The organism is Agromyces sp. NSFZ (assembly GCF_056156205.1).
Window position 1 is genome coordinate 1,234,745 of the sequence record NZ_CM149585.1, and the last position, 111,553, is coordinate 1,346,297.

The following is a 111,553-nucleotide window of genomic DNA, read 5'->3' on the forward strand; positions in this document are numbered from 1 at the left end:
CTTCGGCACGTGCGCGAGGCCGACCTGCTCGAGCGCCTCCTCGACGCGGGCGTGGCGCTCGGCCTTCGGCACACCGGCCGCCCTGAGCGGCAGCTCCACGTTCTCGGCGACGCGCATCCACGGGTACAGCGACCGGCCGTACTCCTGGAACACGAGGGCCATGCCGCGCGGCGGCCCGTCGATCGCCTTGCCGTCGAGCATCACCCGCCCGGATGTCGCCGGCATGAGGCCGGAGATCACCTTGAGGAGGGTCGTCTTGCCCGACCCCGACGGCCCCACGAGGCAGGCGAACTCGCCCTTGCCGAGGTCGAACGTGAGGTCGCGCACCGCCTCGACGGGGCCGGCCGACGTCGTGTAGGTCTTCTGCACGCCCTGCACCGAGAGCAGCACGTCGCCCTTCGGCGTCGCGCCCGTGACATCCGTGCTCACTGCTTCTCCATCTCTCGTTGACCGTAGTACCAGGCCAGCACCCGTCGTTCGACGAGCCGGAAGATCCCGGCCATGAGGATTCCGATGAGGCCGATGATGAGGATGCCCGCCCACATGGGCCCCATCTGGAAGGTCTGCTTGAACAGCATGATCCGGTAGCCGAGCCCGTCGAGCGCGGCGTACATCTCGGACACCACCATGAGGATGATCGAGATCGGCAGGGCCAGACGGATGCCGGTCATGATGCGCGGCAGCGCCGCCGGGAGGACGAAGAAGCGGAACCGCGCCCAGCCGTGCATGCCGTACGTCTTCGTCGTGTCGGCGAGCACCGAGTCGACCGAGCGCACCCCGTCGATCGTGTTCAGCAGGATGGGCCAGAGGCATCCGAGGAAGATGAGGAAGATCTTCGAGCGGTCGTCGATGCCCAGGATGAGCAGGAGGACGGGCAGCAGCACGGGCGGCGGCACGGCGCGGATGAACTCGAACGCCGGGCCGGTGAGGGCGCGCGCCAGGCGGCTCGCGCCGATGACGAGGCCGAGGACGACACCGACGAGGATCGCCGCGCCGAGGCCGACGGCGAGCCGGTAGAGCGAGGGGACCACCTGCTCGGCCATGAGCGGACCGACCCAGACCGTGACGAGGTCGGTCAGCATCTGGCCGGGCTTCGGCACGAATGGGTTGGTCTCGTCCAGCGTGGCCCACCACCAGACGAGCACGATGAGCAGCGGCAGCGCGAGCACCGCCGACGCGGCCTTCAGCGCCTTCACTTCTCGACCTCCGCCCGAACCGACGAGTGCCAGGCGAGCACCGAGTTCTCGAGGAGCCGCATGAGCAGGTTGATCGCGAGGCCGAGCACGCCGGTGAGCAGCGCCAGCGCGTAGACGACGGCGACGTTCGCAGCCGACTGGTACGTCGCGATCATGGCGCCGATGCCCGGCGCCTGCACGACGATCTCGATGGTGATCGCCACGACGAGCGCGATGGTGCCGCAGAGGCGGAGGCCGGTCATCAGGTAGGGCAGCACAGTGGGCCAGACGACGTGCGCGGCACGTCGGAAGGACCCCAGGCCGTAACTGCGTGCGGTGGCGTCGGCCACGGGGTCGACGTCGGCGACGCCGGCGATGACGTGGATGAGGATGACCCAGAAGCACGCCCAGACGACGACGGCGATGGTGGCGGCTGGTCGCACGCCGAAGACGACGATGGCGATCGGGATGAGTCCGACCGACGGGATCGGGCGCAGGAACTCGATCGTCGAATTGGTGTACTCGCGGACCCACCGGTTGGAGCCGATGAGCACGCCCAGCACGATGCCGAGCGCGAGCGAGATGATGAGCCCGACGCTCCAGCCGTACATCGTCATCCCGAGCGCGGTCCAGAACTCGGCGCTGCGCGCACCGAAGAGGAGGTCGACGACCTCGACGATCACGGTCGAGAACGGCGGGAGGTAACTGGCGTCGACGAGGCCGAGCCGGGACGACAGCTCCCAGACGGCGATGATCGCGAGCACGCCCACCGTGCCGAGCACGGGGTTCGACCATCGTCCGTGGACGAAGGCGGCTCGGCGTGAGCCGACGTGGCCGGTGGCGGCGAGTGCGGCCATGCGCGTCCTCCGCTTCGAGGGTGGTCGAGGGTCGGTCTCGGCCGTGTCGCCGCGGACCCCGGTGGCGGGGTCCGCGGCGGACCGGGTCAGCTGTTCGCTCACGGCTCCCAGATGAGGGTGTCGAAGTCGGCCTCGTTCTTGATGTAGCCGAGCTCGAGCGACCAATCGGCGATGGGCTCGACGTTCTCGACGCTGAGCTCGTACTTGCCGTACGTGCCGAGTCGGATGCGCTCGGCGAGGGCGGGGTCGATGCCCGTGAACTCCGCGATGTTCTCGCGCAGCTCCGCGTCGTTCTCGAGCGCGTACGTGTTCGCCGCGTTGATCGTCTCGACGAGCTGCGCGTACAGCTCGGGGTTCGCCTCGACCTCGGAGCGGAGGGCGTACCAGACGCCCGCCACGACGGGCTCGTCGGACAGGTACTCGAACGGGTTCGCGAGGGTGCGGAAGCCCTTCTCCTCGCGGCCGAGGGTGCCGAAGGGCTCGCCCGCGACGAACGAGTCGATCGCGCCGCTCTCGAGCGCCGCGGGCTGGTCGGGTACCGCCATCTGCACGTACTGGACCTTCTCGGGGTCGCCGCCGTCGGCCTTGATGGCGATGTCGGCGAGGAGCTGCGTGTAGCCGCCCGGCGCGTTCACGGCCACCTTCTTGCCCTCGAGATCCTTCGCCGACTTCAGCGGGCTGTCGGCCGTCACGAGCAGGTCGTTGATGCCGTTGTCGGGGTCCTCGGGCGTCGAGCTGGCCGCCGCGATGATGACGAGGTCGACACCGCCCTCGACGGCCTGGAAGACGCCAGTCGTGCCGCCGTAGCCGATCTGCACCTGACCCGACTGCATGGCCTGGATGATCTCGGTCGATGAGCCGGCCTTCTGCAGCGTGAGGTCGAAGCCGTTCTCCTCGAACAGTCCGTTCTGCTGCGCCATGAAGACGGGTCCGATGTCGGTGACGGGGATGACGCCGGCGACGACCGCCTGGGGCTCCGACGCGTCGGGTGCGCTGCCGGTCTCGGCGTCGGTGGTCGCGGACGGCTGGCCGCCGCAGGCGACGAGGCCGAGCGCGAGGACCGCTCCGATGGTGCCCAGGATCGGGCGGGTGAGGGGGATTGCCATGACTGCCTCCATTGCCAGTTGACACTGCCTGTGCGTTGGCGATGGTTCCACAACGGGCATCTGTTGTCTAGAGTGAAGTTGTCACAATGCGTTCAAGATGTACGCTGTGCGGTACGAGTTCGAAGGAGAATCCCAGTGCCAGTGAAGACCCGAGCGGCCATCGTGCGACAGCAGCCAGCGACCGGGTTCGAGGTCGTCGACCTCGAGCTCGACGACCCGCGTCAAGGGGAGATCCTGGTCAAGATGGTCGCCAGCGGGCTCTGCCACTCCGACTACCACCTGCTCACGGGCGACAGCGTTCCGCACCACCTCCCGATGGTCGGCGGCCACGAGGGCACCGGCATCGTCGAGGCCGTCGGCCCCAACACGCCCGGCTGGCGGGTGGGTGAGAAGATCGTGTTCTCGTTCATCTCCAGCTGCGGCAAGTGCCGCTGGTGCGCCGAGGGCATGCAGAACCTCTGCGACCTCGGCGCCTACCTGATGCGTGGCAGTCGCTTCGACGACCTCGACAGCTACCGGTTCGCCCTGCCCGACGGCACGCCCGTCGGCCAGATGTGCGGCCTCGGCACGTTCGCCGAGCGCACCGTGGTGTCGGTCGACTCCGCCGTGAAGCTCCCCGACGACGCCGACCTCGAGAAGACCTGGCTGCTCGGCTGCGGCGTGGGCACCGGCTGGGGCTCAGCCGTCTACCTCGCTGAGACGCAGCCGGGCGACGTGATCATCGTCATGGGCGTCGGCGGCGTCGGCATCCACGCGGTGCAGGGCGCGAAGCACGCCGGGGCGACCACGATCATCGCCGTGGACCCCGTGGAGCTCAAGCGAACGACGGCGCTCGAGGTGGGCGCGACGCACGCGTTCGGCGACATCGCCGAGGCCACCGAGTTCGCGAAGAGCATCACCAACGGCCAGGGGGCCGACAAGACGATCATCACGGTCGGCGTGGTCTCGGGCCAGGATGTCGCGGATGCCTTCCACTCGATCCGCAAGGCGGGCACCGTGGTGCTGACGGGCATCACGCCCGAGAGCGAGCGCAGCATCCCGATCCCGCCGCTCGACCTCACCCGCTACCAGAAGAAGATCATGGGCGGCATCTACGGCGGCAGCAACCCGCGCGCCGACATCCCGCGCCAGTACGCGATGTACCGGGCCGGGCAGCTCAAGCTCGACGAACTGATCTCGGCGACGTACGACCTGGACGACCTGAACCAGGGGTACACCGATCTGCTGGAGGGCCGCAACGTCCGCGGCGGCATCCTGCACCGCTGAACACGACTGAGGCGAATGAACACGACCGGGGCGAACAGGGAGAAGGCCGCCATGCTGCTCACCGACGAGGAGAAGCGGATGCGCGACGGCGCCGAGGGCGACGCGGTCGCGGCGGCGATGGACCTGCTGATCCGCTACGGCAACGCCCTCGGCGCGGAGCGGCTCGTCGAGACGCGCAACGTCGCGGGCACGATGACACAGCCGTCGCCCGCCAAGCAGCGCCTGTTCGAGGAGGGCGGCTGGGCGAAGGCCTATGCCGTCATCAACCTCGACTGCGACCGCGACATCGAGATCCCGCGCATGAAGGTGCCCACCTGCCAGCTGCAGCACGGATTCGCACCGGATGCCTCGGGGCTGACCAGGTACTCTCCCCAGTTCATCGAGCTGCAGGGCAGCGCCGAGTCCTACTACAGCGAGCGCGGCGTGAACATCCTCGCGACCTGCACGCCCTACCAGGTGGGCAACCTCCCGGTGCGCGGCGAGCACGTCGCGTGGATGGAGTCGTCGGCGGTCGTGTACGCGAACTCGGTGCTCGGCGCCCGGACGAACTGCGAGGGCGGGGCATCCACCGGCGCCGCGAGCCTCACGGGGCGGATCCCCTACTGGGGCAACCACCTGCCGGAGAACCGGTTCGCGACCCACCTCGTGCGGGCCGACGTGCCGATCGACACCTTCCAGGAGTGGGGGATGTTCGGCTACTTCGTGGGGGAGGAGGTGCAGGAGGCACGGCCGGCGGTGATCGGCGACCTGCGGCAACCCGACCTCGCCGACCTCAAGCACTTCGGCGCCGCCACGGCGACCTCGGGCGGCGTCGAGTTGTACCACATCCCCGGCATCACCCCCGAGGCGCCGAGCCTCGACGCGGCCTTCGACGGCCACGCCCCGCCCGAGCCCATCTCGTACGGCCGGCGCGAGCGCGATTGGGTCTACGAGACCCTCAACGCGCAGGGCACGAGCACCGACGTCGACTTCGTGCTGCTCGGCTGTCCGCATGCCTCCCTCGACCAGGTTGCGCGCATCGCCCACCTGCTCGAGGATCGCCGGCTCCATCCGGGCACCGAGTTGTGGGTCATGACGCCGCGGGCGCTGCGGACCATGGCCGATCGCAACGGCTACACGGGCATGATCGAGCGTGCGGGCGGACGGGTGCTCACCGACTCGTGCCCGGCGATGTCGAAGGCGGCGCCGCCCGGAACCCGCGTGTTCGCCACGGATTCGGCGAAGCAGGCGCATTACCTGCCGGCGATCCTCGGCATCGAGGCGTGGTTCGGCACGCTCGACGAGTGCGTCGACGCGGCCGTCACGGGCACGTGGCGCGGGGGGCTCCGATGAACGCGGGGCAGTCCGATCCGGTCGCGGTCGTCGAGCTCCGCGGGCGCGGCATCGTGCCGGGGGTCGTCGAGGCTGAGGCGCTCGTCACGCACGACCCCATCTCGGGCTTCGGCGGCATCGACGTGGCCACGGGCACGGTCATCGAGCCGCGGCACGAGCTGTTCGGCGTGTGCTTCACGGGCAAGGTCCTCGTGTTCCCGGGGGCGAAGGGGTCGTCGGGCTGGTCGGGGTACTTCCAGAGCACCCGGCTCATGGGCACGGGCCCGGCGGCCATGGTGTTCAACGTGCTCACCACGAAGGCGGTGCTCGGCGCGATCGTCACGCGCGTGCCGACGGTGGTCGAGGCGGCGCCCGACCCGCTGGAGACGATCCGCACGGGAGACCTCGTGCGCGTCGACGGCGACACGGGCGTCGTGACGGTCCTGCGTCGTGCCGTGTCGGATGCCGCCGCCACGACCCCCTAGGATGGTGACCGTCCTGAACGCAGAGCGTACAACAATGGGGGTGGCGGTGGCGGCGTCGGCGGAGCGGTCGCGCGATCGCATTCAGAGCATCGAGCGCGGAGTCGAGGTGCTGCGCGCCTTCGGCGAACGCGACGCGACGCTGAGCGTCGCGGACATCGCGGCCCGAGTCGAGCTGTCGCGGCCCGTGGTGCGCCGCATCCTGCTCACCTACGAGCACCTGGGCTACGCCGTCTCGCAGAGCGGGCAGTGGAGCCTCACGCCGCGCATCCTCGAACTCGGCGCCGGGTACTTCCAGCGCTCGTCGCTGCCCGAGGTGGCGTACCCGTACATGGCCGACGTCGTCGAGGCGACGGGCGAGACCTGCAGCGTCGGCGTGCTCGACGGCATCGAGGTCATCCACGTCGCGCGGGTCGAGGACCGCCGCCCGCTGCCCGACGCCATCCGCATCGGAACTCGCCTCCCCGCGCATGCCACCGCCATCGGCAAGGTGCTGCTCTCGCACCTGTCGGAACGCGAGCTCAAGCGGTACCTCGCGAAGGCCCGGCTCGAGGAGCACACGCCGCACACCATCACCGACCCCGCGCAGCTGCGTGAGCGCCTCGAGCTCGTGCGCGAGCGCGGCTACGACGTGTCCATCGAGGAGCTGCATCCCGGCCAGGTGGCGGTCGCCGTGCCCATCGTGGTCGACGACCGCGCGGTCGGCGGACTCACGGCCTCGTCGACGACGGTGCGCGAGACCGAGGCGTCGCTGCGCGACACGGTCATGCCCGTGCTGCAGCGGGCGGCGGCCGGCATCGCCGGCGCCTACCGCAACGCCAACCCGCAGATCTTCCGCTCGCGCTGACGGCGGCCAGGGCTCAGCAGCCGACGCACCGGCTCAGCGGCCGACGCACCGGCTCAGCGACCGACCGCGATCTCCATGCCCGTCGGCGCCGTCCTGCCGAGGTAGGCGCCGTCGGCCTCCAGCCGGCGCTGCAGCGTCGGCACGTCGACGTTCGCGGCGCGGCCGTCGCCCGAGAGCGCGAGGTCGGCCGCCGTGCCGGCCGCCTGCCCCATGGCGAAGCACGGCCCGGTCACCCGGCCCGACGACTGCCCGCCCTGCGTCATCGAGGCGCAGCGCCCCACGACGAAGAGGTTGTCGACGAGCTGCGGCAGGAGCATCCGGTAGGGCAGCTGGTTGAAGCCGCGCGAGTCCTCGGGCGCGAACCGGAACTCCACGTCGCCCACGACGTGGGCCTCGACGGGCCACCCGTTCACGCCGATGGTGTCGTCGAAGTCGGCGCACCCGAGCACGTCCTGTTCCGTGAGCTGGTACGGCCCGACGATGCGCCTCGTCTCGCGGATGCCGATCGACGGGGCGATGTCGACGATGTACGAGTCCTGGAAGCCCGGCGTGTGCTCCTTGATGAACGCGAACGCGTCCTTCACCTGTCGCCGGCCCTGGATCTCGCCGTGCGTCATCTGGAAGGCGTCGGTGCCGTCGACGGGCGATCCGTCGTCGTTCGAGAGCTGGGTGAGGTTCGAGCGCCACTCGAGCGGATTGCGCTGGGGACGCACGATCGGCTTCTTGCGGGGGAATCGATGGGTGCCGGCCGCCTCGGCCTCCTCCATGAGGCGGCGTACGGTCTTCCACGCCTCGCCGGCCTCGTCGGGGTGCACGCCGTTGATGCGGAACATGAGCGACGGGTACATGAGGCGCTCGGAGCGCTCGTACGGCGCGCCCGCCCATGCCGCGAGGTCGGCATCGCCGGTGCCGTCGATGAAGACCCGCCCGCGGATCGCGCCGCGACCGGACTTCGACTCCACGATGACGGCGTCGATCGTCGCGTCGTCGGCCTTCACGACGCCGACGACCGAGGTGTGGAACAGCAGCTCCGCACCTCCCGCGAGCACGAGCTCGTCGGCGGCGATCTTGAACGCCGAGATGTCGTACGACAGCGCTGCGATGCGGTCGTCGACCGAGAGGTGGGGCAGGTTCAGACCGTCCATGGCCGCCATGCGCTCGAGCAGCTCGTCGACGTAGCCGTGCACCGACTGGATGTCGGTGCCGTACGAGCGCGCGTGCACGCCGCAGAACGTGGCGAGCCCGCCCATGGTTCCTGCGCCGCCGAGGAAGCCGTACTTCTCGATGAGGAGGGTCGAGCGGCCGGCTCTCGAGGCGGCGGTGGCCGCGAGGAGGCCGGCCGGTCCGCCGCCGCAGACGACGACGTCGTACTCGCCGATGACCGGCAGGTCGCGTGCGGGCTCGTGGACGGTGGCGGTGCTCATCTGGTCCCTTCGGGAGCGGTCACGGGATGCCGCGGCGCGGCTGCCGCGGGCTCGGGTTCACGCCTCTCGGCCCGCTCGCACAGGCCCGCGCAGAGCACGGCGCCGCAGCTCAGCGGCTGCACCAGCCGCTCGTACTGGTCGAGGTAGCCGCCGCCGCTGTCGCGATCGGCCGGAGGCTCGTAGGGCGGTCGGCCCGCGAGTTCGTCGGCATCGACGAGCAGGTCGACCGTGCCGCGCTCGAGATCGATGTCGACGAGGTCGTCGTCGCGCACCAGGCCGAGCGGCGCGCCGGGTGCGGCGGCCTCGGGGGAGACCTCGCCCACGGTCATGCCCTGGTTCACGAGGCCGCTGAACTGCCCGTCGGTGACGAGCGCGACCTTCTGCGCGAGCCCTCTCGCGTGCAGGGCGAAGATGAATGCGCTCGTGAGGCCCATACCCGGTGCTCCGGACACGCCGATGCCGCGGATGACCGCCACGTCGCCCTCGCGCAGCCGCCCGCTCGAGATGCCGGCGATCGCCTCCTCGCGGTTCGCGAAGATCCGGGCGGGGCCCGTGAACCGGCGCGGTCCGGGGTCGGGCACCGGCCGCTTCGCGACGGCGCCGCCCGGCGCGAGCGATCCCTTGAGCACGCTGATCGCCGGATCGGTGCCGAACGGGTCGTCGAGGCCGCGGATGACGTCGCCGTCGGCGGCCGGCGCGAGCGCGGCGTTCCCGGCGACCGTCGTGCCGCTCACGGTGAGCTGGTCGCCGTCGAGGAGGGGCAGCAGCTCGCGGAGGATCGTGGCCCCGCCGCCGGCGTCCTCGAACTCCTCGGTGAGTCGCGGGCCGTTCGGCCGCACCGAGCACAGCAGCGGGGTCTCGCGGCCGAGCCGGCGGAAGGCCTCCCACACGTCGACGTCGAGGCCGGCCTCGACGGCGATCGCCTGCAGGTGCTTGATCGTGTTGATCGAGCCGCCGATGGCGAGCATCGCGCGGGCGGCGTTGCGCACGGAGCCTTCGGTGATGATGTCGCGGGGCCGGATGTCGCGCTCGATGAGCTCGGCGAGCGCGTGGGCCGAGCGGCGCACGTTGTCCCACATCCGTTCGCTGAGCGCCCGGACCGGCGCTGAGCCGGGCAGCGCCATGCCGATCGCCTCGGCGAGGATGTGCATCGAGTTCGCGGTGGCGAGGCCGGCGCACACCCCCGGGCCGAGGATCGCGTCCTCGGCGAGTTCCTCGAGGTCGTCGGTCGGTTCGCCCGTGACCGCGGCCTTGGACGCGAGCAGGAAGATCTCCTCGATGTCGGCCTCGCGGCCCTCCGCCAGGCCGCTGTGCTGGTAGCCGCACGGCACGATGACCGTGGGGATGTTCAGCCGACCGGCCGCCATGACGTGCGCAGGGGTCGTCTTGTCGCACGAGCTCAGGCAGATCATGGCGTCGAGCTTCGCGCCCTCGACGGCCGCCTCGATGTCATCGACGATGAGGTCGCGGCTCGGCAGGATGTAGCGCCCGGCACGCCCGGCGCTGGTGATGAAGTCGCTCGGGGCGGTGGTGCGGATCTCGAACGGCAGCAGGCCGGCGGCGCGCAGCTCGCCCTTCAGCGCCGCCGAGATCTCGTCGAGGTGCGTGTAGCAGGTCGCGAGCTCGGAGGAGGTGTTGACGATGGCGACCTTGGGCTTCGTCCAGTCCGCCTTGGGGATGCCCATGGCCGTGTAGTAGGCCCGGCGCGCGATCGCCAGGGCGGAGGTGGGGGGCAGGTTGCTGCGCAGCTCGGGCATCTCGTCCTCGTCTTCGTCGGCCGCGGGCGCTCACCGTCGTGCCTCGTCGCGACATCCACAATTGTACGCATTGCGGGCGATATGTCGCAATGCGTATTCTGGACAGCCTGCGGGAGCGGGGAGCGCCGGTCGCACCGAGGCGGACGGACGGTCACCGCAGCGAGGAGGTCTCAGGTGGTGGTCACGCGCCGCATCGCGGGTACGGGTGCTGCGCCCGAGCTGAACGGGCCACTCCTCGTGGTGCTCTGCGCCATCATGATCCTCAACCCCATCGTCGCCAACATGTACCTGCCGGCCCTCGGCATCATGGCGGAGGACCTCGGCACCTCCATCGCGGGGATCCAGGTCGCCCTCACGGCCTTCCTGACGGGAGTGGCGGTCGGTCAGCTGGCCGTCGGCGCCCTCTCCGATGCGCTGGGACGCCGCAGGATCATCATCATCGGCTTCGCCGTGCTCACGGCGGCCGGCGTGCTGGTCGCGGCGGCGCCGAACCTCGAGCTGCTGATCCTCGGCCGCGTGTTCCAGGGGCTCGGAGCGTCGGCGGGCGTCGTCGTGATCCGCGCCATCATCGCCGACGTCGGAGTCGGTCCGCAGATCGCCCGCGCCTACAGCCTGCTCACGGGCACGCTCGCCATCGGGCCGCTCGTCGCGTCGTTCCTCGGCACGGTGCTCCTCCAGGCCGGCGGCTGGCGGCTCATCCTCGTGGGGATCACGGTGATCTGCGCGCTCTTCCTGGTGCTCGCGGCGTGGCGGGTGCCCGAGACGCTCGTCCCCGAGCGGCGCGCGTCGCTCCGGCCCGAACGGATGGCCGCGACATACGGCCGCCTGCTGAAGGACCCGGCGTACGTCGGCAACGCCCTGACGATGGCGTTCGCCCTCGGCGGGATCATGGCGCACGTGAGCGCGTCCTCGTTCGTCGCGCAGGACGTGCTCGGTGTCGACGTGTGGGGCTTCTGGGGCATGTTCACGGTCTACGCCCTCTCGGTGCTCGTCGGCGGCATGGCCAACGCGCCGCTTTCGGCCAGGTTCGGCCCCTCGCGGATGCAGGCCGTCGAACTCGTCATCGCGATCGTGAGCTCGGCGGCGCTCACGGTGCTGACCGCGGCCGGATGGCTCTCGATCCCCGCGTACCTCGCGCTCATCGCGCTCGCCTGCGGCAGCGCGACGGGCGTCATGGCGAACGCGACCACCCTGACGTTGGTGCGCGCCGCCTTCGCCGCCGGTTCGGGCGCCGCCCTGATGGGCAGCATCCAGTTCGCGACGGGTGCGGTGGCCTCGCCGATCGGCGGTCTCTGGGGGCCGCACACCGCGGTGCCGATGGCGGCCACGATGCTGGCGTGCTTCGCCCTCAGCCTCGCGGCGCGCCTCGTCGCCCGGCACTGGGAGCGCCGCCTGTCGGCGGCTCCGCGCTAGGCCCGGGCCGGCGATTCCGCGCCCTCGCGGATGCTCGGATTCCGGAGCATCATCCACGACGGGTAGCGCACGATCTTCGCGTCGATGACGAGGGGTCGGTCGCGACCGCCGTCGAGCCACGCGGCGACCGGTTCGAGATCGTCGAGAGCCCGTACGGTGACGGCATCGCAGCCGTACCCACGGGCGATGGCGGCGACATCCGTCTCGGGGAAGCGCACCGTGTCGAGCCGGGCCGTGTCCCGCTGGAAGAGGTTCACCTCGGCGCCGTACGCCTCGTCGTTGAAGACGATCACGACGATGCCGAGGCCCAGCCGTACCGCCGTGTCGAGTTCCACGAGCGACATCATGAAGGCGCCGTCGCCCGTACCGACCACCGCGAGCCGATGCGGTTGCGCGACGCCGGCGCCGAGGCCCGCGGCGAGCCCCATGCCGATCGCCTGGAAGGAGAGCGGAATGCAGTACCCCTGCTCGTCGGGCACGCGCAGGTGCGCTCCCGCGTAGCAGTTCACGTTGCCGCCGTCGGGCACCACGACGCGTTCCATCGGAAGGAGGGCGTCGAGCGCGTTCACGAGCACCTGCGCGTCGATGCGACCCGGTTCCTCGTGCGGCTCGAACGGCTGGTCCACCCAGTACCGCACGGCTCCCACGCGTTCGCGGATGTCGGGCCGACGATAGCCCGTGCGCGTGCCGCGCGCCTCGAGCGCCTCGGCCACCGCCGCGGCCGTGAACGCCGCGTCCCCGAGTACCGCCAGGTCGACGGGCCGGTGCAGCCCGATGGCCTCCTCGCGGTCGTCGACCTGCGCGACCGTCGCCCGCTCGAGCAGGGCGCCGGAGCGGGTCGTCCAGCCGTTGAACGCGACGCCGAAGCCGACGATCACGTCGGCGTCGGCGATGAGCCGCGCCGCGCCCTCGGTCGAGAAGCCGCCCATGATGTCGAGCGCCCATTCGTCGCCGACGAACAGTCCGCGGGCCGCCGCCGAGGTCACGAGCAGCGCTCCGCTCGCCGCCCCGAGCCGCCGCAGCTCCGCCTTCGCGCCCCAGGCGCCGCGGCCACCGACGATCACCGGTCGCTCGGCGCCGGCGAGGAGCTCGACGAGCCGCGCGACCGCGCCGGCGTCGGCGGTGCGAGGCATCCGCTCTCCGATGGAGGGCATGGAGGCCTCATCCCACTCGATCGACTCGTCCTGGAGGTCCACGGGCATCGAGAGCACGACGGTGCGGCGCTCGTGCAGGGACACCCGGAACGCCTCGGCGGTGTCGGCGACCGCGGTGGCCGCCGAGCGGATGCGAGCGGGCGTCGCGCCGATCGCGAGCACGGCGGCATCCTGGTCGATGTGGAAGTTCGAGGTCGTATCGCCGGCGGCGGTGTCGCCCGTCAGCACGAGGATCGGCGTGTGGCACTTCGCGGCCTCGGTGATGCCGGTGAGGGCGTTCGTGAGCCCGCAGCCCTGGTGCACCGAGACGATCGAGACGCGGCCCGTCGCGCGGCTGTATGCGTCCGCCATGGTCGCGGCGCCCATCTCGTGCCGCGTGGCGGTGAACGGCACGCCGGCCGCGATCGCCGCGTTCGTGGCGTGGAAGTTGCCGCTGCCCACGACCCCGAAGACGTGTGCCGCGCCGAGCGCGGCGACCGTGCGCCCGATCGCGTCGGCGACCGTGATGCGTGACCCCATCCGTGCAGACCTCCTCGTCCGTCGCCGGCGGCCCGGTGGTGAGCTGCGTGGCGAGGCAGCAGGCTACCGGCGCGTGGCATCCGGCGGAACGACCTGTTCAGTCAGTGGAAGAAGGTCCCTCGTCAAGGGGGCGCGGCGGTCGGTCGCCCGGGCTACTCTTGGGCGCAATCCTCGGCGAAGATCCGGATGCCGGGGCACGACGTTCGGAGGCGTGGTGGGCAAACTGACCTACGATTCGACGTTGACCGTCGACTTCGACGACCGCATCCTCGCGCATCTGCAACTCGTGATCGGCGCCAAGCTCCGCCGTGGCGAGTCCTTCTACTTCAGCTGGCGCGACGACCCCGCGGTCGGGAACGGGCGATCGACGCTCTGGATCCACCCGACCATCCCGCTGTACTTCAAGTACGCGGGCGGGCGCCAGCCGTCGGTCAATCGCGCCTGGATCGACCTGTTGATGAGCTCGGCGAACTCGCCGAGCGGGCTGCATCTGATGCCCGAACCTGAAGACACCAGCACGGGCGGGGAGCGGGAGCCATGAAGCGCATCGCGATCATCTACGGGGGTCGGGAGTTCTCGATCGGCCAGCACGACTTCGACCGGATGAAGTCGGAGGTCGAGGCGGCGCACCGCGACGGTCGCTCGGTCTGGGTGCGCGTGAACTACGGCGAGGGGCGTCCGCAGCCGGCCGACCTGCTCGTCGGCCCGGGCATCCCGATCGCGCTGCTGCCCATTCCCGACGAGCCGCCGACATCCGAAGACCGAGCGGATGACGCCGTGGCACCCGGTCTCGAGGAGGAGCCCGGGTCGGAGATCCACTCCGCACTCGACCCCGACTACCCGTCGAGCTAGACCTCGTCGGTCCAGTCGTATCCCACGCCCGGGTCCGCGTCGGGCAGGCCGCGATTGGTCTGCGGATGCATGGGCGCGAGCTCCGCCGTGAGTCGGCGCAGGCGCTCCACGAGCTGCTCGTCGCGGATCTCGTGGTCGCCGGCCACGTCGACCCGCTCGGTCACGATCTGGCTCGCTGGACCGACGAGGAAGTTCACCACGCCGAGGCGCCCGTCTTCCGGATGCCGCACCGGGATCTCGATGGAGTCCGTGCTGCCCCGCCGGCCGAGGGCCGCGGCGTACGTCACGAGGGCATCGGCGATGTCCGTGCCCGTGAGGAAGTGGTCTCCGGCGTAGTAGATGCGGTCCATACTCCACGAGTAGCCGGTCGATCGGGCCGCAGGCAAACCCTTGACTCGGCCGCGAAGAGAAGTGCAGTGGTGGTGGGAAGCCCCCGTCGCGCGTCGGCATGCCGGCCGACGCTAGGCTTCCGGTCATGACGGATCGACTGCGCTGGGGCATCCTGGCCACTGGCGGCATCGCCCGCCTCTTCACGAACGACCTCAGGCTCAACGGCTTCACGGTGCAGGCGGTGGGCTCGCGGTCGCGCGAGGGCGCCGAGGCGTTCGCCGAGCAGTTCGGCATCCCGACGGCGCACGACAGCTACGAGGCGCTCGTGGCCGACCCCGAGGTCGACGTGATCTACGTCTCGACCCCCCACCCCATGCATGCGGCGAACGCCAGGCTCGCGCTCGAGGCAGGCAAGCACGTGCTGGTGGAGAAGCCGTTCACCGTCAACGCCCGCGAGGCGCAGGAACTCGCCGACCTCGCGGCGGAACGCGGCCTGCTCCTCCTCGAGGCCATGTGGACGAGGTACCTCCCGCACATGGTCCGGATCCGCGAGATCATCGCCGACGGCACCCTCGGCGAGCTGCGGTCCCTCATCGCCGACCACACGCAGCGGCTCCCCGACGACCCCGAGCACCGCATCAACGCGCTCGAGCTCGGCGGGGGAGCCCTGCTCGACCTCGGCATCTACCCGATCTCGTTCGCGTGGGACCTGTTCGGCGCGCCGCTCACGATCCAGACGACGGCGACGTTCAAGTCCACCGGTGCCGACGCGCAGATCGCCACGATCTTCGGGTACGACGGCGACCGCATCGCGACGACGCTCTCGGCGAGCCACACGCTCGGCCCGAACACGGCGTCGGTGCTCGGCACCGACGCGCGCATCGAGATCGACCGCGTCTGGTACACCCCGACGACGTTCCGGGTGGTCGCGCCCGACGGCTCCGTGCTCGAGGAGTTCAGCTCCGAGGTCGTCGGTCGCGGCATGCACTTCCAGGCCGAGGCGGTCGAGCGACTCGTCGCCGAGGGCAACCTCACGGGCGACGTGCTCCCGATCGACGAGACCGTCGCGATCATGCGCACGCTCGACGCGATCCGCGAGGAGATCGGGCTCCGCTACCCGGGGGAATGATTCAGTCGGCGGATGCCGCGGCCGCGCCGGTCGCCGGCCGGAACCGCAGCCACGTCCGCAGGAGTTCGACGAGCAGCCCCCGGTCGCCCGGTTCCAGCGCTTGCGCCCACTGCTGTTCCCGCGAGTTCGTCGCCGCGACGAGGTCGGCGACGAGGCGTTCGCCCCGATCGGTCAGCCCGACGATCTGGCGGCGACCGTCGTCGGGGTCGACGTCGCGCGTGATGAGTCCGGCTCGGTCGAGGGTGCTGAGCATGGACGCCATCGAGGCCGTCGACACGCTCGACAGCCGGGCGAGCTCGTTCGGCACGATCCGGCCGGCCGACCTGATCGCGAAGAGCACGCGGTAGGCGGCCAGACTCACGCCGGCCGGGCGGTGGACGGTGACCTCGAGGTCCTTCATGACGCGGTTCGCCACGCGGATGAGGTCGAAGACGACCGTCATGGCCTCGACGTCGAGGTCGGGGTACAACTCCGCGGCGGCCGAGGTGGCGAGCCGTTCGAACTCCTCGGGCCCGATGCGATCGGCGGGTCGCCGTTCGGTCATGCGTCGGCCGCGGCCCGTTCGGGCCTCAGGGCCACGCCGAACACGCGCACCTCGGCGAGGTGCCGGCCGTCCTGCGTGCGCACGCTCACGTCGACGATGTTGTTGCGACCGTAGGCGACGACCTCGCGACCGGTCGCGATGAGCCGGTCGTCGCGGCCGCCCGGGGCGATGAAGGTGATCTCCGCCTGGCGCGACACTGAGGGCTTCCCGAGCGACTCGCACACGAACGCGAAGCAGGTGTCGCCGAGGAGGAAGAGGTACCCGCCGTGCAGGATGCCGTGTCCGTTGAGCATCCAACCGCTGATCTCGAGGGCCATCGTGACGTTTCCCGGAACGGCATCGACGACGGTGATGCCGAGCGTCTTCGACGACTCGTCGTCGGCGAGCCGTGCGCGGATCCGATCCATCGCGTCGGCGGCGCCGATCTCGGCCTCGATCGCGTCCATGCCACGCCTCCATCGGGTTTCGACGACTGTTCCGCACAGTCTGACAGATTGCTAGAAGTCTAGCGAATCGGTGGCGATCATGCGGGATCCTCAGGAACCGCTCCGGCACGTCTCGTAGAATTCCCGGAATGACCGACCAGCCGGCGCTCCCTGAGCGCGCCGAAGGGGCCGCAGGCACGCCTCCGACGCCGAGCGACCCCGAGCGAGGTGCCGGCACACCGCCGAAGCGGGGGCTCGGAGCATCCGTCGCCGCTTTCGCACGCCGCCACCGACTCGCGGTCGCGGCCACCGGCGGCGCCCTCGCCGTCGCGTTGCTCGGCACCGGCGCGCTCGCCGCGGGCGCGGCCGTCAACGCTCCGCCCGACAGCCTCGCCGCACCGACTGCGACCCCCACTCCCACCGCCGAGCCCGGCAGGCCGGCGCCCGCCGCAGCAGTCGCACCGAGCCGCATCCGCACCTGCTCGGTCGCCGATCGCGCCGCCGACGCGCGGCTCGCGAACTTCCAGGCCCAGGTCATGAACGCCGCCACCGGCGAGGTGCTCTACGACCGCGGCGGCACCACGCCCTCGCGCACCGCGAGCGTCATGAAGGTGCTCACGTCGGCGGCCGCGCTGTCGGTGCTCGGACCCGAGTACCGAACGGCGACCACAGTGGTGAAGGGCGCGGAACCCGGCTCGGTCGTGCTCGTCGGCGGCGGCGACGTCACCCTGAGCCGCACGCCGCGCGGCACCGAGACGGTCTACCCCGGCGCCGCGCACCTCGACGAGCTCGCCGCGCAGGTGCGTGCGGCGTGGGCGGCCGACCCGACGAATCCGCCGCTCACGAAGCTCGTGCTCGACGCGAGCTTCTTCGCCGGCGACGAGTGGCAGCCGAGCTGGGATCTCGTCGAGCGCGAGTACGGCTACATGTCGAACATCACGGCGCTCCAGGTCGACGGCGACCGCGACGACCCCGGCGACGAGACGTCTCGGCGCAGCCCCGATCCGATCGGGCGCGCCGGCGACGCGTTCGCCGCGGAGCTCGGCGGCATCTCGGTCGTCGAGCGGGGCACCGCGCCCGCCGGGGCGCAGCAGCTCGGTCAGGTGTCCTCGCCGACCGTCGCGCAACTCGTCGACAAGGCGCTCGTCGTCTCCGACAACTCGGTCGCCGAGATGCTCGCACGGCTCGTCGCCATCAAGACCGGGGCCGGCAACACGTTCGGCGCGATCAACCAGGGCGTGCTGCAGGGCCTCGCGGCCTACGGCGTCGACACGGCGGGCATCAGCGTCGTCGACGGCTCGGGCCTGAGCGATGACAACGCCGTGCCGCCGTCGTACCTCACCCGCCTGTTCGTGAAGATCAACGCCCGCGAGGGTCACCTCGGCGTGATCATGGACGGCCTGCCCGTGTCGGGACAGCGCGGGTCGCTCTCGTACAGCGATCGCTTCGCCGGCGACAACGCCGTCGCCGACGGAGCGGTCTCGGCGAAGACCGGCTGGATCGAGACCGGCTACACGCTCTCGGGCGTCATCCGGTCCCAGGACGGCGCGACCCTCACGTTCGCGATCTACGCGCTCGGCGACGTCTCCGACGACACGAAGCAGGCCATCGACACCCTCACCACCGGGTTCTTCCTCTGCGGCGACAACCTCTCCAACCAGTGACCGGGTTCGCCCGGGCTGGAAGAATGGGAGCACGACGGCACGCGACCGCGTGACCGCTCGTGAACGACGAGCGAAGGAGCACCATGACCCGGGCGCTGTTCATCATCGACGTGCAGAACGACTTCACCGAGGGAGGCGCGCTCGGCGTCGAGGGGGGAGCGGCCGTGGCCGCCGGGGTGACCGAGTACCTGGGCCGCCATCGCGACGACTACAGCGTGGTCGTGGCATCCCGTGACTGGCACTCGAGCGAGAACGACAACGGCGGGCACTTCGCGGTCGGCGATGCGCAGCCCGACTTCGTGAACTCGTGGCCGCCACACTGCGTCGAGGGCACCGAGGGCGCGGAGTACCACCCCGCGCTCGACACGAGCCTCGTCGACGTGCACGTGCGCAAGGGGCAGGGCGTGCCCGCCTACTCGATCTTCGAGGGCACGGATGACGCGGGGGCCACGGTGAGCGAACTGCTCACCTCGCGCGGCATCACCGACGTCGACGTCGTCGGCATCGCCACCGACTACTGCGTGCGGGCCAGCGTGCTCGACGCGCTCGAGCACGGACAGCACGTGCGCGTGCTCACCGACCTCGTCGCCGGGGTCGCGCCCGAGTCGTCCGAGGCGGCGCTCGCCGAGGTCGGGCACGCCGGTGCGGTCATCACCGAGTCGGGCGCGCGCACGGAGCGCGACGCGTGATCCGCGCCGCGGCATCCTCGGCCCCCACGCTCCACGCGGAGTCGCCCGACGGCACGCTCATCGCCTACCGGGTCCATGACGAGGGCCACGCGGATGCCACGCTGCCGCCCGTGCTGCTCGTGCACGGGTTCGCCTCGAACGCGGCGGTCACCTGGGACGGCACCGGGTGGGTGCGAGCGCTGCTCGATGCCCATCGCACGGTCATCACGGTCGACCTCCGGGGCCACGGCGAGAGCGACAAGCCGACCGATGCCGACGCGTACACGCCCGAGCGCCAGGGTGCCGACCTGGTGGCGGTGCTCGACTCCGCCGGGGTGGCGCAGGCCGACGTGGTCGGCTACTCCATGGGCAACCGGGTCGTCTCGGGGCTGACGGAGCTCGCCCCCGAGCGCGCCCGTCGCGTCGTGATCGGCGGGGCCGGACCCCGCGAGTGGTTCGCGACCTGGGACCTCGACGAGGCCCGCGGGGTGCTCCTGCGCGACGAGCCCTCGAGCAGCCCGCACCTCGAGCAGGTGCTGCGGCCGGCGATCGCCGCCGGGGCCGACCGCGAGGCGATGATGGCCTGCGTCGAGGGCGTGCGCGGCGCACCGCTGGCCATTCCGGGCAGCATCCCGACGCTCTTCGTCGTGGGGGAGCAGGATCCCGTGCCGGTCGGCGTGCAGGAGCTCGCGCTCGAGTGGGACAGCGACCTCGTCACCATCCCCGGCCGCGACCACGTGTCGACGCTCACGTCGCGCGCGTTCAAGGACGCGGCGATCGCCTTCCTGTCCGCGCCGGCTGCCGCCCCCGACGAGGACTGACGGGGCCGGGCGGCGCAGCTGGGCTGGGCGTCAGGCCGCCAGCGCCCGGGCGCGCACCGCGGTGGGCGGCTCGCCGAACTCGGCACGGAATGCGCGGCTGAAGTGCGCGGCATCCGTGAACCCCCACCGTATGGCGACCTGGCTGACGGGTCGGTGCGCCGAGAGCGGGTCGCCGAGCTCGCGCCGGCAACGGTCGAGACGGCGGGAGCGGATCCAGCTCGAGACGGTGAGCCCGTCCTCGTGGAAGATCGCGTGCAGGTGGCGCGTCGAGATGAAGTGCGCGGCCGCGATGGTCGACGGGCTGAGCTCGGGCGACGAGAGGTGGTCGTCGATGTACGACTGCACGCGCCGGAGCATGGGACGGTGCGGCTTGTCGGCATCGCGGGTGACGTCGAGCTCCTGGGCGTACATGGTCGTCACGAGGTCGACGGCGTTGCGTGCGAGCCGGCCGCCGACGGGCCCCTCCAGCTGGTCGAGCTCCTCGGCGAGGTCGCCGAGGAAGCGCGCGACGACGCGTCCGAGGCCGTGCTGTCCGGGCACCGTCGTCGCGGTCATGCCGCACAGCGCATCGGTCGGCAGCTCGATGAGCCGGTGCGGCACCATGAGCACCACGGTGCTGAAGCGCTCCTCGAACACGAGCGAGTACGGCGAGTTCGTGTCGTAGATGGTGAGATCCCCGGGCCGCAGCACGGCCTCGCGGTTGCCCTGGATCAGCAGCCCGGTGCCCGAGAGCTGGAGCCCGAGCTTGAAGAACCGGCTCTCCTTGCGCGCCACCAGCTCGGGCGTGCGCTGGATCTCATGCGGGTCGGCCGTGACGACCGAGAGGTGGACCTCGTCGGTGCCCGACACGCGGATGTCGCCGCGGAACGGGTCGGTGCGGTCGGATTGCACGCGCAACGGCACGAACGACTGCGACACGAGCGTGCTGAACTGCGCGAAGTCGAGCGGAAGCGCGGACGTGTCGATCTCGGGGGCGGACCTTCGGAGGACCTGGGGCACGGGTCACCTCGTCTCTCACTGGGCGCGACGGCACCGTCGCCGTCGCACGTGACGGAAACTCTACGCTTGTTGCGGCAAGAATGACAGCGGAGTCCTGCAGTCGCGGTCAACTGACGTACGCTCTCGGACAACCCGCGAATCGGCCGTTCCACGAGCATGGGCCGAATCGGGCGATGCCACCGAGGCTCGCCCCCGTCGAGACAAAGGGAACCCCTGCCATGACCTCAGCGCCGACGACGTCGCCCGCAACCGGTGAGCTCAGTCACCGCCGATTGGGCGTGCCATCCGTCACCCTCATGATCATCGCGGCCTCCGCGCCCCTCACCGTCGTCGCCGGCGGCGTCACCACGACCTTCGCCGTGACCGGTGTCATCGGCGTGCCCGTCGGATTCATCGTGCTGGCCGCCGCGCTCGCCGTGTTCGCGGTGGGCTACGCCGCGATGAGCCGCTACGTCACCAACGCCGGCGCGTTCTACGCCTACATCGCGCAGGGCATCGGCCGGCCGTTCGGCGTCGGCGCCTCGCTCGTCGCCCTGGTCGCGTACAACGCCATGCAGGTCGGCATCTACGGGCTCTTCGGATTCCAGCTGTCGATGTTCCTCGAGGCGAAGTTCGGCCTCGTCACCCCGTGGTGGGTGTGGATCCTCGCCTGCATCGTGGTCGTCGGGATCCTCGGCGTGAACCGCGTCGACCTCTCGGCGAAGGTGCTCGGCACCCTCGTGGCCCTCGAGTTCCTCGCGGTCATCGTGTTCGACGTGGTCTCGTTCGTCGCGGCGCCCGAGGGCGTGAGCACGGCGGGCATCGATCCGGCGAACTTCTTCGTGCCGGGCATCGGTGCGGTGCTGTCCTTCGGGATCGCCGCGTTCATGGGCTTCGAGTCCGCCGCGATCTATGGCGAGGAGTCGAAGGACCCGAAGCGCACCGTCGCCCGCGCCACCTACGCGGCCGTCGCCATCATCGGCGTCTTCTACGCCTTCAGCGCGTGGGCGTTCACCGTCGGCGTCGGACCCTCGCAGATCGTCGAGGCGTCGCAGACGTACGGCCCCGACCTCATGTTCGTGTTCATGAACGAGCACGCGCCGGTCATCATCAGCGACCTCATGCAGGTGCTGTTCCTCACGAGCCTGTTCGCGGCCCTGCAGTCGTTCCACAACGCCGTGGCGCGGTACCTGTTCTCCCTCGGTCGCGAAGGCGTGCTGCACCGCGGGCTCGGATCGGTGCGCACCGTGTCGCGGGCACCGTGGGCCGGCTCGGTGACGCAGAGCGTCATCGCGGTCGTCGTGACCATCGGCTTCGTCATCGCGGGCGAGGGCATGGGCCTGAAGAACGACTTCGCCCCGGTCGAGTTCCTCTACCCGGTGCTCACGATGTTCACGTGGCTCACGAACACCGGTGCGATGGGGCTCGTGCTGCTCATGTGCATCATCGCGATCGCGGTGATCGGGTTCTTCCGCCGCGACCGCCGGGGCCTCAGCGCCTGGCCGACGCTCATCGCCCCCGCCATCTCGGCCGTGGTGCTGTTCGCCGTCTTCGTGCTCATCGTGCTGAACTTCAACGTGCTGCTCGGCCAGGCCGAGACGACCGCGGTGACGTTCGTGCTGCCGGCGCTGCTCATCGTGCCGGGCATCCTCGGCGTGGTCTGGGGCTTCGCGATCCGCAAGCGCGATCCCGAGCTGTACGAGCGCATCGGGCACGGCATCGAGGAGGCCGAGGCGGCCGCCGTCGAGGTCGAGCCGCAGCGCCGCGGCATCTGACCGCGGTCACGCCGTTCAGCCGAGCGCCGGCAGCAGTGCCGGCAACGCCATGGCGGCGAGCATGACGGTCGTGCTCGCCGCCTCGGCGGCGTGGAGCCGGTGACCGCGTCCTCGGCGGAAATGGCTCAGGGCGAGCCATCCGCCGAACAGGGTCATCGCGACGACCGCCGCGACGAACGTGACACCGCCTGCGGCGGAATGGTGGTGGCCGGATGCGCCCGCGCCCGCGCCCGCGGCTCCCGTGAACGCCCACGCGCCCACGATGAAGGCCAGGGCGCGGTGCAGTTCGCGCGAGAGCGACCCGTGTTCCTCGCGGACACCGTGGCCGGCGCCGGCGCCGGCGCGGAACCGGCGGAGCCGGGCGCCGAGGGCCAGGCCGGCCACGAGCAGGAGCACGGTCCAGACGAGGGCGGGGAGGAACCCGATGAACGCCATGTCGACCATGGCCACGAGCATGACGGCCGCGGCCGCGAGCTCGGTGGCGCGCCCGCCGCGCAGGCCGGCGGCGGCGCAGGCGGTTCCCGCGAGCGCGCCGACGAGCATCGTGCCGTGCGCGAGTTCGCCCATGTCCAGACTTCCGTGTCGTGAGATCACGGGTTATATTACTCAACACCTGTAGAGAAAAACGAGGAGTTCAGCATGACGACGTTGTCTGCCCAGGATGAGACGCACGCGCACGTCCCCGATGCCGCAGCCGGGGTATCCGCCTCACCCGCGGGCGCCGACCCGCTGCGCGGGCTCACGGCCGGCGAGATCGTCGCGGCCCGCGAGGTCCTCGCCGAGGCCGGGCACGTGACCGAGACCACCCGATTCGTCTACGTCGGCGTCGACGAGCCCGCGAAGGCCGACGTGCTCGCGGGCATCGAGCTGCCCCGCATCGTGCGCGCGATCCTGCTCGACCAGGGCAGCAGCACCTCGCACGACGTGCGCGTCTCGCTCACCACGCGCGAGGTCGTGCGCGCCGACGAGATCGACGGCTCCAACGGGCAGGCGCCCATCCTCGACCAGGAGTTCGAGGCGATCTACGACATGCTCGGCCGCGAGGAGTCGTGGCACGCGGCCCTCGCCGAGCGCGGCATCACCCACGAGCAGGTGGCGCTCGCACCCCTGTCGGCCGGCAACTACGGCTTCGACGACGAACGCGGCCGCCGCGTCATCCGGGTGCTCGCCTTCATGCAGCAGTTCGAGCAGGACCACTGCTGGGCGCACCCCGTCGACGGCCTGTGCGCGTACGTCGACATGATCGAGGGCCGCATGTTCAAGCTCGTCGATGAGCAGGTCTTCGACATCCCCGCCGAGGGCGGCAACTTCGACGACCCCGAGGTGCAGGGCGCCGCGCTCGACACCCTGAAGCCGATCACGATCACCCAGCCCGAGGGCCCGAGCTTCACCGTCGAGGGCGACGAGGTGTCGTGGGCGAACTGGCGTTTCGCGATCGCGTTCGACGCGCGCGAGGGACTCGTGCTGCGCCGCATCCGCTACGTCGACGCCGACCAGGGCGGCGACGAGCGCGACATCATCTACCGCGCCTCGATCGCCGAGATGGTCGTGCCCTACGGCGACCCGTCACCGGCGCGCTTCTGGCAGAACTACTTCGACACGGGGGAGTACGTCTACGGCCGCTACGCCAACTCCCTCGTGCTCGGCTGCGACTGCCTCGGCGAGATCCGCTACTTCGACGCGACTCTCGCTGACGAGCTCGGCAACCCGCGCGTCATCCCGAACGCGATCTGCATGCACGAGGAGGACTACGGCACCCTCTGGAAGCACACCGACATCTACACGGGTTCCAACGAGGTGCGACGTCAGCGCCGGCTCGTGATCAGCTTCTTCACGACCGTCGGCAACTACGACTACGGCTTCTACTGGTACCTCTACCTCGACGGCACCATCGAGTGCGAGGCGAAGCTCACGGGCGTGCTGTTCACGTCGGCCTACAACCCGTCGGCGGGGGACTATGCGAGCGAGGTCGCGCCGGGCCTCGGCGCGCCGTACCACCAGCACCTGTTCAGTGCCCGCCTCGACATGATGGTCGACGGCGTCGCCAACGCGGTCGACGAGGTCGACGCGGTGCGCCTGCCGATGGGCGAGGGCAACGAGTACGGCAACGCGTTCACGAAGCGGCGCACGCGCCTGCGCACGGAGTCGGAGGGCGCGCGCGACGCCGACCTGAACGTGGGCCGCGCCTGGCACATCGTGAACACCGAGAAGCAGAACCGGCTGGGCCAGCCCGTGGCCTACGAGCTCCTCGCGCAGGGCACGCCGACGCTCATGGCCGACCCCGAGTCGGTCATCGCCAAGCGTGCCGGCTTCACGCGCAAGCACCTGTGGGTCACCCGCTACGACCAGGCCGAACGGTACCCGGCCGGCGACCTCGTGAACCAGAACCCCGGCGGTGACGGGCTGCCGCGCTACACCGCGGCCGACCGCTCGATCGACGGCGAGGACATCGTGCTCTGGCACACCTTCGGCCCGACGCATTTCCCGCGCGTCGAGGACTGGCCCGTCATGCCCGTCGACTACGCGAAGTTCACGCTGAAGCCGTACGGCTTCTTCGGGCGCAACCCCACGCTCAACGTTCCGTCGTCGGAGTCGCTCGGCATGGCCTGCCACACGGATGCCTCGGGGCACGGCGGCGGCTGCACGTGCGCGCCGGGCGCCTGCCACTGCTCGGGGCACGGCCGCTGACCCCGGTGTTTCCGTTCCCGCGCGACGTTGCCCGCAGAAGGGGAACCTCGCGCGGGAACGGAAACATCACGCGTTCCTTGGGCCTCAGCGCAGCAGCGCGAAGTAGTCGTCGAGCATGGCCATCAGCCGCTCGGGCGACGCGCCCTCGGGCGAGAGCACCGCGACGACCTGCACGCCGTTCAGCATGGCCATGAGCTGGTCGGCGGCCCGTGCGACGTCGACGTCGGCGCGGATCTCGCCGAGCCGCTTCGCGTCGTCGAGGTGGGCCGTGAACTCCGTGTGCCAGCTCTGCATGGTTCGCTCGTGGAGGGCTCGAAGCTCGGGCTCGTTGGCCGCATATTCCCAGAACGGAATGACGATGCGCGCCTCGAGCACGCGCTCCTCGTCGAGCGGGAAGATCTGCAGCATGAGCTCGCGAAGCGCGGGCAGTCCCTCGAGGTCGGCCCGCACGGCCGCGAAGCGCTCGTTCGTCGCGGTGAAGACGTGCTCGAAGGTCGCCCCGATGAGCTCCTCCTTGTTGCGGAAGTACGGGAACAGGCCGCCGTTCGCCACGCCGGAGGCCTTGGCGATCTCGCGCATGGTGGTCGCGCGGAAGCCCTTCGCGGCGATGAGCCGCCAGGTCGCATGCACGATCGAGAGGCGACGCTCGTCATGGTCGACGATCTTCGGCATGGGCTCCTCGGCGGCAGGTGGTCGGATCGCCCTCAACGATACGCGGCGCCGCGGTCAGAGGCCGAGCCGACGGAAAGCGCGCTTCACGCCGCCGGGCAGTCGCCGTCCGTACACGCGTCGCCGGAGGTGACCGGTCAGGCGCGCTTTCGCGAGCGGCCCGAGGCTGCTCCGGCGGATCTCGGCGATGCCCGACTTCCGCAGCGCGAGCAGCTGCGTCTCGTCGTGCGGCCAGCGCTTCGAGAGGCTGCCCGTCGTGTAGTACTTCTCGCAGAGCAGCTCGGGCACGCGCACGAACTCGCCGATGAGCGAAAGCCCGAGGAGCCAGGTCCAGTCGGCCGAGTACTCGCCCTGCTCGTTCGGATGGATGCCCCCGACCTCCCGGTAGCCCGAGGCGCGGAAGAGGCCGCGGTTCGGCACCCACCAGTTGACGGGGCGTCGCACCATCACGCGGCCCCGCGCGACGGGCGACCGCAGCCCCTCGAGCTCGTCGAACACGTGCAGGCGACCGGGTCCGTCGACCTCGTGCACGTTCATGTCGCTGAACGCGAGCACGGCGCGCTCGTTCCCGAGCAGTGCCTGCGCGAGGCGCTCGACGTAGATGGGAGCGACGACATCGTCATGGAACGCGAAGAACATGAGCTCGCCGCGGGCGCGCGCCATCAGGTCGTTCGAGTTGCGCAGCCATCCGAGGTTCGCCTCGCGCTCGACGATGCGCACGTTCGGGTGGCGCTCCGCGAAGCGGCGCACGACCTCGAGGGTGTCGTCGGTCGAGCGGTCGTCGCCGATGAGGATCTCGAGGTTCGGCCAGGTCTGCGCCGCGAGGCTGTCGAGCGTGCGCCGGATGAATCGCGAGCCGTTGTACGTCGGCACGAGCGCCGTCACCAGTGGGGTCGCATCGTGGGGCTGCGGCGTCATCCTCGTCCCGTCGTCTTTGCTCATCCGGCGAGCTCGTCCGCGATCGTGCGGGCGAGCCACGGCGCCGTCGAGTACTTGCCGGTGTCGATGGAGAGGTACCCGCCCCGTCGCGCCACGCCGAAGCGATCGCGGCGGTGCAGACCCGAACCGGGGTCGTCGAGTGCCCCCGCACCACGCGCGAAGACGAATCCGCCGTGCACGATCGTGGACTCCGCGTCGTCGAACACCTGCGCGGTCCATGGCATGACGCGCTGCAGCGCCGCTCGCACGCGCTCGACGAAGGCGTCGGCGTCGGAGCCGCCGGGAAGCGGCGGCGCTTCGAGTTCGAGCGCGGCGCTCTCGGCGCGAAGCCCGACGGGATACCACGACAGGTAGAAGTCGCGGCCGTCGTAGTTCTTCACGTCGCCGAACGGCCCGGTCGCGACGATCGCGCTCGGCAGGTCGAGCTCCCGTCGGGTGCGCACGAACACGCAGAACCGGTAGCGATGGGTCCACGGCGGTTCCGGCGTGAGGCCGGCGGTGACGTCCACGGGGAGTCGCCCGCCCCACAGCGCGTTCAGCACGAGGTCGAACTCCTCCGCGTACCCGCCGGCGGTGCGCACGCGCCACCGTCCGTCGATCGCGTCCACGGGTTCGGCGGCGGTCACCCGCATGCCCATCCGGAGTTCGATGCCCGGCTCGGATGCCGCGGCCCCGGCCAGTCGGTCGGCGAACCACCGGGTATCGACCGATCGCTCCGGCACCCGGAAGCCGGCGACGATGTCGTGCCCGGCGAGGGCGCGCAGCTCCTCGGCCGTGAGCTCGATGGCGTGCGCGTCGGAGACATCCACGAGGTACCGGCGCGCGTCCGGATGCTCGCGGATCAGCGTGCTGATCGCCGCGAACCGTTCGCGCAGCGTGCCGGGCGCGGCCACCGAGTCGCGGTGGATCAGGTAGAGGTCGTCGGTCGTCGTCGTGTGCCCGTCGAGGCCGCCGCCGATCAGGTCCCGAGCCAGCTCGCCGAATCGCAGGCTGCCGGGGAGGATGTGCTGCGCCGTCGCGAGGGTCGGGTCGGCGCCGTAGAGGTAGCCGAGGTGGATCTTGCCCTCGTTCCAGCGACTCGTCGCCGCCATCGGCGCTGCCTCCTGGTCGATGAGGGTCACCTCGAACCCGCGGCGCGCGAGCTCGATCGCCAGGGCGCTGCCCATGATGCCCGCTCCGAGGACGGCGACGCGGCCCGCGCTCATGACGTGATCGCACCGAGTGGAACGAGCGAACCCCGCTCGCGGTCGAGGCCGTCGAGTCCGAGGACTCGCGCGCTTCCGTGGAGGAGCGGGGTTCGTTCGGTCGGCATGGCAGCACTGTAGTCTGCCGCCGGTGCCCGGGAGGCACGATGCGCGCCTCCCGAGCGGGGGTCAGAGCTGGTGGCCGAGCTTGTACTCGCCCTGCTTCCACTCGGGCATGGAGTCCTCGCCCTCGCCGGCGCGCGTGTACGAGAATCCGTCGGCACCGATGGTGACGGCCATCTCGCTGGCGTCGGTGCGGGCGACGACCTCCTTCGGGTTGCCGTCGAGGTCGAGCACGAGCGAGGCCTCGGTGTACCACGAGGGCACGACCGGGTTGCCCCACCAGTCGCGGCGCTGGTTGTCGTGCACGTCCCAGGTGACCACGGGGTTGTCGGGGTCGCCCGTGTAGTAGTCCTGCGTGTAGATCTCGACGCGGTGCCCGTCGGGGTCGCGCAGGTACAGGTAGAACGCGTTCGAGACGCCGTGGCGGCCGGGGCCGCGTTCGATGCGGTCGCTCTGGCGCAGCGCGCCGAGCTTGTCGCAGATGGCGAGGATGTTGTGCTTCTCGTGCGTCGAGAACGCGACGTGGTGCATGCGGGGTCCGTCGCCACCGGTCATCGCGGTGTCGTGCACGGTGGGCTTGCGGCGCATCCACGCGGCGTACACGGTGCCCTCGTCGTCCTGGATGTCCTCGGTGACGCGGAAGCCGAGGTCCTGCATGAACTTCGTCGCGCGGGGCACGTCGGGCGTGACCTGGTTGAAGTGGTCGAGCCGCACGAGCGCGCCCGGCGTGTAGAGGTCGTAGCGCCAGGCGAGGCGCTCGACGTGCTCGACGTCGTGGAAGAACTCGTAGGGGAAGCCCAGCGGGTCCTCGACGCGCACCGACTCGCCGATGCCCTTCGTGAAGCCCTCGGCGCGGCGCTCGACGCGGCATCCGAGCTCCTCGTAGAAGGCGACGGCCTTGTCGAGGTCTTCAGGCGTGCGCACGCGGTACGAGAACGCGGCGACCGCCGCGACCGGGCCCTTGCGCAGCACGAGGTTGTGGTGGATGAACTCCTCGAGCGAGCGGAGGTAGACGGTGTTCTCGTCCTCCTCGGTCACGGTGAGCCCGAGCACGTCGACGTAGAACGCGCGCGAGCGGGCGAGGTCGGTGACGACGAGCTCCATGTACGCACAGCGCAGGATGTCGGGCGCCGGCGCCGAGGGCGTCGGGATCGGGTTGTCGGTGTGGATGGGGGCCTCCTGCGAAACGTAGAAGCCCGAGGAGGTGAGGGTCTTGTCTTCCTTGGCGGTCATGTGAGCGTCCTTGCCTGGTGGTGGTGGTCGGTGAATCGGATGTCTCGGGCCGGTCCCTGAGCCTGTCGAAGGGCTCAGCGGGGGTCCGGGTCGTCGAGGTCGGTCTCGTCGTGGTGCTCCTGCTTGCCGAACGTCGGGTTGTGCACGGCACCGAGGGTGATGTGCACGGCCTGCTGGTCGGTGTAGAAGTCGATCGAGCGGTAGCCGCCCTCGTGGCCGAGGCCCGAGGCCTTGACGCCGCCGAAGGGCGTGCGCAGGTCGCGGACGTTGTTCGAGTTCAGCCACACCATGCCCGCCTCGACGGCCTGCGAGAAGTTGTGCGCGCGCTTGAGGTCGTTGGTCCAGATGTAGGCGGCGAGGCCGTACTTCACGCCGTTGGCGAGCTCGAGCGCCTCCTCGTCGGAGTCGAAGGGCGTGATCGCGACGACCGGGCCGAAGATCTCCTCCTGGAAGATGCGGGCGTCCTTCGGGACGTCCGCGAACACCGTCGGCGCCACGTAGTTGCCCGTGGGGAAGCCATCGGGGCGACCGCCGCCGGCGACGAGGCGGCCCTCGGTCTTGCCGATCTCGACGTAGCTCATGACCTTCTCGTAGTGCTCGGGGTGCACGAGCGCGCCGACCTCGGTCTCGGGGTCGTGCGGGTCGCCCACGATGACGCGCTTCGCCTGCGCGGCGTACTTCTCGACGAACTCGTCGTATATCGCACGCTCGACGAGGATGCGGCTGCCGGCCGTGCAGCGCTCGCCGTTCAGCGAGAACACGCCGAAGATGGTGGCATCCACGGCCGCGTCGAGGTCGGCGTCGGCGAAGACCACGGCGGGGCTCTTGCCGCCGAGCTCCATCGAGAGGCCCTTGAGGAACGGCGCGGCGTTGCCGAAGATGATCTGCCCGGTGCGGCTCTCGCCCGTGAACGAGATGAGCGGGACATCCGGATGCTTCACCAGCGCGTCGCCCGCCTCCTCGCCGAGGCCGTTGACGAGGTTGAAGACGCCCTTGGGCAGCCCGGCCTCCTCGAAGATCCCGGCCCACAGCGACGCCGAGAGCGGCGTGAACTCGGCCGGCTTCAGTACCACGGTGTTGCCGGTGGCGAGTGCGGGGCCGAGCTTCCACGACTCGAGCATGAACGGCGTGTTCCACGGCGTGATGAGGCCGGCGACGCCGATCGGCTTGCGGTTCACGTAGTTGATCTGGCGACCGGGCACCTTGTAGGTGTCGTCGGCCTGCGCGACGATCAGGTCGGCGAAGAACCGGAAGTTCTCCGCCGCGCGGCGCGCCTGGCCGAGCGCCTGGGTGATCGGCAGGCCCGAGTCGAACGACTCCAGCTCGGCGAGCTGCGCGTCGCGCGACTCGACGATGTCGGCGATGCGGTGCAGCACGCGCGAGCGCTCGCGCGGCAGCATCTTCGGCCACGGGCCCTCTCGGAACGCCCGCTTCGCGGCGGCGACCGCACGGTCGATGTCGGCCTTCTGGCCGGCCGCGGCCTGCACGTAGGTCTCGTTCGACACGGGGTCGAGCACGTCGAACGTCTCGCCGCCGATCGAGTCGACGAACTCGCCGTCGATGTAGTGGCGGATGCGGTCGGGGAGTCCTTCGGGGACGTGATGCGTCATGGTTTCCTCGTTCGGTGGGTCAGTCGGTGGTGGAGGCGAGCACCGGCTCGGCGGCCGGCGCGCCGGCCGGTGCCGGGGCGGGATGCTTGTGCTCGGCCGCGAAGGCCAGCACGGCGTCGAGGGTGGCGGTGCGGTGGGCACGCGCGGCGAGCTCGATCTCGAGCGGCTCGGCGCCCGACTCGATGAGCTCGACGATGCGCTCGTGCTCGGCGACCGACTCCGCGGCGCGTCCGGGCACGAAGCTGAACGACGTGTCGCGCAGGAGCTTCAGGCGGTTCCAGCCGCGGTGCACGAGGTCGAGGATGTGCGGGTTCGGGCACGCCTCGTAGAGCGCCGCGTGGAACTGGATGTTGAGCTCCGTGAAGCGGTGCGGATCGAAGTCGTCGAGGAGCCGGCGCATCCGCTCGTTGATCCGCCGCGCCTCCTGCAACTGCTCGGCGGTGAGGTACGGCGCCGACAGCGACGTCGCCGCGCCCTCGACGATCGAGAGCGTCTGCATGGTGTGCAGGTACTCGGTCTCCTTGATGAGCGCGACCTGCGCGCCCACGTTGCGCTCGAACGTGACGTACCCCTCGGCCTCGAGTCGGCGGATCGCCTCGCGCACGGGCACGACCGAGACGTCGAGCTCGCGTGCGATCTGGCCCAGCACGAGCCGGTACCCCGGCACGTAGCGGCCGTCGTCGATGCGGGCGCGCAGGTACTCGTAGGCCTGCTGCGACTTGCTCGTGGGCGTCATGAGGTGGCTCCCTGTGCCTTCGTCGGTCCCTGAGCCTGTCGAAGGGCCGCCTCGTAGCGGGCGCGCCACTCGGCGTTCATGGGGAACAGTCCGTCGACGGATGCCCCGGCGGCGACCTGCTCGGCCACCCACGCGTCCTCCCGGTCCTGCGTCTCGGCCTCGGCGAGCACCTCCTCGACGAGCGCGGGCGGGATCACGATCACGCCGTCGCCGTCGCCCACGATGACGTCGCCGGGCTGCACGGCGGCGCCGCCGCAGGCGATCGTCACGTCGGTCTCCCACGGCACGTGCCGGCGGCCCAGCACCGAGGGGTGCGCGCCCTGCGAGAAGACGGGGATCTCGAAGCCGCGCACGGCGTCGAAGTCGCGCACGCCGCCGTCGGTCACGATGCCCGCGGCGCCGCGCACCTGGGCACGCAGGGCGAGCACGTCGCCGACGGTGCCCGTGCCGCGCTCGCCACGAGCCTCGACCACGAGCACCTCGCCGGGCTCGACGGCGTCGAATGCGCGCTTCTGGGCGTTGAAGCCGCCGCCGTGCGAGGCGAAGAGGTCGGGCCGGAACGGGATGAAGCGGAGGGTCCTGGCGCGCCCGACGATGCGGTCGCCCTCGTGGTTCGCCGAGACCCCCTCGATGAAGATGTCGTGGTAGCCGCGCTTGCGGAGCGCGACCGAGAGCGTCGCGACGGCGACTCCCGCGAAGCGGGCGCGAAGCTCGTCGGTGAGCTCGAACACGTCGGTCCCTGAGCCGGTCGAAGGGGTCCCTGAGCCTGTCGAAGGGCTCGCTTCGACAGGCTCAGCGAGCGGAGCCAAGCCGGCCGCCTCCCGTGAGCCCCACGCCTCCTCGCGCTGCAGGTCGTCGACCGATGGCTTCGTGCCGAAGTCGCCGAACGGCGCGGTGCCCTCGGTGACGGTGGTGACGAGTCGGCCCGTCGACGGCGTGCCGGGGGCATCCGGGGCATCCACCTCGACCTCGACGACGTCGCCGGGCACGACGACCGACGATCCGGCGGGCGTGCCCGTGAGGATGACGTCGCCCGTCTCGAGGGTCATCAGCTGCGAGAGGTCCGCGATCAGCTGGCCGAAGGGGAAGAGCAGCGTGTCGCTCGTGTCGTCCTGCACGAGTGCGCCGTTCACCCAGGTGCGAACGCGGAGGCCGGCCGGGTCGACGGATGCCGCGGGGATCAGTGCGGGCCCGAGCGGGGTGAACCCGTCGCCGCCCTTCGAGCGCACGTTCGAGCCCTTGTCGGCGGCGCGCAGGTCGTAGAGTCCGAAGTCGTTCGCGGCGGTGACGGAGGCCACGTGCTTCCAGCCGTCGTCGGGGGAGACGCGGCGGGCCGGCTCGCCGATGACGAGCGCGATCTCGCCCTCGAAGGCGAGCAGTTCGGTGTCGGAGGGGCGTTCGAGCGTGCTGCCGGATGCCGCGACCGACGAGGCCGGCTTCAGGAAGTAGCTCGGCGCGGCGGGCGTACGGCCGCGCTGCTCGGCACGCGACCGGTAGTTGAGATGCACGGCGATGATCTTGCCGGGGGCGGCGATCTCGTCGGTGGTGGTCATGGACATCCTCGTCTCGTTGTATCTGAAATCATATACGATCCTGCCGCACGATGGAAGCCCGCGGTTCAGTAGCTGGCGCGCGGGGGCTGGAGGACCTCGTCCTGGCCGGTGCCGTCCCCGGCAGCCGACCCGATGAAGCGGTCGGCGAGCGCCTCCGAGGCGCGCGCGAGCATCGCGACATCCGCCCCGACGAGCACGAACGAGGCCCCGGCGGCGAAGTAGCGATCGGCCACCGCCGGGGCGAACGCGTTCACGCCCGCGGGCTTGCCGGCCGCGGCGGCCGCGCGGATGCAGTGCTCGGCCGCGGCGACCACATCGGGGTGCTCCTGTTGCCCGAGCAGCCCCATCGAGGCGGCGAGGTCGGACGGGCCGATGAAGATCGCGTCGACGCCGTCGACGGCCAGGATCTCCTCGACGTGCTCGACCGCGGCGACCGTCTCGATCTGCACCGTCAACGAGATCGTGCCCGCGGCATCCGCGAGGTAGTCGGGCACCCGGTTCCAGCGCGACGCGCGCGCCAGGGCACTGCCCACGCCGCGCACGCCGGCGGGCGGATACCGCACGGCGCGCACCATCTCGGCGGCGTGCTCGGCCGAGTCCACCATGGGCACGAGCAGGTTCTGCACGCCGAGGTCGAGGTACTGCTTGATCGTGACGACGTCGCCGTAGGGCGGCCGGACGAGCGGCGTCGCCGGGTACGCCGCGATGGCCTGCAGTTGGGCGAGGATCGACTCGAGCGAGTTGGGGGAATGCTCGCCGTCGATGAGCAGCCAGTCGAGGCCGCTGCCCGCCGCGATCTCGGCGATGAGCGGGCTCCCGGAGCACACCCACATGCCGGCCAGCGCGCGTTCGGAGGTCGCGAGCCGCTCGGCGAACGTCGGCGGAAGGGTCATTCGAACCGGCATGTGATGGCTCCCAGCTGTCCGTAGTCGGCGTGCACCGTGTCGCCGCGCTCCACCCACATCGGGCGGGTGAACGAGCCGGCGAGGATGATCTCTCCGGCGCCGAGCGACTGCCCGTGCTGCGAGAGCTTGTTCGCGAGCCAGGCGACCCCCATGGCCGGGTGGCCGAGGACGGCCGCGGCGACGCCCGACTCCTCGATCGTCTGGTTGCGGTAGAGCAGGGCGGAGATCCAGCGCAGGTCGACGGCGTCGCCCTTCACGGGGTTGCCGCCGACGACCATGGCGCCCATGGCCGCGTTGTCGGAGATGGTGTCCACGATCGTGCGACCGGCCATCTCGATGTGCGAGTTCAGGATCTCGAGGGCCGGCACGACGTAGGCCGTGGCATCCAGCACGTCGAAGATCGTCGTGTTCGGGCCCGTGAGCGGCTTCGCGAGCACGAACGCGAGTTCCACCTCGATGCGCACGTTCGAGAATCGGTCGAACTCGACGCTCGCACCGGACTCGAACACCATGTCGTCGAAGATCACGCCGTAGTCGGGCTCGGTGATGCCCGTGGCGACCTGCATGACCTTCGAGGTGAGGCCGATCTTGCGGCCGACGAGACGCGCGCCCTGCGCGGCGCGCCGGTCGGCCCAGAGCCGCTGCACGGCGTAGGCGTCCTCGACCGTCATGTCGGGGTTGCGCGCGGTGAGGAGGGGGACGGTGGATCGGTCGCGATCGGCGGCGACGAGTTCGTCGGCGATCTCCGCGATGCGTGCTGGATCGAGCAATCCGGGGCTCCACTTCGTTGTCGAGGAGGGACGTTCCTGATCGTATTCGATCCGGGTGTCAGACTTGGTATTTGAAATCATATATGATAGCTCGAAACCCCGCCCGGCTCCCGGACGGAACACCCACCCAGCGACACGACAGAGGAGTCGACGCGCCATGACGACGGCGTCCACCACCGCACCAACCAGCCAGGCCAGGCAACGCGAGCTCCGCCGCGTCGCCTTCGCCACCGTGATCGGCACCACCATCGAGTGGTACGACTTCTTCCTGTACGCGAGCGCCGCCGGCCTCGTCTTCGGGTCCCTGTTCTTCGCGCCCGCCGGCCCGCAGTTCGCCACGATCCTCTCGTTCGCCACGGTCGGGGTCAGCTTCCTGTTCCGCCCGCTCGGCGCGTTCCTCGCCGGTCACTTCGGCGACAAGATCGGCCGCAAGGCGATGCTCGTCGTCACGCTCATCCTCATGGGTGCCGCGACCACCCTCATCGGCGTCCTGCCGACCTACCAGCAGATCGGCGTCGCCGCGCCCGTGCTGCTCATCCTGCTCCGCATCCTGCAGGGTCTCTCGACCGGTGGCGAGTGGGGCGGCGCCGTGCTCATGGCCGTGGAGCACGCACCCGACGGCAAGCGCGGCCGCTACGGCGCGTTCCCCCAGATCGGCGTGCCGATCGGGCTCCTCCTCGCCTCGGGCGTCCTGGCGCTGATGACCGGCGTCATCTCACCCGGCGACGCGTTCCTCGAGTGGGGATGGCGCATTCCGTTCCTGCTGAGCTTCATCCTCATCATCGTGGGCATCATCGTGCGCCGCGCGGTCGACGAGAGCCCCGTCTTCCAGGAGATCGCCGCCAAGAAGGAGAAGGCGAAGACCCCGATCCTGACGCTGTTCCGCAAGCACTGGCTGCTCGTGCTGCTGGCCGCGCTCACCTTCGCGGGCAACAACGCCGCGGGCTACATGACCACGGGCGGCTACCTGCAGAACTACGCCACCATGCCCATCGCAGACGGCGGACACGTCGGCATGGAGCGCACGCCCGTGCTGCTCGCGGTGGCCGGCGCCTCGATCGTCTGGCTCATCGCGACCTTCGCCGCGGGCATCGTCTCCGACCGCATCGGACGCCGGAACACGTACATCATCGGCTGGATCGCGTTCCTCGCGACGGTGTTCCTGCTGTTCCCGCTCACCGACACGGGCAACCCGTGGCTGCTCTTCGCCGGCGTCTCGCTCTTCGCGATCGGCAACGGCTTCACCTACGGCCAGCAGGCGGCGTACTTCACGGAGCTGTTCCCCGCCTCCATCCGCTACTCGGGCGTGTCGATCACCTACGCGATCGGTGCGATCCTCGGCGGTGCCTTCGCGCCGACCATCGCCGCGTGGCTGGTGCAGTCGACCGGCACCGCGACCTCGGTGGCGTTCTACATCGCGGCCGTCATGGTGATCGCCTTCGCCGCGACCCTGATGCTCCGCGACCGCACGGGCATCCCGCTCGGTCCCGACGCCGAGGCCGAGCAGTCGCGACGCCACTTCGTCTGGGAGAAGTAGTCCGGTCCTGCCGAACCGAGTACGGGGGCGGATGTCGCGAGCACGCGGCATCCGCCCCCGTCGTCGTGCTCGGCCCGCATCGTGTTTCCGTTCCCGCACGGCGTGCCCGCCGGGGCGGCCGCGCGGCGCGGGAACGGAAACGTGCGACGCCGCGTCAGCGGCCGCGGTTGACCGCGATGACCTCGTGCTGGTACGGCGCGATCACGCGCCCCGAGATGCGGCAGTCGAGCAGCAGGAACCGCCGCTCGTCGACCGGCTCGGCCGACCAGGCGGCGAGCCGGTCGAGGTCGGCGAGCTCGCGCACCACGACCCCCTCGGCGCCGACGGCCGCCGCGAGGGCCGCGAAGTCGACCTCGGGAATGAGCATGGGCGCCTCGGCGTAGCCCTTCAGCCCGTAGAGGTTCACCTCCGCGCCGTAGGCGGCGTCGTTCCACACCACGGCGATGCCACGGCCGCCCGCGGTGCGCACGGCGCTCTCGAGGTCGGCGAGCGCCATCAGGCCGCCGCCGTCGCCCGTCGTCAGGACGATGGCCGCGTCGGGCTTCGCCATGGCCGCGCCCGGAACGCTCGGCAGCCCGAACCCGATCGACTGGAACGCGGTGCCGACCATGAGCATGCGGTCGGGCGACGCCACCGGCCAGTACATGTTCGCCCAGCCGATGAAGTGTCCGCCGTCGGAGACGACGACGCGGTCCTCGGGCAGCAGCTCGCCGAGGCGTGCCGCGACCCGGCGCGGGTCGAGCCGCCCGTCGGGGGCGACGTCGTCGCCGGGGTGGAGCTGCCGCAGCGGGCCGAAGTCGACGGACTCGCGCCATCCGCTCGGCGTCGTGCCCGAGCGCTCCAGGCGTTCCGCGATCCCGGATGCCGCGAGCCGCGCGTCGCCCGGCACGAAATCGGTGACGACCGGGTTCGTCGCCTCCGCCGCGAGGTCGACCTGCACGACCCGCGTGCCGGGCGCGAACAACTGCCCGAAGCGCATCGTGAATTGGTTGAGCCCTGCCCCGAAGACGACCGCGACGTCGGCCTCGTGCACGAGCGCCATCGCGTCCTCCTGGCCGAAGCCGCCGGTGACGCCGAGGTCGAACCGCGTGTCGGGGAAGATGCCGCGCGCGAGCGCGGTCGACGCGGTCACCGCGCCGGTCAGGTCGGCGAGCCGTCCGAGGGCTTCACCCGCCCCCGCGAGCCACGCACCGCGACCGGCGAGGAGGAACGGCCTGCGGGCGCCGCCGAGGAGGTCCGCCACCGCGTCCAGCCGTGCTGCGTCGGGCTCCAGCGGCGCCGGGAGTGCGGCGGCCGGAAGCTCGGCGGCGGGCGTGAGCTCCCCGGCGTCGGCCGTGGCGAGGTCGTACGGAATGGCGAGCACGACGGCGGTGCGATGCGCGAGTGCGTGCTCGATCGCCCGAATGGTCGTGGCTGCGGCATCCGCCCGGTCCACCGTGAACGTCGTGACACCCGCGGCGGCCGCCATCGCCGGCTGGTCGACGTCCCAGGCCCGAACACCCGTGGTCGGCGCGTCGCCGACGACGAGCACGACCGGGACCCTCGCCTGAGCCGACTCCGCGAGGGCGGTGAGCGCATTGGTGAAGCCGGCTCCGTACGTCGCCGTCGCCGCGGCGAGCCGGCCCGAGGCGCGGTGGTGCGCGTCGGCGGCCACGACCCCGCCCGCCTCGTGCCGCAGCGCGGTGTAGCGGGTCGAGGTGCGATCGAGGGCGTCGAGGAGGGCGGCGTTGCCGTTGCCCATGACGCCGAAGACGTGATCGATGCGGGTGGAGAGGGCGTGCGCGACGTGCGCGGAGACCGAGGCCATGCGAAGTCCTTCGAGACGGTGACGGAGTGGGAGTCCGTATGTGTCTCGCACGAGCCCGCTCGTGGCGGCTCGGCTTCGTGCCCATTTTTCGAGCACCGGCGCTCGCAGGCGCCTGGACGTCACGAGTCTACCGGCTCCGCAGGTATGCGAACGGCGGTCGGGCCGGGGCCTCCACCCCGTCCCGGCCGCCGTTCATGCACACTCGCTCAGCCGTTGACGACCTGCGGCACGCCGAGCGCCTTCAGCCCCTCGACGCCGAACTCCAAGCCGTAGCCCGACTGCTTCGCGCCGCCGAACGGCACCATCGGGTGCACCCCGCCGTGCGAGTTGATCCACACCGTGCCCGCCTCGATGCGCGCGGCGATCTCGCGCGCACGTTCGCGATCGCCCGACCACACCGAGGCGCCGAGGCCCACTTCGAGGCCGTTGGCCATCTCGATGGCCTCCTCGATGTCGCGGTAGCGGATGATCGGCAGCGCCGGGCCGAACTGCTCCTCGGCGACGAGCGGGTTGTCGTTCTCGATGTCGGCGACGAGCGTCGTCGGGTAGAAGTAGCCCGGCTGGTCGCGGTCGGGCTCGCCGCCGAGCAGCACGCGCGCCCCCGACGCCTTCGCCGACTCCACGAGGCGGTCGACGATGTCGAACTGCTGCCTGTTCTGCAGCGGTCCGAGCACGTTCTGCTCCTCGATGCCGACACCCATCGGCACGTTGCTCGCGACCTCGACGAGCGCCTCGCAGACCGCGTCGTAGACGTCGTCGTGCACGTAGAGGCGCTTGAGGGCGGCGCACGTCTGCCCCGTGTTGATGAACGCGCCCCAGAAGACGCCCTCGGCGATCGCCTTCGCGTCGACGTCGGGCAGCACGATGCCGGCGTCGTTGCCGCCGAGCTCGAGGGTGAGTCGCTTCACGGTGTCGGCGGAGCTGCGGATGATCGCCTTGCCCGTCGCCGTCGAACCGGTGAACATGACCTTGCCGACGTGGGGGTGGCTCGACAACGCGGCGCCGACCTCCCGGCCGCCCGAGACGAGGTTCACGACGCCCTCGGGAAGCACCTCGTTGATCACGGCGACGAGCGCGATCACGCTCAGGGGCGTGTACTCCGAGGGCTTGATCACCACGGTGTTGCCCATGCGGAGTGCGGGCGCGATCTGCCAGACGGTGATCATCTGCGGCCAGTTCCAAGGTCCGATCGCGCCCACCACGCCGATCGGGCGGTAGTGCAGCTCGGCGCGCGTCTGCCCGTCGTCGAAGACCACTTCGGAGTCCAGGGGCGTCGCCGCGGCGGCCCGCATCCAGCCCGACGCGCCGCCCACCTCGAAGCGCGCATTGAGGCCGTTGAGCGGCTTGCCCTGCTCGCGGGAGAGGATGCGCGCCAGGCTCTCGGCGTTGGCGTCGATGGCGTCCGCAGCCTGCATCATGAGCTCGCTGCGCCCCGCATGGCCCAGCGCGGCCCATGCGGGCTGCGCGGCCTTGGCCGCGGCGACCGCGTGCTCGAGGTCGTCCAAGGTGTGCACGGGCGCGTGCCCGACGACCTCGCCGGTCGCGGGGTCGAGGATCTCGCGGCGCTCGCCGCCGTCAGGCGTGATCTCGGCGAGGAGGCCGGCGTAGGCCTCCTCGAGGACTGGGGTTGGGCTGTCCATAGCTCCTCCACGTTGAGTCTGGGACTCCAACGCTAGGCAGCCGTGAGACAGCGGCCTTGCCCGTCGGCGCGGTGGGCTTGACCCACCGCGCACGAAGCGGCGCCCGTCGGGTCAGACTCGACGGCTTCCCGACATCATCCGGACCAGCCACACGATGACCGCGATGACGAGCAGGATGATGCCGACCCACAGCAGGAACTGGAGCGACTCGACGAACCCGCCCGTGAAGAGCAGGATGACGGCGATGATGGCGACGATGATCAGGAGGATGTTCACGGATCTTCCCTTCGACGGTTGATCCTTCGTTCCTGCGGGTTCGCAGGAGTGGATCATGTGGCCACTCGACCACGGAACCCCCCGGCTGTCCACCGCTTGCGTGGCGTGTCGATTCTCCGCTATGGCGCCGTGACCCGCGTCAGCTCAGCTCGGCGCGCACGGCGCGGGCGGCGCGATCGAGTCGCGCGCCGATCGCGTCGAGCTCGGCCGGCATGCCGATGTACACCACGGCCACGGCCGCGAGCGGCTGGCCGGGCACCGCGAGCGGCACCGCGACGGAGGCCATGCCGGGAATGACCTCGTCGCGACTCACGGCGTAGCCGCGCTCATGCGCTTCGGTGACGCGCTCGTCGGCGAGTTCGAGCTCGAACCCCGGGGGAAGCGCGCGACGGCGCTGGTCGCGGGTGAGGAGCGTCTGGATCGCGACGCCGGGTGCGCCGACGGCGAGCGAGTGGCGCGTCCCCGGCCGCTGTGCGACCGTCGCATGCGCGTGCCTGGGCTCGACGCTCACGAGCGTCACCACCTCGCCGTGGTCGAGGATGCCGACGAACGCCGTCATGCCCAGCTCGTTCGCGGCGGCCGTGAGCTCGGGGAGCGCGGCCGACTGGAGGTCGCGCGAGACGCTCCGAGCGAGCGCCGCGAGCCGTGCGCCGAGCTCGATGCTGCCCGCTGCGGTCCGCCCCACGAGCCCGTGGTCTTCGAGGGTGCGCAGCAGCCGGTAGACGATCGAACGGTGCACGCCCATGGCGGCGGCGAGTTCGGCGATGGTGAGCGGACCGTCGGCCTCGGCGAGCACCTCGAGGATCCGGATGCCCCGGGAGAGGGTCTGCGAGTACGGTCCCTTCTCCGCCGGCGTGGTCACCGCCACGGCTCGCTCCTCATCGACGGTCATGGGGTCCTTCCGGCGGACTGCAGAAGCAGGATCAATAATGGAACTGGATGTTCGATAATAGAATGACCGCTGGTCGCCTGCAACCGTGCATGGCCGGCGCGGCATCCGCCGTTCCGTACAATCGAAGCATCCCCCACAACCAGACGAGGCCGATGTCGCCAGGCGCGCTCGGTCGAGGAGGAACCACGTGACCCACGAGTTCGACGCCCGACGCGAGGAATGGATCGCCCGAGAGGAGCTGGCCGAGCGGATGATCCCGCTGATCGGCGGCCTCTACCGAGAGCACGGGGTGGTGACCTCGATCCACGGTCGGCGACTGATCAACCGTTCGGCGATCGAACTGCTGAAGGCGCATCGATTCGCGCGTCAGGCGGGCGACGAGGAGCTCCCCCTCGCCGATACGATGCGCGTGCTCGAGGCGCTGCGCGAACTCGCGCCGGGTCCGGCGTCGGTCGACGTGGCGCGCCTCGTCTCCCGGTACCGGGCGACGGGCGAGCAGGTGCCGCTCGTCGACTTCCTGCGCAGCGAGCTCGCGCCGGTGCTCGTCGACCCCGACGCGGAGCCCGGGAAGGGCACCGACGTCGTGCTCTACGGCTTCGGACGCATCGGGCGGCTCCTCGCCCGCATCCTCATCGCGCACGCCGGACACGGCGAGGGCCTGCGACTGCGCGCGATCGTAGTGCGCAAGGGCGCCGAGAACGACCTCGTGAAGCGGGCCAGCCTGCTGCGCCGCGACTCGGTGCACGGCCCGTTCCAGGGCACCATCGAGGTCGACGAGGAGGCGAACACCATCCTCGCCAACGGCACGCTCATCCAGGTCATCTACTCGAACGACCCGGCCACCGTCGACTACACGCAGTACGGCATCGAGGACGCGATCGTCGTCGACAACACCGGCCGCTGGCGCGACGAGGAGGGCCTCGGCCAGCACCTGCAGGCCAAGGGCGTGTCCCGCGTGCTGCTCACCGCACCCGGCAAGGGCGCGCTGAAGAACATCGTGCACGGCATCAACCACGGCGACATCACCGACGCCGACCCCATCCTCTCTGCGGCGTCCTGCACGACGAACGCGATCACCCCGGTGCTGAAGGCCGTCAACGACGCCTACGGCGTCGTGCGCGGCCACGTCGAGACCGTGCACTCGTACACCAACGACCAGAACCTGATCGACAACTTCCACAAGGGCGACCGCCGCGGCCGCTCCGCCGCGCTGAACATGGTCATCACCGAGACCGGCGCCGCGAAGGCCGTCGCCAAGGCGCTTCCCGAGCTCGCCGGCAGGCTCACCGGCTCGGCGATCCGGGTGCCCACCCCCGACGTGTCGCTCGCGATCCTGAACCTGCAGCTCGAGCGGCCCACCACGAAGACCGAGCTCAACCGGTACCTCCGCCAGGTCTCGCTCACGTCGCCGCTGCGCCAGCAGGTCGACTACATCGAGTCGCCCGAGGTGGTCTCCACCGACTTCGTCGGCTCCAACCGAGCCGGCATCGTCGACGGCCTCGCCACCATCGCCGACGGCACCGACGCCGTGCTCTACGTCTGGTACGACAACGAGTACGGCTACAGCTGCCAGGTCGTGCGCGTCATCGAGGCGATGGCCGGCACGCACCCGCTCGTGCTCCCCGAACGCGCGCCCGTGGTGCTGGAGCGCGAGGTGGAGCCCGTCTCCTCGCTGGTGGAGTAGCGGCGAAGACGGGTCTCGGTCGGCCGTAGGCTGGAACCCATGAGCACCGAAGCCGTCATCGTCGACGTCATCCGCACGCCCGTCGGGCGCGGCAAGCCCGGTGGGCTGCTGTCGGGCGTCCATCCGGTCGACCTCCTCGCGGGCGTCCTCGACGCCCTCGTCACGCGCAACGACCTGGATCCCGCGCTCGTCGACGACGTGATCGGCGGATGCGTCAGCCAGATCGGCGAGCAGAGCTACAACATCACCCGCAACGCGGTGCTGGCGGCGGGCTTCCCCGAGTCGGTGCCGGGCACGACGATCGACCGGCAGTGCGGATCGAGCCAGCAGGCGGCGACGTTCGCGGCCCAGGCGGTGCTCGCCGGGCACGCCGACATCGTGGTCGCGTGCGGGGTCGAGTCGATGAGCCGGGTGCCGCTCGGCTCGAGCGCGGCAGGCGCCGACCCGTACGGCTCGCGGCTGCGCACCCGCTATCCCGAGGGGCTCGTGAACCAGGGCGTCTCGGCCGAGCTCATCGCGGCGAAGTGGGGGTTCTCGCGCGAGGAGCTCGACGAGTTCTCGGCACGCTCGCACCGGCTCGCGGCAGCGGCGGGGGAGTCGGGTGCCTTCGCCACCGAGGTCGTGCCGGTGCCCGGCGTGGACTCGCTCGTCGACGAGACCGTGCGTCCGGCCACGACCGTCGAATCGCTGGCCGGACTGGGCCCGGCGTTCCGCAGCGACGCGCTCGCCGAGCGGTTCCCCGAGCTCGACTGGCGGGTCACGCCCGGCAATTCGTCACCGCTCACCGACGGGGCATCCGCGGCCCTCATCATGAGCGCCGACGCCGCCGAGAAGCTCGGCCTCGAGCCGCGTGCGCGGTTCCGTGCATTCTCGGTGGTCGGCAGCGACCCGCTGTACATGCTCACCGGCGTCATCCCGGCGACCGAGAAGGTGCTCGCGCGAGCCGGGCTCGTGCACGACGACATCGACGCCTACGAGGTCAACGAGGCGTTCGCGTCGGTGCCGCTCGCGTGGCTCCGCGAGACCGGGGCGGATGCCGCGAAGCTCAACCCGCGCGGCGGCGCCATCGCCCTCGGCCACGCGCTCGGCTCGAGTGGCACGCGCCTGCTCACGACACTGGTCAATCAGCTCGAGGCCACCGGAGGCCGGCTCGGCCTGCAGACGATGTGCGAGGGCGGCGGCATGGCCAACGCCACCGTCATCGAGCGCCTCTGAGCAACGGCTCGCCGAGCCGGTCGAAGCGGGCCGAACCGGAATGCCCGCTTCGACAGGCGCAGCGGGCGAGCAACGACGAAAGGACGCACATGGAACTCGACGGCACCTCCGCGATCGTCACGGGCGGGGCATCCGGCCTCGGCAGGGCGACCGCTCGCGCACTCCTCGAGGGCGGGGCATCCGTCGTCCTCGTCGACCTGCCCGGCCCTCGCGGCGAGGAGGCCGCGGCCGAGCTCGGCGACCGTGCGACCTTCGTCGGGGCGGATGTCGCCGACGCATCGCAGGTGCAGGCCGCCGTGGACGCGGCATCCGCGCTGGCACCGCTCCGCGTCGCCGTGAACTGCGCCGGCATCGTCACCGCGAACCGCACGGTCGGACGCGACGGGCCCGCGCCGCTCGATGCGTTCGAGCGCACCATCCGAGTGAATCTCATCGGCACGTTCAACGTGATCCGACTCGCGGCCACCGCGATGGCGGCGACGGAGCCCGTGCGCGGGCAGGTGCCGGGCGGGCCCGAGACCGCCGAGCGCGGCGTGATCATCAACACCGCCTCCGTCGCGGCGTTCGACGGGCAGATCGGGCAGGCCGCCTACTCGGCATCGAAGGGCGGCGTGGTCGGGATGACCCTGCCGATCGCGCGCGACCTGTCGAAGCTGCTCATTCGCGTCATGACGATCGCTCCCGGCATCTTCGAGACGCCCATGATGGCCGGCATGCCCGAGGACGTGCGCGCTTCGCTCGAGGCGCAGGTGCCGCATCCGTCGCGGCTCGGCCACCCCACGGAGTACGCGGCGCTCGTCCGCTCGATCATCGCGAATCCGATGCTGAACGGGGAGACCATCCGTCTCGACGGGGCGATCCGGATGCAGCCGAAGTAGGCGTCGGCCGCGGATCAGGCCGCGGTGATCGCAGGCGTCCCGCGGTTGGCCGCGGCCTTGCGGAATCCGTCGATGACGTCCCAGACGGAGACGCCGATGAACACGAACGCGAGGATGATGGCCACCGGCTCGCCGCTCGGCCACGGCCACGAGATCGCATCGAGGAACTCGGGTGCGAAGAGCTGCCCGCTGAGGAAGAGCCACATGGCCGGGACCATGAAGGCGACGTTCAACAGGACGTTGACCCCGGCCATCGTCCACGTCCAGCCGCGGAGGTAGATGAGTACCGCGAACACCACCTCGAGCGCGATCACGACGAGGAAGTAGGGAATCCAGAACGACCAGAGCGAGGGGTCGAGCACCGGGATCGGCAGGCGCTCGCCATCGCGGAAGATCGCGCCGGCCTGCTGCCAGACGATGGCACCGGCCAGGATCGCGAGGAACACCGTCGAGGCGATGAGGTCGCCGGTCCGGCCCGCCCGGGCGTCGTCGCGGATCTGGGGGAGCTGCTCGGGCGTCCACGTGGCGATCGGCACGCTCGACGGGGCGCGCTCGGCGATGGCGAAGACGAGGGTCGTCCAGAACGCGAGGTGCACCGCCACCGACAGCCCGACGGTGATCGGCTCGGCGATGATCTCGCCGATCGGGGCGTTCGAGAGCACCTGCCCGAGCAGGACGCCCACGACGGAGATGGGCACCACGATGACGAGCAGCGTCTTCAGCAGGCGCCACCAGGTGGGGAAGTAGCGCGGACCGATGAGCTGCATGGGGCGATCGACGTACCGAGCCGCGAGCTGCCACGGGTCGCCGAGCTCGACGAGGGCGGCGTGCTCCGCGTCGGCCGGCGCGGCGCCCCGCGCCACGTGGCCTTCGATCGCGTCGCCGATGCGCTCGCGGAGCTCGCGCTCGAACTCGGGGCGCTGCGCCTCGGGGACGCTGCGGGCGGCGGCCCAGACGTAGCGGTCGGCGAGGGTGGTCATCGTTCGTCTCCAGTCGTGAGTCGGGTGAGGGCGTCGTCGATGCGGCGCCAGTCGGCGGTGAGTTCGGCGGCGAGCTGCTCGCCGGCCGGACTCGCGCGGTAGAACTTGCGCGGGCGTGCCTCGTCGGTGTTCCATTCGCTCGTGAGCAGGCCCTGCTTCTCGAGTCGCCGGAGCAGGGGATAGAGCGTGTTCGCGTCGACGGTGATGCCGATCGCGTTGAGCGCCTCGAGGAGTGCATACCCGTAGTCGGGCGTGCGCAGCCGCACGAGGCATGCGAGCACCACGGTGCCGCGTCGCAGCTCCTGGACGTGCCCCGCAGTGAGGTCGACGTCATTCATGTGTCCCACGATACTGTGTGACACACACTAATGCAAGCGTCACTTCATCGCACGACGCACTGCCCGGGGTCGGCGGCCCGGCGGCCGGCGCGCGCCGAATTGAGGTGCGCGCTCGTCAGAATTCAGGAGCTCGCTCGTCAGAATTCAGGAGACGAGGGATGAATGGGTCGGTCGTGCGCGCGGATTCGGGCTCTGACGTCGTGAGCGTGGAGCGCTGGTCCTGAATTCTGACCGTCGTGCTCCGAATTCGGCAGGACGCGTTCCTGAGTTCTGAACGCAGTGCTCCGGAATTCCGGGCGGGGGTCAGTGGTCGGCGTGCGCCTCGAGGAACTGGTACACCTCGGCGTCGTCGACACCCGGGAACGTGCCCGACGGCAGCGGAGACAGCACGTGGGCGTGCAGCCGAGCGCTCGGCCACGCCTGTCCGGCCCAGCGCTCGGCGAGCCCGTCGGGGGCGCGACGGCAGCAGGCCTCGTCGGGACACGTCGACACGGCCCGCACCGTCGTCTCGCGCCCGCGGAACCACTTCGCCTGGTTGAACGGCACGCCGACCGTGATCGAGAACTGCGCGGCATCCGTCGACCCCGTCTGCGTCGCATCCCAGAACGTGCCCGCCGGGGTGTCGGTGTACTGGTAGTTCTCGGTGGTGCGGTTGGTGTGCTCGAACGCGCGCCGCGCGCTCCACTTCTTGCACACCCACTGGCCCTCGATCGACCCGGTGACGTCGGTGGGCAGCGGCAGCCCGTCGTTCTCGTAGCCCTTCTGCAGCGCGCCGTCGCCCGCGACCCGGAGGAAGTGCACGGTCATGTCGAGCTGGCTCGTCGCCAGGTTGGTGAACCGCAGCGCCGCGGCCTCGTGCGTCACGCCGAACGCGTCGCGGAAGTCCTCGATCGCGAGCCGGCGCTCCTTCTTCGCGGCCTGCAGGAAGGTGACGGATGCCTCCTGCGGCATCAGGCAGGCGGCGGCGAAGTAGTTGATCTCGAGCCGCTGCCACAGGAACTGGTCGTAACTGGCGGGCGGCGTGTGCCCGAGCAGACGGTGCGCCATGGCCTGCAGCGCCATGGAGCGCAGTCCGTGGCCGCCCGGGATCGACGCAGGCGGCAGGTAGATGCGGCCGTTCGCGAGATCGGTGATGGAGCGCGTCGAATCGGGCAGGTCGTTCACGTAGATGAGCTGGAACCCGAGCCGCTCGGCCATCACGCTCACCTCGCGGTGGGTGAGGGCGCCCGTGCGGTGGCCGGACGCGCGCACCTGCTCCTCGGCGAGCTCCTCGATGTCGGGCAGGTAGTTCGCCTGCTCGCGCATGCGCTCCCGGAGGTCGGTGTTCGCCCGCCGCGCCTCCTCGGGTGTGGCGATGGCCTCGCTCGCTCGTCGCTGCAGCTCCCGGTGGAGCCCCACGATGGCCTCGAGTGACTCGTCGCTGATGCCGCGGCCGGGCCGGATGGGCGGAAGTCCCAGGCTCGCGTACAGCGGGCTCGCCTGGGCGCGTCCGAGCTCGAGCTCGAGCGCCGCCCGGTGGCTCGGCGCCTCGCGGGCGAGGAGTTCGGGCAGGCCCACGTCGAGCGCGAGGGCGAGGGCATCGAGGGTCGACAGCTTGGGCTCCCGCTTGCCGTTCTCGATGAGCGAGAGCTGGCTGCCCGCGAGGCCCACCGCCTCGCCGAGCTGGTCGAGCGTGAGTCCGCGCTCGCCGCGGAAATGCCGGATGCGTTGGCCGAGGATCGCCAGGTCGGGGGTGCCTGCCTTCATGCCTTAAGAATACCGAAAGTTTCCGAGTTCTTAACACGCCCGCGTGCGCATCAAGTCGGCGAAAGAGGCGCATCCTTGAAGTACCGACCACTCCGACCGCGGTCGAGCACGTTTCCGACCGATGGTCGAGCACTCTGGAAAGGGACGAAGATGACGATCTCCGACTTCTCGATCGGCACCGACGCCTCCGCTGCTGCGGGTGGTACCCGGCGCGGCACCACCGACCCCGACCTCATCGCCTGGGTCAACGAGATCGCCGCGCTGACCAAGCCCGACGAGATCGTCTGGTGCGACGGTTCGAAGCAGGAGGCGGACCTCCTCACCAAGCAGATGCTCGCGGAGGGCAAGCTCATCAAGCTGAACCCGGAGTGGCGGCCCAACAGCTTCCTCGCCCGGACCGACCCCGGCGATGTCGCCCGCGTCGAGGACCGTACCTTCATCTGCTCGACGTACGAGGAGGACGCCGGCCCAACGAACAACTGGCGCGACCCCCACGCGATGCGCGAGGAGCTCACGCACGTCTTCGACGGCTCGATGAAGGGCCGCACGATGTACGTCGTGCCGTTCTCGATGGGCCCGCTCGGCGGCCACATCTCGCAGCTCGGCGTCGAGATCACCGACTCGCCGTACGTCGTGCTCTCGATGGGCATCATGACCCGCATGGGCGACGCCGTGTACCGCCTCATCGAGGCCGGCGAGCCGTGGGTGCACACCGTCCACTCGGTCGGCTACCCGCTCGTCGACGGCGTCGGCCACCGGCGCGCCGACGTGGCGTGGCCCTGCAACGAGACGAAGTACATCGTGCAGTTCCCCGACTCCCGCGAGATCTGGTCGTACGGCTCGGGCTACGGCGGCAACGCGCTGCTCGCCAAGAAGTCGTTCGCGCTGCGCATCGCCTCGGTCATGGCCCGCGACGAGGGATGGCTGGCCGAGCACATGCTGCTCATCAAGATCACCTCGCCCGAGGGCAGGGCCTACCACGTGGCCGCCGCGTTCCCGTCGGCCTGCGGCAAGACGAACCTCGCGATGCTGCGTCCGACCATCCCGGGCTGGAAGGTCGAGACCATCGGCGACGACATCGCGTGGATGCGCCCAGGCGACGACGGCCGCCTGTACGCGATCAACCCCGAGGCGGGCTTCTTCGGCGTCGCGCCCGGCACCGGCGAGTCGACCAACCCGACCGCCGTGCAGACGCTGTGGGGCAACACGATCTTCACGAACGTCGGCCTCCGCGACGACGGCGACGTGTGGTGGGAGGGACTCACCGACGAGGTGCCCGATCACCTCATCGACTGGCAGGGCAACGACTGGACGCCCGCATCCGGTCGCCCGGCCGCGCACCCCAACTCGCGCTTCACGGTCGCGGCCGCCCAGTGCCCGCAGATCGCCGACGACTGGGAGGCGCACGACGGCGTGCCCATCGACGCGATCCTCTTCGGCGGCCGCCGCGCCACGAACGTCCCGCTCGTGGCCGAGGCACGCAGCTGGAAGCACGGCGTGTTCATGGGTGCGACGATCTCGTCGGAGCAGACCGCCGCGGCCGAGGGCACCGTCGGCGAACTGCGTCGCGATCCGTTCGCCATGCTCCCGTTCTGCGGCTACAACATGGCCGACTACTGGGGCCACTGGGTCAAGATGGGCCGGATCCTCGGCGAGAACGCGCCGAAGATCTTCCAGGTGAACTGGTTCCGCAAGGGGCACGACGGCTCGTTCCTCTGGCCAGGGTTCGGCGAGAACTCGCGTGTGCTCGAGTGGGTCGTGCGCCGCGTCGAGGACGAGGCCGACGCGGTCGAGACGCCCATCGGCCTGCTTCCCGCGCCCGGCTCGCTCGACGTCGACGGCCTCGACATCTCGGACGATGCGCTCGAGCACCTCTTCGAGGTGGACCGCGACACGTGGCTGGCCGAGTGCGAGCTCACCGAGGAGTACTTCGCGCAGTTCGGCGACCGCGTTCCCGCGGCGCTCAACGCCGAGCTGGCGAGCCTGCGGTACCACCTGCAGCACCAGGACGACTAGCGTCATCAGGGGTCGCTGAGCCGGTCGAAGCGGCCCTTCGACAGGCTCAGGGACCGCGGTCGACGACGGATGCCGCGAGCCGGCGCGCACGGGAAGGTGCGCCGGCTCGCGGCATCCGTCGTCTCGTCTGCGGCAGGTCGCGCCGCGTCGGACGCTTCACGGCGCTAGCCTGTGCCGCGAGGGGGCGGCATGGAGTACGGCACCATCATCGAGCGGGTCGGCGAGATCGTCGACGTCGTCGGCGTCGTGGCGATCGTGGTCGGAGTCCTGTACGCCATCGCGGACGCCGCGCTTCGGGGCCTCCGCCGGAGGAGCCCGGTGTACACGCGGTTCCGGCGCGTGCTCGGGCGGGCGATCCTCCTCGGGCTCGAACTCCTCGTCGCCGCCGACATCATCAAGACCGTCGCGGTCACGCCGACCCTGGAGTCCGTGGTGGTGCTCGGCATCATCGTGCTCATCCGCACGTTCCTGAGCTTCTCGCTCGAGCTCGAGATCACGGGCCGCTGGCCGTGGCAGCAGCGCGTCGTGGGCGACGACGCGACGCGCGAGGCAGCGCGGACCGACGCCGTCTGAGTCGCGCTCCGCACCGGCGAGTCACGCGTCCCGACGCTGCCCCGCATCCAGCGGCCACGAGCCGACGATGCGGCCGTGGTGCGACGTCTCGGGCGGACGCAGCCGCACGAGCGCGAGCGAGTCGAGGACGAGCCCGGCGCCGCTGCGCACGCGCCCGTGCTGCTTGGCCGTGACATGCGGGCGGTAGTCCGTGCGCGTGTGGCCGAGGTCAACGGCGCGTTCGCGCAGTGCGGCCATCGCGGCGAGGCGGAGCGCGAGGAGCGCACCGTCATCGTCATCGACGAGTGAGACGAGGATGTTGCGGCGCGGGCCGAACATCGCGTCATCGCCCACGCTCGTGACCACCGGACCCGCGGCAGCGGCGACCGGCGCGAGCGCGGCGTTCAGCGCCTCGACCTCGACGTCGGTCTCGAACGGCTCCACGAGCGTGAGGTGCAGCGGCCACTGGGCCACCGTGAACGTGTCGCCGACTGTAAGCGGTTCGAGGGGCAGCACGACCACGAAACGCGCCATCCGGCGAGTCTAATCCCGTCGCCTCAGGCGGCGCGGTGCGCCCGCCGCCGGAGTCCGTGAGGTCCGTATCCCCCCGATCAGATGGTGTACGCCGGGCTCGCAGGTGGGTATACCCCGGCGCGTCCGCCGTAGCCAGGCTCGGAGAGCGGGCCTGACGGGGCGAGTGTCCGGCGGCGTGCCTCGAGGGGGAAGCACCATGCGACGATCCAGCACGACGGGGACGGAACGGTCACGTCGATCGACGTGCTCGCCTGGGAACGGACGAACAACCCCGACGCCGACGCCGAATACGGCTTCCGAGACCTCTCGCCGGACTGCCTGGCGCAGATCCCGCCATTCCTGCTGCCGTTCGTCGGACCGCATGGCGGCGGCATCGACACCCACGTCTACGGCTCGTTCATGTCGAACGACACGAGCAGCTGGTGCGCCGCGAGGTCGCGGTAGAGCGGCACGGATGCCACGAGCTCGCCGTGCGTGCCGTCGCCGATGACCCGGCCGCCGTCGATGACGAAGATCCGGTCGGAGTCGACGACGGTCGAGAGGCGGTGCGCGATGACGATGAGGGTGCGACCCTCGGAGACCGCGTCGATGGCCTCGCGCATCATCCGCTCGTTCACGCCGTCGAGTGACGAGGTCGACTCGTCGAGGAGGAGGATCGGGGGAGCGGCGAGGAGGGCGCGGGCGATCGCGAGGCGCTGTCGCTCGCCGCCCGAGAGCATGATGCCGTCTTCGCCGACCGCGGCGTCGAGTCCTGCCGGGTCGCGGTCGAGCACGCCGCCGAGGTTCACGGCGCGGAGCACCTGCTCGCACTGCGCGTCGGTCGCGTCGGGACTGCCGAGCTTCAGGTTGTCGCGCAGCGATCCGGCGAGCACGGGCGCGTCCTGCTCGACGTACCCGATCCGGGCGCGCAAACGGGCGCGGTCGAGCGACCGGAGGTCGAGCCCGCCCATGCGCACGGCGCCGACGCTCGGGTCGTAGAACCGCTCGATGAGCGCGAGGATCGTGGACTTGCCGGCGCCCGACGGGCCCACCAGTGCGACGCGCTGCCCGCGCGGCACCTGGAACGACACCCCGCGCAGCACGGGCTGGCGCTCGGTGACGTCGGGCTCGGGCCGGTGCTCGTCGGGGGAGTCGTTCGCCGGATCGGCCGGGTCCTGGCGCGTGGTCGCATAGGCGAAGTGCACGTCGTCGAACTCGATGGCCGGGGCATCCGGATGCACGCCCGCGTCGGCCTCGTCGACGGCGAGCGCGAGGGGGGCGAGCTCGCGGTCGTGCGCGTCCTCGTCGGGCAGGTCGAGGATCTCCTGGATGCGGCCGAGCGCGCCGAGCGCCTGGTTGACCGAGGTGATCGCGCCGAACGCCTGACCGAGCGGCAGGATCATCATGAACAGGAACAGGATGAACGCCACGAGGTTCGCCACGGTGATGGCCCCGCTCGCGACCCGGAAGCCGCCGACGCCGAGCACCACGAGGAACGACACCTGCATGGCGATGCCCGCGATGGGCACGATGAGGGCCGAGATCTTCGCGACCCGGACACCCATCTCCCAGGCGCCCTCGGCCTCGCCCTCGACCGCGCGGATCTCGCGTTCGGTGGCGCCGGCGGCCCGGATGGTGCGCACCGAGCTGATCGCGCGCTCGACGGCCGCCGCGACGTCGCCGATCTTCTCCTGCGCCCGGTGCGAGGCCTCGCGCACCCGCCGCGAGAGGAGCGTCACGGTCGTGATCGCGATGGCGACCACGAGTACGGTGAGGCCGAGCAGCACGGGATCGATGATGAGCATGGCGATGAGCGCGCCGATGAACGTGACGGTGCCGCCGATGGCCTCGACCAGGCCTTGGGTGAGCACGGCGCGCAGCATCGTGGTGTCGCTGCCGACACGCGAGACGAGGTCGCCCGTTCGGCGCGTGTCGAACTCGGCGATCGGCAGGCGGAGGAGCTTCGCCACGAGCCGCTTGCGGCTCGAGAGCACGACGCCCTCGCCGGTGCGCTGCAGCAGGTAGTGCTGGTAGCCCGAGATGACGCCGCTCACCACGACCAGGGCGATGAGCCCCCAGACGATCCAGCCGAGCGGTTCGCCGGCCTCGACGATCGAGATGACCTGGCTCACGAGCAGCGGCTGGGCGAGGCTCGCGAGCGCGCCGACCACCGAGAGCACCGCGACCCAGACGAGTACCGGCCGGTGCTCGAAGATGAAGGGCAGCAGCTGCGAGAAGGTGGCGCGCGGGCCTGTGGTCGTCTCGGGCCGCGCGAAGGGGCTGCGTCGCCTGCGGGTGGTGCTCTCGCTCATGTCCTCTTCCTGTCACGGGTGCGCCTTGCAGCATACGTGCCCGGCCTGCGCGGGCGGTGTGCCCGCCTACCCGCGCCCGTACTTCTTGTGCACGGCCTGCTTCGAGACCTCGAGCGCGAGGGCGATGAGCTGCCAGCTGGCGCCGGCGGCGCGTGCCCGCCGCACGGCGACCGCCTCGGCTCGATCGAGCTCGCGGGTGAGTTCGACGCGTGCGCGATGCAATTCGCGCAGGGCACGGTAGGGATCGTCGCCGTCGGCCGCCGCGATGGCGGTGCGAAGGGTGCGGTCGTCCATGGCGTCAACCGTAGTTGACGATGCACGCCGGTGTCAACTCTAGTTGACGACGATTCGCCTACCTCGGTCTCGACGAGCGCGCGAATGCCGCGAGGCATGCCGTACGCGGCATCCTTTCACTTGCCATTCCGGATTGCAGAGCGGCCGATGGTACGGAAGGACCGTTCGTCACCGGGTGTGGGCGCCCGGACTCGTGAGCACGGATGCCGCACTCGCATGACCCGCTCGGCACGCCGCCGCGGCATCCGCCCCCTGCAGCGTGGCCGCGAGGTAGCCCGCGGCGAATGCGTCGCCGGCACCCGTGAGGTCGCGGATGCCCGAGACGGGTGGCACATCCACGCGCGCGGCGAGCGCTCCGCCTTCGATCACGTCGGTCGGCAGCGGCCCGTGCTTCACTACGACGACGGGAGCGAGGGATGCCGCTAGCGCGCCGCCGCCCGCGAGGCCGAGCAGTGCCGCCTCGTCATCGTTCGCGAAGAGCACGTCGGGAGCGAACGCGCGGATGAGCTCGAGCATCACGTCGACCCCGAGGCCGGCAATCAGACCCGTCGAGGACGCATCGAGCGAGGTCCTCGCCCCCGCCCGGCGAGCGAGCCCCGCGAGCCGCAGGAGCTCACCGCGCATCGGCTCCCGCTCGAACCCGTAGGCCGGCGCATGCAGCCAGCCGACGCCCTCGAGCCACGCGGCGTCGACCCCGCTGAGCTCGGCGGAGGCGCCGCGATCGGGGAACATCGTGCGCTCGCCGTCGGCGTCGACGAGCAGCACCACCGTGCCCGTGCGGCCCTCGCGCTGCACGCGCACGTCGACCCCGTGCGACGCGAGCTCGGCCGCGAGCGCGGCGCCCGCGGCATCCGGCCCCACGCGCCCGACGAACCGGGTCGGCACGAGCTCGGCAGCGAGCGCCGCGACGTTCGCCGCGCTGCCGCCGCGCGACCGGAACACCTGCGCGGCGGTGTCGGCCGCCGCGCGCACCGGCTCGCCGACCCAGACGACGATGTCCTCGACGAGGTCGCCGACGACCGCGAGCATCCCGGAGGAGTCGCGGGAGACCGTCGAAGCGAGTCGTGCGCTCGCTTGGACGGGCTCAGCGGCCGGCGACGGCACGCGCGATCTCCGCGCCGAGCGCCACGTTGCCGCGGTACACCTCGAGGTTCACCTCGAGGCTGCGGCCCGCGGTCGCGCGCTGCACGTAGTCGAGCAGGAACGGCGTCGTGTCGTGTCCCGAGATGCCGGCCTCGGACGCCGCGGCCAGCGCCTCGTCGAGCACGCGGTCGTGGAAGTCGGGGTCGAGCTGCAGCGCCTCGTCGACCGGGTTGGCGACGAGCACGGCGGCCGAGAGGCCGAGTTCGTCGCGGGCGTGCGCGAGGGACGCGGCATCCGCCGGGCTCTCGATGCGGTAGTCGAGGCCGAACCCCGAGTCGGCGACGTAGAACCCGGGGTACCGGTTCGTGCGGTAGCCCACGACCGGGATGTTGAGCGTCTCGAGGCGTTCGAGCGTGGCGCCGATGTCGAGGATCGACTTCACACCGGCGCTCACGAGGGTGATGGGCGTCGTCGCGAGCGTGGTGAGGTCGGCCGACTCGTCGAACGTCTCGCTCGCCCCGCGATGCACGCCGCCGAGGCCGCCGGTGGACATCACGCGAATGCCCGCGCGATGCGCGAGCCATGCGGTCGCCGCGACCGTCGTGCCGCCGTCGAGCCCCTTGGCCCTGGCGACGGGCAGGTCGCGGACGCTCACCTTGACGACGCCATCGGTCGTGCAGAGCCGCTCGATCTCGGCGGGGCTGAGGCCGACCGTCGCGACGCCGTCGATGACGCCGATGGTGGCCGGCACGGCGCCCGCAGCACGCACCTGCTCCTCGGTCTCGAGGCCGACCTCGAGGTTGCGCGGGCTCGGGAGGCCGTGGCTCAGGATGGTGGACTCGAGGGCGAGCACGGGGGCGCCGGCATCGAGCGCCTCGCGCACGTCGTCGGCGACGCGGATGCCGGATGGAGGAGTCTGCATGGCGTCATCGTACGAGACGCCGCCGATCGCCGCCGGGGCTGGGGGCCGCCCAGCGGATGTCACCGGTCGGGTCTATCGTGGTTCCCTGTGTCGGAGCCAGTGATCGTCGCCAGAGACCTCGTGAAGCAGTACGGGGCGTTCGCCGCGGTCGGCGGCATCTCGTTCGAGGTGGCACCAGGGGAGTCGTTCGGACTGCTGGGGCCGAACGGCGCGGGCAAGTCGACCACGATGCGCATGGTGGGAGCGGTCTCATCCCGCACCGGCGGCGAGCTCGCCATCCTCGGGCTCGACCCCGACCGCCACGGGCCCGACATCCGGTCGCAGCTCGGCGTGGTGCCGCAGGCCGACAACCTCGACACCGAGCTGCGCGTGCGCGAGAACCTGCTCGTGTACGGGCGCTACTTCGGGATGTCACGGCGCCTCGTCGCCGAGCGTGCCGACGAACTCCTCGGCTTCGCCCAGCTCGAAGACCGGGCCACAGCCAAGGTCGACGCGCTGTCGGGCGGCATGAAGCGACGGCTCACCATCGCCCGTGCCCTCATCAACGACCCGCGCATCCTGCTGCTCGACGAGCCGACGACCGGGCTCGATCCGCAGGCCCGGCACATCCTCTGGGACCGGCTCTTCCGGCTCAAGGAACAGGGCAAGACCCTCGTGCTCACGACCCACTACATGGACGAGGCCGAGCAGCTCTGCGATCGGCTCGTCGTCGTCGACAAGGGGCGCATCATGGCCGAGGGCACGCCCGCCGAGCTGATCCGCCGGTACTCGTCGCGCGAGGTGCTCGAACTGCGGTTCGGCTCCGACCGCAACGAGGAGGTCGCGAGCGCGCTCCAGGGCCGGGGCGACCGCATCGAGGTGCTGCCCGATCGCATCCTCGTGTACACGGCCGACGGCGAGCGCGAGCTGGAGCGCATCTCGGACGCCGGGCTGCACCCGCTCACGAGCCTCGTGCGCCGCTCGAGCCTCGAGGACGTGTTCCTCCGGCTGACCGGACGGAGCCTCATCGAATGAGCGATCTCCCCGCCGCGGGTCGAGGAGGCCCGGAGGGCCGTCTCGAGACCCGGCCGTCCGCGGCATCCGTCCCCGAATCCGAGGACGCGCGACTCGCTCTCGCGGGCGGCGCACGCCCGCGTCGCTTCGGCGCCTGGTACGTCGCCGAGCATCGTCTGCGCGTCATGTGGTCGTACGCGCAGACGATCCTCTCGACGGGCTTCGGCGAGCCGCTCGTCTACCTGTACGCCATGGGCGTCGGCCTCGCGACGCTCGTCGATCGCAACCTCGGCGCCGAGGCCGGCGGGGTCGGCTACCTCGTCTTCGTGGCGCCGGCCCTGCTCTGCAGCGCCGGGCTCGCGACCGCGATGATCGAGTTCTCGTATCCCGTCATGGTCGGCTACAAGTGGAACCCCACCTTCTCCGGCATGCACTCCGGGCCGATCAGCCCGGGCCAGATCGTCGACGGACTCGTGATCTCGGTCGTCATCCGCCTGGCGGCGACCATGGTCGTGTACTACGCCTTCATGCTGCTCTTCGGCGCCGTGCCGTCGCCCACGGGGTGGCTGGCGATCCTGGCCGCGATGCTCACCGGCATGGGCTTCGGCACCCTGCTCATGGCGTACGCCTCGAGCATCACCGAGGACACCGGGCAGCTCGCGATGGTCCAGCGGCTCGTGGTGCTGCCGCTCACGCTCTTCTCGGGCACGTTCTTCCCGCTGTCGCAGCTGCCGTGGTTCCTGCAGTGGATCGGGTGGGTCTCCCCGCTCTGGCACGGCACCGAACTGGCCCGCGTCGCGACGTTCGGCTACGCCGAGCCGGCCTGGCTCACCGCCGTGCACGTCGTCGTCCTGGTGGGCATGACCGCGACCGGATGGCTCTGGTCGCGTCGCATCGCGGTGCGGAGGCTGAGCGCATGAGCCTCGTCGATCACGCACTCGAGCACCGCACCGCGCGTGGGGGCGTCGCCGCGCTGTACGCCGGCAACGCCCGCGCGGTGATGTACCGCGGATGGCGCGCGACCCGGTCCACGAACTGGCTCGTGATGCTGAGCGGGTTGTTCGAGCCGATCTTCTACCTGCTCTCGCTCGGCGTGGGGCTCGGCGCGCTCGTGGGCACCGTCACGGTCGACGGTCGCGAGGTCGAGTACGCGGCCTACATCGCGCCCGCACTGCTCGCGGTCGCCGCGATGAACGGCGCCATCTACGACTCCACGTGGAACGTCTTCTTCAAGATCCGCTTCGCCAAGCTCTACGAAGGGATGCTCGCGACCTCCCTCGGGCCGCTCGACGTCGCGCTGGGCGAGATCTCGCTGGCGCTCCTGCGCGGCGGACTGTACGCCGTGGGCTTCATGGTCGTGATGCAGGTGCTCGGGCTCGCGCTCTCGTGGTGGGCGCTCCTCGCGATCCCGGGGGTGCTCCTCATCGCGTTCGGGTTCGCGAGCTTCGGCATGGCCGTGACGAGCTACATGAAGTCGTTCCAGCAGATGGACTGGATCAACTTCGTGCTGCTGCCGATGTTCCTGTTCTCCGCCACGTTCTACCCACTCAGCGTCTATCCCGAATGGCTCCAGGTGGTGATCCAGTCGTTGCCGCTCTGGCATGGCGTCGAGCTCGTCCGTGGGCTCACCACGGGCGCCGTGGATCTCGGGATGCTCTGGCACGTCGGCTACTACGCCGTGATGATCGCGGTCGGGCTGGTGTTCACCACGAGGCGGTTGCGCGCGCTCTTCCTCGACTGAGCGCGTGCTCGCGTCGGCCGAGCGCCGGCTGCGCGCTCAATCGACCATGTCGTCGGGCGGCAGTGCCCACGCGTCCTCGAGCAGGATCCGCTCGGGCCGGCGGGCATGCCAGCGGCCATCGGGATCATCGGCCTCGGTGATGCGGGACAGCGCGGGCGATGCGGCCTCCCAGTGCGCCCTCGACTCCCACATGGCGATGCTCACGATGCGGCCGGCGCCGTCCTCTCGCCAGGGGCCGATGTGCACGAGCCCCGGCGTGCCGAGCGCCGCGAGTCGCACCCGGTTCAGCGAATCCAGCACCTGCCGCTCGTACCCGGGATTCGGCTCGTGGATCGACATGTGGATGAACATGCGCCCACGCTAGCGAGTGTTTCCGCGTGTGACGAGCGGGCGCGACATCCGGAACCGCCGAGCGTATCGTGGCCGGATCGAACACCGAGGAGCTGTCATGTCGTCTCGCGAGCCGCACGCCGCCACCGAGCCCCGCACGGGCGCGGTCATGGGCATGCGCGGCTGCGAGCACGCCGCGGAGTGCCGGAGCGACCGGCCGGGGCACCGGCTGCACGCCATGCAGGAGCGTCTCGCGGTCACGACGGCGACGAAGTGGGTCGATGCGATCGTGCTCGGTGTCGACGAGCACGGGTTCGCCACCCTGGCCGAGTTCGCCGACGGGGCCGACGGCGAGACCGGAGACCCGGTGATCCGCCGCGTGTGGCACCACGACGGGTTCGAGGGCGCGCTGGCGCCGGCTGAGCCGGTCGCCATCCACGCCCTCTACGGTGTGCTGGCCCGGGGTCGGCAGCGCTTCAGCGTCGCCGACGCCTGAGCACGGCCGCAGCCTGAGCGCCGCTATGCCGACGTCGGCATCGCCCCGCTCATCGAGCCCATCATCTTCTCCATCGCCATGATCGCCTGATCGCACGCCATCGCGCACATCCGGCAGTGCTCCGACATGTCGGCGTGCGATTGGCACTCCGCCGAGCAGGCCCGCATCATCATGACGGTGGTCTGCATCATCGACGACATCACCTGCATGTCCCAGCCGTGCATGCGGAGCATCATGCGCATCATGGTGGTGCACACGTCCGCGCAGTTGGCGCAGAGCCCGGCGCACCTGGCCATGTTCTCGGCCGCGTCGGCGTCGGCGCACATCACGCACGCCTGCATGCACGCCGACAGCGCCTCCATGGTCTCCTGCATCATGGCCGGGTCCATGCCCTGCATCGGCATCTCCGACGTCGACATGGCGTTCTTCATCATGTCCATGGTCATGTTCATCTGCGCCTCGCCGTTCCGGGAGACCGAGCGCCGACGGGTGCCGGCGGATGACTCGGCAGCCCTGATCGGGGCCATGCTACGCCCGGGTTTCCGGAGCCGACAGGGGTTGCGCGACGGCCGGAGCGACTCAGCGAAGATTCGCGATTCTTCCTCACTGTCGCACTCAGGTAAGGTTATCCTCACCTCACTTCCCGACTGATTCGAGACCCTCGACCCGTGCCGCAGACCGTCCTTCCGAGCCCGCTCGACCTGACCCGGCTCGACCCGTGCGCGCCCGCGGTCCTCACGGTCGACGGAGCCCTCAGCTACGGCGAGCTCGCGCAGCGCGTGCACGAGCGGCGCGAACAGCTCGGCGAGGTGCGGCGTCTCGTCATGCTGTCCTCCGCCAACGAGGTCGAGCCGCTCGTGACCTACCTCGCCGCGAGGGACGGCGGGCACCCCGTGCTCCTCGTCGCCGACGATGACGGCCAGGAGGCCAACCGCCGAGCCCTGCTCGAGCGGTACGACCCCGACGTGGTGTACGGCCGCGGCGGACAGAGCTGGGCGCTCGAGGAGCGCCGCGAGGGCACCCGACACGAGCTGCACCCCGAGCTGGCGATGCTCGCGAGCACGTCGGGCTCGACGGGCGCCCCGAAGCTGGTCCGCCTCTCCCGCGACAACCTGCTGAGCAATGCGGCGAGCATCGCGGAGTACCTCGGCCTCCGGCCCGATGACCGCGCCGCCACGACGCTGCCGATGCAATACTGCTACGGCCTGTCGGTCATCAACAGCCACCTGCACGCCGGCGCGAGTCTCCTCCTCACCGAGCGCTCGGTCGTCGAACCCGCGTTCTGGCGCGAGTTCGAGGACGCCGAGGCGACCTCCTTCGCGGGTGTGCCGTACACCTTCGAACTGCTCGACGCCACGGGCTTCGCCGAGCGCACGCCCCCGCGCCTCCGCACCGTCACGCAGGCCGGGGGCCGGCTCGATCCCGACCGGGTGCGACGGTTCGCCCGCCTCGGTCGGGAACGCGGATTCGACTTCGTGGTCATGTACGGCCAGACCGAGGCGACGGCACGCATGGCCTATCTCCCGCCCGAACTCGCCGAGCTCCGCCCGACGTCCATCGGCATCCCCATTCCCGGTGGCCGATTCCGCATCGACGAGACCGCCGGCAGCGGCGAGCCCGGCGTCGGCGAGCTCGTGTACGCAGGTCGCAACGTCATGATGGGCTACGCCGAGACGAGCGAGGACTTCGCAGCGGATGCCGCCCACGAGGAGTTGCGTACGGGCGACCTCGCGCGTCGCGGCGCCGACGGACTCTACGAGATCGTCGGCCGCAGCAGCCGGTTCGTGAAGGCCTTCGGCCTCCGGATCGACCTCGACCGCGTCGAGCGGGTGCTCGTCGAGCACGGCGTCGACGCGCGGGCGATCGGGCACGACGAGCGACTCGCCGTGTTCGTGCGGCAGGAACGGGAGGTGCGCCGCGCCGCGGCGATCCTCGCCGATGCCGTCGGGATCCCGTCGCACAGCATCGGCGTGCACGCCATCGCCGAGTTCCCGCGCACCCCGAACGGCAAGTCCGATCTCGCCGCCCTCGCGAGACATGCGGACCTGCTCGAACGCGAGGCGGAGGCGGAGGTCTCGGGGGCGACATCCGTCGAGGCCGTGCGCGACCTCTATGCAGAGCTCCTCGGCCGGCCCGACGCGGGGCCCGACGACAGCTTCGCCACGCTGGGCGGAGACTCGCTCAGCTACATCGAGGTGTCGCTCCGACTGGAGCGCCTCATCGGCGGGCTTCCGTCGGACTGGCCGAGCCGGAGCATCCGACACCTCGCGCAGGCCCGGGTCGAGGCCGGAGTCGAGGCCGAGGCCGCCGCCGAGGCCGCCGAACCGCTCGACCGAGCCGACCCGACGCTGCGATCCAGATGGCGCTCGTGGGTGGCGTTGATCGAGACGTCGGTGGTCCTCCGTGCCGTCGCGATCGTCCTGATCGTGGCGACCCATGCCGACCTCATCGCCGTCAAGGGCGGCGCGCACCTGCTGCTCGGCGTCGCGGGCTTCAATCTCGCACGGTTCAAGCTCGTCGAGATCCCACGCGGCGACCGCGTCCGCGGGCTCCTCCGGGCGGCGTCGCAGATCGCCGTTCCGACCGTGCTGTGGATCGGGGGCGTCGCCCTCATCGCCCGCAGCTACGACCCGGCGACGGTCGCACTCGCCAACAACCTCTTCGGCCAGCATGAACGCTGGGGCGAGCAGTGGCAGTTCTGGTTCCTCGAGGCACTGGTCTGGGCGATCCTCGCGCTCGCCGTGCTGCTCCTCGTACCGCGGCTCGATGCCCTCGAGCGGCGTCACCGCTTCGGGTTCGCGCTCGCCGTCGTCGCCGCGACCCTCGTGCTTCGCCTCGTCGCGGCCGGCGGCGTCACGGCGGGCTCACCGGAGCGATACGCGATGCCCGTCGTCATGTGGCTCATCGGGCTCGGCTGGCTCGTCGCGCGCTCCTCGACGACCACGCAACGCCTCGTCACCACGGCGCTGATCCTGGTGACGACCCCCGGATTCTTCGGGGAACCGCTCCGCGAGGGGATCGTCGCGGCCGGCCTCCTGCTGCTGCTCTGGATCCCGTCGATTCCCGTGCCGGCTGCGCTCGCGGGCGCCCTCGGCACCATCGCGTCGGCGTCGCTGTTCGTCTACCTCACGCACTGGCAGGTCTATCCGCCCATCGAGGAGGTGTCGCCCGCGCTCGCCATCGTCGCGTCGTTCGCCGTCGGCATCCTCGCGTGGCGGAGCTACGGCCTGCTCGAGCGCCGTGTGCGGAGCGTGTGGCCCGCGACGGCGCGACGTCTGCATCGGGGTTGAACGCGAAGGGCGGATGCCGCAGCAGCAGCATCCGCCCGATCGCACGCCGGCTCAGGCGTCGATGTCGACGTCCTTCGTCTCCTTCGAGACGATCAGCGCGATGAGCGTGAGCACGGCGGAGCCGGCGAGGTAGACGCCGACCCAGAACGGGCTGCCGCCGCCGGCCTGCCAGAGCGCCACGGCGATGAACGGCGCGACGGCGGCGCCGAGGATCGACGAGACGTTGTACGAGATGCCGGAGCCGGTGTAGCGCACGTTGGTCGGGAAGAGCTCGGGCAGGAGCGCCCCCATCGGCCCGAACGTGAGGCCCATGAGCGAGAAGCCCACGACCAGCCAGAGCATCACGCCCCAGAACCCGGCACCGAGCAGGGGCACCCAGACGAGGCCGAACACGATGATGCCGAGCGTCACCCAGATGAGCGTCCTGCGGCGGCCCCACCGGTCGGCCCATGGGCCGGACACGAGCGTGAAGATGCCGAAGAACACGACGCCCGCAATGAGCATGAGCACGAAGGTGCTGTACGAGTACCCGAGGCCGGGCAGCGCGCCGTCCGCGGGCTCCACGGCCGCACGTCCGTAGCTCAGCGAGAACGTCGTCATCAGGTAGAAGAGCACGTACGTGGCGAGCATGAAGAAGGTCCCGAGGATCAGTTCCTTCCAGTACGTGCGGAACACCGTGGCGAGGGGGAGCTTCGTCAGCTTGCCCTCCTTCGACGCCTTCGAGAACGCCGTGGACTCGACGAGGCGCAGTCGCACCCAGAGCCCGACGGCGACCATGACGACCGAGAACAGGAACGGGATGCGCCAGCCCCAGTCGAGGAACGCCTGCGACGGTCGCGTCGGGTCGTCCGACGGCAGCATCGCGGCGATGATGAGGAACAGGCCGTTGGCGATGATGAAGCCGATCGGCGCGCCGAGCTGCGGGAAGGTGCCGTACCAGGCGCGCTTGCCCTTCGGGGCGTTCTCGGTCGCGACGAGCGCCGCGCCCGACCACTCGCCGCCGAGCGCGAAGCCCTGCGCGATGCGCAGGATCACGAGTAGGAGCGGCGCCAGCCAGCCGACCACCGCATATGTGGGCAGGAACCCGATGAGGAAGGTCGCGATGCCCATGGTGAGCAGGGCACCGACGAGGGTCGCCTTGCGGCCGTGCTTGTCGCCGAGGTGGCCGAAGATGATCGCCCCGAGCGGACGGGCGACCATGGCCGCACCGAAGATCGCGAACGACGACAGCAGCGCGGTGGTCGGGTCGCCGGTGGGGAAGAAGAGGTGGGGGAAGACGAGCACCGCCGCCGTCGCGTAGACGTAGAAGTCGTAGAACTCGATCGTCGTGCCGATGAGGCTGGCGAGTACGACGCGGCTCGGCGGATTGGCGGGGGTGCTGATAACTGGTGCGGGGGACGCGGCCGGGGTGGCCGCCGTGGTGGGCGAGGACATCGCGTGCGAGGACTCCGTGGAACATCGACGTATGGCCGCACGGGGTGCGTCGGTCTGACGGTGGTTCCGGGTGCGGAGGGAATCGTCGCTTGTGGCAACCGAAGTACACTACGCTCGTCGCACCCGGCATTCGAGCCGAGTGCGACGAGCGGTGTGCAGTGTGCGGTGAGCGGTGCGGATCAGCGCCAGGCGACCGCCACGACGACGTTCGCGAGGGTGAGCGCGCCGATGGCCCACAGCGCCCAGCTCGGTGCGGGGCTCTTCTTGCGGTAGACGAAGACGAGCACGGTGATGACGATCGCGATCACGAGCTTGACCGCGATCTTCCAGTTGTTCACGTCGTAGAGGTCGCCCATCTCGATCGTCGCCACGAGCAGCAGGCCGGTGATGAGCTGGGTGAGCGCACCGTCGATCATGGCCCGCACGATAGTGCCCTTGCCCTGCGCGATCGCCTTCACCTGGACGAGGAAGCCGCCGAGCAGCATGGAGAGGCCGATGAAGTGCAGGATGACGAGGATGATGCGGAGGATGTCCATGGCTCGAGCCTAGGAGTCGGGCGCGTTGCTGCGCCACCGCGGCACCCAGGTTCGGGCGGAAACCCATCGAAAGGCGGATGCCGTGCGTCAGCGCGAGAGGCCGCGGATGGCCCGCACCGTCGCGATCGCCGCCTCGGCGGCCTCGCGTCCCTTGTCCTCCTTGGAGCCGGGAAGGCCGGCTCGGTCGATCCCCTGCTGCTCGTCGTCGAGGGTGAGCACGCCGAAGCCGACGGGCTTGCCCGTGTCGATGGCCACGCGCGTGAGGCCGTCGGTGGCGGCCGACGACACGTACTCGAAGTGCGGGGTCCCGCCTCGGATGATGACGCCGAGGGCCACCACCGCGTCGGCGCCGAGGTCGAGCGCGGCCTTGGCGACCACCGGCAACTCGAAGCTCCCCGGTACGCGCACGAGGTCGAAGTGGGCGCCGGATGCCTCGAGGGTGCGCGTCGCTCCGGCGATGAGCCCGTTCGTGATCTCGTCGTGCCAGCTGCCGGCGACGATCACGACCCGGAGGCCGTGGCCGTCGACGTCGAGTTCGGGGGAGCCCTGGCCGCTCATGAGGCGTGTCCTTTCAGGAGTGCGTCAGCTGCGGCATCCGTCAGCTGCCGGTCGTCGATGGTGTGGCCCATGCGGCGCCGCTTGGTGTCGAGGTAGCCGGCGTTGCCGGCGCCGACGCCCACGACGAGGGGCAGGCGCTCGGAGACGCGGATGCCGCGTGCCTCGAGTTGGCGCACCTTCTCGGGGTTGTTGGTGAGCAGGCGCACGCGCTCGATGCCGAGGTCCGCGAGGATCGCCGTCGCGGCGCCGTAGTCACGGGCATCGATGGGCAGCCCGAGGGCGAGGTTGGCGTCGAGCGTGTCGAGGCCGTCCTCCTGCAGGCGGTAGGCGCGGAGCTTGTTGATGAGGCCGATGCCCCGGCCCTCGTGGCCGCGCAGGTAGACGACGACACCGCCGCGCTCCTCGATCGCCTCGAGCGCGGCGTCGAGCTGCGGACCGCACTCGCACTTCAGCGAGCCGAACGCCTCGCCCGTCAGGCACTCCGAGTGGACGCGCACGACGGCGCCCTCGGGGTCGAGCGACGGGTCGCCCGAGATGATCGCCACGTGGTCGGCGCCGGTCGAACGGTCGCGGTACGCACGCACGCGGAAGACGCCGCGCTCGGTGGGCAGCGAGGTCTCGACCTCGAAGGCCACGCGCGACGACTCGGGCACGACGATGCGGTCGCCCGAATCCAGGTCGTAGCCGGCGTGCCACTCGTTCATCCACTCGATGAGCGCGGCGACCGTCGTGACGGGCAGCCCCTCTCGCGCGCCGAGCTCGATGAGCCCGGGCAGGCGCATCATGTCGCCGTCGTCCTCGACGAGCTCGCCGATGACGGCAACCGGCTCGAGGCCCGCCAGGCGCATCAGGTCGACCGCCGCCTCGGTGTGGCCGGCCCGCTCTCGCACGCCGCCGTCGACGGCCCGGAGCGGGATCACGTGACCCGGACGGATGAGCTGGTCGGGCGTCGAGGCCGGATCGGCCAGCACGCGCAGCGTGTGCGCGCGGTCGGCGGCGCTGATGCCCGTCGACACGCGGTCGGCGGCATCCACCGAGATCGTGTACGCGGTGCCGCGCACGTCCTCGTTGCGCTCGACCATGGGCGGGAGCTCGAGCCGGTCGGCGATCGCGTTCGGCATCGGCGCGCACAGGTAGCCGCTCGTGTGGCGGATCATCCACGCGAGCCACTCCTGGGTGGCGAACTCGGCGGCCATGATGGCGTCGCCCTCGTTCTCGCGCGACTCGTCATCGGCGACGATGACGGGCTTGCCCGCACGCAGTGCGTCGAGCACCTCGGGGATGGATGAGAGGGTCATGCGAGGCTCCCGGTCGTGGTGGTCGCTTCGACCGGCTCAGCGATCGCACCGGTCCCTGAGCTCGTCGAAGGGTCGGCGAGCGAGGACGGCAGCGAGCGGTGCGCGTCGAGACGGAGCATCCGCTCGACGTGGCGCGCGAGGATGTCGGTCTCGATGTTCACCGCGTCGCCGATCTCGAGACCGCCGAGCGTGGTGGCCTGGAGCGTCTCGGGGATGAGCGACACCTCGAACCAGGAGCCGTCGGCCTCGTCGCCGAGCGCGCTGACGGTGAGCGAGACGCCGTCGACCGTGATGGAGCCCTTGTCGACCACGAGCGGGGCGTGCGCCTCGTCGAGCGAGAACCGGATGACCCGCCAGGCATCGCCCGGGCGCACGTCGAGCACGCGCGAGGTGCCGTCGATGTGTCCCTGCACGATGTGCCCGCCGAGGCGATCGCCCACGAGCGCCGCACGCTCGAGGTTGACCGGTCGGCCCTCGCGGACATCGTCGAGGGTGGACATCGCGAGCGTCTGCGCCATGACGTCGGCCGTGAACGACTCGTCGTCGAAGTCGACCACGGTGAGGCAGACGCCGGAGACGGCGATTGAATCGCCGTGCCGGACGCCCTCGACGGCCTTCGGTCCACGCACGGTGAGGCGCGCGTGGTCCGCGCTCCGCCCGACGCGCGTGATCGTGCCGAGCTCCTCGATGATTCCGGTGAACATGTCAGTTCCCTTCCTTGACGCTGTCAGGCTCGCTCGAGACCGGGTGGGCGACGACGAGCAGGTCGTCGCCGAGCCGTTCGACGGCGGCGAAATCGAAGTGGCGGGCGTCGGCGATGCTCGTGATGCCGAGGTCGCCGACGGCGACGCGGGGGCCGCCGAGCAGCATCGGCGCGAGGTAGACGAGCACCTCGTCGACGAGCCCTGCCGCGAGGAAGGCACTCGCGAGCGTCGGACCGCCCTCGACGAAGAGCGAGCGGATGCCGCGTCGCTGCAGTTCCAGCAGGTCGCGCACGAGGTCGGCCCCCTCGAGCGAGACGAGCGGCTGGGGGTGCCGCGTGACGGCGGCGCCGTCGGGGATCGTCCGCCGCCCGAAGACCACGGGAACCGGCTGCGCGTCGAGGAGCTCGCCGGTCGCCGAGCGAGCGGTCAGCGAGGGATCGTCGGCGAGCACGGTGCCCGTGCCGACCGCGATCGCGTCGGCCATGGCGCGGCGGCGGTGCACGTCGGCGCGGGCGGCGGGGCCGGTGATCCACTGGCTGGAGCCGTCGGATGCCGCGGCGCGGCCGTCGAGGCTCGCCGCCCACTTCACGGTCACGTGCGGTCGGTGGTGACGGGCGGCGAACAGCCAGTCGTCGAGGAACGCCTCGGACTCGTCGACGAGCACGCCCGCGACGACCTCGACGCCGGCCGCGCGCAGCCGGTCGGCGCCACCCGCCGAGTGCTCGCCGGGATCGGCGACGGCGTAGACCACGCGCGAGATGCCGGCGTCGATGAGCGCGACCGCGCACGGGCCGGTGCGGCCCGTGTGGTTGCAGGGCTCGAGGGTCACGACCGCCGTGGCGCCCTCGGCAGCGCCTGGGGCGAGCTTGGCGAGCGCGTCGACCTCGGCGTGCGCCGTGCCGGCGCCGCGATGCCAGCCCTCGGCGAGCACGTCGCCGTGCGGCGAGACGATGATGCAGCCGACGCGGGGGTTCACGCCCTTGGCCGGGCCGCGGGTGGCGAGTTCGAGGGCGCGGCGCATGGCGGCGACATCCGCCATCGTGTGTTCGCCGGTGATCATCCTCAGTGCCGTTCTCTCAGGCTCCGGGGATGTCGGCTGGTGCCATGGCGTCGGAACGCCCATGGCGTCGGCGACGCGCTGCGCCGCCGACACGTGCCGCCTCCCATCCGGACTTTCACCGTCGGTACCGGGATTCCACCGGTTCAACCGTTCGCCCGAGACCTTTCGGCCTCGCACTCGCGGCTCGCGGACTGTCACCGCCGGTTCGGAATTGCACCGACCCCGGAGCACGTTGTCGTGTCGATTCTATGTCAACGCGCGCGGGGGTCGGGTATTCCCGTCACTGTGGGACATCTCGGGCGCGCGGCGGCAACCCCGCCCCCGCACGAGCGGGGTTCACCAGTTGCGTGCCGCGAGCCGGGTGTGCAGGGTGTGCGCCTCCTCGAGCAGCGCACGCCCGAGCCCGGCCCGCCGCTCGCCGCTGAACCGCGGCTCGATGCCGGTCAGCGAGAGCGCTGCCGACGGCGCCCCCGCCCGGTCGAAGACCGCGGCGCCCATGCCCCAGCTGCCCTCGAGGATGAGACCGGGGTTCACCGAGTAGCCGTCGCGACGCGTGCGGGCGAGGGCTTCGCGCACGGATGCCGCGGCCTGGGCGGCCCCGTAGCGCCACACGCGCTCGGCGTCGTCGGCCAGGACGCGCTCCTGCTCGGCCTCGGGCAGGAAGGCGAGGATCGCCATGCCCGCCGACGCCACGCCGAGCGGGAAGCGCACGCCCTCGGCCAGCACGAACGAGCGCACGGGGAAGCTCCCCTCCTCGCGCATGAGGCACACCGTCTCGTCGCCGCGACGGATGGAGAAGAACGAACTCTCGCCCGTCGCCTCCGACAGCCGGCGCAGCGACGGGCGCACGACCTCCTCGAAGGGGAATCGGGCGGCGGCGACCGTGCCCCAGATGATCGCCTCGGGGCCGAGTCGCCAGGCGCCCGTCTCGCGGTCCTGGTCGAGCAGCCCTTCGTGGGCGAGGGAGGCGAGCAGCCGGTACGTGGTCGGGCGGGTCAGGCCGGACTCCTCGACGAGCTGTGCGATGCGGCATCCTTCGGGGTGCCTCGCCACGATTCGCAGCAGCCCTGCCGCGCGCGCGACCACCTGCGCTCCCGCGACCGGGGGTGCTGCTGCGCGCATCGGACGCTCCTTCGAATTCTGTCGTCGGATGTCTCACAGTATGGACAACTGGAGGGCGAGTGTCCAGAGTATGACCGATCGCAGGCCGCTGGTTGACGGCGTGTGCAGGAGCTTCCTAAGGTCCTGAGACGGAGCAGGATGTCCATCAGGTGGACGGATCGCCACTCGACGAGGAGGAGTTCGATGACGAAGGCATACGGGTCCGCGGCGGAGGCGCTGAGCGACGTGCTCACCGACGGCATGACGATCGCGGTGGGCGGGTTCGGCCTCTGCGGCATCCCGTCGGACCTCATCGAGGCGGTTCGCGACAGCGGGGTGACCGGCCTCACGATCGTCTCGAACAACATGGGCGTCGACGGCAAGGGCCTGGGGCTGCTCCTCGAGGCCGGACAGGTCGCCAAGGTGCTCGCCTCGTACGTCGGCGAGAACCGGCTGTTCGCCGAGCAGTTCCTCGAGGGCCGTCTCGAGGTGGAGTTCACGCCGCAGGGCACCCTCGCGGAGCGCCTGCGCGCGGGCGGCGCCGGCATCCCGGCGTTCTACACGAAGACCGGTGTCGGCACCCAGGTCGCCGACGGCAAGCCCCACGCCGAGTTCGACGGCGAGACCCACGTGCTCGAGCGGGGCATCCGCACCGATGTCGCCCTGGTGCACGCGCACACCGCCGACACCGACGGCAACCTCGTCTACCGGTACACGGCGCGCAACTTCAACCCGCTCGTCGCGGCGGCCGGGAGGATCACGGTCGCCGAGGCCGAGCACGTCGTCGAGGCCGGCGGACTCCACCCCGACCACATCGTGACGCCCGGCGTCTTCGTGCAGCGGCTCGTGCCGGCGCGCGAGCGCGTGAAGGACATCGAGCAGCGCACCGTGCGGCTCGCCGCCGCCTGAGCACCGGCTGCGACAACGGCGGCCGCGAACACGAGCACGAACCACCATCCCCGACGACCCCAGACGACCCGGACGATCCCAGGAGGACCCCGATGCCATGGACGCGTGACGAGATGGCCGCCATCGCGGCATCCGAACTGCACGACGGCGACTACGTGAACCTCGGGATCGGCATCCCGACGCTCGTCGCGAACAACCTCCCCGAGGGAGTGCGGGTCGTGTTGCAGAGCGAGAACGGCATCCTCGGCATGGGACCGTACCCCACCGAGGAGGAGGTCGACGCCGACCTCATCAACGCCGGAAAGCAGACCGTGACGCTCCTGCCGGGCAGCAGCATCTTCGACTCGGCCACGTCCTTCGCCATGATCCGCGGCGGCCACGTCGCCATGGCGATCCTCGGCGCCATGGAGGTGTCGGGCGCGGGCGACCTCGCGAACTGGACGATCCCCGGGAAGATGGTCAAGGGCATGGGCGGCGCCATGGACCTCGTCGCCGGCGCGCCGAGGGTGATCGTCCTCACCGACCACGTCGCCAAGGACGGGAGCCCCAAGATCGTGCGGGAGTGCAGCCTGCCGCTGACCGGCAAGGGCGTCGTCGACCGCATCATCAGCGACCTCGCGGTGTTCGACATCGAGCCGGAGGGCCTCACGCTCCGGCGCCTCGCGCCCGGGGTCGCCGTCGACGACCTGCGCGCGAACACCGGCGCCGCGTTCCGCGTCGAGCTCGAGGCGGAGGTCGCGGCGTGAGCGGCGTCGAGGAGCGGTTCGGTCGCGACGTCCTGATCACCGGGTGGGGCCACAGCCGGTTCGGCAAGCTCGAGGGCGAGACACTCGAGAGCCTCGCCGTCGGGGTCGGGCGCGACGCGATCGCCGCGGCGGGGCTCGAGCCCGGCGACATCGACGAGGTCGTCTTCGCGCAGTACAACGCCGGCATGGTGGCGTACGCGTTCCCCTCGTCGCTCGCGCTGCAGATCTCCGACGAGCTGCACGGCGTTCCCGCGTCGCGCGTCGAGAACGCCTGCGCCTCGGGCTCCGCAGCGTTCCAGCAGGGCGTGAAGTCCCTGCTCGCCGGCACGGCGAGGAACGTGCTCGTGATCGGTGCCGAGAAGATGACGGATGCCGGAGCCGACGTCGTGGGGTCGGCGCTGCTCGGTGCCGACTACGACTGGGCCGGCCGCCCCTCGCGCACGGGGTTCACGGGCCTGTTCGCGGAGGTGGCCCGCGCCTACGAGGAGCGGCACGGGCCGGTGGGCGACGTGCTCGGATCGATCGCCGCGAAGAACCATCGCAACGGTGTGGACAACCCGTACGCGCAATTGCGCAAGGACCTCGGCGTCGAGTTCTGCCGCACGGTCTCGGAGCGGAACCCGTTGATCGACGCGCCGCTCCGGCGCACCGACTGCTCGCCCGTCTCCGATGGGGCCGCCGCGCTCGTCATCACGACGAGCCCCTCCTCGGCCGCGGCCACCGCTCCCGCGCGCCTGGCGGGCTTCGGCGCCGCCAACGACTACGCACCCGCGGCTCGCCGCGACCCCCTCGCCTTCGCCGGAACGCGCCTGGCGTGGCAGCGCGCGACGGAGATGTCGGGAGCCGGTCTCGACGACCTCGACTTCGCCGAGGTGCACGACTGCTTCACGATCGCCGAGCTCCTCGTCTACGAGGCGATCGGCCTCACCGCAGAGGGCGACGGCGCGCGGGCGGTCGAGGACGGCTGGGTGCATCGCGAGGGCCGACTGCCCGTGAACGTCTCGGGCGGGCTCAAGGCCAAGGGACATCCCGTCGGCGCCACCGGGGTCTCGCAACACGTCATCGCGGCGATGCAGCTGACCGGAACCGCCGGCGACCTCCAACTGCCCGGCGCACGCCGCGGCGCGGTGCACAACATGGGCGGTGTCGCGATCGCGAACTACGTGAGCGTGCTCGAGGCGGTCTGAGCCCGCGGTGGGGCGGTCGGCAGCGCCATCCGCTCGGGCCCTTCGGCCGTCGGGGCGTCAACGGCACGCCGCTGCCGCGTCGATCTGGGCGTCGGCCGGCCGGCCGTACGCCTCGATGCCCGCACCCGGGAGGTCGTACCCCATGCCGATGGCCCACGCGGTGGCCCACATCTCGTGGTCGCCGCTGAACGGCGCTGCCGCGAAGATCGCGTAGCACGCGTCGCGCAGCACCTGCGTGTGCCCGACCTCATGGACCACCACGGCACGGGCGTTCTCGTCGTCCCGCCACTCGCGTTCGATGCTCTCGGTGAGCGAGATGCGGCCCCAGCCGTCGTCGTCGTCGGTCATGAACTCGGCGGTTCCCGAGTACCAGGCGTCGCTCGAGAGTCCGGCCACCTCGTAGGCCCAGACGAACTCGAGCCCGACGCCGGCCGCGATCGAGCGCGCGAACGCCTCGATCTCGGCGCGCAGCGGATGCTCCAGCCGGCGCGCCTCCTCGGCGGCGTGCGAGGTGCGCACCTCCTCGATGGCCGCCACCGTGGCGGTGAACGCCCCGGCCGAGTCCTCGGGATGTCCCCACGTGCCGCCCGATTGGTCGATGGCGTGCTGGAGGTCGATGCGGGCTCGATGACTCGCCGAGGGATGGTCGGCGAGCGCCTGTTCGCCGGTTGCCGCGAGTGCGGCGAAGACCGACTCCCGGGCGTCGACGACGGTCGCGCGGGCTGCGGAGAGCTCTCGGCTCGCCGACTCGAGCTCGGCGAGCTCGCTGTCGCGGAGCTCGCGCACCTCGAGCAGCCGTGCGGCGTCCGCGTAGCGGTCCCACGGTGCTCCCGCGTGCTCGTCGGGTTCGACGATGCCCAGGCGCGGGGCGAGCTCGGCGTCGGGCAGGTTCAGGAGGGCCGAAGCGAGCGCGTTCGAGGCATCCGTCAGCGAACCGAGGGCGGCAGGGTCGGCGTAGGCCGGATCGGCCACCTGCACGAGTGCTCCGGCCTGCGTGCTCGTGAGCTCGGCGCGTTCGAGGAGGCCGGTGTAGTCGTCGGCGGTATCGGTGACGGCGGCGTGCACCATGGCGTACTCCGCGTGGGCGCGCTCGTAGACCCATGAGGAGACCGCGTGCTGTACGAGCGTGCCGATCGTGGCGGAGACGAGCCCCACGGTGAGGATCAGCAGCACGACCGGCCACAGCGGGGGCTACCGCGGCGCCCCGCCGGGTGCCTCGATCGATGCGTCGATCACTGCCGTCATCCGTTCGCCCTCGCTGTCCGTCGGCCACTCGCGTCGATCTCACGCTAGTGCGAGCTGGAGCACTCCGGATCCCGGATCCCGGCCGACGAGGAGGTCGCCGGGGTTCCGGGCGGGTACGGTGGGACGACGGGCCGGGCGCATGGGGGTGCGTCCGGCCCGTTCCGCGCGCTCGGCGGTGCCCGCAGCGAGGCTCAGGGCCAGCGCGAGCCGAGCAGGTCGGGGAGCTCGGCCAGTCCGCGCACCTCGAGCACGCCGGCGGCACGCGCCGCAGCGGCATCCTCGACCGTCGGCGTCTCGCCCAGCCGATTCAGCCAGACGCCGATGAGGCCCGCGTTCGCGGCGCCGATGGCGTCGGTGTGCAGTCGGTCGCCGATGTACGCGGCGGCCGAGACCGGAGCGGTCGCAGCGAACCGATCGACGGCGAATCGGAAGATCGCGGGGTCGGGTTTCGTGACGCCCACTGCCCCCGAGGCGATGACGTGTTCGACGCGGTCGCCGAGCGCGAGCCGTGCGATCTTCGCCGACTGGTACTCGAGCTCGCCGTTCGTGATGATGCCGAAGCGCACGCCCGGGAAGTGAGCCGTGAGCGCGTCGAGGGTCGGAGCGACGTCGTCGTGCAGCGACCACGACTCGCGGTAGCGCTCGAAGTACTCGGCGAACCATCGGCTCGCGTCGGCATCGTCGAGCTCCTCGCCGAAGTGCCGGGCGAACGCGCCGGCTCTGGCCCGACGCTGACCCTCGAAGGTGAGTGCGCCGCCGAGGTAGGCGAGGTAGTGCTCCTCCTCGAGCTCGTGCCAGCGGCGCGCCGCCGCGGACTCGTCACCGGGGTAGTCGCGTGCGCGCATGTGCAGCACGATGCCGGCGGCGACCGCCTCGCGATGCGCCATGAGGGTGTCGTCGAGGTCGAAGAGCACGACCGGTCGTGCCGGCGGGGCAGGGTTCACGCCGCGGCCTCGAGGACCGAGTCCCAGCTCGCGCGCGCCCTCGGATCGATGGATGCCTCGCGCACCGCGTACCACGCCGGCAGCGTGCTCCCGCCGTCTCGCGTGGGCACCGTCGGATGCTCGGGCCGGATGCGCCGGAACCCCGCGGCCCGAGCGACGCGTGCGGACGCGACGTTGCCCTCCACGGCACGCCAGAACACGGTCTCGGCGCCGGGAATGCCGCCGCCGAGCGTCCACTCCACGACGGCCGTCGCGGCCTCGCTCATGAGCCCCGCCCCGCGATGCTCGGCGCCGATCCAGAAGCCGAGCTCGTGCTGGACGTCGCGCACGCTGATCACGCCGAGGAGTGGACCGTCCTCGGTGCGGCGGAGTGCCCAGGTGAGCTCGCTGCCGTTCGCCCACGCGGCGGGCACGTGCTCGCCGAGGAACGCGTCGGCATCGGCACGGGTGTACGGCCACGGCGTGGTGAGGTAGCGCTCGAAGAGCGGGTCCTGGCAGTAGTGCGCGATGAGCTCCGCGTCGGCGGGCACGGGCAGGTCGAGCACGAGCCGCGCCGTGCGAATGCCGACCGGGATCACGATCAGCCCCGACGCACGAAACCGACGCGGTCGTAGACCGTTCGGAGCATCCGCTCGGCTCGCTCGGCCGCTCGCTCAGCGCCGATCGCGAGCAGGCGGTCGAGCTCGGCCGGGTCCTCCATGAGCTCGAGCGTGCGAGCGCGGATCGGGGCGACCCGATCGACGACGGCCTCGGCCACATCCTTCTTGAAGTCCCCGTAGCCGCGGCCCTCGTACTCGGTCTCGAGCTCGGGGATCGGCCGGCCGGTGATCGCCGCGAGGATGTCGAGGAGGTTCGAGATGCCCGGCTTCTCGGCCGCGTCGTAGCGCACCTCGCGCCCCGTGTCGGTGACCGCGCTGCGGAACTTCTTCGCCGTGACCGCCGGGTCGTCGAGGAGCTTCACGAGGCCGGCCTCGGATGCGGCCGACTTCGACATCTTGGCGGTCGGGTCCTGCAGGTCGTAGATGCGCGCCGACTCCTTTGGGATCAGCGCCTCGGGCACCACGAACGTGTCGCCGAACCGCGTGTTGAAGCGCTGCGCGAGGTCGCGGGTGAGCTCGAGGTGCTGGCGCTGGTCGTCGCCGACCGGCACGAGCTGCGTGCCGTAGAGCAGGATGTCGGCGGCCATCAGCACGGGGTAGGTGAACAGGCCCACCGTGGTGCCCTCGGCGCCCTGCTTGGCCGACTTGTCCTTGAACTGGGTCATGCGACCCGCCTCGCCGAAGCCCGTGATGGTGCCCAGCACCCAGGCGAGCTCGGTGTGCGCGGGCACGTGGGACTGCACGAACAGCGTGGCCCGCTCGAGGTCGACGCCGGCGGCCAGGTACTGCGCGGCCGTGCGTCGCGTGGCCTCATGCAGGGCCTTCGGGTCTTGGGGGACCGTGATCGCGTGCAGGTCGACGACGCAGTAGATCGGGTCGGCCTCGTCTTGCAGCGCGACCCAGTTCACGAGGGCGCCGAGGTAGTTGCCGAGGTGCAGCGAATCGCTCGAGGGCTGCATGCCCGAGAACACGATGGGGCGGTTGGGAGTGTCCATGCGGTGGAGGGTTTCCTTGTCAGCGGGGGAGTCAGATGGCGTAGTCGGCGACCACGGGAGCGTGATCGGACCATCGCGTGTCGTAGGAGTCGGCGCGGTCGACCGAGTAGGCGACCACGGCATCGGCCAGTGCCGGGGTCGCGAGCTGGTAGTCGATGCGCCAGCCCGTGTCGTTGTCGAACGCCTTGCCGCGCCACGACCACCACGCGTACGGCCCATCGACCTCGCCGGCGAACCTCCGGCCGACGTCGACCCACCCGAGGCCTGCGCCGCGGTTGTAGTCGGGGTCGTCCTCCGCGCCGACGAAGCGATCGAAGTACGCGCGCTCGTCGGGCAGGAAGCCGGCGCGCTTCACGTTGCCCTTCCAATTGCGGATGTCGAGCGTGCGGTGGCCGACGTTGAGGTCGCCGACCACGAGCGCGAGCTCCGACTGGGCCGCGAGCGCGGGCAGCCTCGCCTCCATGGCGTCGAGGAACCGGTACTTCTCGACCTGCTTCTGCGTGTCGGCCTCGCCGGAGTGCACGTACGCGCTCACGACGGTCACCACCCGATCGCCGACCTCGTAGTCGGCCTCGAGCCAGCGGCCAGCGGTGTCGAAGTCGGCGGCGCCGAACTCGACCCGGTGGATGCTCGCCCGATTGCGGCTCGCGATGGCGACTCCGGCGCGGCCCTTCGCCGTCGCCGGGTCGTGCAGGATGTCCCAGTCGTCGCCGAGGAGCGACTGCAGGTCTTCGGTGGACGCCCGCACCTCCTGCATGGCGAGGATGTCGACGTCACGCCCGGCCAGCCACTCGCCCATGCCCCGGCGGAATGCGGCGCGCACTCCGTTGACGTTGACCGTGGCGACGCGGAGGGGTTTCGCGGGGGGCATGCCTTCGATCCTACGGGAGCCCTCCGACGTCGCCTTCCGCCTTGACGGGGGCGGATGCCTCGGCGCGAGCCAGCTCGGCCTCCGCCCGGGCCAGCCGCCGACGGGCCGGATACCGCTCGAGCCAGCTCGCTCCGACGAGCTCCTGTCGCGCCTCGCGCACGCGCACGCGCGCGGCCGTGACGAGTGCCCGTTGCTCCTGCGCCAGCTGCTCGGCGAGGAGCTGCTCGGGCGTGACCGACCTGAGCGTCTCGTGGTGGTCGGCCGCCTCGACGGCGATCCAGCTCGCGGCCACGAGCATCACGATGCTCGTGAGCCGGAACCAGAGGAGGAGCGCGATGAAGACCGTGAACGTCGCGAGCAGCGGATTGCTGCTCGCCCCCGACACGAGGAAGCCGCTGAGGAACTGCAGCACGGAGATCGCCGCCGAGCCGAGGAGCGACCCCGCCCACATCCGGCGCCAGGGCATCGCCGCCCCCGAGAGGAACCGGAACAGCACCGCGAGCGCGAGCGTGTCGATGACGAAGACGACGAGGACCGCACCGGACTGCAGGAGGCCGGCCTGCCAGCCGCGATCATCGGAGCGGCCGAACAGGTCGAGCAGCCAGCCGAAGAACGACGTCGCCACGACGGAGAGCACCGTGGCGACCAGGATGATCGTGCCGAACGCGAGGCCGGCGAGGAAGTCGCGCGCCTTGAGGTAGAGGTAGGCGCGCGTGTCCTTCGGCAGTCCGAAGATGCTCCGCACCGCGATCCGCGAGAGCGTGATCCAGGCGATCGCGGTCCAGATCAGGCCGGCGAGGGCCACGGCGCCCGTCCAGCCGAACAGGCTGGTGTTCGCGGTCGTGATCGCGACGAGGTCCTCGGTCGAGATCACACCGTGCTCACCGATGAGGCCGGGTGCATACGTGTTGAGCAGGAGGATGAACGCCTCGAGCGTGTGCGGGTTCCCGGTGAGCCAGATGCCCGCGACGGCGAACACCACGTAGACCGCCGCGAAGATCGCGAACAGCGCCTGGTAGCTCATGCCCGCCGAGAGCAGGAAGCCGTTGCGGGCCAGGAAATGCCGCCACACCCGCACGGGGAAGAGCGCCAGCGTCTTGTTCGTGAGCGTCGTCACCCGGTCGATCGGCTGCTCGAACCGGTCGCGAATGGGACGACGCTCGCTCACGCCCTCAGACTAGCGAGGCCGCGGGCATCGCCCGCGGCCTCGCGTGTCGTGTTGCCGGCCGGTCAGGGCTTGCCGCGCATGATCGCCTGCTTGACCTCGGCGATCGCCTTCGTCACCTCGATGCCGCGCGGGCAGGCCTCGGTGCAGTTGAAGGTCGTGCGGCAGCGCCACACGCCCTCCTTGTCGTTGAGGATGTCGAGGCGCACGTTCGCGGCGTCGTCGCGGTCGTCGAAGATGAACCGGTGCGCGTTCACGATCGCCGCGGGGCCGAAGTACTGCCCGTCGGTCCAGAACACGGGGCACGACGAGGTGCACGCGGCGCACAGGATGCACTTGGTGGTGTCGTCGAAGATCTCGCGCTTGGCGATCGACTGGATGCGCTCCTTGCCGGCCTCGGGCTTCGAGTTCGCGATGAGGAACGGCTGCACCTCGCGATAGCTCGCGAAGAACGGCTCCATGTCGACGACGAGGTCCTTCTCGAGGGGCAGGCCCTTGATCGCCTCCACGTAGATGGGCTTCGAGATGTCGAGGTCCTTGATGAGCGTCTTGCAGGCCAGCCGGTTGCGGCCGTTGATCCGCATGGCGTCGGAGCCGCAGATGCCGTGCGCGCAGGAACGGCGGAACGTGAGCGAGCCGTCCTGCTCCCACTTGATCTTGTGCAGGGCGTCGAGCACGCGGTCGGTGGCGAACATCTCGACGTCGAAGTCCTGCCAGCGCGGCTCGGTGTCGACATCGGGATCGAACCGGCGGATCAGGAACGTGACGGTGAACGACTGCAGCGCGGCATCCGTCGACTGGGCCTCGAGCGTGGCGGTGGACACGTCAGTACTTCCTTTCCATCGGCTGGTACCGGGTGATGGTCACGGGCTTCCAGTCGAGCCGGATGTGGTCGTCGGCGAGCGAGGAGTGCGGGTCGCCGGACAGGTAGGCCATGGTGTGCTGCATGTACTGCTCGTCGTCGCGGTTCGGGAAGTCGTCGCGCATGTGCCCGCCGCGGCTCTCCTTGCGGTTGCGCGCCGAGAACACGACCACCTCGGCGAGGTCGAGGAGGAATCCGAGCTCGACGGCCTCGAGCAGGTCGGTGTTGAAGCGCTTGCCCTTGTCCTGGACGGCGACGTTGCGGTAGCGCTCGCGGAGGCCGGCGATGACCTCGGTCACGTGGGCGAGGGACTCGTCGGTGCGGAACACCTGCGCGTTCTTGTCCATCTCGTCCTGCAGCTCCTTGCGGATCGCGGCGATCCGCTCGGTGCCGTTCGAGTCGCGGAGCTCGTCGAGCATGCGGCGCACCGCGCCGGCCGGGTCGGCGGGCAGCGGCGTGAAGTCGACGCCCTTGACGTACTCGACCGCGTTCCGGCCGGCGCGCTTGCCGAAGACGTTGATGTCGAGCAGCGAGTTCGTGCCGAGGCGGTTGGAGCCGTGCACCGAGACGCAGGCGCACTCGCCCGCGGCGTAGAGGCCGGGCACCACCGTGGTGTTGTCGCGGAGCACCTCGGCGGCCACGTTGGTGGGGATGCCGCCCATGGCGTAGTGCGCGGTCGGCATCACCGGGACGGGCTCGTACACCGGGTCGACGCCGAGGTAGGTGCGGGCGAACTCGGTGATGTCGGGCAGCTTCGTCTCGAGCACCTCGGCGCCGAGGTGGGTGCAGTCGAGGAGCACGTAGTCCTTGTGCGGGCCGGCGCCCCGGCCCTCGGCGACCTCCTGCACCATGCACCTCGCGACGATGTCGCGCGGCGCCAGGTCCTTGATGGTCGGGGCGTACCGCTCCATGAACCGTTCGCCGCTCGCGTTGCGGAGGATCGCGCCCTCGCCGCGGGCACCCTCGGTGAGCAGGATGCCGAGGCCGGCCAGGCCGGTGGGGTGGAACTGGAAGAACTCCATGTCCTCGAGCGGCAGGCCCTTGCGCCAGACGATGCCGACGCCGTCGCCCGTGAGGGTGTGCGCGTTCGAGGTCGTCTTGAAGATCTTGCCGAAGCCGCCGGTCGCGAAGATGATCGCCTTCGCCTGGAACACGTGCAGCTCGCCCGTGGCGAGTTCGTAGGCGACGATGCCCGACGGCTGCTGGACACCGTCGACCTCGGTCATCACGAGGTCGAGTGCGTAGAACTCGTTGTAGAACTCGATGCCGAGCTTGACGCAGTTCTGGAACAGGGTCTGCAGGATCATGTGACCCGTGCGGTCGGCCGCGTAGCACGCGCGTCGCACCGGCGCCTTGCCGTGGTCGCGCGTGTGGCCGCCGAAGCGGCGCTGGTCGATCTTGCCCTCTGGCGTGCGGTTGAACGGGAGGCCCATGTTCTCGAGGTCGATGACCGCGTCGATGGCCTCCTTGGCGAGGATCTCGGCCGCATCCTGGTCGACGAGGTAGTCGCCGCCCTTGACGGTGTCGAAGGTGTGCCACTCCCAGCTGTCCTCCTCGACGTTCGCGAGGGCGGCGGCCATGCCGCCCTGCGCCGCGCCCGTGTGGGAGCGGGTCGGGTAGAGCTTCGAGATGACGGCCGTGCGCGCGCCGGGGCCCGCTTCGATCGCGGCCCGCATGCCCGCGCCGCCGGCGCCGACGATGACGATGTCGAACTGGTGGTGGTGGACGCCGTCGACGACCTTCGTCTCGACGGGGGCGCTCACAGGATTCACGGTTCTCCTAGACGGCGGTGCAGAACGAGGGAAGCAGGTCGGCGGGCGAGCCGGCGGGGCAGGGGTCGAAGGTGAAGACCACGAGCGTGCCGAGCACGATGAGCACGACGGCCGCGGCCGCGAGCGCGCCCTTCAGCACCTTCTGCACCAGGCCGGGGCTCGTGTAGTCGTTCACGAGCGTGCGCATGCCGTTGGCGCCGTGGATGAGCGCCAGCCAGAGCATCAGCACGTCCCACCACTGCCAGAACGGATCGGCCCACTTGCCGCCGACGAACCCGAAGTCGATGGCCTGGATGCCGTCGCCGACCATGAGGTTCATGAACAGGTGGCCGAAGATCAGCACGATGAGCACGACGCCGGAGGCGCGCATGTAGATCCAGCCCCACTTCTCCCAGTTCACGCCGCGCCTGGGTGCGGGGCGGACGGGGGTGCGAGGCGCTTCGATGGCGGTCATGTCGCTGGCCTCCTCAGTGGCTGAAGACGTTGATCAGGTGGCGCGGCGTGAAGCCCAGCATCGTGATGACCCAGAGGGCGATGACGACGTAGAACAGCACGCGCTGGTGACGCGTCGCCCACGACCAGAAGTCGACGAGGATGATGCGCAGGCCGTTGAAGGCGTGGAACACGATCGCGCCGACGAGGGCGACCTCGCCGAGTCCCATGATGGGCGTCTGGTAGGCGCCGATGACCGCGTTGTACGCCTCGGGGCTCACCCGCACGAGGGCCGTGTCGAGCACGTGCACCAGGAGGAAGAAGAAGATCGCGACACCGGTGATGCGGTGCAGCACCCACGACCACATTCCCTCGCGGCCGCGATACAGCGTGCCGCCCGGCTTCTGCTTCGCCGGCTTCGCGGGTGTGGTCAGGGTTCCTGCCGAGGTCTCTGGCATGAACAACCCTCCCTGGCTGTGTGAGATGGCCCGTGACAGGCGGGCGCGACGGGGCGGAAGCCCGGTTCAGAGTCTAGCCGCGTGTCGGGAACGCCGTCGTGCCCGCGACGGCAGTTCTCTCGACGTCGAGATATCCCGGTGCCGGATGCCGCGAGCCCGTGCACAGGCCCGGAGGCGTTCCGCGGCCTGGACGCTATCCTCGAACGCATGTCCGACGCACCCCACCCGATCGACGACTTCTACGCCGTCATCCCGGCCGGCGGCGTCGGCTCCCGGCTCTGGCCGCTCTCCCGCGCCGACGCGCCGAAGTTCCTGCACGACCTCACCGGTTCGGGGCAGACCCTCCTCAAGGACACCTGGGATCGCCTCGCGCCCATCGCCGGCGAGCAGCGCATCATGGTGGTGACCGGGCGAGCCCACCGTGCCGCCGTCGAGGCGCAGCTGCCCGCCCTCGCCGACGCGAACGTCGTGCTCGAGTCCGAGCCGCGCGACTCCACCGCCGCCATCGGCCTCGCCGCCGCGATCCTCGAGCACCGCGAGCCCGGCGTCGTGATCGGCTCGTTCGCCGCCGACCACGTCATCTCGGGCGAGACGCTGTTCCGCTCCGCCGTGCGCGACGCGGTCGCGGCCGCGCGTGCCGGCTACATCGCGACGATCGGCATCACGCCGACCGAGCCCGCCGTGGGCTTCGGGTACATCGAGTGCGGCGGGCCCGTCGACGTGCCGGGCGCCAAGGTCGTCGAGCGGGTGGCGAACTTCGTCGAGAAGCCCGACCTCGACACGGCGAGGGGCTACCTCGAGGGCGGACGGCACCTCTGGAACGCCGGGATGTTCATCGCGAAGGCGTCGACCCTGCTCGACGAGCTCGCGCGCACGAAGCCGGAGCTGCACGCCGGCCTCGTCGAGCTCGCCGCGGCGTGGGACGACCCCGATCGGCGCGGCCCGGCGGTCGACCGCATCTGGCCGGGGCTCGAGAAGATCGCCATCGACTACTCGGTCGCCGAGCCGGCCGCCGCCGAGGGACGGCTCGCCGTCGTGCGCGGCCACTTCCAATGGGACGACGTGGGCGATTTCGCCTCCCTCGCGAAGCTCGCCACCGCCGGCCGCTCGGGGGAGCTCGCGATCCTCGGCGAGCATGCCCGTGTCCTGGCCGACACCTCGAGCGGCATCGTGGTGAGCCGGTCGAATCGGGTGATCAGCCTGATCGGCGTGCACGATATCGTCGTGGTGGACACGCCCGACGCGCTCCTCGTCACCACGAGCGAGCACGCCCAGCGGGTCAAGGCGGTCGTCGACGCACTCCGGCTCGGCGGATCGAGTGACGTGCTCTGAGCCGTGATCGGACCGGAGCATGCGAGAGAACGGGGCAAGCGGATGACGGTGCGTCGGTGGTTCGGGTACGGGGCGACGTTGGTCGCGGCATCCGTCGTCCTGGCCGGGTGCGCTCCCGCGCCCGAGTCGGGGGGCGACGACGCCGCGAGCGACTCGTGCGTGCGGATGGTGACGAACTCGGGCGGCCTCGAGGACCGCTCGTTCAACCAGGCGAGCTGGGAGGGCCTGCAGGACGCCGAGTCCGAGTACGGCATCGACGCCGAGGCGATCGTCTCCACGGGCGAGACCGACCTGGCGCCGAACGTGCAGCAGGCGGTCGACTCGGGCTGCGAGCTCATCGTGACGGTCGGCTGGGAGCTCGCCGATGCCACGCTCACCCAGGCCGGGGACAACCCCGACCTCGCGTTCGCGATCGTCGACGAGACGGTCGAGGCCGACAACGTGAAGCCCGTGGTGTTCGACACCGCGCAGGCGTCGTTCCTCGCGGGCTACCTCGCCGCCGGGGTCTCCAAGACCGGGGTCGTGGCGACCTACGGCGGCGGCAACCAGCCGCCCGTGACGCTCTTCATGGACGGCTTCGTCGACGGGGTCGCCGCGTACAACAGCGCCCACGGCACCGCGGTGCGGGTGCTCGGCTGGGACAAGGCCGCCCAGGACGGGGCGTTCACCGGCGACTTCGAGGACATCAACAAGGGCAAGGCGCTCACCGAGAGCCTCATCGACCAGGGCGCCGACGTGATCCTGCCCGTCGCCGGCCAGGTGGGCGAGGGCACGATCTCCGCCGCGCTCGAGCGCGGCGGGGTGTCGGTGATCTGGGTCGACAGCGACGGCTACGAGTCGCTCGCCGAGGAGTTCCGGCCGGTACTGCTCACGAGCGTGCTGAAGAACACGCAGGACGCGATGGTCGAGATCGTCGGCTCGGTGCTCGACGACACCTTCACGAACGAGCCGTACGTGGGCACGCTCGAGAACGGCGGCGTCGAGATCGCGCCGTACCACGACCTGGCGCCCCTCGTGAGTGCCGAGCTCGACGCCGAGATCCAGGACCTGCGCGAGCGGATCATCTCGGGCGAGCTCGTCGTGGAGTCGCCCTCCGCTCCCTGATCGGCCCGCTCCCAGAACCTGTCGAAGGGAGCCCGTCGAGAACGGCCATCGTCGACGAGCATCGGCGGTTCCTGCTGCTCATATGAGCAGAATGTCGCGTCTTCATAACCATTGGGCGTCCTGACCTCTGCGCCCCTGAGCGGGCGGCGCAACATTCGGTAACGTGACTGGACGAGTCCCACGGAGGTTGGGGCCGAGTCTTTGGAGGACACAGTGACGTTCATGACCCGGAAGGCCGCCTTCAGCGGTCTTGCCATCTTCGGCGCGGCCCTGCTGCTCGCCGGCTGCGCATCCGCCCCAGAGGAGTCCGACGGCGGCGACGGGGGCGAGGCCCTCGACTTCCTGCCCTGCATGGTGTCCGATGCGGGCGGCTTCGACGACAAGTCCTTCAACCAGCTGAGCTTCGAGGGCCTGCAGCGCGCGGCCGAGGAGCTCGGCGTCGAGACGGTCGAGGTCGAGTCGCAGTCCGAGACCGACTACGCGCCGAACCTGACGAGCCTCGTCGACCAGGGCTGCAACCTCATCGTCACCGTCGGCTTCGCGCTCTCGGCCGCCACGGTCGAGTCGGCCCTCGCGAACCCCGACATCGAGTACGTCATCATCGACGATGCTGCCGACAACGACTTCGACGGCGAGATCGACGCCCCGAACATCAAGCCGATCCTCTTCGACACCGCGCAGGCGGCGTTCCTCGCCGGCTACGCGGCGGCCGACTTCACGACGACCAACACGGTCGGCACGTTCGGCGGCATGAACTTCCCGACCGTCTCGATCTTCATGGACGGCTTCAAGCAGGGCGTCGACCACTACAACACCGAGAAGGGCAAGGGCGTCACGGTGCTCGGCTGGGACGGCACCGACGGTCTCTTCACCGGTGGCTTCGAGGCCAACGACACCGCTCGCCAGACGGCGCAGAGCCTGATCGACCAGAACGTCGACGTGCTCCTGCCCGTCGGCGGCCCGATCTACCAGTCGGCCGCCGCGGCCATCCGCGAGGCCGGTCGTGAGATCGCCATGATCGGCGTCGACGCCGACTTCACCGAGACCGACCCGTCGGTCGCCGACCTCATGCTCACCTCGATCCTCAAGGGCATCGACGTCGGCACCTACGAGGCCGTGGTCGCCGCGGGCGAGGGCGACTTCGACCCGACGCCGTTCATCGGCACCCTCGAGAACGAGGGCGTCGGCGTGGCTCCGTTCCACGACTTCGAGGCGAAGGTCTCCGACACGCTGCAGGGCGAGCTCGACGACCTCAAGGCCGCGATCATCGCGGGCGACATCGAGGTCAAGTCCTACCTCGCCGAGTAGTACACGGCACCCTGATCGGGGAGGTCGGCCCTGGCCGGCCTCCCCGATCCGCGTCCGGGTGCGGATCGGAGCGCACTCGCCAACATCTGAGCGCGCCCCATTCGGGCCCTTCAACATTCGCGCAGCATCTCCAACGGATGCAGCCTCGTCACTAGGATCGGGAACATGAAGCTCGAACTTCGCGGCATCACGAAGCGATTCGGCAGCCTGGTCGCCAACGACCACATCGACCTCACCGTGGAGGCCGGCGAGATCCACGCCCTCCTCGGCGAGAACGGCGCGGGCAAGTCGACCCTCATGAACGTGCTCTACGGCCTCTACCAGGCCGATGCGGGTCAGGTGCTCCTCGACGGCGAGGTGCAGCACTTCACGGGTCCGGGCGATGCCATGGCCGCGGGCATCGGCATGGTGCACCAGCACTTCATGCTGATCCCCGTCTTCACCGTCGCCGAGAACGTCATGCTCGGCAACGAGTCGACGAAGGCCGGTGGCGTGCTCGACCTCGCCGCAGCACGCGAGAAGGTCAACGAGATCTCCCGGCGATTCGGCTTCCACGTCGACCCCGACGCCATCGTCGAAGACCTGCCCGTCGGTGTCCAGCAGCGCGTCGAGATCATCAAGGCGCTCTCCCGCGACGCGCGCGTGCTCGTCTTCGACGAGCCCACCGCGGTGCTCACCCCGCAGGAGACCGACGAGCTGATGGGCATGATGCGCCAGCTCAAGCAGACCGGCACCTCGATCGTCTTCATCACGCACAAGCTCCGCGAGGTGCGCGAGGTCGCCGACCGCATCACGGTCATCCGCCTCGGCAAGGTCGTCGGCGAGGCCGCGCCCACGGCCTCCAACGCCGAGCTCGCGTCCATGATGGTCGGCCGCGCCGTCGAACTCACCGTGCACAAGGAGGAGCCGAAGCTCGGCGACGAGGCGCTCGTGGTCGAGCACCTCAGCGTCATCGACCACATCGGCCAGCTCGTCGTGAACGACGTGAGCTTCACGGTGCGTCGCGGAGAGATCCTCGCGGTCGCGGGCGTGCAGGGCAACGGCCAGACCGAACTCACCGAGGCGCTCCTCGGGCTCCAGCCCCGCGTCCAGGGCTCCATCACGCTCGACGGGCAGCAGCTCAGTGGAGCAGGCGTGCGCGACATCCTCGACGCGGGCGTCGGCTTCGTCCCAGAGGACCGCACCGAAGACGGGCTCGTCGGCGAGTTCACCATCGCCGAGAACCTCATGCTCGACCGCAGCTCCGGACCGCCCTTCGTGCGCGCCGGCAACCTGCAGCGGGGCGCCCTCGCCGAGTTCGCGCGCGAGAAGGTGAAGGAGTTCGACATCCGCACCCAGGGCATCGACGAGTGGGCGAATCGGCTCTCGGGCGGCAACCAGCAGAAGGTGGTGCTCGCGCGCGAGCTGAGCCGCGAGCTGCGGCTGCTCGTGGCCGCGCAGCCGACGCGTGGCGTCGACGTGGGCTCGATCGAGTTCATCCACAAGCGCATCGTCGAGGCGCGCGACTCCGGCGTGCCGGTGGTCGTGGTGTCCACCGAGCTCGACGAGGTGGCCGCGCTCGCCGATCGCATCATGGTGATGTACCGCGGCCGCATCGTCGGCATCGTGCCGGGCGACACGCCCCGCGACGTGCTCGGCCTGATGATGGCCGGAGAAACCCCCGCAGAAGGAGCCGCGGCATGAGCGACCCCAACGAGCCGCGCCGCGACGCGCCGCGCGCCGACGAACTCGACGCCGACGTCGCCATCCAGGAGCCGGCCGCTGCGTCCGACGACAAGGTCACCGCAGCCCGCGACGCCGAGGCGACGTCGTCGGGCCCTGGTCCGCGGGAGGCGGGCGGCGCCGACGTGCCGCCGCCGTCGAAGTGGCACACGACGCTCAATCAGATCGCCACGGGCAACGCCATCATCTCGGTGCTGGCGGTGGTCATCGCCCTCGTGGTCGGAGCGATCATGATCGCGTTCACCGACGAGCGCGTGCAGGAGACGAGCGCGTACTTCTTCGCCCGTCCGTGGGACACCATCGAGGCGATCTGGGATTCGGTGGCGGGCGCGTACTCGGCCCTGTTCCAGGGCGCGATCTACAACTTCCGCCGTGACACGTTCATCGCCGGCATCCGCCCCCTCACCGAGACGCTCACCTTCGCGACGCCGCTCATCGCGGGCGGCCTGGGTGTGGCGCTGGCGTTCCGCGTCGGCATGTTCAACATCGGTGGTCGCGGCCAGATGCTCATCGCGGCATCCGTCGCCGGCTGGATCGCGTTCGGGTTCGACCTGCCCCCGGGCATCCACATGCTCGTCGCCCTGCTCGGCGGCCTCGTCGGCGGCGCGATCTGGGGCGGCATCGCCGGTTTCCTGAAGGCGCGCACCGGCGCGCACGAGGTGATCGTGACGATCATGCTGAACTACGTCGCGTTCTACCTGGTGTCGTGGATGCTGCGCACGCCCGGCCTGCTGCAGGCCCCGGGCTCGTCCAACCCGAAGACACCGCCCATGAAGGAGACGGCGATCTTCCCCGACCTGCTCGGGCCGCAGTTCAACCTGCACTTCGGCTTCATCCTCGCCGTGCTCGCGACCGTCATCGTGTGGTGGATCCTCAACCGCTCCAACCTCGGCTTCCAGTTCCGCGCCGTCGGCATCAACCCCAACGCGGCGCGCGTGGCCGGCATCAACGTGAAGGGCATGTACGTCTACGCGATGCTCATCGCCGGCGCCCTGCTCGGCCTCGCGGGCGTCAGCCAGGTGCTCGGCACCGTCACCAGCGGGTTCACGGCCGGCATCGACGCCGGCATCGGCTTCGATGCGATCACCGTGGCACTGCTCGGGCGCTCGACGCCGTGGGGCACCTTCGCGGCCGGCATCCTGTTCGGCGCGTTCAAGGCCGGCGGCTTCTCGATGCAGGCGGCCGAGGGCGTGCCCATCGAGATCGTGCTCGTCGTGCAGTCGCTCATCGTGCTCTTCATCGCGGCCCCGCCGCTCGTGCGCACGATCTTCGGCCTGCCCGATCCCGAAGGCAAGAAGAAGCGAACCCGCAAGAACGCCACGAAGGAGGTGACGGCGAAGTGAGCACCACCGCCGACGACCGCAGCCTGGCGCCGCAGCCCCAGGCGCTCGACACCACCGTCGTGACGAGCTGGAAGGCGCCCATCGCGCTCGGCGTCTTCACCGTCCTCCTGCTCGCGCTCGCGGTGTTCGCACCGCGCCCCGGCGACACGACCTATCGGTTGTCGCTGCCGAACGACGTCATCCAGCTCCCCGAACTGGTGGTCCCCACCATGCCGGCGCTGTGGATCGTGGTGGTCCTGCTCGCCCTCGCGACGGCGTACTCGGCCTTCCTCGTCAACACGAAGCGCCGTGTGCCGCTGTGGCTCATCGTCGTGTTCGCGATCCTGTTCGTCTTCGGGTTCCTGACCTGGGCGGGTGCCGGGGCGTCGCTGCCCATGATCGGGCTCCTGTTCGGATCGCTGAGCCTCGCGGTACCGCTCATCTTCGGCTCCCTGGCGGGCGTCATCGGCGAACGGTCCGGCGTCGTCAACATCGCGATCGAGGGCCAGCTGCTCGCCGGCGCGTTCACCGCGGCGATCGTCGCCTCCGTGACGGGCCAGCCGCTGCTCGGCCTCGTGGCCGCCATGGTCGCGGGCATGCTCGTGGGCATGGTGCTCGCCGCGTTCGCGATCAAGTACTTCGTCGACCAGGTCATCGTCGGTGTCGTGCTCAACGTGCTCGTCGTGGGCCTCACGAGCTTCTTCTTCTCGCAGGTGCTCGCCCCGAACGCGGCCACGCTGAACACCCCGCCGCGGTTCGATCGCCTGCCGATCCCCATCCTCAGCGAGATCCCGATCATCGGACCGGTGCTCTTCCGCCAGACGCTCGTCGTGTACCTCATGTACATCGCGGTCGCACTCGTCTGGTTCGGGCTCTTCAAGACCCGTTGGGGACTCCGCGTGCGCGCCGTCGGCGAGCACCCCCAGGCCGCCGACACCGTCGGCATCAACGTCAACCGCACGAGGTTCTGGAACGTCGCCCTCGCGGGCGCCATCGCCGGCCTCGGCGGCACGTTCTTCACCATCGGGTCGGGCATCGCGTTCAACCGCGAGATGACCGCCGGCGCGGGCTTCATCGCGCTGGCCGCGGTGATCTTCGGCCAGTGGGATCCGATCAAGGCGACGCTCGCGGCGCTGCTGTTCGGGTTCGCCTCGAACCTGCAGAACACGCTGTCGGTCATCGGCTCGCCCGTGCCGAGCGAGTTCATGTTGATGCTGCCGTACGTCGTCACGATCTTCGCCGTCGCCGGATTCGTCGGGAAGTCCCGCGCGCCGGCCGCCGACGGGAAGCCGTACATCAAGTCCTGATCACGAAACCGACTCATCCTGAACGGGGGAGCACCATGACCGCAACGGATGCGATCGACTGGGAGATGCTGCGCGAGCGCGCGCGCGAGGCGATGGCCAAGGCCTACGTGCCGTACTCGGAGTTCCCGGTGGGCGTGGCCGCCATCGTCGACGACGGGCGTGTCGTGAGCGGATGCAACGTCGAGAACGCGTCGTACGGCGTCACCCTCTGCGCCGAGTGCTCGCTGGTCTCGGCCCTCATCATGTCGGGCGGCGGCAAGCTCGTCGCCTTCACCTGCGTCGACGGCCACGGCGCGACGCTCATGCCGTGCGGTCGCTGCCGGCAGTTGCTCTACGAGCACTCCGCCGATGGGATGCTCCTCGAGACCGTTTCGGGCGTGAAGACCATCGACGAGGTGCTGCCCGACGCCTTCGGTCCCCGGCAGCTCGCCGAATTCCACGGGGCTCGTTCGTGAGCGCGGTCGAGCGCTTCGACGCCGTCGACCTCATCCGCGCGAAGCGCGACGGGCACGAGCTCGACACCGCCGAGATCGACTGGCTGATCGATGCCTACACGCGCGGCTACGTCGCCGACGAGCAGATGTCGGCCATGACCATGGCGATCTTCCTCAACGGCATGAGCCGCCGCGAGATCCGCGACCTGACCATGGCGATGATCGCCTCGGGCGAGCGCATGGACTTCTCGGAGCTCGGCAAGCCCACGTGTGACAAGCACTCGACGGGCGGCGTGGGCGACAAGATCACGCTTCCGCTCATGCCGCTCGTGGCGACCTTCGGCGTCGCGGTGCCGCAGCTCTCGGGCCGGGGCCTCGGCCACACGGGTGGCACGCTCGACAAGCTCGAGTCCATTCCCGGGTGGCGGGCCGACCTCACCAACGAGGAGATGTTCGCCCAGCTGCGCGACGTCGGCGGCGTGATCTGCGCCGCGGGTTCCGGCCTCGCCCCGGCAGACAAGAAGCTGTACGCGCTCCGCGACATCACGGGCACCGTCGAGGCGATCCCGCTGATCGCCTCGTCGATCATGTCGAAGAAGATCGCCGAGGGCACCGGGGCGCTCGTCCTCGACGTCAAGTTCGGATCGGGCGCCTTCCTGCAGGACATCGAGCGATCGCGCGAGCTCGCCCGCACGATGGTCGAGCTCGGCGAGGACGCCGGCGTCGCGACCTCGGCGCTCCTCACCAACATGAACGTGCCCCTCGGCCGCACCATCGGCAACGCCAACGAGGTCCGCGAGTCGGTCGAGGTGCTCGCCGGCGGCGGGCCCGCCGACGTCCGCGAGCTCACGGTGGCGCTCGCCCGCGAGATGCTCGCCCTGGCCGGCGTGCACGACGCCGACGTGGAGGCGGCGCTCGACGACGGTCGCGCGATGGACACGTGGAACCGCGCGATCCGGGCGCAGGGCGGAGACCCCGACGCCGCGCTGCCGGTCGCACGCGAGCAGCACGTCGTGACCGCCGACCGCGACGGCGTGCTCGTCGCCCAGGAGGCCCTGCCGTTCGGCATCGCCGCGTGGCGCCTCGGTGCCGGTCGCGCCCGCAAGCAGGACCCGGTGCAGCACGCCGCCGGCATCGACCTGCACGCGAAGCCCGGCGACGCGGTGCGCAGGGGCGAACCGCTCTTCACCCTGCACGCCGACGAGCCCGAGCGATTCGCTCGCGCACTCGAGGCGCTCGAGGGCGCCTACCGCATCGGCGACGCCGGCGACCCGATCGACGGCGGCGGCCCGCTCATCGCCGACCGCATCGGCCGATGAGCGTGCCGCCCGCGCCCGCTCCGCGCCCGGCGGACGTAAGCGGCGTGGCTTCGAGAATGCCGAGACTTCGCGGCGAACCCGCCGCTATCGTTGAGTCGTGAACACGATTCCGACGGAGTATCGCCTCGAGGGCGACGGCACGAGCATCCAGGACCTGCCGAAGATCTCGTTGCACGACCACCTCGACGGCGGCCTCCGCCCGCAGACCCTCATCGAGCTCGCCGACGAACTCGGGCTCGAGGTGCCCGCGCCCGACGCCGAGGGTCTCGAGACGTGGTTCGCCGAGCAGTCCAACTCCGGCTCGCTCGTGGAGTACCTCAAGACGTTCGACCTCACGACGGCCGTCATGCAGACCCGCACGGGGCTGACGCGCGTGGCGCGCGAGTTCGTGCAGGACCTCGCCGCCGACGGAGTGATCTACGGAGAGATCCGGTGGGCGCCCGAGCAGCATCTCGCCCGCGGTCTCTCGCTCGACGACGTCGTCGAGGCGGTGCAGGCCGGCATCGAGCAGGGCGTCGAGGACGCACGGCACCAGGGCCGCGGCATCCGTGCGGGCCAGCTCGTCACCGCCATGCGGCACAACGACCGCGGACTCGAGATCGCCGAGCTCGCCGTGCGGCACCGCGAGCGCGGTGTCGTCGGATTCGACATCGCGGGCCCGGAGGCCGGGTTCCTGCCGAGCCGCCATCGCACCGCCTTCGACTTCCTCGCCGGCCAGTTCGTCCCCGTCACCGTGCACGCCGGTGAGGCCGACGGTCTCGACTCCATCCGCAGCGCCCTCTTCGACGGGCGGGCGCTCCGGCTCGGCCACGGCGTCCGCATCGCCGAGGACCTCGTCATCGAGCGGCAGGACGACGAGAACACCTACGTCTCGCTCGGTCCGGTCGCGCAGTGGGTGCGCGACCGCGAGATCGCCCTCGAGACCAGCCCGTCCTCGAACCTCCAGACGGGCGCGATCGCCGCCTGGGGCGACGAGCTGGTCGACCATCCGTTCGACCTGCTCTACCAGCTCGGCTTCCGCGTGACCGTGAACACCGACAACCGCCTGCAGAGCGGGACGTCGCTGACGCGCGAGCTGGCACTCCTGAGCGACGCGTTCGGGTACGATCTCGAGGACTTCGAGACGTTCCAGCTCAACGCCGCGGCCGCGGCCTTCCTTCCCCTCGACGACCGGGAGGAGCTCGCCGAGCTCATCCAGGACGGCTTCGACCGAGCCTGAACGACCTGCCGGGCACCCCCTCCCCGCCGCCCTGATCGGATCCGCATGACCCCCCTCCCGCCGCTTCCCGACAACGCCGTGGTGCTCGGCGCGCGTCCCGCCGACTGGCGCGCCGCCGTGCGCGAGGTCGGCCGGGCGCTCGTCCGCTCCGGCGCCACCCGAGCCGAGTACGCCGAGCGCATGATCGCCGTGATCGAGGAGTTCGGGGCCTACGTGGTGATCGCGCCCGGCCTCGCGCTCGCGCATGCGCGCCCCGGTCCCGACGTGCGGCACGAGGGACTCGCCATCGTCACGCTCGCGAAGCCCGTGGCGTTCGGACATCCGCACAACGACCCCGTCCGCGTGATCGTGGGGCTCGCGGTGTCCAGCGCGGAGGAGCATGTGGCCTCGGTCGCCCGTCTCGCGAACGCGTTCAACGACCAGCGCATCGTCGGGCGTATCGCACGTGCCACCACGCCCGGCGAGGTGCGCGAACTCCTCGGCCTCGACGACGGTGACGTGCGCCGCGCGGTCGACGCATGAGGATCGTCGCGGTCTGCGGTGCCGGCATCGGCACCTCGGCCATCCTGCAGGTCAACGCCGAGCGCGCGCTGTCGCGGCTCGGGCTCACGGCCGACGTGAGTGCGAGCGACCTCGAGCACGTCGCGGATGCCGCGGCCGACGCTCAGGTGATCCTCACGTCGACCGAGCTCGCCGCGGCGGTGCGCGCGGCCATCGGACGCAGCTTCGCCGAGGTCGTCGAGGTCGTGAACTACTTCGACGTCGACGAGATCGGCGCCAAGCTCGAGGCATCGCTCGGCTGAATCATCCGGGTCGATCACTCCCCGATGAGCTCCCGCATGCCGGCCTCGAGACGGGCGACCGCGGCGGATGCCGCGCCGCGGCGCTCCGCGACCGATCCCTCGGTTCCGACCGCGTCGAGGTAGACCTTGAGCTTCGGCTCGGTGCCGCTCGGTCGCACCATCACCCGGCCGCCGCCCTCGAGCACGAGGCGCAGCACGTCGGACGGCGGCAGCGCCCCGAAGCCCCCCGCGAGGTCCTCGATGCGCTCGACCCGGATGCCGTCGACGGCGGCCGGCGGCTCGGCCCGCAGGCGCGCCATGATCTCGCCGATGCGCGAGAGATCGGTCACGCGCAGCGAGATCTGCGCGGAGGCGTAGCATCCGAACCGCTCGATGAACTCGTCGAGATGGTCGGCGACCGTCTTGCCCTGAGCCTTGAGCTCGGCGGCGAGGGAGAGGAACGCGACGGCGGCCGAGATGCCGTCCTTGTCGCGCACGGTCTCGGGATTCACGAGGTAGCCGAGCGCCTCCTCGAAGCCGAACACGAGTGCCGGGGCCCGCGAGATCCACTTGAAGCCCGTGAGCGTGGCCCGGAAGTCGAGTCCGTGCGCCGCCGCCACGGCCTCGAGGCCGGGCGACGACACGATCGAGCAGGCGAGCGTTCCGTTCGGACCGCCTTCGCCGGCGGCCGTCGCAGCGGCGCGTCGTGCGGCCCGCCAGCCGAGGAGGAGCCCGACCTCGTTGCCCGTGAGGCGCCGGTATCCTGCAGCCGCCCCGGCCTCGGGGATCGCGATCGCGAGCCGGTCGGCGTCGGGATCGTTGGCGATGACGAGCTCCGCGCCGGCCTCGCGGGCGTGCGCGAAACTGAGGTCCATGGCGCCGGGCTCCTCGGGATTGGGGAACGCGACGGTCGGGAACGCGGGATCGGGGGCGATCTGCTCGTCGACGACGGCCGGGGCCTCGAACCCAGCGGTCTCGAGCACGCGCGCCGTCGTCTCCCAGCCGACGCCGTGCATGGCCGTGTAGACGACCCGTGGCTGGGCGGTCGGGGCATCCGCCACCTCGGCCGTCTGCCGGACGTACTCGTCGACCACTGCCTCGGGTGCGGTCTCGAACGCGCCGCGCGGAAGGTCGGGCACGGTCGTCGCCTCGGCCACCCGCAGGATGTGCGCGGCGATCTCGGCGTCGGCCGGGGCGACGATCTGCGATCCGTGGTCGGGGCCGCCGAGGTAGACCTTGTAGCCGTTGTCGTTCGGCGGGTTGTGGGACGCGGTGACCATGACTCCCGCCGAGGTGTCGAGGTGCCGCACCGCGAACGCGAGCACCGGCGTCGGCAGCATGCGCGGCAGGAGCACGGCACGCACGCCCGCGCCCGCCATGATCTCGGCCGAGTCGCGCGCGAAGACCGACGAGTTCTTGCGGCCGTCGTAGCCGATCACGACCGACGGGGTGGTGCCCGGTGCGGCGTGCTCGACCAGGTAGGCGGCGAGGCCCGCGGCGGCCTGGGCGACGAGCACCCGGTTCATCCGGTTCGGCCCCGCGGCGATCTCGCCGCGGAGGCCCGCGGTGCCGAACGCGAGCCGCGAGTCGAAGCGGTCGGCGAGGTCGTCGGATGCCAGTGGGTCGCCGGTGCGGGCGGCCTCCACGAGCGCCGCGAGCTCCGCCCGGGTCTCGGGGTCGGGGTCTTGCGCGATCCACGCCTCGGCGAGGGAGATGCGTTCGGTGGCGACGGGGTTCGGCTGCGACATCCGGTCTCCTCAGAGCTGGTCGACGATCTTCGCGAGCAGGGCCGAGATCACGGGCTCGGCCGCCCGGCCCGCCTCGAGCACCTCGCCGTGGCTGAGCGGGGTCTGCTGGATGCCGGCGGCGAGGTTCGTGACGAGCGACATGCCGAGCACCTCCATGCCCGCCTGGCGCGCCGCGATCGCCTCGAGCGCGGTGGACATGCCGACGATGTGGCCGCCGATGGTCTTCGCCATCTGCACCTCGGCGGGCGTCTCGTAGTGCGGCCCGCGGAACTGCACGTACACGCCCTCGTCGAGGGTGGGGTCGATCGAGCGAGCCAGGTCGCGCAGTCGAGATGAATACAGGTCGGTGAGGTCGACGAACGTGGCGCCCTCGAGCGGTGACGCGGCGGTGAGGTTGATGTGGTCGCTGATGAGAACGGGGGTGCCCGGTTTCCAGTGATCCTTGATGCCGCCGGCGCCGTTCGTGAGGATCATCGTCGTGGCTCCGGCGGCCGCGGCGGTGCGCACCGAGTGCACCACGCGCCGCACGCCGTGGCCCTCGTAGAAGTGGGTGCGGGCGCCGATGACGAGGGCGCGCTTGCCGCTCGGCAGGGCGATCGACCGGAGCGTGCCACCGTGTCCCTCGAGCGCGGGTGCCGAGAAGCCGGGCACCTCGGTCGCCGGGAACGTGTGCGTCGTCTCGCCGATGAGATCGGCCGCACGGCCCCAGCCGCTGCCGAGGGTGAGGGCCAGGTCGTGGCGAGCGACGCCGGTGATCTCGGCGATCTTCGCGGCGGCCTCGGCGGCGACGGCGAAGGGATCTGCGGTGGGGTCGTCGAGGGGGTTGGCGGAATGCATCCCACCACTCTAATGAGGGACGCGGATGCCGCGGCAGCCGCCGCTCGTGTGCGGGCGTCGGAGCCGCATGCGACAGAATGTGAGCATGGCCTACGAGTTCGAGCGCACGCAACGCATCGCCGTCCTCGGAGGTGGGCCGGGCGGCTACGAAGCGGCGCTCGCGGGCGCACAACTCGGCGCCGAGGTCACCCTCGTCGAGCGAGCGGGTGTCGGTGGTTCGGCCGTGCTCACCGACGTGGTGCCCTCGAAGTCGCTCATCGCCACCGCCGAGGCCTCCAACGCGGTGAAGGAGGCCGCCGACCTCGGCGTGCAGTTCTATGCGAAGGGCGCCCACGACAAGGCCGTGAAGCCCGACGTGGCGATCAACCTCGCCGCGGTCAACAAGCGGCTCCTCGGCCTCGCCGCCCAGCAGTCGGAGGACATGCGCTCGAACCTGCTCGACGCGGGCGTGCGACTCGTGCAGGGCGAGGGGCGGCTCGACGGTTCGAACGCCATCATCGTGTCGACCGCGAAGGGGGGCACCGACTTCGACCGCATCGAGGCCGACACGATCGTGCTCTCGGTCGGTGCGACGCCGCGAGTGCTGCCCACGGCGGTGCCCGACGGCGAGCGCATCCTCACGTGGAAGCAGGTCTACGACCTGCCCGAGATCCCCGAGCACCTCATCGTGGTCGGCTCGGGCGTCACGGGCGCGGAGTTCGCCTCCGCCTACCGGGCCCTCGGCGCGAAGGTCACGCTCATCTCGAGCCGCGACCAGGTGCTGCCGGGCGAAGACGCCGACGCGGCATCCGTCATCGAGAAGGTCTTCAAGCGCAACGGCATGAAGGTGCTCAACAAGTCGCGCGCGGCGTCGGTCGTGCGCGACGGCGACTCGGTCGTCGCGACGCTCTCCGACGGGCGCGAGGTGCGCGGCAGCCACTGCCTGATGGCGGTCGGTTCGGTGCCGAACACGCGCGACATCGGCTTGGAGGACGCCGGGGTGCAGCTCACCGAGAGCGGGCACATCCGGGTGAACCGCGTCGCACGCACGTCGATGCCGAACATCTACGCGGCGGGCGACTGCACGACCTACATCCCGCTCGCGTCGGTGGCGTCGATGCAGGGGCGCACCGCGGTGTTCCACGCGATGGGCGACCTCGTGAACCCGCCCGAAGAGCGCAACATCACCTCGAACATCTTCACGCAGCCCGAGATCGCGACCGTCGGCTGGACGCAGAAGGACATCGAGGAGGGCGTGGTGCCGGGCGTGATCTACAAGCTGCCGCTCGTCTCGAACCCGCGCGCGAAGATGATGGAGATCCGCGACGGCTTCGTGAAGCTGTTCGCATCGAACGGATCGGGCGCCATCATCGGCGGCGTCATCGTCGCGCCGAAGGCCTCGGAGCTCATCTTCCCGCTCGCGCTCGCGATCGAGCACCGGCTCACCGTCGACCAGTTCGCCGAGGCGTTCCCCGTCTACCCGTCGCTCACGGGCTCGCTGACGGATGCGGCGAGGGCGATGCACATCGTCCGCTGACGCTGCTCCTCGCGCGCTCCTGAATTCTGCACGAGCCGGCAGTGTCGACCGGATGCCCCCGCCGCAGGCAATCCTGAATTGCGGATGGCTGCCACCTGACGTGGCAAGCCCGGCTGCCGTTCGACTCGGTGGCAGGCTCGGATGTCTCAGCGCGACGAAGTCGTACGGCATCTGGGACGGGGTCGACGTGACGAGCGTGCATGTCTCGTTGTCACGCAACGCGTCGCGCCTGCGGACGAATCGGCCCCCGGAGGGCCGTCTCACCGTTCAGCGGGGGAGTCGCGCGTTCCGGCGGGGCCACGGCCGGAGCTGCGGAACGCGGTTCGCGCACGCTCGCACGCCGCCTGAGGACGCACGTCCCTCGCGTCGACGCCATCAGCCATGCGACGCGACGAGCAGAATTCAGGAAGTCGGCACACCGCCGAGCCATCCTCACCCGCGGCCGCTCGAGCAGAATTCAGGAGCACGGGTCTGCGGATGCCCCGTCAGCGCACATTTTCAACGACGTGCGCAGCTCACTCGCCCGCGCACCTGAATTCTGCGTGGGGGATCCCACAGGGAACAGGCGGCCCTGCAGCCCGCCTTCCTGAATTCTGGATGGGGGGGCTGGATGGGGGAGGAGGTGGGAGCGGCGATTGACGGCGCGGACGTGTGGCGAGTAGGTTCCGGGAATCAGGCGACCGCGCGGGGGAGCGCGGCGGCCTGGCGCCGGAGGGGGGTCGTCATGGACTGGCGCGTGAAGTCGGTGGAGGCGTCGATCGCCGACTCGTCCGATCGGGAGCGGAGCCTGCGGCGCTCGCTCGGCACGTGGGATCTCGCCCTCATGGGCATCGCCGTCGCCATCGGCGCCGGCATCTTCTCGGTCGGCGCCAACGCGGCCGCGAACTTCGCCGGGCCGAGCGTCATCCTCTCGTTCGTGCTCGCGGGGATCACGTGCGGCCTCGCGATCATGTGCTATGCCGAGTTCGCCTCGACCGTTCCCGTCGCGGGGAGCGCATACACCTTCACCTACGCCACCATGGGCGAGCTCCTCGCCTGGATCATCGGGTGGGACCTCATCCTCGAGATGTTCACCGCGTCGGCGGTGATCGCGAAGTACTGGGGCGTCTACCTCGGCGAGGCGCTGCTGGCGGTCGGCCTGCCGTTCCCCGCGACCATCACCCTCGGCGGGGTCGAGGTGAGCTGGCCGGCGTTCCTCGTCGTCGCGATCTTCACCGCGCTGCTCGTGGCGGGCACGAAGCTGACCTCCCGGGTCGGTGCCGTGTTCACGCTGATCAAGGTCGGCATCGTGCTGTTCGTCATCGTCGTCGGGTTCTTCTTCGTCAGCGCCGCCAACTTCGTCCCGTTCATCCCGCCGGCGGAGCCCGGCGACGGCGGCTCGCAGGATGCCTGGACGCAGTCGTTGTTCTCGTGGGCCACGGGTGCCGCGCCCGCGCAGTACGGCGTCTTCGGGATGCTCGCCGCCGCCGCGCTCGTGTTCTTCGCCTTCATCGGGTTCGACGTGGTCGCGACGAGCGCCGAGGAGGTGCGGGACCCGCAGAGGCGGCTGCCGCGCGGCATCTTCCTCGGCCTCGGCATCGTCACCGCGCTGTACGTGCTGGTGTCGATCGTGATGACGGGGATGGTGTCGTATCGCGAGCTCGCCGAGGAGGAGGCGCCGTCGCTCGCGACCGCGTTCCGGCTGGTCGGGCAGGATTGGGCCGCGGCCGTGATCTCGGTCGGCGCGCTCGCGGGACTGACCACGGTCATCATGGTGCTCCTGCTCGGCCAGGCGCGCATCGTCTTCGCCCTGAGCCGCGACGGCCTCCTGCCGCGGTGGCTCTCGAAGACGACCGAGCACACCAAGACGCCGGCCCGCATCCAGATCATCGGCGGACTCCTCGTGGCCGTCGTCGCGGCGTTCACCGACGTGGGGCTGCTCGAGGAGATGATCAACATCGGCACGCTCTCGGCGTTCGTGCTCGTGAGCATCGGCATCGTCGTGCTCCGACGCACGCGTCCCGACCTCCCGCGCGGGTTCCGCGTGCCGTGGTCGCCGGTGCTGCCGATCCTGTCCGCGGCGCTGTGCCTCTGGCTGATGCTGAACCTCACGACGCTCACCTGGGTGCGCTTCCTCGTGTGGCTCGCGATCGGCCTCGTGATCTACCTGCTCTACGGACGACGTCGCTCGCGGCTCGCCGGCGAGCCGGTCAGCGAGGTGGAGCTGCCGACCCCGCAGGGTGCTCCGCCGCTCGACTGAAGCCCCGCCGCAGGCGCGGGCCCGGCGGCCGGAGCCGCCACCGACCCGCCGACCGCCGGTGTCAGGCCGCCGGCGCGTCGGTGATGGCGAGCAGCAGGTGCCCGCTCGAGACCGTGGCGCCGGCCTCGGCGTTCACGAGCCCGACGACGCCGTCCTTGTGGGCGAGGATCGGCTGCTCCATCTTCATGGCCTCGAGCACGAGCACGAGGTCGCCCTTGACGACCTTGTCGCCCTCGGCCACCGCGACCTTCACGACGGTCGCCTGCATGGGCGCCTTGACGGCGTCGCCGGTCGCGGTGTCGACGGCGTGGTGGGCCGCACGGCGGCGCGGCGCGGGGCCCGCGGTGCGATCGGCGGATGCCCCGCCCACGAGCCGCTTCGGCAGCGTCACCTCGATGCGGCGGCCGCCGACCTCGACGACGACGCCCGTGCGGGCGGCGGGACCGCTCGTCTCGGCGATCTCGCCCGACCACGGCTCGAGGCCGTTGTCGTACTCGGTCTCGATCCAGCGCGTGTAGACCGAGAAGGGCTCGTCGCCCTCTGGTGCGAACGCGGCGTGCCGCACGATGTCGCGGTGGAACGGCAGCACGGTCGGCAGCCCGGCGATCTCGAACTCGTCGAGGGCCCGGCGGGCGCGCTCGAGGGCGTCCTTGCGGGTCGCGCCGGTCACGATGAGCTTCGCGAGCAGCGAGTCGAACGCACCCGAGATCTCGTCGCCAGTGGTCACGCCCGAGTCGATGCGGATGCCGGGCCCGCCGGGGAAGCGCAGCTGGTGCACGGGGCCCGGGGCCGGAAGGAAGCCCCGCCCCGGGTCTTCACCGTTGATGCGGAACTCGATCGAGTGGCCGTTGGTCACGGGGTCGGGGTAGTCGAGCACGCCGCCCTCGGCGAGGCGGAACTGTTCGCGCACGAGATCGAGGCCCGTGACCTCCTCGGAGACGGGGTGCTCGACCTGGAGGCGCGTGTTCACCTCGAGGAACGAGACCGTGCCGTCCTGGCCGATGAGGAACTCGCACGTGCCGGCGCCGACATAGCCGACCTCGCGCAGGATCGCCTTGGATGCGTCGTAGAGCAGGCGGTTCTGCTCCTCGGTGAGGAACGGAGCGGGCGCTTCCTCGACGAGCTTCTGGTGACGGCGCTGCAGCGAGCAGTCGCGCGTCGAGACCACGACGACGTTGCCGTGCTCGTCGGCGAGGCACTGGGTCTCGACGTGTCGCGGCTTGTCGAGGTACTTCTCGACGAAGCACTCGCCGCGGCCGAAGGCGGCGACGGCCTCGCGGGTGGCCGAGTCGAAGAGCTCGGGCACCTCCTCGCGGGTGCGGGCGACCTTGAGGCCGCGCCCGCCGCCGCCGAAGGCGGCCTTGATCGCCACGGGGAGCCCGTGCACGTCGACGAAGTCGAGCACCTCGGAGGCATCCGCCACCGGGTTGAGCGTGCCTGGGGCGAGCGGCGCACCGACCTTCTCGGCGACGTGTCGCGCGGAGACCTTGTCGCCGAGGCGCTCGATGGCCTCGGGCGACGGGCCGATCCAGATGAGGCCCGCCCCGATCACGGCGCGGGCGAAGTCGGGGTTCTCGGCGAGGAAGCCGTAGCCGGGATGCACCGCGTCGGCGCCCGAGCGACGGGCCACCGAGAGGAGCTTGTCGACCACGAGGTAGGTCTCGGCGCTCGTCGAGCCGTCGAGCGCGTACGCCTCGTCGGCGAGCTTGGCGTGCCGGGCGTCGCGATCCTGGTCGGCGTACACCGCGACCGAGCCGATGCCGGCGTCGCGAGCAGCGCGGATGACGCGTACGGCGATCTCTCCACGGTTGGCGATGAGGACCTTCGTGATGCGCGGCATATGCTCAACCCTATTGCTCGGCCCCAGCGCCCCTTTGGGATCCATCCACAAAAAAGCGCCGCGACCCTTGCGGTCGTCGACAATGGCGCGCGGTTGCGCAGGCGCGCTCAGTGACGGTTCCACAGCGTCGGCCACTCGACGCCGAGTTCCCGCACGAGGTCCCGGAGGGTCGAGAGCGAGAGTCCGACCACGGTCGAGGGGTCGCCCTCGACGCGGCGGATGAACGGGCCGCCCAGGCTGTCGATCGTGAACGCGCCGGCGACGAGCAGGGGCTCCTCGGTCGCGATGTAGGCGTCGATCTCGGCCTCGTCGAGCGCCGCGAAGCGCACGGTCGCGACATCCGGGCGGCCCACCGCGCCTCGTGCCGTGCCGCCCCTGTGGTCGATGAGCCAGTGGCCGGACCAGAGGTCGCCGTGGCCGCCGTTCTGCTCGAGCCAGCGCGCCTTCGCGACCTCGGGCCGGTAGGGCTTGCCGTGCAGCTCGCCGCCCGTGAGGAACGCGGAGTCGCCGCCGAGGATGAGCCCGTCGATCGGCTCGCCGTCGACGGTCGCGCCGACGACCGCCTCGGCCTTCGCCCGAGCGAGCAGTTGCACGAGCTCGGCGGGCTCGAGCGGGCCGGATGCCGCTTCCCGCTCGGCGACGAGCGCCTCCTCGTCGACCCCCGGGGCGATCGCGACGGGCTCGATGCCCGCGGCCCGGAGCGTCTGCAGACGTGCGGGCGAGGTCGAGGCGAGGTAGAGGCGCATCCCCCCATCCTGCCGTTCGGGCCGCCGGCTGTGGAATGCTCGAAGCATGGCTGAGCCCCGTCGACCCCGCCGCCCGGCTGCTCGAAGGCACGGGGCGACCCGCGGTGCTGGGCGACCGGGCGCCGGCCCGGCGCACCGCCCCCGCATCGCCGCCGACGGGCCCGTCATCGAGCTCGAGGTCGAGCGCGTCGCGCACGGCGGCGTGTTCGTCGCGCACCACGAGGGCCGCGTGGTGTTCGTGGCCGACGCGATCCCCGGAGAGCGCGTCTCGGCCCAGGTCATCGACGTGCAGCACGACCGGTACTGGCGAGCCGAGACGCTCGAGGTGCTGCGCGCATCGCCCGCCCGTCGCGAGCACGTCTGGCCGGAGGCGTCCGTCGGCCGGGCGCCCGAGCAGCGGGCCGGCGGCGCCGAGTTCGGCCACATCGTCATGGACCGCCAGCTCGAGCTCAAGGCCGAGGTGCTGCGGGACGCGCTCGCCCGCATGGGCGGCGTCGAGTTCGACGCACCCGTGGAGGCCATCGATCCGTCACTCGCGCCCGGCGCGTCCGTCGAGCTCGGCACGGGGTGGCGCACCCGGCTGCGGCTGCACGTCGCCGACGACGGCACGGTCGGACCCTACGCGGCCCGCAGCCACACGGTCGTGCCCGTGGCATCCGTGCCCCTCGCGGTGCCGGAGCTCGCGGCCATCGCGCCGCTCGCCGAGCGGTTCCCCGGAGCGCGGGCCGTCGACCTCGTGGCGCCGAGCGTCGGCGATCCCGAGGTGGTCGTCATCTCGAGCGAGCGGATGCCGCGAGCCGCTCGCCCGACGATCGAGGAACGGGTCGGCGACCGCCGGTTCCGCCTCGATCGGGACGGATTCTGGCAGGTGCATCGCGGTGCGGCGGCGACCCTGACACGCGCCGTGCAGGAGCTCGTGGATCCCGACCTGTTCGACCCCCAGGCGGCGAACCTCGACCTGTACGGGGGCGTCGGTCTCCTCGCGGCGGCGATCGGCGACCGCTTCGGCGACACTGTGCGCATCACGTCGGTGGAGGCCGACACCCGGGCCACCGAGCACGCCGGCGCCAACCTCGCCGACTGGGTCGGCGCACGCGCGGTCACCGCCCGGGTCGACCGGTTCCTCGACGACCTCGTCGCCGAGACGGACGCCGGCGCCGGTGGGCGTGCCCGGCTCCGGGATGCGACCGTCGTGCTCGACCCGCCCCGTTCGGGTGCCGGGCGTCACGTCGTCGATCGGCTCGCCGAGCTCGCGCCGCGGCAGCTCGTGTACGTGGCGTGCGATCCGGTCGCGCTCGCACGCGACGTCGGGCTCCTTCGAGATCGCGGCTACGAGCTCATGGAGGTGCGCGCGTTCGACCTGTTCCCGAACACCCACCACTTCGAGGCCGTGGCGAGACTCACCGCTATCGTGTGACTGACGGGAAAGGGGGACGCGTGTCGGGTGCAGATGCGACGGATGCCGCCGCGACCGTGGCGATCGTCGACGATCACGAGGCCGTGCGGCTCGGGCTGCGTGCGGCCTGCCGCGACGCCGGCTACGAGGTCGTCGCCGAGACGGCCAACGTGCCGGAGCTGCTCGCGGCGCTCGCCGGCTCGTCGTGCAACGTGGTGGTGCTCGACCTGTCGCTCGGCGACGGCTCCTCGGTCACCGACAACGTGCGCGCCGTGCTCGACACGGGCAGCGCCGTGCTCGTGCACAGCATCGCCGACCGGGTCGCGGCGGTGCGTGAGGCGCTCGCGGCCGGCGCCGCCGGGGTCATTCCGAAGGCGTCGCCCATGTCGACCGTGATCTCGGCGATCGCGACGGTCGCGAAGGGCGAGGTCCTGAACAACGTCGAGTGGGCGAGCGCCATCGAGGCCGACCGCGAGTTCGCGAAGGCGCAGCTCGGCCGGCGCGAGCGCGACGTGCTGCACCTCTACGCGTCGGGGCTGCCGCTCAAGCTCGTGGCGATGCAGCTCGGCATCGCGCACTCCACGGCCCGCGAGTACCTCGACCGCATTCGGGCCAAGTACGTCGAGGTCGGAAGGCCGGCCCCCACCAAGGTCGACCTGCTCCGCAGGGCCGTGGAAGACGGCATCCTCCCGGGGCTCGACGGCGAAGGCGGGGATGCCCGCCGCTGAGTGGCGGGTCCCGCGGCTCACCACCAAGCGAGCCGCCGTCACCCGCGCGCAGGTCGAGACGGTCACGGCACGCGCGCTGGGGCTGTTCGGGCTGGTGTTCGGCGCGCAGACGCTGCCCATGGCGCTGGAGCAGTCGTCGGCGTTCGTCGACGGCGCCGGCACCGCCATGATGGCGATCCTCTACGGCGTGCTCGTCGTGCTCGCCGTGGCCAGCGTGGCGAAGGTCGCCGTGCGCGGCGCCGCGCTCGCGTTCGCGGCGCTGTACGCCGTCGCGCTCGCCGCGTGGCCGTTCCTCATCGAGGATGCGGCGGCCCTGCAGGGCGACACGCCGTGGCTCTACTACCTCTGCACGGTGGCCACGGCCGCGTCCGTGGTGGCGCTGCCGGTGCCCGCCGCGACGGGCTACACGCTCGTCGTTCCCGCGGCCTACGGCGTCATCCGGCTGCTCCCCGCGGGAGGCGAGGCGGTGCCGCTGCTCGCCGTGCTCGACGCGATGTACGCCGTGATCCTCGGCGCCGCGGTGCTCATCATCGTCACGATGCTCCGCCAGGCCGCCGAATCCGTCGACGGCGCACAGGACGCCGCGCTGGAGCGCTACGACGTCGCCGCACGGCAGCATGCCACCGAGAGCGAGCGCGTGAAGGTCGACGCGCTCGTGCACGACAGCGTGCTGACGACGCTGCTCTCGGCGGCGGCGGCGGGGTCGCCCGACGAACGGGCGCTCGCCGCGCGGATGGCGAAGGACGCCATCACGCGACTCGCTGCCGCGGGGGCCTCCGGTCCGCGGGCCCTCGAGCGGGTCGGACTGCCCGTGCTCGTGCGCCGGCTGCGAGCCGCGCTCACCACGTTCTCCGCGCCGTTCATCGTGCGGGTCGTGAACGCCGGCGGCGTCGAGCTTCCGGTGGAAGCCGTCGACGCGCTCTACTCCGCGGCGGTGCAGGCCATGGTGAACAGCATGCAGCACGCCGACGAGCCCGGGCGCAGCACGCGGCGCGAGCTCCGGATCCGCGGGGTGCGCGCAGGCGGATGCGTCATCGAGATCGCCGACAACGGCGTCGGCTTCGATCGTCGCGACGTGCCGCTCGAGCGCCTCGGCCTGCGGGTCTCGATCGAGGAGCGGATGGCGGGCGCGGGCGGCGCCGCCGAGATCGAGTCGAGCCCCGGACAGGGCACCACGGTGACGGTCGCGTGGCCCGCAGGAGCGGCAGGGGGCGACGCATGATCGGCGTGCCCCGTTGGCTGCTCCTCGTGCTCGGGGCGCTGTTCTCGACCTACCACGTGGTGCTCGGCGTGTACTCGCTGAACGTGCCCGCTGCGCCGTGGCCGACGGTCGTCGCGCTCGTGCTCTACTCGATCGCGACGGTCGCGAGCCTGTGGCCGGGCACCAAGCTGCGCATGCCCGACTGGCTGGCGGCGTTCGACCTGGCCGTGAGCATCGTGCTGCCCCTGCTCGTGACGAGCCAGCTCGACGCCGACGCCGACAACGGCTACGCGACCTGGTACGTCGCCGGCGTCGGCACTCTGATGACCATCGCGGCGGCGCGGCGGCAGCTCGTGGCCGCCTGGCTCGGCGTGCTCGCGCTCGCCGTGCAGACCGTCGTGTGGGCCGGTCCGCTCTCGCTCGGCACGCTCGGTGTCATCGGGAGCATCGTCTGGGTGGCCATCGCGCACATGCTGACGTCGGCGCTCACGGCGGCGGCGCGCGAGACCCGACGCTATGCGCAGGCCGAGCGCGAGGCGGCGGCGTGGCAGGCCGCGCAGGACGCGCACCTGTTCGAGGGGCGCATGCGTCTCGCCCAGACGAACCGGATCGCCGCGCCCATGCTCCGCCGCATCGCGGATCGCGGCGGAGAGCTGACCGAGGCGGAGCGCCAGGAGTGCCGGATGCTCGAGGCGGCGATCCGCGACGAGATCCGCGGGCGGATGCTCCTCACCGATGTCGTGCGCACCGAGGTGCAGCGCGCTCGCGAGCGCGGCACGGTCGTCATGCTCCTCGACGAGGGCGGGATCGACGATCTGGACGAGCCCACGCGCGACCGGGTGCTGTCGCGGCTGGCCGAGTCGATCGCCGACTCCCGGGCCGACCGCATCATCGCCCGCACTGCCGCGGAGGGCTCGCCCGTCGCGGTCACCGTCGTCGGCCTCCGCGAGCCCGCAGGCGGCGGGACGGCGGTCGACGACACCGACGACCTCGAGGTCGAGTTCTGGCTGGAGATCCCCCGGACATGAAGGTGGGGGGCCGATCGACGATCGGCCCCCCAACAAGCCCGAGCCACGGCGACAACCCGAATATCGCCCTGACTCGCCCCCAACGGTCACCGGTTACCCGACCGGTGACGGTGGCGACTCCAGTGGAGTCTGCAGTACCCATCCTGACGCACCGTCGCCGCTCGCGCAGTCGTCATTTCGGGGGACATCCGAGGTCCCCCTCGCCGCCGACCGCTCGAGAAGTCGAGGGAACGTCAGCCAACCGGCATCGGAACCCTGCGGTGTTCGGGGGACATCCGCCGTGCGGGGGACATCCGCCGGGACGTCAGCAGTCGGAGCGGGCCCATTCGCCGTTGCCGACGGCGAGCGGCGAGCGCAGCGCACGGCCGCTGCGCACCCACCGGTTCCGGGCCGGTTCGGTGACGGATGACTCGGCGGACTGCTCGTCGATGGCGGCGAGGAGCACCGCGGTCACGGCCGCGGCCTCGTCGTGCGTCACGCTCCTGGTGAGGAAGCGGAGGTCGGCAGCGCGGGCGTCGGCCTCAGCTCCGGTGTCGGACCGCACGTCGGCGGGCCTGCTGTTCGTCTCGCTCATGGTCGCTCCTACAGCGGGATGTTCCCGTGCTTCTTCGGCGGGAGGCTCGCGCGCTTGGTGCGGAGCGCTCGCAGCGCCTTCGTCACGGCGACGCGGGTGGCGGCCGGTTCGATGACGCCGTCGAGCTCGCCACGCTCGGCCGCCAGGAACGGCGACGCGACGTTGTAGGTGTACTCGTTGGCGAGCTTCGTGCGCACGGCGGCGACGTCCTCGCCCGCCTCCTCGGCACGCTTGATCTCGCCGCGGTAGAGGATGTTCACCGCGCCCTGGCCGCCCATGACCGCGATCTCGGCCGTCGGCCAGGCGAGGTTGATGTCGGCGCCCAGTTGCTTGGAACCCATGACGATGTACGCCCCGCCGTACGCCTTCCGGGTGATCACGGTGACGAGCGGCACGGTGGCCTCGGCGTAGGCGTAGAGCAGCTTCGCGCCACGTCGGATGACGCCCGTCCACTCCTGGTCGGTGCCGGGCAGGTAGCCCGGCACGTCGACGAGCGTGATGATGGGGATCGAGAACGCGTCGCAGAAGCGCACGAAGCGCGACGCCTTCTCGCCGGCCGCGATGTTGAGCGTGCCCGCCATCTGGCTCGGCTGGTTGGCGATGATGCCGACCGAGCGGCCCTCGACGCGCGCGAAGCCGACCACGATGTTCGGCGCGAACAGCGGCTGCACCTCGAGGAAGTCGCCGTGGTCGACGATGCCCTCGATGACGGTGTGCATGTCGTAGGGCTGGTTCGGCGAGTCGGGGATGATCGCGTTGAGCCGTCGGTCGCCGTCGGTGATCTCGAGCTCGACCTCGGCGTCGTAGACCGGGGCATCCGACATGTTGTTGTCGGGGAGGAAGGCGACCAGCGTGCGCGCGTAGTCGAGGGCGTCGGACTCGTCGCTCGCGAGGTAGTGCGCGACGCCCGACACGGTGTTGTGGGTGAGCGCGCCGCCGAGCTCCTCCATGCCCACGTCCTCGCCGGTGACGGTCTTGATGACATCGGGACCGGTGACGAACATCTGGCTCGTCTTGTCGACCATGATGACGAAGTCGGTGAGCGCGGGGGAGTAGACCGCTCCACCCGCCGCCGGCCCGCACACGATGGAGATCTGCGGGATGACGCCGGAGGCCTGCGTGTTGCGGCGGAAGATCTCGCCGTACTTGCCGAGCGCGACGACACCCTCCTGGATGCGGGCGCCGCCCGAGTCGAGGATGCCGATGATGGGCACGCCGATCTTCAGGGCGAGCTCCATGACCTTGATGATCTTCTCGCCGGCCACCTCGCCGAGCGATCCGCCGAAGATCGTGAAGTCCTGGGAGTAGACCGCGACCTGCCGGCCGTGGATGGTGCCGGTGCCGGTGACCACGGCATCGCCGTACGGCCGCTTCGCGTCCATGCCGAAGGCGTGCGTGCGGTGGCGCACGAACTCGTCGAGCTCGACGAACGAGCCCGGGTCGAGGAGCTCGGCGATGCGCTCGCGGGCGGTCATCTTGCCCTTGGCGTGCTGCTTCTCGATGGCCGCCTTGCCCGACGCGGTCACGGCCTCGTGATAGCGCTGCTTGAGGTCGGCGAGCTTGCCGGCGGTCGTGGAGAGGTCTGGGCCGTCAGTCGCTTCGGTCACGCCGTTCACTCTACCGGCGCGCCTTGTGCCCACTTCGTTGACGGTTTCCTACAAATCCGGCCGACGACGTGGTGCCTTCCGGCGACGCGCCGAACTGGGAGACTGTCGGCATGGAGCTTCCGCTGAGCCGTGCCGCCGTGCCCCGCCTCGAGTTCGTGGCGACCACCGGTTCGACGAACGACGACCTGCGCGCGGCGGCCACCGGCGCAGCGGCGGCCGCGTGGCCGCACGGATCGGTCATCGTGACCGACGACCAGACCCGAGGCCGCGGGCGCATGGGTCGCACCTGGATGGCGCCGACCGGCAAGACCCTCGCGATCTCGGTGCTGCTGCGGCCGGAGCTGCCGGGCGGCCGGCCGTTCCCTCCCGAGGCGTACGGATGGATCCCGCTCATGGCCGGTGCGGCCATGACGGAGGCCGTCCGCCGCGCCGTCGACGCCGCGGCATCCGTCCGGCTCGACCTCGACGAGGAGGACGGCTCCGGCGGCGTCGAGGTGGTGCTCAAGTGGCCGAACGACGTGCTCGTCTCGGACTACAAGATCTGCGGCATCCTCTCGGAGCTCCTGCCGGACTCGGGCGCGGTCGTCGTGGGTGCCGGCCTCAACCTGACCCTCGACGAGCATGACCTGCCGACCCTCACGTCGACGTCGCTCCTGCTCGTGACGGGCAGCCGGCCCGATGCCGACGCGGTGCTCGCCGACTACCTCACGGGCTTCCTCGGGCTGTTCCGCTCCTTCGCCGAGCACGGCGGCGACGCCGAGGCCAGCGGCGTCGCGACCCGCGTGGCCGAGCTCTGCGGCACCCTCGGCTCCGCGGTCCGGGTCGAGCTGCCGGGGGGTCGCGAGCTCCACGGCGTGGCTGAGCGACTCGACCGCGACGGCCGCCTCGTCGTGCGCGACCGGAACGGCGAGGCGCAGACTGTCGCGGCGGGCGACGTGACCCACCTGCGGTATTAATGGGCGTATGAGCCGAGCCGCGAGCCAGGCTGCCGGCCGGCCTGCAGCATCCGAGCAGGTCGTGGCCCGCCTGCGGCGCCACGCTCGCGTGCTCGTCCTCCCCGCGCTGCTGCTCATCGCGGTCGCCGGGGCGGCCGGCTACGCGATGGCCGTCGTCGCCGAGTGGTGGCTGCAGCTCGTCGTCGCGGGCATCGCGCTCGTCGTGGTGGTCGCCGGCTGCCTGATGCCCTTCCTCGCGTGGCTGACCAGGCGCACGACCATCACGACGCGCCGCGTCATCGTGCGCCACGGCGTGTTCCAGCGCGTGCGCCAGGAACTGTGGCACGGCCGCGGCTACGACGTCGTGGTGCGCCGCTCCTGGGCCCAGCGCATGCTGGGCTCCGGCGATGTGCGCCTCGACGGCGGCCAGGAGCCGATCGTCCTGCGCGACGTGCCCGACCCCGTCCGCCTGCAGGCCGCCCTGCACGAGCTCATGGGCCGCGAGCAGCACTCGGACGGCGGCCCGCCCTGGGCAGGATCGCCCGCCGACCGTGGTGCCGTCGCCAAGCGCGGACGCTGAGTGTCCCGAGAGCGCCGCGGCATCCACCGGAAGCGCGTAACCTAGAAGTTCGGTCGTGCGCCCTCGAGCACGTGCCGAGCGATGAAGGGTTCCACGTGGCCGACGAATGCATCCACGGTTTCGATGACGGTCTCTGCGCCATCTGCTTCCCCCCACCCGAGCCCGAGCCGAAGCGAGTGATCGCTCCGCCGCGTCCGACCAGGTCGACCGGGTCCCCGGCGTCACGACCCGCCCGGCCGGCGCGTCGCGTCGCGGGCGCCGCGAGCGCGCGCACGCTCCACGAGGCCCCGGTCGACCCCAAGACGGTGCGCATCTACCACGTCACGCACGTGGACAACCTCGCGTCGATCCTCGGCGAGGGTGCGCTGCTGGCCGACCGCGCCGGTGCGACGCCCGCGGTCGACGTGTCCGCGCCCTCTGCCCGGGAGTTCCGCCGTTCCGCACCCGTGCCCGGCAACGGCTCGGTGGTCGCCGACTACGTGCCGTTCCTGCTCTCGACCGACGCGCACGTGTGGAACGCCGTGCGCACGGGCACGTTGGATCCCCGGCTCGCCGCCGACGCGGTCGAGCGCCAGCCCGCCGACCACGTCATCCTCGTGAGTTCCGTGGCCGGCGCCGTCGGCGCGCGCACCGAGGTCGATGGCACGATCGTCGTCACCGACGCGGATGCCGCGACCGGCGCCGTCGGCGCGGCATCCGCGTGGCCCGACGTGCTCCGCATGCTGCAGCGCCTGCACCGGGACGACGAGGGGTCGCGCCTGCTCTCCGCGGAGGTGCTCGTCCGGGAGTCGCTGCCGCTCGAGCGGGTGCTGCTCATCGCGGTCGGCAACGACAGGGTGCGCGACCGCGTGCGCGCGGCGCTCGACGCGGTCGGGCTCAGGACCCGCGTGGCGGTGTACCCGCCCTGGTTCCAGCCGACCCCGGCGTCCGCGGGGGAGTAGTCATCGGGGCATCCGCCGGGCGGGGCTGGGGCTCCTCGAAGATGGTGCGTTGCGCCTCCTCGACCCGGGCGAGGTTCGACAGCCCGTCGGAGCGGTGGTGGCCGAAGACCCAGTAGCGGTAGAGCAGGAAGCGGAAGGCCGTGCCGAGCGCGAGCCCGACGCCGTTCGTCGAGATGTTGTCGGCGACGATGCTCGTGTAGCCGAGCAGGTAGTGGCTCACCCAGAGGCAGAGCAGGGCGATGGCCATGCCGCCGAGGGACACGATGACGTACTCGGCGAACTCGCGGAGGTAGTTCCGGCGACGGTGACGCCGGAACGTCCAGAACCGGTTGCCGAGCCAGTTGAAGACGATGGCCACCGACGTCGAGATCGTCTTCGCGCCGATCGCCGACTGCGCCCAGTGGTCCTCGCCGAAGACGCCGAGCCGCAGCAGGTTGAAGAGCGCCACGTCGATGACGAGGCCGATGAGG

At 70.9% G+C, this 111,553-nt stretch carries 107 protein-coding genes and 1 riboswitch (2 of these 108 cut by a window edge); of the genes, 48 read left to right on the forward strand and 59 right to left on the reverse strand.

All coding sequences use genetic code 11. From position 1 onward, the window contains the following. The 4 genes from ACVFI9_RS05825 to ACVFI9_RS05840 form a co-directional block, all read right to left on the reverse strand. Positions 1-429: the beginning of an ABC transporter ATP-binding protein gene (locus ACVFI9_RS05825; RefSeq protein ID WP_474765102.1), read on the reverse strand. 429 nt of this gene lie to the left of the window's left edge; 429 of the gene's 858 nt are visible here — the first part of the coding sequence; it begins with the start codon at positions 427-429; the stop codon falls past the left edge of the window. After that, positions 426-1,196 carry an ABC transporter permease gene (locus tag ACVFI9_RS05830; protein ID WP_474765103.1) on the reverse strand — a complete coding sequence of 257 codons (771 nt, stop codon included), beginning with the start codon at positions 1,194-1,196 and terminating at the stop codon, positions 426-428. The genes ACVFI9_RS05825 and ACVFI9_RS05830 overlap by 4 nt, the downstream gene beginning before the upstream one ends. Continuing rightward, positions 1,193-2,032, reverse strand: a complete 840-nt coding sequence (locus ACVFI9_RS05835) for an ABC transporter permease (protein WP_474765104.1) — start codon at positions 2,030-2,032, stop codon at positions 1,193-1,195. The genes ACVFI9_RS05830 and ACVFI9_RS05835 overlap by 4 nt, the downstream gene beginning before the upstream one ends. A 98-nt stretch (positions 2,033-2,130) precedes the next feature. Beyond that, positions 2,131-3,138 (reverse strand): ABC transporter substrate-binding protein, encoded by a 1,008-nt coding sequence (locus tag ACVFI9_RS05840; RefSeq protein WP_474765105.1) that lies wholly within the window; start codon positions 3,136-3,138, stop codon positions 2,131-2,133. A 135-nt stretch (positions 3,139-3,273) separates the two neighbouring features. Between ACVFI9_RS05840 and ACVFI9_RS05845 the strand changes: the two genes are divergently transcribed. The 4 genes from ACVFI9_RS05845 to ACVFI9_RS05860 are packed head-to-tail and all read left to right on the forward strand — an operon-like array spanning position 3,274 to position 7,044. Further along, the gene (locus tag ACVFI9_RS05845) at positions 3,274-4,404 is read left to right on the forward strand and encodes an NDMA-dependent alcohol dehydrogenase (protein ID WP_474765106.1); all 1,131 of its coding nucleotides are present in this window, start codon (positions 3,274-3,276) and stop codon (positions 4,402-4,404) included. A gap of 15 nt (positions 4,405-4,419) precedes the next feature. Then, positions 4,420-5,736 (forward strand): aconitase X, encoded by a 1,317-nt coding sequence (locus tag ACVFI9_RS05850; protein WP_474765107.1) that lies wholly within the window; start codon positions 4,420-4,422, stop codon positions 5,734-5,736. After that, positions 5,733-6,200, forward strand: coding sequence for an aconitase X swivel domain-containing protein (locus ACVFI9_RS05855; protein WP_474765108.1), 468 nt, complete (start codon positions 5,733-5,735; stop codon positions 6,198-6,200). The genes ACVFI9_RS05850 and ACVFI9_RS05855 overlap by 4 nt, the downstream gene beginning before the upstream one ends. Positions 6,201-6,234: 34 nt before the next feature. After that, positions 6,235-7,044, forward strand: coding sequence for an IclR family transcriptional regulator domain-containing protein (locus ACVFI9_RS05860; protein ID WP_474765109.1), 810 nt, complete (start codon positions 6,235-6,237; stop codon positions 7,042-7,044). Positions 7,045-7,097: 53 nt separating this feature from the next. Here ACVFI9_RS05860 and ACVFI9_RS05865 read toward each other — a convergent pair whose 3' ends face one another. Beyond that, positions 7,098-8,468, reverse strand: a complete 1,371-nt coding sequence (locus ACVFI9_RS05865; protein WP_474765110.1) for an FAD-dependent oxidoreductase — start codon at positions 8,466-8,468, stop codon at positions 7,098-7,100. Then, entirely contained in the window at positions 8,465-10,225 is a 1,761-nt protein-coding gene (locus tag ACVFI9_RS05870) for a dihydroxy-acid dehydratase domain-containing protein (protein WP_474765111.1), read from the reverse strand. Before ACVFI9_RS05870 ends, ACVFI9_RS05865 begins: the two co-directional genes overlap by 4 nt. Before the next feature lie 174 nt (positions 10,226-10,399). Here ACVFI9_RS05870 and ACVFI9_RS05875 point away from each other — a divergent pair, with 174 nt between their 5' ends. Then, positions 10,400-11,638 (forward strand): multidrug effflux MFS transporter, encoded by a 1,239-nt coding sequence (locus ACVFI9_RS05875; RefSeq protein WP_474765112.1) that lies wholly within the window; start codon positions 10,400-10,402, stop codon positions 11,636-11,638. On the opposite strand, the gene ACVFI9_RS05880 is transcribed toward ACVFI9_RS05875, so the two are convergent. Then, positions 11,635-13,311, reverse strand: coding sequence for a thiamine pyrophosphate-binding protein (locus ACVFI9_RS05880; RefSeq protein WP_474765113.1), 1,677 nt, complete (start codon positions 13,309-13,311; stop codon positions 11,635-11,637). The two genes, ACVFI9_RS05875 and ACVFI9_RS05880, sit on opposite strands and share 4 nt — an antisense overlap. 214 nt (positions 13,312-13,525) lie before the next feature. On the opposite strand from ACVFI9_RS05880, the gene ACVFI9_RS05885 reads away from it, so the two are divergent. Beyond that, positions 13,526-13,852 carry a DUF7882 family protein gene (locus ACVFI9_RS05885; protein WP_474765114.1) on the forward strand — a complete coding sequence of 109 codons (327 nt, stop codon included), beginning with the start codon at positions 13,526-13,528 and terminating at the stop codon, positions 13,850-13,852. Next, positions 13,849-14,163 (forward strand): hypothetical protein, encoded by a 315-nt coding sequence (locus ACVFI9_RS05890; protein WP_474765115.1) that lies wholly within the window; start codon positions 13,849-13,851, stop codon positions 14,161-14,163. The genes ACVFI9_RS05885 and ACVFI9_RS05890 overlap by 4 nt, the downstream gene beginning before the upstream one ends. On the opposite strand, the gene ACVFI9_RS05895 is transcribed toward ACVFI9_RS05890, so the two are convergent. Further along, on the reverse strand, positions 14,160-14,513 hold the full coding sequence (locus ACVFI9_RS05895; protein ID WP_474765116.1) for a hypothetical protein: 354 nt from the start codon (positions 14,511-14,513) through the stop codon (positions 14,160-14,162). The two genes, ACVFI9_RS05890 and ACVFI9_RS05895, sit on opposite strands and share 4 nt — an antisense overlap. A gap of 125 nt (positions 14,514-14,638) precedes the next feature. Here ACVFI9_RS05895 and ACVFI9_RS05900 point away from each other — a divergent pair, with 125 nt between their 5' ends. Continuing rightward, a complete protein-coding gene (locus ACVFI9_RS05900; RefSeq protein WP_474765117.1) occupies positions 14,639-15,622 on the forward strand; it encodes a Gfo/Idh/MocA family protein in 984 nt (327 codons plus the stop codon). A 1-nt stretch (position 15,623) separates the two neighbouring features. Here ACVFI9_RS05900 and ACVFI9_RS05905 read toward each other — a convergent pair whose 3' ends face one another. Then, positions 15,624-16,166, reverse strand: coding sequence for a MarR family winged helix-turn-helix transcriptional regulator (locus ACVFI9_RS05905; RefSeq protein ID WP_474765118.1), 543 nt, complete (start codon positions 16,164-16,166; stop codon positions 15,624-15,626). Beyond that, the gene (locus ACVFI9_RS05910) at positions 16,163-16,612 is read right to left on the reverse strand and encodes a hotdog fold thioesterase (protein ID WP_474765119.1); all 450 of its coding nucleotides are present in this window, start codon (positions 16,610-16,612) and stop codon (positions 16,163-16,165) included. Before ACVFI9_RS05910 ends, ACVFI9_RS05905 begins: the two co-directional genes overlap by 4 nt. 128 nt (positions 16,613-16,740) lie before the next feature. Here ACVFI9_RS05910 and ACVFI9_RS05915 point away from each other — a divergent pair, with 128 nt between their 5' ends. From ACVFI9_RS05915 to ACVFI9_RS05925, 3 genes are all read left to right on the forward strand, one after another. Then, entirely contained in the window at positions 16,741-18,255 is a 1,515-nt protein-coding gene (locus ACVFI9_RS05915) for a D-alanyl-D-alanine carboxypeptidase/D-alanyl-D-alanine-endopeptidase (RefSeq protein ID WP_474765120.1), read from the forward strand. 83 nt (positions 18,256-18,338) lie between these two features. After that, on the forward strand, positions 18,339-18,944 hold the full coding sequence (locus tag ACVFI9_RS05920; RefSeq protein ID WP_474765121.1) for an isochorismatase family protein: 606 nt from the start codon (positions 18,339-18,341) through the stop codon (positions 18,942-18,944). Further along, complete coding sequence (locus ACVFI9_RS05925; RefSeq protein WP_474765122.1) at positions 18,941-19,744, forward strand: alpha/beta fold hydrolase; 804 nt, start codon at positions 18,941-18,943, stop codon at positions 19,742-19,744. The genes ACVFI9_RS05920 and ACVFI9_RS05925 overlap by 4 nt, the downstream gene beginning before the upstream one ends. Positions 19,745-19,774: 30 nt before the next feature. Here ACVFI9_RS05925 and ACVFI9_RS05930 read toward each other — a convergent pair whose 3' ends face one another. After that, positions 19,775-20,743, reverse strand: a complete 969-nt coding sequence (locus ACVFI9_RS05930) for an AraC-like ligand-binding domain-containing protein (protein ID WP_474765123.1) — start codon at positions 20,741-20,743, stop codon at positions 19,775-19,777. A gap of 218 nt (positions 20,744-20,961) precedes the next feature. Between ACVFI9_RS05930 and ACVFI9_RS05935 the strand changes: the two genes are divergently transcribed. Further along, positions 20,962-22,497 carry an APC family permease gene (locus ACVFI9_RS05935; RefSeq protein WP_474765124.1) on the forward strand — a complete coding sequence of 512 codons (1,536 nt, stop codon included), beginning with the start codon at positions 20,962-20,964 and terminating at the stop codon, positions 22,495-22,497. Positions 22,498-22,512: 15 nt separating this feature from the next. On the opposite strand, the gene ACVFI9_RS05940 is transcribed toward ACVFI9_RS05935, so the two are convergent. Continuing rightward, positions 22,513-23,064 carry a hypothetical protein gene (locus ACVFI9_RS05940; protein ID WP_474765125.1) on the reverse strand — a complete coding sequence of 184 codons (552 nt, stop codon included), beginning with the start codon at positions 23,062-23,064 and terminating at the stop codon, positions 22,513-22,515. 72 nt (positions 23,065-23,136) lie between these two features. On the opposite strand from ACVFI9_RS05940, the gene ACVFI9_RS05945 reads away from it, so the two are divergent. After that, positions 23,137-25,185 carry a primary-amine oxidase gene (locus ACVFI9_RS05945; RefSeq protein ID WP_474765126.1) on the forward strand — a complete coding sequence of 683 codons (2,049 nt, stop codon included), beginning with the start codon at positions 23,137-23,139 and terminating at the stop codon, positions 25,183-25,185. Between the two features lie 84 nt (positions 25,186-25,269). Here the strand turns inward: ACVFI9_RS05945 and ACVFI9_RS05950 are convergent, their stop codons facing one another. The 9 genes from ACVFI9_RS05950 to hpaH all read right to left on the reverse strand — a co-directional run bounded on the left by ACVFI9_RS05950 (position 25,270) and on the right by hpaH (position 34,907). Further along, the gene (locus tag ACVFI9_RS05950) at positions 25,270-25,857 is read right to left on the reverse strand and encodes a TetR/AcrR family transcriptional regulator (RefSeq protein ID WP_474765127.1); all 588 of its coding nucleotides are present in this window, start codon (positions 25,855-25,857) and stop codon (positions 25,270-25,272) included. Positions 25,858-25,911: 54 nt separating this feature from the next. Beyond that, positions 25,912-26,796 (reverse strand): glycosyltransferase family 2 protein, encoded by an 885-nt coding sequence (locus ACVFI9_RS05955; RefSeq protein WP_474765128.1) that lies wholly within the window; start codon positions 26,794-26,796, stop codon positions 25,912-25,914. After that, the gene (locus tag ACVFI9_RS05960; protein WP_474765129.1) at positions 26,793-27,998 is read right to left on the reverse strand and encodes an NAD(P)/FAD-dependent oxidoreductase; all 1,206 of its coding nucleotides are present in this window, start codon (positions 27,996-27,998) and stop codon (positions 26,793-26,795) included. The genes ACVFI9_RS05955 and ACVFI9_RS05960 overlap by 4 nt, the downstream gene beginning before the upstream one ends. 168 nt (positions 27,999-28,166) lie before the next feature. Next, entirely contained in the window at positions 28,167-29,333 is a 1,167-nt protein-coding gene (hpaD, locus tag ACVFI9_RS05965; protein WP_474765130.1) for a 3,4-dihydroxyphenylacetate 2,3-dioxygenase, read from the reverse strand. Positions 29,334-29,407: 74 nt separating this feature from the next. Further along, entirely contained in the window at positions 29,408-30,943 is a 1,536-nt protein-coding gene (gene hpaE / locus ACVFI9_RS05970) for a 5-carboxymethyl-2-hydroxymuconate semialdehyde dehydrogenase (protein WP_474765131.1), read from the reverse strand. A 19-nt stretch (positions 30,944-30,962) separates the two neighbouring features. Beyond that, on the reverse strand, positions 30,963-31,679 hold the full coding sequence (locus ACVFI9_RS05975) for a GntR family transcriptional regulator (protein ID WP_474765132.1): 717 nt from the start codon (positions 31,677-31,679) through the stop codon (positions 30,963-30,965). Beyond that, positions 31,676-33,232, reverse strand: coding sequence for a fumarylacetoacetate hydrolase family protein (locus ACVFI9_RS05980; RefSeq protein ID WP_474765133.1), 1,557 nt, complete (start codon positions 33,230-33,232; stop codon positions 31,676-31,678). The genes ACVFI9_RS05975 and ACVFI9_RS05980 overlap by 4 nt, the downstream gene beginning before the upstream one ends. Before the next feature lie 65 nt (positions 33,233-33,297). Next, the gene (locus ACVFI9_RS05985) at positions 33,298-34,137 is read right to left on the reverse strand and encodes an HpcH/HpaI aldolase family protein (RefSeq protein ID WP_474765134.1); all 840 of its coding nucleotides are present in this window, start codon (positions 34,135-34,137) and stop codon (positions 33,298-33,300) included. Next, positions 34,122-34,907, reverse strand: coding sequence for a 2-oxo-hept-4-ene-1,7-dioate hydratase (gene hpaH / locus ACVFI9_RS05990; protein ID WP_474765135.1), 786 nt, complete (start codon positions 34,905-34,907; stop codon positions 34,122-34,124). Before hpaH ends, ACVFI9_RS05985 begins: the two co-directional genes overlap by 16 nt. 157 nt (positions 34,908-35,064) lie before the next feature. Here hpaH and ACVFI9_RS05995 point away from each other — a divergent pair, with 157 nt between their 5' ends. After that, positions 35,065-36,444, forward strand: a complete 1,380-nt coding sequence (locus ACVFI9_RS05995) for an MFS transporter (protein WP_474765136.1) — start codon at positions 35,065-35,067, stop codon at positions 36,442-36,444. Positions 36,445-36,598: 154 nt separating this feature from the next. Here the strand turns inward: ACVFI9_RS05995 and ACVFI9_RS06000 are convergent, their stop codons facing one another. The 4 genes from ACVFI9_RS06000 to ACVFI9_RS06015 all read right to left on the reverse strand — a co-directional run bounded on the left by ACVFI9_RS06000 (position 36,599) and on the right by ACVFI9_RS06015 (position 41,059). Further along, on the reverse strand, positions 36,599-38,251 hold the full coding sequence (locus ACVFI9_RS06000) for a thiamine pyrophosphate-binding protein (protein ID WP_474765137.1): 1,653 nt from the start codon (positions 38,249-38,251) through the stop codon (positions 36,599-36,601). Positions 38,252-38,457: 206 nt separating this feature from the next. Continuing rightward, the gene (locus tag ACVFI9_RS06005; protein WP_474765138.1) at positions 38,458-39,891 is read right to left on the reverse strand and encodes an aldehyde dehydrogenase family protein; all 1,434 of its coding nucleotides are present in this window, start codon (positions 39,889-39,891) and stop codon (positions 38,458-38,460) included. A 111-nt stretch (positions 39,892-40,002) separates the two neighbouring features. Continuing rightward, on the reverse strand, positions 40,003-40,167 hold the full coding sequence (locus ACVFI9_RS06010; protein ID WP_474765139.1) for a hypothetical protein: 165 nt from the start codon (positions 40,165-40,167) through the stop codon (positions 40,003-40,005). A gap of 139 nt (positions 40,168-40,306) precedes the next feature. After that, positions 40,307-41,059, reverse strand: coding sequence for an IclR family transcriptional regulator (locus tag ACVFI9_RS06015; protein WP_474765140.1), 753 nt, complete (start codon positions 41,057-41,059; stop codon positions 40,307-40,309). Between the two features lie 223 nt (positions 41,060-41,282). On the opposite strand from ACVFI9_RS06015, the gene ACVFI9_RS06020 reads away from it, so the two are divergent. The 3 genes from ACVFI9_RS06020 (at position 41,283) to ACVFI9_RS06030 (ending at position 44,836) form a co-directional block, all read left to right on the forward strand. Next, a complete protein-coding gene (locus ACVFI9_RS06020; protein ID WP_474766187.1) occupies positions 41,283-42,743 on the forward strand; it encodes a glyceraldehyde-3-phosphate dehydrogenase in 1,461 nt (486 codons plus the stop codon). Between the two features lie 39 nt (positions 42,744-42,782). Then, a complete protein-coding gene (locus tag ACVFI9_RS06025) occupies positions 42,783-43,958 on the forward strand; it encodes a thiolase family protein (RefSeq protein WP_474765141.1) in 1,176 nt (391 codons plus the stop codon). A gap of 89 nt (positions 43,959-44,047) precedes the next feature. Next, positions 44,048-44,836, forward strand: coding sequence for a 3-hydroxyacyl-CoA dehydrogenase (locus ACVFI9_RS06030; RefSeq protein ID WP_474765142.1), 789 nt, complete (start codon positions 44,048-44,050; stop codon positions 44,834-44,836). A gap of 14 nt (positions 44,837-44,850) precedes the next feature. Here the strand turns inward: ACVFI9_RS06030 and ACVFI9_RS06035 are convergent, their stop codons facing one another. From ACVFI9_RS06035 to ACVFI9_RS06045, 3 genes are all read right to left on the reverse strand, one after another. Further along, positions 44,851-45,816 (reverse strand): permease prefix domain 1-containing protein, encoded by a 966-nt coding sequence (locus ACVFI9_RS06035; protein ID WP_474765143.1) that lies wholly within the window; start codon positions 45,814-45,816, stop codon positions 44,851-44,853. Beyond that, entirely contained in the window at positions 45,813-46,154 is a 342-nt protein-coding gene (locus tag ACVFI9_RS06040) for a PadR family transcriptional regulator (protein ID WP_474765144.1), read from the reverse strand. The genes ACVFI9_RS06035 and ACVFI9_RS06040 overlap by 4 nt, the downstream gene beginning before the upstream one ends. 303 nt (positions 46,155-46,457) lie before the next feature. Beyond that, a complete protein-coding gene (locus ACVFI9_RS06045) occupies positions 46,458-47,900 on the reverse strand; it encodes a helix-turn-helix domain-containing protein (protein ID WP_474765145.1) in 1,443 nt (480 codons plus the stop codon). Positions 47,901-48,050: 150 nt separating this feature from the next. On the opposite strand from ACVFI9_RS06045, the gene ACVFI9_RS06050 reads away from it, so the two are divergent. After that, entirely contained in the window at positions 48,051-49,916 is a 1,866-nt protein-coding gene (locus ACVFI9_RS06050) for a phosphoenolpyruvate carboxykinase (GTP) (RefSeq protein WP_474765146.1), read from the forward strand. A 189-nt stretch (positions 49,917-50,105) separates the two neighbouring features. Beyond that, positions 50,106-50,489 carry a DUF1622 domain-containing protein gene (locus ACVFI9_RS06055; RefSeq protein WP_474765147.1) on the forward strand — a complete coding sequence of 128 codons (384 nt, stop codon included), beginning with the start codon at positions 50,106-50,108 and terminating at the stop codon, positions 50,487-50,489. Positions 50,490-50,510: 21 nt separating this feature from the next. On the opposite strand, the gene ACVFI9_RS06060 is transcribed toward ACVFI9_RS06055, so the two are convergent. From ACVFI9_RS06060 to ACVFI9_RS06080, 5 genes are all read right to left on the reverse strand, one after another. Next, a complete protein-coding gene (locus tag ACVFI9_RS06060; protein WP_474765148.1) occupies positions 50,511-51,002 on the reverse strand; it encodes a 2'-5' RNA ligase family protein in 492 nt (163 codons plus the stop codon). 386 nt (positions 51,003-51,388) lie between these two features. Then, positions 51,389-53,293, reverse strand: a complete 1,905-nt coding sequence (locus ACVFI9_RS06065) for an ABC transporter ATP-binding protein (protein ID WP_474765149.1) — start codon at positions 53,291-53,293, stop codon at positions 51,389-51,391. 66 nt (positions 53,294-53,359) lie between these two features. Further along, positions 53,360-53,587 (reverse strand): hypothetical protein, encoded by a 228-nt coding sequence (locus ACVFI9_RS06070; protein WP_474765150.1) that lies wholly within the window; start codon positions 53,585-53,587, stop codon positions 53,360-53,362. Positions 53,588-53,755: 168 nt separating this feature from the next. After that, positions 53,756-54,691, reverse strand: a complete 936-nt coding sequence (locus ACVFI9_RS06075; protein WP_474765151.1) for a carbohydrate kinase family protein — start codon at positions 54,689-54,691, stop codon at positions 53,756-53,758. Beyond that, positions 54,672-55,592 carry a pseudouridine-5'-phosphate glycosidase gene (locus ACVFI9_RS06080; protein ID WP_474765152.1) on the reverse strand — a complete coding sequence of 307 codons (921 nt, stop codon included), beginning with the start codon at positions 55,590-55,592 and terminating at the stop codon, positions 54,672-54,674. The genes ACVFI9_RS06075 and ACVFI9_RS06080 overlap by 20 nt, the downstream gene beginning before the upstream one ends. Positions 55,593-55,679: 87 nt before the next feature. Between ACVFI9_RS06080 and ACVFI9_RS06085 the strand changes: the two genes are divergently transcribed. Genes ACVFI9_RS06085 through ACVFI9_RS06095 form a run of 3 tightly spaced genes read left to right on the forward strand, consistent with a single transcriptional unit; the run spans position 55,680 to position 58,326 of the window. Beyond that, the gene (locus ACVFI9_RS06085; protein ID WP_474765153.1) at positions 55,680-56,606 is read left to right on the forward strand and encodes an ABC transporter ATP-binding protein; all 927 of its coding nucleotides are present in this window, start codon (positions 55,680-55,682) and stop codon (positions 56,604-56,606) included. Next, positions 56,603-57,505: an ABC transporter permease gene (locus tag ACVFI9_RS06090; protein WP_474765154.1), complete on the forward strand. Its 903-nt coding sequence runs from the start codon at positions 56,603-56,605 to the stop codon at positions 57,503-57,505. The genes ACVFI9_RS06085 and ACVFI9_RS06090 overlap by 4 nt, the downstream gene beginning before the upstream one ends. Beyond that, positions 57,502-58,326, forward strand: coding sequence for an ABC transporter permease (locus ACVFI9_RS06095; RefSeq protein WP_474765155.1), 825 nt, complete (start codon positions 57,502-57,504; stop codon positions 58,324-58,326). The genes ACVFI9_RS06090 and ACVFI9_RS06095 overlap by 4 nt, the downstream gene beginning before the upstream one ends. 36 nt (positions 58,327-58,362) lie before the next feature. Here ACVFI9_RS06095 and ACVFI9_RS06100 read toward each other — a convergent pair whose 3' ends face one another. After that, a complete protein-coding gene (locus ACVFI9_RS06100; protein WP_474765156.1) occupies positions 58,363-58,677 on the reverse strand; it encodes an antibiotic biosynthesis monooxygenase in 315 nt (104 codons plus the stop codon). A gap of 97 nt (positions 58,678-58,774) precedes the next feature. Between ACVFI9_RS06100 and ACVFI9_RS06105 the strand changes: the two genes are divergently transcribed. Then, entirely contained in the window at positions 58,775-59,152 is a 378-nt protein-coding gene (locus tag ACVFI9_RS06105) for a hypothetical protein (protein WP_474765157.1), read from the forward strand. A 23-nt stretch (positions 59,153-59,175) separates the two neighbouring features. On the opposite strand, the gene ACVFI9_RS06110 is transcribed toward ACVFI9_RS06105, so the two are convergent. Beyond that, positions 59,176-59,493: a four-helix bundle copper-binding protein gene (locus ACVFI9_RS06110; RefSeq protein ID WP_474766189.1), complete on the reverse strand. Its 318-nt coding sequence runs from the start codon at positions 59,491-59,493 to the stop codon at positions 59,176-59,178. Here ACVFI9_RS06110 and ACVFI9_RS06115 point away from each other — a divergent pair. Together ACVFI9_RS06115 and ACVFI9_RS06120 are read left to right on the forward strand one after the other, a co-directional pair. Beyond that, positions 59,387-59,803 (forward strand): hypothetical protein, encoded by a 417-nt coding sequence (locus ACVFI9_RS06115; protein WP_474766379.1) that lies wholly within the window; start codon positions 59,387-59,389, stop codon positions 59,801-59,803. The genes ACVFI9_RS06110 and ACVFI9_RS06115 overlap by 107 nt on opposite strands. 17 nt (positions 59,804-59,820) lie before the next feature. Further along, positions 59,821-62,442 (forward strand): AMP-binding protein, encoded by a 2,622-nt coding sequence (locus tag ACVFI9_RS06120; protein WP_474765158.1) that lies wholly within the window; start codon positions 59,821-59,823, stop codon positions 62,440-62,442. 51 nt (positions 62,443-62,493) lie between these two features. Here ACVFI9_RS06120 and ACVFI9_RS06125 read toward each other — a convergent pair whose 3' ends face one another. The 7 genes from ACVFI9_RS06125 to ACVFI9_RS06155 all read right to left on the reverse strand — a co-directional run bounded on the left by ACVFI9_RS06125 (position 62,494) and on the right by ACVFI9_RS06155 (position 69,154). Next, entirely contained in the window at positions 62,494-63,876 is a 1,383-nt protein-coding gene (locus ACVFI9_RS06125) for an MFS transporter (RefSeq protein ID WP_474765159.1), read from the reverse strand. Between the two features lie 179 nt (positions 63,877-64,055). Then, positions 64,056-64,412, reverse strand: a complete 357-nt coding sequence (locus ACVFI9_RS06130) for a hypothetical protein (protein WP_474765160.1) — start codon at positions 64,410-64,412, stop codon at positions 64,056-64,058. Positions 64,413-64,499: 87 nt separating this feature from the next. Further along, positions 64,500-64,970, reverse strand: coding sequence for a 6,7-dimethyl-8-ribityllumazine synthase (gene ribH, locus ACVFI9_RS06135; RefSeq protein ID WP_474765161.1), 471 nt, complete (start codon positions 64,968-64,970; stop codon positions 64,500-64,502). Further along, positions 64,967-66,268, reverse strand: a complete 1,302-nt coding sequence (gene ribB / locus ACVFI9_RS06140; protein WP_474765162.1) for a 3,4-dihydroxy-2-butanone-4-phosphate synthase — start codon at positions 66,266-66,268, stop codon at positions 64,967-64,969. Before ribB ends, ribH begins: the two co-directional genes overlap by 4 nt. Next, positions 66,265-66,972 (reverse strand): riboflavin synthase, encoded by a 708-nt coding sequence (locus ACVFI9_RS06145; protein ID WP_474765163.1) that lies wholly within the window; start codon positions 66,970-66,972, stop codon positions 66,265-66,267. The genes ribB and ACVFI9_RS06145 overlap by 4 nt, the downstream gene beginning before the upstream one ends. A gap of 1 nt (position 66,973) precedes the next feature. After that, positions 66,974-68,032 (reverse strand): bifunctional diaminohydroxyphosphoribosylaminopyrimidine deaminase/5-amino-6-(5-phosphoribosylamino)uracil reductase RibD, encoded by a 1,059-nt coding sequence (ribD, locus tag ACVFI9_RS06150; protein WP_474765164.1) that lies wholly within the window; start codon positions 68,030-68,032, stop codon positions 66,974-66,976. Between the two features lie 89 nt (positions 68,033-68,121). After that, a riboswitch (FMN riboswitch) is annotated at positions 68,122-68,267 on the reverse strand. 101 nt (positions 68,268-68,368) lie between these two features. Continuing rightward, the gene (locus ACVFI9_RS06155; protein ID WP_474765165.1) at positions 68,369-69,154 is read right to left on the reverse strand and encodes an IclR family transcriptional regulator; all 786 of its coding nucleotides are present in this window, start codon (positions 69,152-69,154) and stop codon (positions 68,369-68,371) included. A gap of 183 nt (positions 69,155-69,337) precedes the next feature. Here ACVFI9_RS06155 and ACVFI9_RS06160 point away from each other — a divergent pair, with 183 nt between their 5' ends. The 3 genes from ACVFI9_RS06160 to ACVFI9_RS06170 all read left to right on the forward strand — a co-directional run bounded on the left by ACVFI9_RS06160 (position 69,338) and on the right by ACVFI9_RS06170 (position 71,975). Continuing rightward, complete coding sequence (locus tag ACVFI9_RS06160) at positions 69,338-70,042, forward strand: CoA transferase subunit A (RefSeq protein WP_474765166.1); 705 nt, start codon at positions 69,338-69,340, stop codon at positions 70,040-70,042. 92 nt (positions 70,043-70,134) lie between these two features. Continuing rightward, positions 70,135-70,788, forward strand: a complete 654-nt coding sequence (locus tag ACVFI9_RS06165) for a CoA transferase subunit B (protein WP_474765167.1) — start codon at positions 70,135-70,137, stop codon at positions 70,786-70,788. Continuing rightward, positions 70,785-71,975 (forward strand): thiolase domain-containing protein, encoded by a 1,191-nt coding sequence (locus ACVFI9_RS06170; RefSeq protein WP_474765168.1) that lies wholly within the window; start codon positions 70,785-70,787, stop codon positions 71,973-71,975. Before ACVFI9_RS06165 ends, ACVFI9_RS06170 begins: the two co-directional genes overlap by 4 nt. Before the next feature lie 57 nt (positions 71,976-72,032). Here ACVFI9_RS06170 and ACVFI9_RS06175 read toward each other — a convergent pair whose 3' ends face one another. From ACVFI9_RS06175 to sdhC, 10 genes are all read right to left on the reverse strand, one after another. Then, positions 72,033-73,148: a hypothetical protein gene (locus ACVFI9_RS06175; RefSeq protein ID WP_474765169.1), complete on the reverse strand. Its 1,116-nt coding sequence runs from the start codon at positions 73,146-73,148 to the stop codon at positions 72,033-72,035. 263 nt (positions 73,149-73,411) lie between these two features. Beyond that, complete coding sequence (locus tag ACVFI9_RS06180; protein ID WP_474765170.1) at positions 73,412-74,164, reverse strand: HAD family hydrolase; 753 nt, start codon at positions 74,162-74,164, stop codon at positions 73,412-73,414. Then, on the reverse strand, positions 74,161-74,742 hold the full coding sequence (locus ACVFI9_RS06185) for a GNAT family N-acetyltransferase (protein ID WP_474765171.1): 582 nt from the start codon (positions 74,740-74,742) through the stop codon (positions 74,161-74,163). The genes ACVFI9_RS06180 and ACVFI9_RS06185 overlap by 4 nt, the downstream gene beginning before the upstream one ends. A 2-nt stretch (positions 74,743-74,744) precedes the next feature. Next, a complete protein-coding gene (gene trpS / locus ACVFI9_RS06190; RefSeq protein WP_474765172.1) occupies positions 74,745-75,758 on the reverse strand; it encodes a tryptophan--tRNA ligase in 1,014 nt (337 codons plus the stop codon). Between the two features lie 31 nt (positions 75,759-75,789). After that, positions 75,790-76,629: an exodeoxyribonuclease III gene (locus ACVFI9_RS06195; protein WP_474765173.1), complete on the reverse strand. Its 840-nt coding sequence runs from the start codon at positions 76,627-76,629 to the stop codon at positions 75,790-75,792. A gap of 10 nt (positions 76,630-76,639) precedes the next feature. Next, positions 76,640-77,797, reverse strand: coding sequence for a YihY/virulence factor BrkB family protein (locus ACVFI9_RS06200; protein WP_474765174.1), 1,158 nt, complete (start codon positions 77,795-77,797; stop codon positions 76,640-76,642). A gap of 62 nt (positions 77,798-77,859) precedes the next feature. Then, positions 77,860-78,618 (reverse strand): succinate dehydrogenase iron-sulfur subunit, encoded by a 759-nt coding sequence (locus ACVFI9_RS06205; RefSeq protein WP_474765175.1) that lies wholly within the window; start codon positions 78,616-78,618, stop codon positions 77,860-77,862. 1 nt (position 78,619) lies between these two features. Beyond that, positions 78,620-80,419, reverse strand: a complete 1,800-nt coding sequence (sdhA, locus tag ACVFI9_RS06210; protein WP_474766190.1) for a succinate dehydrogenase flavoprotein subunit — start codon at positions 80,417-80,419, stop codon at positions 78,620-78,622. Between the two features lie 16 nt (positions 80,420-80,435). Continuing rightward, entirely contained in the window at positions 80,436-80,882 is a 447-nt protein-coding gene (locus tag ACVFI9_RS06215) for a succinate dehydrogenase hydrophobic membrane anchor subunit (protein ID WP_474765176.1), read from the reverse strand. 13 nt (positions 80,883-80,895) lie between these two features. Beyond that, entirely contained in the window at positions 80,896-81,318 is a 423-nt protein-coding gene (sdhC, locus tag ACVFI9_RS06220; RefSeq protein WP_474765177.1) for a succinate dehydrogenase, cytochrome b556 subunit, read from the reverse strand. 207 nt (positions 81,319-81,525) lie between these two features. Between sdhC and ACVFI9_RS06225 the strand changes: the two genes are divergently transcribed. The 11 genes from ACVFI9_RS06225 (at position 81,526) to ACVFI9_RS06275 (ending at position 93,188) form a co-directional block, all read left to right on the forward strand. After that, positions 81,526-82,650, forward strand: a complete 1,125-nt coding sequence (locus tag ACVFI9_RS06225; protein WP_474765178.1) for a mannose-1-phosphate guanylyltransferase — start codon at positions 81,526-81,528, stop codon at positions 82,648-82,650. A gap of 42 nt (positions 82,651-82,692) precedes the next feature. Next, a complete protein-coding gene (locus ACVFI9_RS06230) occupies positions 82,693-83,754 on the forward strand; it encodes a BMP family lipoprotein (protein ID WP_474765179.1) in 1,062 nt (353 codons plus the stop codon). Positions 83,755-83,976: 222 nt separating this feature from the next. After that, positions 83,977-85,062 (forward strand): BMP family lipoprotein, encoded by a 1,086-nt coding sequence (locus ACVFI9_RS06235; RefSeq protein WP_474765180.1) that lies wholly within the window; start codon positions 83,977-83,979, stop codon positions 85,060-85,062. 165 nt (positions 85,063-85,227) lie between these two features. Then, on the forward strand, positions 85,228-86,745 hold the full coding sequence (locus ACVFI9_RS06240) for an ABC transporter ATP-binding protein (protein ID WP_474765181.1): 1,518 nt from the start codon (positions 85,228-85,230) through the stop codon (positions 86,743-86,745). Then, complete coding sequence (locus ACVFI9_RS06245; RefSeq protein ID WP_474765182.1) at positions 86,742-88,127, forward strand: ABC transporter permease; 1,386 nt, start codon at positions 86,742-86,744, stop codon at positions 88,125-88,127. Before ACVFI9_RS06240 ends, ACVFI9_RS06245 begins: the two co-directional genes overlap by 4 nt. Next, complete coding sequence (locus ACVFI9_RS06250; protein WP_474765183.1) at positions 88,124-89,413, forward strand: ABC transporter permease; 1,290 nt, start codon at positions 88,124-88,126, stop codon at positions 89,411-89,413. The genes ACVFI9_RS06245 and ACVFI9_RS06250 overlap by 4 nt, the downstream gene beginning before the upstream one ends. Before the next feature lie 35 nt (positions 89,414-89,448). Beyond that, positions 89,449-89,868 carry a cytidine deaminase gene (locus ACVFI9_RS06255; protein ID WP_474765184.1) on the forward strand — a complete coding sequence of 140 codons (420 nt, stop codon included), beginning with the start codon at positions 89,449-89,451 and terminating at the stop codon, positions 89,866-89,868. Continuing rightward, a complete protein-coding gene (locus ACVFI9_RS06260; RefSeq protein ID WP_474765185.1) occupies positions 89,865-91,166 on the forward strand; it encodes a thymidine phosphorylase in 1,302 nt (433 codons plus the stop codon). Before ACVFI9_RS06255 ends, ACVFI9_RS06260 begins: the two co-directional genes overlap by 4 nt. Before the next feature lie 97 nt (positions 91,167-91,263). Further along, a complete protein-coding gene (locus ACVFI9_RS06265; protein WP_474765186.1) occupies positions 91,264-92,385 on the forward strand; it encodes an adenosine deaminase in 1,122 nt (373 codons plus the stop codon). Positions 92,386-92,430: 45 nt separating this feature from the next. Next, positions 92,431-92,907: a PTS sugar transporter subunit IIA gene (locus tag ACVFI9_RS06270; protein ID WP_474765187.1), complete on the forward strand. Its 477-nt coding sequence runs from the start codon at positions 92,431-92,433 to the stop codon at positions 92,905-92,907. Continuing rightward, positions 92,904-93,188 carry a PTS sugar transporter subunit IIB gene (locus tag ACVFI9_RS06275; protein WP_474765188.1) on the forward strand — a complete coding sequence of 95 codons (285 nt, stop codon included), beginning with the start codon at positions 92,904-92,906 and terminating at the stop codon, positions 93,186-93,188. The genes ACVFI9_RS06270 and ACVFI9_RS06275 overlap by 4 nt, the downstream gene beginning before the upstream one ends. A 14-nt stretch (positions 93,189-93,202) precedes the next feature. Here ACVFI9_RS06275 and ACVFI9_RS06280 read toward each other — a convergent pair whose 3' ends face one another. Next, positions 93,203-94,915, reverse strand: a complete 1,713-nt coding sequence (locus ACVFI9_RS06280; RefSeq protein WP_474765189.1) for a phospho-sugar mutase — start codon at positions 94,913-94,915, stop codon at positions 93,203-93,205. Between the two features lie 9 nt (positions 94,916-94,924). Continuing rightward, the gene (locus ACVFI9_RS06285; protein ID WP_474765190.1) at positions 94,925-95,752 is read right to left on the reverse strand and encodes a purine-nucleoside phosphorylase; all 828 of its coding nucleotides are present in this window, start codon (positions 95,750-95,752) and stop codon (positions 94,925-94,927) included. 85 nt (positions 95,753-95,837) lie between these two features. On the opposite strand from ACVFI9_RS06285, the gene ACVFI9_RS06290 reads away from it, so the two are divergent. Next, a complete protein-coding gene (locus tag ACVFI9_RS06290; protein WP_474765191.1) occupies positions 95,838-97,268 on the forward strand; it encodes an NAD(P)H-quinone dehydrogenase in 1,431 nt (476 codons plus the stop codon). Positions 97,269-97,992: 724 nt separating this feature from the next. Next, positions 97,993-99,507 carry an APC family permease gene (locus ACVFI9_RS06295; protein WP_474765192.1) on the forward strand — a complete coding sequence of 505 codons (1,515 nt, stop codon included), beginning with the start codon at positions 97,993-97,995 and terminating at the stop codon, positions 99,505-99,507. 61 nt (positions 99,508-99,568) lie between these two features. Here ACVFI9_RS06295 and ACVFI9_RS06300 read toward each other — a convergent pair whose 3' ends face one another. Both ACVFI9_RS06300 and ACVFI9_RS06305 read right to left on the reverse strand, forming a co-directional pair. Next, on the reverse strand, positions 99,569-101,347 hold the full coding sequence (locus ACVFI9_RS06300; RefSeq protein WP_474765193.1) for an acetyl/propionyl/methylcrotonyl-CoA carboxylase subunit alpha: 1,779 nt from the start codon (positions 101,345-101,347) through the stop codon (positions 99,569-99,571). Between the two features lie 107 nt (positions 101,348-101,454). Next, positions 101,455-102,093, reverse strand: a complete 639-nt coding sequence (locus tag ACVFI9_RS06305; RefSeq protein ID WP_474765194.1) for a Maf family protein — start codon at positions 102,091-102,093, stop codon at positions 101,455-101,457. 46 nt (positions 102,094-102,139) lie between these two features. Between ACVFI9_RS06305 and ACVFI9_RS06310 the strand changes: the two genes are divergently transcribed. The 4 genes from ACVFI9_RS06310 to ACVFI9_RS06325 are packed head-to-tail and all read left to right on the forward strand — an operon-like array spanning position 102,140 to position 106,446. After that, positions 102,140-103,510 carry a class I SAM-dependent RNA methyltransferase gene (locus tag ACVFI9_RS06310; protein WP_474765195.1) on the forward strand — a complete coding sequence of 457 codons (1,371 nt, stop codon included), beginning with the start codon at positions 102,140-102,142 and terminating at the stop codon, positions 103,508-103,510. A gap of 20 nt (positions 103,511-103,530) precedes the next feature. Next, entirely contained in the window at positions 103,531-104,217 is a 687-nt protein-coding gene (locus tag ACVFI9_RS06315; RefSeq protein WP_474765196.1) for a response regulator, read from the forward strand. Further along, complete coding sequence (locus ACVFI9_RS06320; RefSeq protein WP_474765197.1) at positions 104,204-105,439, forward strand: sensor histidine kinase; 1,236 nt, start codon at positions 104,204-104,206, stop codon at positions 105,437-105,439. The genes ACVFI9_RS06315 and ACVFI9_RS06320 overlap by 14 nt, the downstream gene beginning before the upstream one ends. Next, entirely contained in the window at positions 105,436-106,446 is a 1,011-nt protein-coding gene (locus ACVFI9_RS06325; RefSeq protein ID WP_474765198.1) for a hypothetical protein, read from the forward strand. The genes ACVFI9_RS06320 and ACVFI9_RS06325 overlap by 4 nt, the downstream gene beginning before the upstream one ends. A 304-nt stretch (positions 106,447-106,750) precedes the next feature. Here ACVFI9_RS06325 and ACVFI9_RS06330 read toward each other — a convergent pair whose 3' ends face one another. Together ACVFI9_RS06330 and ACVFI9_RS06335 are read right to left on the reverse strand one after the other, a co-directional pair. Next, entirely contained in the window at positions 106,751-107,020 is a 270-nt protein-coding gene (locus ACVFI9_RS06330; RefSeq protein ID WP_474765199.1) for an acyl-CoA carboxylase epsilon subunit, read from the reverse strand. 8 nt (positions 107,021-107,028) lie between these two features. Beyond that, the gene (locus ACVFI9_RS06335; protein ID WP_474765200.1) at positions 107,029-108,627 is read right to left on the reverse strand and encodes an acyl-CoA carboxylase subunit beta; all 1,599 of its coding nucleotides are present in this window, start codon (positions 108,625-108,627) and stop codon (positions 107,029-107,031) included. 110 nt (positions 108,628-108,737) lie between these two features. Here ACVFI9_RS06335 and ACVFI9_RS06340 point away from each other — a divergent pair, with 110 nt between their 5' ends. The 3 genes from ACVFI9_RS06340 to ACVFI9_RS06350 all read left to right on the forward strand — a co-directional run bounded on the left by ACVFI9_RS06340 (position 108,738) and on the right by ACVFI9_RS06350 (position 111,083). Next, complete coding sequence (locus ACVFI9_RS06340) at positions 108,738-109,583, forward strand: biotin--[acetyl-CoA-carboxylase] ligase (RefSeq protein ID WP_474765201.1); 846 nt, start codon at positions 108,738-108,740, stop codon at positions 109,581-109,583. Positions 109,584-109,590: 7 nt separating this feature from the next. Continuing rightward, entirely contained in the window at positions 109,591-110,142 is a 552-nt protein-coding gene (locus ACVFI9_RS06345; protein WP_474765202.1) for a PH domain-containing protein, read from the forward strand. Positions 110,143-110,237: 95 nt separating this feature from the next. Beyond that, positions 110,238-111,083, forward strand: coding sequence for a DarT ssDNA thymidine ADP-ribosyltransferase family protein (locus ACVFI9_RS06350; protein WP_474765203.1), 846 nt, complete (start codon positions 110,238-110,240; stop codon positions 111,081-111,083). Here ACVFI9_RS06350 and ACVFI9_RS06355 read toward each other — a convergent pair. Next, on the reverse strand, positions 111,019-111,553 hold the 3' portion of the coding sequence (locus tag ACVFI9_RS06355) for a GtrA family protein (RefSeq protein ID WP_474765204.1). Its footprint extends 80 nt past the window's final position; the window shows 535 of its 615 coding nt (coding positions 81-615); the start codon falls outside the window, past its right edge — the gene reads right to left on this strand; the stop codon is at positions 111,019-111,021. The two genes, ACVFI9_RS06350 and ACVFI9_RS06355, sit on opposite strands and share 65 nt — an antisense overlap.

Excerpts from the sequence above, each read along its gene's own strand:
- ACVFI9_RS05840 (WP_474765105.1), bottom strand. The coding sequence starts at position 3,138 with ATGGCAATCCCCCTCACCCGCCCGATCCTGGGCACCATCGGAGCGGTC.
- ACVFI9_RS05995 (WP_474765136.1), top strand. The coding sequence starts at position 35,065 with ATGACGACGGCGTCCACCACCGCACCAACCAGCCAGGCCAGGCAACGC.
- ACVFI9_RS06005 (WP_474765138.1), bottom strand. The coding sequence starts at position 39,891 with ATGGACAGCCCAACCCCAGTCCTCGAGGAGGCCTACGCCGGCCTCCTC.
- ribB (WP_474765162.1), bottom strand. The coding sequence starts at position 66,268 with ATGACCCTCTCATCCATCCCCGAGGTGCTCGACGCACTGCGTGCGGGC.
- ACVFI9_RS05905 (WP_474765118.1), bottom strand. The coding sequence starts at position 16,166 with ATGACCGAACGGCGACCCGCCGATCGCATCGGGCCCGAGGAGTTCGAA.
- ACVFI9_RS05835 (WP_474765104.1), bottom strand. The coding sequence starts at position 2,032 with ATGGCCGCACTCGCCGCCACCGGCCACGTCGGCTCACGCCGAGCCGCC.
- ACVFI9_RS05985 (WP_474765134.1), bottom strand. The coding sequence starts at position 34,137 with ATGCCGGTTCGAATGACCCTTCCGCCGACGTTCGCCGAGCGGCTCGCG.
- ACVFI9_RS06050 (WP_474765146.1), top strand. The coding sequence starts at position 48,051 with ATGACGATCTCCGACTTCTCGATCGGCACCGACGCCTCCGCTGCTGCG.
- ACVFI9_RS06245 (WP_474765182.1), top strand. The coding sequence starts at position 86,742 with ATGAGCGACCCCAACGAGCCGCGCCGCGACGCGCCGCGCGCCGACGAA.
- ACVFI9_RS06070 (WP_474765150.1), bottom strand. The coding sequence starts at position 53,587 with ATGGACGACCGCACCCTTCGCACCGCCATCGCGGCGGCCGACGGCGAC.
- ACVFI9_RS05960 (WP_474765129.1), bottom strand. The coding sequence starts at position 27,998 with ATGAGCGCGGGCCGCGTCGCCGTCCTCGGAGCGGGCATCATGGGCAGC.
- ACVFI9_RS06325 (WP_474765198.1), top strand. The coding sequence starts at position 105,436 with ATGATCGGCGTGCCCCGTTGGCTGCTCCTCGTGCTCGGGGCGCTGTTC.
- ACVFI9_RS06030 (WP_474765142.1), top strand. The coding sequence starts at position 44,048 with ATGGAACTCGACGGCACCTCCGCGATCGTCACGGGCGGGGCATCCGGC.
- ACVFI9_RS06015 (WP_474765140.1), bottom strand. The coding sequence starts at position 41,059 with ATGACCGTCGATGAGGAGCGAGCCGTGGCGGTGACCACGCCGGCGGAG.
- ACVFI9_RS05910 (WP_474765119.1), bottom strand. The coding sequence starts at position 16,612 with ATGGACGCGATCGAGGCCGAGATCGGCGCCGCCGACGCGATGGATCGG.
- hpaD (WP_474765130.1), bottom strand. The coding sequence starts at position 29,333 with ATGACCGCCAAGGAAGACAAGACCCTCACCTCCTCGGGCTTCTACGTT.
- ACVFI9_RS06235 (WP_474765180.1), top strand. The coding sequence starts at position 83,977 with ATGACCCGGAAGGCCGCCTTCAGCGGTCTTGCCATCTTCGGCGCGGCC.
- ACVFI9_RS05980 (WP_474765133.1), bottom strand. The coding sequence starts at position 33,232 with ATGACCACCACCGACGAGATCGCCGCCCCCGGCAAGATCATCGCCGTG.
- ACVFI9_RS06160 (WP_474765166.1), top strand. The coding sequence starts at position 69,338 with ATGACGAAGGCATACGGGTCCGCGGCGGAGGCGCTGAGCGACGTGCTC.
- ACVFI9_RS06045 (WP_474765145.1), bottom strand. The coding sequence starts at position 47,900 with ATGAAGGCAGGCACCCCCGACCTGGCGATCCTCGGCCAACGCATCCGG.
- ACVFI9_RS06290 (WP_474765191.1), top strand. The coding sequence starts at position 95,838 with ATGGCCTACGAGTTCGAGCGCACGCAACGCATCGCCGTCCTCGGAGGT.
- ACVFI9_RS06165 (WP_474765167.1), top strand. The coding sequence starts at position 70,135 with ATGCCATGGACGCGTGACGAGATGGCCGCCATCGCGGCATCCGAACTG.
- ACVFI9_RS05950 (WP_474765127.1), bottom strand. The coding sequence starts at position 25,857 with ATGCCGAAGATCGTCGACCATGACGAGCGTCGCCTCTCGATCGTGCAT.
- ACVFI9_RS05955 (WP_474765128.1), bottom strand. The coding sequence starts at position 26,796 with ATGAGCAAAGACGACGGGACGAGGATGACGCCGCAGCCCCACGATGCG.
- ACVFI9_RS05935 (WP_474765124.1), top strand. The coding sequence starts at position 20,962 with ATGACCTCAGCGCCGACGACGTCGCCCGCAACCGGTGAGCTCAGTCAC.
- ACVFI9_RS05915 (WP_474765120.1), top strand. The coding sequence starts at position 16,741 with ATGACCGACCAGCCGGCGCTCCCTGAGCGCGCCGAAGGGGCCGCAGGC.
- ACVFI9_RS06295 (WP_474765192.1), top strand. The coding sequence starts at position 97,993 with ATGGACTGGCGCGTGAAGTCGGTGGAGGCGTCGATCGCCGACTCGTCC.
- ACVFI9_RS06115 (WP_474766379.1), top strand. The coding sequence starts at position 59,387 with ATGCGCATCATGGTGGTGCACACGTCCGCGCAGTTGGCGCAGAGCCCG.
- ACVFI9_RS05890 (WP_474765115.1), top strand. The coding sequence starts at position 13,849 with ATGAAGCGCATCGCGATCATCTACGGGGGTCGGGAGTTCTCGATCGGC.
- ACVFI9_RS05895 (WP_474765116.1), bottom strand. The coding sequence starts at position 14,513 with ATGGACCGCATCTACTACGCCGGAGACCACTTCCTCACGGGCACGGAC.
- ACVFI9_RS06000 (WP_474765137.1), bottom strand. The coding sequence starts at position 38,251 with ATGGCCTCGGTCTCCGCGCACGTCGCGCACGCCCTCTCCACCCGCATC.
- ACVFI9_RS05920 (WP_474765121.1), top strand. The coding sequence starts at position 18,339 with ATGACCCGGGCGCTGTTCATCATCGACGTGCAGAACGACTTCACCGAG.
- ACVFI9_RS06035 (WP_474765143.1), bottom strand. The coding sequence starts at position 45,816 with ATGACCACCCTCGCCGACCGCTACGTCTGGGCCGCCGCCCGCAGCGTC.
- ACVFI9_RS06300 (WP_474765193.1), bottom strand. The coding sequence starts at position 101,347 with ATGCCGCGCATCACGAAGGTCCTCATCGCCAACCGTGGAGAGATCGCC.
- ACVFI9_RS06125 (WP_474765159.1), bottom strand. The coding sequence starts at position 63,876 with ATGTCCTCGCCCACCACGGCGGCCACCCCGGCCGCGTCCCCCGCACCA.
- ACVFI9_RS06110 (WP_474766189.1), bottom strand. The coding sequence starts at position 59,493 with ATGCAGGCGTGCGTGATGTGCGCCGACGCCGACGCGGCCGAGAACATG.
- ribD (WP_474765164.1), bottom strand. The coding sequence starts at position 68,032 with ATGATCACCGGCGAACACACGATGGCGGATGTCGCCGCCATGCGCCGC.
- ACVFI9_RS06215 (WP_474765176.1), bottom strand. The coding sequence starts at position 80,882 with ATGACCGCCATCGAAGCGCCTCGCACCCCCGTCCGCCCCGCACCCAGG.
- ACVFI9_RS05880 (WP_474765113.1), bottom strand. The coding sequence starts at position 13,311 with ATGGGGTCACGCATCACGGTCGCCGACGCGATCGGGCGCACGGTCGCC.
- ACVFI9_RS06230 (WP_474765179.1), top strand. The coding sequence starts at position 82,693 with ATGACGGTGCGTCGGTGGTTCGGGTACGGGGCGACGTTGGTCGCGGCA.
- ACVFI9_RS06080 (WP_474765152.1), bottom strand. The coding sequence starts at position 55,592 with ATGCAGACTCCTCCATCCGGCATCCGCGTCGCCGACGACGTGCGCGAG.
- ACVFI9_RS06320 (WP_474765197.1), top strand. The coding sequence starts at position 104,204 with ATGCCCGCCGCTGAGTGGCGGGTCCCGCGGCTCACCACCAAGCGAGCC.
- ACVFI9_RS05865 (WP_474765110.1), bottom strand. The coding sequence starts at position 8,468 with ATGAGCACCGCCACCGTCCACGAGCCCGCACGCGACCTGCCGGTCATC.
- ACVFI9_RS05900 (WP_474765117.1), top strand. The coding sequence starts at position 14,639 with ATGACGGATCGACTGCGCTGGGGCATCCTGGCCACTGGCGGCATCGCC.
- ACVFI9_RS06280 (WP_474765189.1), bottom strand. The coding sequence starts at position 94,915 with ATGTCGCAGCCGAACCCCGTCGCCACCGAACGCATCTCCCTCGCCGAG.
- ACVFI9_RS06065 (WP_474765149.1), bottom strand. The coding sequence starts at position 53,293 with ATGAGCGAGAGCACCACCCGCAGGCGACGCAGCCCCTTCGCGCGGCCC.
- ACVFI9_RS06155 (WP_474765165.1), bottom strand. The coding sequence starts at position 69,154 with ATGCGCGCAGCAGCACCCCCGGTCGCGGGAGCGCAGGTGGTCGCGCGC.
- ACVFI9_RS06195 (WP_474765173.1), bottom strand. The coding sequence starts at position 76,629 with ATGCCCCCCGCGAAACCCCTCCGCGTCGCCACGGTCAACGTCAACGGA.
- ACVFI9_RS06145 (WP_474765163.1), bottom strand. The coding sequence starts at position 66,972 with ATGTTCACCGGAATCATCGAGGAGCTCGGCACGATCACGCGCGTCGGG.
- ACVFI9_RS06270 (WP_474765187.1), top strand. The coding sequence starts at position 92,431 with ATGACCCCCCTCCCGCCGCTTCCCGACAACGCCGTGGTGCTCGGCGCG.
- ACVFI9_RS06330 (WP_474765199.1), bottom strand. The coding sequence starts at position 107,020 with ATGAGCGAGACGAACAGCAGGCCCGCCGACGTGCGGTCCGACACCGGA.
- ACVFI9_RS05940 (WP_474765125.1), bottom strand. The coding sequence starts at position 23,064 with ATGGGCGAACTCGCGCACGGCACGATGCTCGTCGGCGCGCTCGCGGGA.
- ACVFI9_RS06340 (WP_474765201.1), top strand. The coding sequence starts at position 108,738 with ATGGAGCTTCCGCTGAGCCGTGCCGCCGTGCCCCGCCTCGAGTTCGTG.
- ACVFI9_RS05860 (WP_474765109.1), top strand. The coding sequence starts at position 6,235 with ATGGGGGTGGCGGTGGCGGCGTCGGCGGAGCGGTCGCGCGATCGCATT.
- ACVFI9_RS06310 (WP_474765195.1), top strand. The coding sequence starts at position 102,140 with ATGGCTGAGCCCCGTCGACCCCGCCGCCCGGCTGCTCGAAGGCACGGG.
- sdhC (WP_474765177.1), bottom strand. The coding sequence starts at position 81,318 with ATGCCAGAGACCTCGGCAGGAACCCTGACCACACCCGCGAAGCCGGCG.
- ACVFI9_RS06305 (WP_474765194.1), bottom strand. The coding sequence starts at position 102,093 with ATGCGCCTCTACCTCGCCTCGACCTCGCCCGCACGTCTGCAGACGCTC.
- ACVFI9_RS06025 (WP_474765141.1), top strand. The coding sequence starts at position 42,783 with ATGAGCACCGAAGCCGTCATCGTCGACGTCATCCGCACGCCCGTCGGG.
- ACVFI9_RS06090 (WP_474765154.1), top strand. The coding sequence starts at position 56,603 with ATGAGCGATCTCCCCGCCGCGGGTCGAGGAGGCCCGGAGGGCCGTCTC.
- ACVFI9_RS06225 (WP_474765178.1), top strand. The coding sequence starts at position 81,526 with ATGTCCGACGCACCCCACCCGATCGACGACTTCTACGCCGTCATCCCG.
- ACVFI9_RS06285 (WP_474765190.1), bottom strand. The coding sequence starts at position 95,752 with ATGCATTCCGCCAACCCCCTCGACGACCCCACCGCAGATCCCTTCGCC.
- ACVFI9_RS06100 (WP_474765156.1), bottom strand. The coding sequence starts at position 58,677 with ATGTTCATCCACATGTCGATCCACGAGCCGAATCCCGGGTACGAGCGG.
- ACVFI9_RS06060 (WP_474765148.1), bottom strand. The coding sequence starts at position 51,002 with ATGGCGCGTTTCGTGGTCGTGCTGCCCCTCGAACCGCTTACAGTCGGC.
- ACVFI9_RS06345 (WP_474765202.1), top strand. The coding sequence starts at position 109,591 with ATGAGCCGAGCCGCGAGCCAGGCTGCCGGCCGGCCTGCAGCATCCGAG.
- ACVFI9_RS05945 (WP_474765126.1), top strand. The coding sequence starts at position 23,137 with ATGACGACGTTGTCTGCCCAGGATGAGACGCACGCGCACGTCCCCGAT.
- hpaE (WP_474765131.1), bottom strand. The coding sequence starts at position 30,943 with ATGACGCATCACGTCCCCGAAGGACTCCCCGACCGCATCCGCCACTAC.
- ACVFI9_RS05975 (WP_474765132.1), bottom strand. The coding sequence starts at position 31,679 with ATGACGCCCACGAGCAAGTCGCAGCAGGCCTACGAGTACCTGCGCGCC.
- ACVFI9_RS05870 (WP_474765111.1), bottom strand. The coding sequence starts at position 10,225 with ATGCCCGAGCTGCGCAGCAACCTGCCCCCCACCTCCGCCCTGGCGATC.
- trpS (WP_474765172.1), bottom strand. The coding sequence starts at position 75,758 with ATGGACACTCCCAACCGCCCCATCGTGTTCTCGGGCATGCAGCCCTCG.
- ACVFI9_RS05850 (WP_474765107.1), top strand. The coding sequence starts at position 4,420 with ATGAACACGACCGGGGCGAACAGGGAGAAGGCCGCCATGCTGCTCACC.
- ACVFI9_RS06040 (WP_474765144.1), bottom strand. The coding sequence starts at position 46,154 with ATGAATGACGTCGACCTCACTGCGGGGCACGTCCAGGAGCTGCGACGC.
- ACVFI9_RS05855 (WP_474765108.1), top strand. The coding sequence starts at position 5,733 with ATGAACGCGGGGCAGTCCGATCCGGTCGCGGTCGTCGAGCTCCGCGGG.
- ACVFI9_RS06095 (WP_474765155.1), top strand. The coding sequence starts at position 57,502 with ATGAGCCTCGTCGATCACGCACTCGAGCACCGCACCGCGCGTGGGGGC.
- ACVFI9_RS06130 (WP_474765160.1), bottom strand. The coding sequence starts at position 64,412 with ATGGACATCCTCCGCATCATCCTCGTCATCCTGCACTTCATCGGCCTC.
- ACVFI9_RS06240 (WP_474765181.1), top strand. The coding sequence starts at position 85,228 with ATGAAGCTCGAACTTCGCGGCATCACGAAGCGATTCGGCAGCCTGGTC.
- ACVFI9_RS06255 (WP_474765184.1), top strand. The coding sequence starts at position 89,449 with ATGACCGCAACGGATGCGATCGACTGGGAGATGCTGCGCGAGCGCGCG.
- ACVFI9_RS06275 (WP_474765188.1), top strand. The coding sequence starts at position 92,904 with ATGAGGATCGTCGCGGTCTGCGGTGCCGGCATCGGCACCTCGGCCATC.
- ACVFI9_RS06055 (WP_474765147.1), top strand. The coding sequence starts at position 50,106 with ATGGAGTACGGCACCATCATCGAGCGGGTCGGCGAGATCGTCGACGTC.
- ACVFI9_RS06105 (WP_474765157.1), top strand. The coding sequence starts at position 58,775 with ATGTCGTCTCGCGAGCCGCACGCCGCCACCGAGCCCCGCACGGGCGCG.
- ribH (WP_474765161.1), bottom strand. The coding sequence starts at position 64,970 with ATGAGCGGCCAGGGCTCCCCCGAACTCGACGTCGACGGCCACGGCCTC.